The sequence below is a fragment of the Enterobacter sp. 3U4 genome, assembly GCF_057224565.1.
In genome coordinates this window covers 2062544-2172426 of record NZ_CP136665.1, presented here as the reverse complement: position 1 = coordinate 2172426, position 109883 = coordinate 2062544, and the positions used below count along the sequence as shown (strand labels likewise).

The window sequence follows — 109883 nt, the reverse complement described above, 5'->3', positions numbered from 1 at the left end:
GGCCAGTGCCGGTATTATCGGCGCCCTGCTCGGCGCCGTGCTGGGGGCACTGCTTGCCAGTCAGCTTAATAACTTAATGCCGATCATCGGCGCCCTGCTCGACGGCGCGGCGCTGCCGGTGGCTATCGAGCCGCTGCAGGTTGTCGGTATTGCGCTGGCCGCGATGGCCATTGCGCTGCTTTCTACGCTTTATCCTTCCTGGCGCGCCGCCGCCACTCAACCCGCTGAGGCTTTACGTTATGAATAAGATCCTGTTGCAATGCGACAACCTGTCCAAACGCTATCAGGAAGGCACTGTGCAAACCGACGTGCTGCACAATGTGAGCTTTAGCGTGGGCGAAGGCGAGATGATGGCGATTGTCGGCAGCTCCGGTTCGGGCAAAAGTACGCTGCTGCATCTGCTGGGCGGGCTGGACACCCCAACCAGCGGCGACGTGATTTTCTCCGGCCAGCCGATGAGCAAAATGTCCTCGTCGGCGAAGGCCGAGCTGCGTAACCGCGAGCTGGGCTTTATCTACCAGTTCCACCACCTGCTGCCGGATTTCACGGCGCTGGAAAACGTGGCGATGCCGCTGCTGATTGGCAAAAAGAAACCGGCAGAAATTAACGCCCGCGCCAGCGACATGCTGAAAGCGGTAGGGCTGGGCCATCGCGGTAACCACCGCCCGTCGGAGCTGTCCGGCGGCGAGCGCCAGCGCGTGGCGATTGCCCGTGCGCTGGTCAACAACCCGCGTCTGGTGCTGGCGGATGAGCCTACCGGTAACCTGGATGCCCGCAATGCGGACAGTATTTTCCAGCTTCTGGGCGAGCTGAACGCTTCGCAGGGCACCGCGTTTCTGGTCGTGACCCACGATCTGCAGCTGGCAAAACGCATGGGGCGTCAGCTTGAGATGCGCGACGGTCATCTGAACGCGGAACTGACCCTGATGGGAGCAGAGTAATGGCGTCACCGTTATCGTTACTCATCGGTTTACGTTTTAGCCGCGGCCGCCGTCGCGGCGGCATGGTGTCGCTGATCTCCGTCATCTCGACCATCGGTATCGCGCTGGGTGTGGCGGTGCTGATTGTCGGCTTAAGCGCGATGAACGGTTTTGAGCGCGAGCTGAATAACCGCATTCTGGCGGTGGTGCCGCACGGGGAGATCGAGCCGGTTAATCAGCCGTGGACGAACTGGAGCGATGCGCTCGCCAAAGTTGAAAAAGTGCCGGGCATCGCCGCGGCCGCGCCCTACATCAACTTTACCGGGCTGGTGGAGAGCGGGGTAAACCTGCGCGCCATTCAGGTGAAAGGGGTCAACCCCGTCCAGGAAGCGCGTCTCAGCGCGCTGCCAAACTACGTGCAGAACGGCGCGTGGGCCAACTTTAAGGCGGGCGAGCAGCAGATCATCATGGGTAAAGGCGTTGCCGATGCCCTGAAGGTTAAGCAGGGCGACTGGGTGTCAATCATGATCCCGAACGCCAGCGCCGACCACAAACTGCAGCAGCCTAAGCGCGTGCGCCTGCACGTCACCGGTATTCTTCAGCTGAGCGGTCAGCTCGATCACAGCTTCGCCATGGTGCCGATGGAAGATGCGCGCCAGTATCTCGATATGGGTGATAGCGTGACGGGCATTGCCATCAAGGTGAACGACGTCTTTAACGCCAACAAACTGGTACGCGACGCGGGCAGCGTGACCAATAACTATGTCTACATCAAAAGCTGGATCGGCACGTACGGATATATGTACCGTGATATCCAGATGATCCGCGCCATCATGTATCTGGCGATGGTGCTGGTGATTGGCGTCGCGTGCTTTAATATCGTTTCGACGCTGGTCATGGCGGTCAAGGACAAGAGCGGCGACATCGCCGTGCTGCGTACCCTCGGAGCAAAAGACGGTCTTATTCGCGCCATCTTCGTCTGGTACGGTTTGCTGGCTGGGCTGTTTGGCAGCCTGTGCGGCGTGGTGATTGGCGTGGTGGTTTCCCTGCAGCTGACGCCGATTATCAACGGGATTGAAAAGCTTATTGGTCACCAGTTCCTGTCGGGTGATATCTATTTTATTGACTTCCTGCCGTCTGAACTGCACTGGCTGGATGTTTTTTATGTGCTGCTTACAGCACTTTTACTGAGTCTGCTGGCAAGCTGGTATCCGGCGCGTCGCGCAAGCCGAATTGATCCGGCGAGGGTATTAAGTGGCCAGTAATTACGTCATGGTGTAGCGGTCCTGAGGCCGCTATGTCAGAAAGAGGAATGCGTTATGTATTATGGATTTGATATTGGCGGCACCAAGATTGCGCTCGGCGCGTTTGATAAAGATCTCAAACTGCAGTGGGAAACCCGCGTTCCCACGCCGCGCGACAGCTACGACGAATTTTTAACCGCCATTGCCGCGCTGGTGGCGCAGGCCGATGAACGCTTTGGCGTGAAAGGCAGCGTCGGCATTGGTATTCCGGGCATGCCGGAAACCGACGACGGTACGCTTTACGCGGCCAACGTGCCTGCCGCCAGCGGTAAACCGCTGCGCGCCGATCTCTCTGCTCTCCTCGAACGCGACGTGCGTTTAGATAACGATGCCAACTGCTTCGCGCTCTCTGAAGCCTGGGATGATGAATTCCGCCGCTACCCGCTGGTGATGGGGCTGATCCTCGGTACCGGCGTCGGCGGCGGAATCGTCATCAACGGTAAGCCCATCACCGGCCGCAGCTACATCACCGGCGAGTTTGGTCATATTCGCCTGCCGGTGGATGCCCTCGAGGTGGTGGGACGTGATTTTCCGCTAACCCGCTGCGGCTGCGGCCAGCACGGCTGTATTGAGAACTACCTTTCCGGCCGCGGGTTTGCATGGCTTTACGAACACTTCTATCATCAGAAACTTGAGGCCCCTCAAATCATTACCCTGTGGGAGCAAGGGGATGCGCAGGCGCGTGAGCACGTCGAGCGCTATCTGGATCTGCTGGCGGTGTGTCTGGGAAATATTCTCACCATCGTCGACCCGGATCTGCTGGTGATCGGGGGAGGGCTTTCAAACTTTACCGCGATTACGGAACGGTTGTCCGGGCGTTTGCCCCGACATTTATTGCCGGTTGCCCGCGTGCCGCGTATTGAACGCGCGCGACACGGGGACGCAGGAGGCATGCGCGGAGCCGCATTCCTTCATCTCACCGATTAGTTTACGAGGTTACTATGCTGTCGCGTCGCCAGGGTCGACTCAGCCGTTTTCGCAAAAACAAACGCCGCTTGCGTGAGCGTCTGCGCCAGCGGATCTTTTTCAGAGACAGAATGATGCCAGAAGCGATGGATAAACCCAGAGTGGTGGTGCTGACCGGGGCGGGGATCTCCGCCGAGTCAGGAATTCGAACCTTCCGCGCGGCGGACGGGCTGTGGGAAGAGCACCGCGTGGAGGATGTGGCCACGCCGGAAGGCTTTGCCCGCGACCCGGATCTCGTTCAGGCGTTTTACAACGCCCGTCGTCGCCAGCTTCAGCAGCCTGAAGTCGCGCCGAATGCGGCGCATCTGGCGCTGGCAAAGCTGGAAGAGGAGCTCGGCGATCGTTTTCTGCTGGTAACGCAGAATATCGACAACCTGCACGAGCGGGCCGGTAACAAGAATATCATCCATATGCACGGCGAGCTGCTTAAGGTTCGCTGCGCCTGGAGCGGTCAGGTACTGGACTGGAAAGAGGACGTGCTGCCGGAGGATAAGTGCCACTGCTGCCAGTTCCCGTCGCGCCTGCGACCGCACGTGGTCTGGTTTGGCGAAATGCCGCTGGGAATGGATGAGATCTACAGCGCGCTGGCGATGGCCGACGTGTTTATCGCCATCGGCACATCCGGCCATGTTTATCCGGCGGCGGGGTTTGTCCACGAAGCGCGACTGCACGGCGCGCATACGGTAGAACTCAATCTTGAGCCAAGCCAGGTGGGCAGCGAGTTTGAAGAGAAACACTATGGCCTGGCAAGCACGGTTGTTCCGGAATTTGTCGACAAGCTGCTGAAAGGGCTGTAACGCGAATCGCGTGAAAAGGCACCCGCCGGGCGGGTGCCTTTTTATTTAAGAATGAAAGAACGCCAGCGTCTTCTCCAGCGATTTTGCCTGCTCGTCCAGCGAGAGCGCCGCCGCTGAGATTTGCTGAACCAGAGAAGCGTTCTGCTGGGTTGTGCTGTCCATCTGGTTAACGGCGGTGCTGACCTGGCTAATCCCCCGGTTCTGCTCGTCTAGCGCCTGAACAATGTCGTTGATGACCAGATGCACGTGCGACACCGCCTCAATCACCTGTTTCATCATTACGCCGGTTTCATTGACCAGCTCAACGCCTTTGCTGACGCGGCCTGAGGACTCGGCAATCAGCTGGGAGATCTCTTTGGCTGCGTTAGCGCTTCGCTGGGCAAGGTTGCGCACCTCCCCTGCGACTACCGCGAAACCGCGTCCCTGTTCGCCTGCACGCGCCGCTTCAACGGCCGCATTCAGCGCCAGAATATTGGTCTGGAAGGCGATGCCATCGACGATGCTGTTAATCTCACCAATCTTGCGCGCGCTCTCGTCAATCTCGCCGATCACCACGACCACGTCGTTCACCAGCGTTTCGCCATGCCCGGCGAGCGTCGCAGCGCGATCGGTCAGCGAAGTGGCCTTGTGCGCGTTGTCGGCGTTATTCTTCACCGTGACCGAAATCTCTTCCATGCTGGCTGCCGTTTCAACAATCGCCGCAGCCTGTTCTTCAGTACGCGAGGCGAGGTCAAGGTTGCCCGCCGAAATTTCGCTGGTCCCGCCGTGCACCGAATGGCTGGCTTCGCTGATGTCGCCGACGATGCGCCTGAGCTGCGTCTGCATGGTGTGCAGGGCATAAAAAATGCTGTGGGTATCCCCGGAACGCACCGGGATGGTGTTGTTCAAATCTCCCCGGGCGACGGCCAGGGCAATACCGGCGGCCTCGGAAGGTTCTCCCCCGACCGGACGATCAACCTTGCGGGTAAAGATCTGGGCCATCACCAGGCTGACCGCAACGATGCTTAACACCATCAGGACGATGGCCTTCAGTAAAAATGCGCGCGCTTCGGCCATCACCTCGCTGACCGGGGTGATAATAGCCAGTTTCCACGGCGTCTGGCTGTTACCAACGGCGATGTCCTGCCAGGTGATAAACACCTCTTCCTTCAGAAGCGGATCGTTTACCCGGGTGACGTCATGTCCGGCAATCTGGCCCGCGTAAGGCTTGCCTGCAGCACGTTTGTCCGGGCTGGACACCACGTTATTGCCCGCAGACAGGAGGAGGGCGTAGCCCGTGCCGTTCCACGGTTTAATTGCGCCGATCGTGGACTGCAGCGTGGCGAGCGAGAAGTCAGAGGTGACCGAGCCCAGAAACTGACCGTCACGCATGATGGGGGCGGCAATCGAGGTGAGCATCACGTCCACGCCGTTGTAGGGGTAAATATAGGGTTCGATAATCACATCTTTATGCCGCTGTTTCGGCAGGAGATAATAATCACCGCTGCCGGGCGTTTCGATGTCCGTCAGCAGGTGCAATGCCGGTTTGCCGGTGGCATCGCGGTCGACGTAGCGGGCGTAGCGCCCGGCAGGATCCTCACCGCTCTGACCGGCAAAGGCGGCATCTTTATCGTCAAACGCGTTAGGCTCAAAGGCCATCGACATAGAGAGAAACGATGGGTGAGCCGAGAGGTAGTGGATGAGCAGCTGGTTCAGGCTCTGGCGATCGGATACGCCCGCCTCGCGCAGCGCCAGGGAGCTGTTGCCCATATCCCGGGCGGCAGTCAGGGCGGAATCCAGCTGTTTGCTGACCTGTAAAGCCTGTACCTCGGCTATCTGGCGGATATGTTTTTTGGCCAGCACCTCTTGCTGCGCCATCCACTGCCACATCATAAACCCGATCGTTGCCGTAAAGCCCACCGTCACGGTGAGGAAAATGGACAATAGCATCAACGTCTTGACTCTTATTTTTTTTCTTCGGACCATGGCGTCTTTCATTCTCATCTCCCGTAATGTTGTGCGTGTCGGGCAGGCACTCATTACTTATCGGATATATTTCCTTCTTTCTGTAGATCGCCGGGTATATTTAATTTAAATTCCAGAATATTAAATCCCGTTAATTAGTGTGGATGCTTTTATTTTGTGCATTCAATCAAAATAGCGCTCGATAATGCTCGTTATCGTGGTGTAGAAAGAGGATGCTTATAAATATAAAGTTGTAGAGGAGGATGGGATATGTACGGATTTATCGCGCGACAACCCATTTTTAACCCTGAAATGAATACGGTGGCCTATGAGCTGCTTTTCAGAGACGGGATGACAAACCGTTTTCCGGATGTGTCGGCAGAATATGCCACATCCAGGATGATATCAGATCAGTTTTTATGCGTGCCGTCCCAGCGCATCGCCGGGACACATACGTCGTTTATTAATTTCCCTTCAAGGATGGTCATTGACCGCAGTGGCGAAGCGCTGGATAAAGAGAGCGTGGTGATTGAGATCCTTGAAGATGCTGTGCCGGGGGCCGAGCTGCTGGAGGCCGTCAGGGAGATGAATGCGCACGGCTATCAGTTTGCGCTTGATGATTTCACCCTTGCGCCAGAATGGGATGCCTTTTTACCCTATATTTCAATACTGAAATTCGACGTCAGAAATTATTCCTTAGCGCAAATTAAACAGTATCTGAAAGCGCGTAAACATCTGACCGGTCATATTAAATATCTCGCTGAAAAAGTTGAGACTAAAGAGGAATTCAACCAATACAGGAACGAGGGGTTCTCTCTGTTTCAGGGCTATTTTTTCTGCCGCCCGGAGGTCATTAAATATAAACGGCTTTCGCAAAATCAGCTGGCGATTTTTCGACTGCAAATGGAGGTCGGACGCAATAAACCTGATTTTCGAATTATCGAGTCGTTGATAAAAACCGATCTCACGCTATCCTATAAAATCATGCGCTATATGAAGCATACGGCGTTTAAGCATGTCGGCGCCTGTAATTTCAGCAAGTTAACCCTGAGCGAGGTGCTCAGGTATCTTGGCGAAAATCAGCTCCGACGGTTTGTTGCCGTCGTGGTCCTCGCCAGTGCGGGCAATGACACCGTCAGCGAGCTTTACCCGCTAAGCATGATGCGTGGCAAGTTCTGCGAACTGATCGCAGAGACGATGAAAGACCCGATTCTGGCTGAAAATGCGTTCATGTGCGGCCTGTTTTCATTGCTCGATACCCTCCTGGAGCTACCGATGGCCGAGTTGATGAAGCAAATTGCGGTTCCGCAGAGCGTGAGCAACGCGCTGTGCCATCAGGAGGGGCAGTTAGCCGACATGATTAACCTCTGTCGTTACTATGAGCAGCAGCAGTGGGACGAGGCGACACGGGTTCGTCAGGCGCTGGGTCTGTCAGATGAGGAGGTGGTGGAGGCGATGCGAAAGGCGACGATCTGGGCAGGAGAGAATACGGTCAGTTAATCCCCCTCACGCCGTGCAGGTGGCGTGAGGAAGGACGCGATACCGGCTAGCGGCCCGCTTTTAATTTCTGATAATACTCTTCGTAGAGGCGGCTGGCGTCGCCGACATCGTTCTGCCACTCACCTTTGCTGATGGTTTCGGCGTCCGGGTAGAGCGACTTATCGTTAGCCAGGTCAGGCTTCAGCAGCTTGCGTGCGGCGAGGTTGGGCGTCGGGTAGCCAATCGTCTCGGCAACCTGTTTCGCCACGTCAGGGCGCAGCAGGAAGTTAATCAGCTTCAGCGCCCCGTCCACGTTTTTCGCGTTGGCCGGAATCGACAGGCTATCCATCCAGAAGATCCCGCCTTCTTTCGGCCAGACTACTTCAAGCGGCGTACCGGCCTGGCGGGCGACATACGCGGAGCCGTTCCACACCATCCCCAGGTTCACTTCGCCTTCCATATACGGGTTTGCCGGGTTATCAGAGTTGAATGCCGCCACGTTAGGCATCAGCTTTTTCAGTTCGTTATACGCGGCTTCGATCTCTTTAGGGTCCGTCGTGTTGCCAGAGTAGCCCAGCTTGCGCAGCGCGACCTGGAACACTTCGCGCGCGTCGTCGGTCAACAGCAGGCTGCCTTTGTACTCCGGTTTCCACAGGTCTGCCCAGCTTGTGACCGATTTCGGATCGACGGCCTCGCTGTTAACGCCAATCGCGGTCGCGCCCCAAATATACGGAATGGAGTAGTCGTTATTCGGGTCAAACGGTTTGTTGAGCATCGCCGGATCGAGGTTTGAAAAATGGGTTAGCTTCGTTTTATCGATCTTCTGGATCATGCCCTCTTTGCGCATTTTGTCGACAAAGTAGGTGGAAGGAACCACCAGATCGTACGCGCCGTCTTTGTAGGTTTTAAGCTTGGCATACATGGTTTCATTCGACTCGTAGGTCGAATAAATCACCTTGATGCCCGTCTCCTTCGTGAACTGTTCCAGCAGGCCCGGCGGCACATATTCGGTCCAGTTGTAGAAATAGAGCGTTTTGCTGTCATCAGCGTGCGCGGTACCCATGCCAAGCACCAGCGCCGCAGCGGCGAGCATTTTTTTCATTTCATTGTCCCCTGAGATTTTGTTTTATCACGAGCAATAACCTGGCTGGCGATCACCAGAACCAGCGAAAATACCAGCAGAATGGTCGCCAGCGCGTTCACCTCAGGTGAGACGCCGACTTTCACCATTGAATAGATCTTCAACGGCAGAATTTCATAGCTCGGACCGGTGACGAAGGAGGACACGACCACGTCATCCATCGACAGGGTGAAGCTAAGTAGCCATCCGGCCGCCACGGCGGGCATCGCCAGCGGCAGGATGATTTTACGCAGGATGGTCATCTCGCTGGCGCCCAGATCCTTCGCCGCCTCCAGCATGCGCACGTCGAACCCTTTCAGGCGCGCGAAGACGGTCACCACCACAAACGGCAGGCAGAAGGTGATATGGGAAAACAGCAGCGACCAGAAGCCAAGCTGTACGCCCAGCAGCATAAACAGCACCAGCAGCGAAATCGCCATCACGATGTCCGGCGACATCATCACCACAAACAGCATGCCGCTGACGAACGGCTTACCGCGAAAGCGATAGCGGTATAGCGCCACGGCGGTAAGGGAGCCAATCAGCGTGGCGAAGGTGGCGGAGACGATCGCCATCGTCAGCGAGTGCTGAGCGGCCTGCAGCAGGCTGTCATTGTTCATCAGCAGGCTGTACCAGTCGGTAGTAAAGCCCTGCCAGTTAATCCCGAATCGCGAGCTGTTAAACGAGTTCACGATCAAAATAACGATCGGGATATACAGGTAAGCGTAAATGGCGGTCATAAAACCGCCGCGAAGCAGTCGACCGATCATTCGAGTTCCACCTTCTTGTTCAGAAGGCGTGATGCTTTCAGAGTCCTGAAAATATTCAACTTTTTCTCTTCTCCAAAATCTCTCCAAAACTTTTCACCAAAATAAGACCACAGCAAAAAAACGCGGCCATCATCGAGGCCGCGCATTTTACAATAATTTTTCCTGCTATCGGGAAAAAACGGCCAGTTAAATGACCAGCTTAACCCACTCTTGACCGCGCGCATCGTTATACCGATCCGTTGTTGCCTGGACTTTATGGCCCAAGAGCGTTTTCGTGTCGATCCCCTGCGCCCGGTACAGACGCTCTGACAAAGAGCGCTGTTCGTGGAAGGTGGTTGGCGTTTTCCCCTCCGGTGGCTTAATGCCTGCCAAATCCCTCGCATCTGCAAAGTAATCGCTCAGGTTATCTTTGCTCATCGGCTGTCCCTTTTTCTGTTGCCGGCTGTGAACCAGGTAGGGGCTGACAATCCTGTCGCGACATTGTGCGATCACTTCCTGCAGCGTCATCCCCACAGCCTCACAATACAGAGATAACGGCAGCGCCAGACGCATTCCAGTTTTTCCCTGAATGACATGCAAATGACCATCCCAGACATCAGAGAATTTCATTCTTACAATGTCCTCTCTTCGCTGGCCTGTGACTAGTGCGAGAAGCATTGCGTTTCTGTTGTAATGCCCCACAGGGGTAACGTTGAAGATTGCCCGCCAGTCCTCGATACTCAGTCGCGCACGCCTGACTTTCGGTACCGGTTTGCGGGTTGCCTCCGGAGGGTTCCAGCCCGGCGGAACTTCACCTGCATGCTGTGCCTCACGATAAATGTCTATCCACACCACACGATTATTCAGGGCTGTGCTTGTCTGGCCCTTATCAAGCCACTCTTCCAGCATGAGGGAGAAGTCGCGAACCTCCAGGCTGCGCAGGGGATGATTGCCCAAACGTTCCGCCAGCAGGTTCGCCATCCTCATTTTTTCTTTCAACCGAATTTCTGAAAGGTCGCCATTCTCCAGCCGGCCGCGCTGCACTTTTTCATAACGGACGATCCACGCTTTTAAACTGATCCCACGGGCTTTATTCGCTGACGGTTTTTCATCGATTTGCTTCAGAAAATAATCAGCCTCAGCAGCGGCCAGACGCTGATTTGCGGTAATCGCAATTTTTTCTGCTTTGGCTTTGTCTGTACCGAGCCCGTGAAATTTTCCTGTGACCGGATTTTTATACTGGTAGTAGGTTTTATCAGTGCGGCGATCAAACCGGGCGTAAAGCCCGGGAATGGATATGCTATTTTTTCGTGGCCTTGGTGACATGATTCAGGATCTCCTTCAGCGCTTCATCGTCGTCATCGTGAATCTCTGGCGCCACACCGACGGCTCCCGGACCCACGAACACTGCGTTGCGATCAACGCACCAGCGACCACAGATTTTTTCTGGCTTCGGGTTTATGTAGCCCAGCTTGCCATATTTAACCAGCGTAGTGTTTGTGATCGTGAATCCGAAACGTCCAGATTTCCACTCCGCCAGCGGGATCAGAAATTGTTCACTCATAGCCATTACTCGCGATGGCCAGCTGCATGGTACTGAGCGCAGCTGGCGCAGGTTGATTATCAAAAATCAGCGGTACCCGGATCCGATACCATTGCGTCCCGGTATGTGTCCGACATGGTATTTCCCGCAGAACGAGCACCGGTAGATGCCCATCTGACCAAGGTGACCGTATCGTTTACGGATTTGATGCAATTCAATCTGAGCCCCTTCTGCTGTGTCGTGGCGGTTTTTCCCGTTGCATTGTTTGCGCCGCTGCCGGCGCTTACTTGCCATTTTCGGAGTCCCCGACTTTAAGCCACCAGTAGCCGTTTGACTGCTCGACTTTCTTACGCTTTTCCAGCTCAAGCAGGGTTCCGATCGCATCCGCATTGGTTATGCCTGCACGCCCTGCGATATCGCGAGCACCGGCGCGGCCACGCAGCTGCAGGGTGCGAATAACCAGCTCCATCTTCTCCTGCATGTTCATCAGAAGCCCTCCTGGTTAATTACACTGTCGGCCAGCTCGATCGCCATAGCTGGCAGGTCGTCGAAGTCACAGCGATAGGAAGGGTTGGCGCACATGCCCTGCATCGCGGCCAGAATTAGCTGCTGGCGGTAGGTGATTGATGCCGCGGCCGGTGCGTGGTTGACAGATTCCGGAATTTGCACCAATTCCTGGTTGACGGATCCCTGATTTTGCACTTTTGGAGCTGATGGCCTGCGATATTCGACAATCGCATCGAGCGCGATTTTCTGGCGCACGCTGATTTCATCTGACCAACTGTCAAGTAGAGTTGTTGCCACGTCGTGGATCTCTTCGTCAGAGAAGTCCGGAGACAGGCAGAACTCAGTTGTGGCGATATCTGCCAGCAGCAATGGAATGACATGAGAAATAAGGTGACCAGTGCAGGCCACCACGCCTTCAGCCTCTTCTTTACTCATGATGTCGGTGCGACCGGAGATTAAATCATTCAGCGCAACGACAATTTCGATTTCGCGATCGGTCAGTGCTGGTGGCACTTCCGTTTTTTCGACCTCATTTGAGGGGGAATTATTCATCAGCGCATCGACTGAGAAGACACCGCCGCCGAGGTTCTCCACCCGCGGCTGATCAGTATTCTGCTGTTCCGCTGCGGAGGTTTCGGCGAACGCCTCTTTCAGTTCTTTGTTCAGCTGCACAGCCTTACCGGGGCAAACTGCAGGAAGGTCGTTTTTTTCCTCCACAGATGACTGGGTTTCATCATTGTGCATTTCTCGTTTAATGTTGCCGCATGCGATATCTACAGTTTTCTGACCTGGCTTTGCGTGGTTCGATTCAACGAGGTTACGGTTGATGTACGCGCGCAGGTCCAGCGGTTTCAGATAAAGGTCCTCCGGAGCCGTTTTAATCAGGGCAATAATTGCGGCGCGGGAAAAATCCAGAATTCCAGGCGTGCCGCGAAGCTTGTTCCACCAGGCAGTAAAGCGTGGATCAGATCCCTTGCTTTCCATTTCTTTGGCGCGGCGCATAATTTCGGATGGTATGGCATAGATATCGAAATCCATAGCGACCGAGATAATACCCAGCGCCGTTTCCAGACGGAGCGTAGCGAGATTATGCACCAGGTCAGGGCTGCGATCGGTCTGGTTGCCGCCGCCCAGGGTTGCCTGAGTATCCGGAGTGATGTCACTCGGCTCCACTGGCTCACGCTTGTCCGGCGGAGTTTCGAGCCACTTCGCAATGCCTTTTTTGATGTCAGGCCACTGCGTGGAAACCTTCATTGTTTTGCGAACCCACGCCAGCAGTTCCTCCTTGCGCTCTGCACTAAGCTCCACAGCGCGCGGCTCTTTAGTGAATGCCTCAGCCAGTTCCCGCTGGAAAGAGCCTTCATCGTCATTAAGTAGATCGACGACCTGTCCGTACTGAGCCAGAGTGATTTGCTCAATGCCGCCGAACAGGGCCATACACGCCGCGCGGGAGTGCAAATCCATCAGGCGAACGGATTTTAATTCCTCTTTGGCTTCATTCTCGGCCCACTCGTCTTTCTCTTCTGTCTCTGGCTGAATAGCTACGGGCTCACCGGCATTAACACTCCACTCAGCGAACACACCGAAGAAATCAGAGGAAAACACATCCAGCGCAGGGCAGGGCAGATCGTCGCGATGCTCCCAGATTTTTACCTTAAAGTAATCGTCGATATGCAACGGGTGCTCAGCGGCCAGCTTACCGAAAATCACAGCCTCAGCGATGGCCCTGGTGCTGGCTTTTACTGAGATAGCGAGCGGTTTAAGGTCCGGCAGTTTTTTAAGTGCTTTATCTTTTGGGAAATATGCGCCGCCAAAGATTTTTGTTTCAGTAGTCATAATTGCCTCTTTAAATTTTAACGATGAAGGTGGTGTGGTTTTTTAAAATTGCTTTTCGCTGTTTTTAAGGCAAAACGCCTTTCTCTTTTTTCATTGCACTGCTCGCACAGGTAAATAGAGCGTTTATACGGATATATTTCTGATTTCCGTTCATGCATTTCCGATTTGGGAAATTCACCGCCACAAGCAACGCAATGACAAATGATGTCATTCATATATAAGCCCGCTAAAAAGGCCGCCGCTATGAGCGGCAATCACTACACACAGCAATTCAGGGTGTAACAATCCCTGCCGGTTAAGGCATGGATTAAAATCCACATGATTTATTTAAAGAATTTGTTGATATCCCAAACCCAGAATTTAAACAGCATTACGTGATAAGGTGGCAGCATGCAATATACATAGTATCCTCTGGATAAAACCTTTGAGCGCTTCTTGCCTACCCACAGGTTTCGCATAAAAAGGAAAATCAAAATAACTTCCAGAAAGATAAAAATGTAATTAGCTGTTGAGAACATTATTCACTCCATTTTCATTCAGCACTTTAAACATCAGCTCGACAAATTTATTATCCAGCTGCGCCTCGCTCATTTTTCTATTTTCTCCGGTTACTTCGCATATTGCTATAGTGCTCTCATTAGCGGCGGAGCGAAGAGCCAGGATGCTGTAATCCACACTGCGCATCTCAGACATGGGCGCTTGCCTCGCGCAGTCTCCTGCTGACATCGTTAAGATGCGCCTCAGCTGCGGCATATTCTACCTGTAATCCAGCCAGTTCACTTTGCTGCCTGTGTCCAAACGGGCAGGGAGACGCTGTGCATTCGCAGCACTCTGCTACCGGGCAGAACGCCAGAGTACCAGGTGACACAACTGCAATTTTTGCTGGTGGCACACATTCGATAGCAACGTTTTTCACTCCCAGCACCAGAGCAACCTCGGCAGTTTTTACCGCGTCGCTGATACTTTCTTTACCGTACGCAATAATTTTCATCACTCTCTCCACTAATTTATTCGCTACGACCGGAAGCGCACTCTTAACCCTGGATTTAACAACAAAGCTCAAAATTAATAAAAGTGAGTGCCTTGCGTGTTATCGAATAATCCTAAAAAACTGTGTCAATAGACGAAGATCAAAATTGTGTTTGCCTGTCTTTTAGAACCACATCAGGCTCGGTGGTATCCTCACATGGAGATCAATCAACGTAAGGAAATTAAATGTCTCATATCCACAGTCGCGATTACTTTGAACAGGGGCAGACAGTCAGTGTTACCTGCACACACCAGATCAACGTCATGATTATGGATGATTCTGCATATTCTTCTTACCGCCGTGGCGGGCGATTCACCTATTACGGAGGCTTTTATACTCATTTTCCAGCCAATATTGGCGTTCCACATTCAGGTCATTGGAATGTAGTTTTGGCGTTACCGCCAGGTCATCGTGCAAATATTCGATACTCAATCAATACATTGTGATAGTTGCAGCTGACCTTTGGCTTGAAATATAGCTACTTCAAGGGCGGTAATGATTTTTTCTTGCATGCCGTCCTTTCTAGGCTCCGCGGAGCCTAGGCCCTCAAGAGTATCGTTGTCGTACGACCAAATCACGTCACCTACAGAGTTCTTGCATTCAACTTTCATGCGCTTTCCTTTTGTTTAAGCCCTTATCGCCGGGTCAGCGGAACGTTTTTGATTCTGAGTAATCACTGCGTGTGATTGCTTGATGGAATGTAGATTAGGATAGCCTAAGATTTGCTGCAATTGTTTTTTGTAGAAAAACCTAAGTTTTTTGGCGATAAAAACGCAACCATCTGATTGCGTTAGTTTTCTAGTTTTCTTCGGGGTTTCGTTTTTTGTGATGCTCTTTTGCGCGCTTTTGTGCTCGCAACAACTCCCCAAGAAGGACATTGTTGTTTTTTACTCGGGCTCGCATGTTTTGAAGTTGCGCCTGTTGTTCTGATTCTGGCAATGAATCATAAAGCTCTATCAGTTCTCTATGCTCAGGGGTGAGCACAGGGTTTTCGAGTTCCGCAGGTGAGGCTGGGGCGTGCTTGTCATGCCCATATAGCAACCATGTTGGACTGCACTGAAGCGCCCTTGCCAAGGATAGAAGGCGCGCGCCGGTTGGTTTGGTTTCGTTTCTCTCCCATTGCGATATCGTCACGTGCGCGACACCGACAAGCTTCCCTAAGGCGGCTTGTGATTGCTTTAATTCTTTGCGGCGCTGAAGCAGCCGGGGGCCGAAATTCTGATCATCCATATTAGGAAATACTAATACCAATTGACTTAGGTTTCTCTACGATCTAACCTCTTAGGAAAACCTAAGGAGATAGTGATGCTTAAACAAGATGCCATTCGTTTTTTTGGTGGCGTAACGAAAGTTGCAAATGCGGCGGGTGTCAAACCGCCGACCGTAAGTGACTGGGGTGATGTTATCCCTGAAGGGCGGGCGCGTCGCCTTGCTGATGCATCGGGTGGCGCAATCTCAGCATGGACAAAAGAGCAGTACGACAGTTACCGCCAGTCAAAGCGATCTGGCACGAAGAATACCGAAACTATCAAGGGAAAGTCTGATTAATGGAAATCAAGCACGAGCGGATCCAGACGCTACTTCTGGGCCTGGCTGCGAGAGTAGGGCAGGCAGCCGCGGCAACCATGATCACTGAGAGCTACCACGAGCTGGGTGGCGGCAAACTGCCGCTGGTCCCCGGCAAAATCTGGAACAACCAGCAAAACATCTTTCACCGCTGGATCAACGGTGACACCGCGGCGCAGCGCTCAAAGCTTCGCGAGCTGGTGCCGGCTATCCATGCCGCTCTGGAAGCGGAGCTGGCGCAGCAGCAGGGCATTCACATTCGTGCGGCTATTGCGAACAAAGAATGCATAGAGGCCACCAGTGCCGCCCTGACCGGACAGCCGCTGGCTATTGTCCAGCAGGAAGCTTTTGAGGCGATCGACGCGCTGGCCTTACTGGCTGGAGTGAAGGTCCATATCGCGCACGAACAGCGCGCAGCGTAATGAGATTTGGAGAGTGACCATGCGCACATCCCAGGACTTAAAAAACGACTTAATCAGCCGAATGAAAAACGCGATGAAGAACGCGGCACCAGAGGTGCCATCGGAGAGCCGTTACGTAATTCCGGGTAAGCACTACCGCGACGAACGCGGGCGTATGGTGACGGTCCAGCGGGCATCCAGCCTGCGAGTAAGTTACACCCGAGAGAGTTACAGCGGCGTGAGCGAGATCAGCCGCCGGAAGTTTGATTTGAAGTTCACAGAGGTGAAGTCGTGAGCGTGAAGTTATCCGCCTGGGTTTGGGACGGCTGCGCCGCACAGGGCGTGAAGGGAATAAAACTGCTGATTATGGCCCGTCTTGCTGATTTCAGCTCTGACGAGGGTGTTTGCTGGCCATCTGTAGACACAATCGCGCGGCAACTTGGTGCAGGTCGTAGCACGGTGATTACAGCCATTACGCAGCTTGAGGCAGAAGGCTGGCTAAAGCGAACTGAACGCCGTAAGGGGCAGCGTAACGCTACAAACCTCTACACGCTGAACGCTGAAAAACTGCGAATGGCTGCGGCGGGGTTTCATAGTTCAGAATCTGAACATTCAAATTCTGAACGTTCAGATTCTGAATGTTCAAATCCTGAACGTTCAGAAAACAGCGAAAATCGGGGTTCTCACGGTTCAGAATCTGGACACGATCCGTCAGTAACTACAGATCCATCATTAAAACAGATCTCTTCGTCCGGACATTCTGACGAATCTCCGGACCAGGAAGATTTATCCAAAAAATCATCATCCCTAAAAAAACGGGTAACACCAGAAGACCTGAAATGCGCCGAATGGATATTTGGCAGGATCCGTGCGCTTTACGAAAAAGCCGCCGAGACCGATGGCGAAGTAGCTCGACCCAAAGAACCGAACTGGAATGCCTGGGCCAACGAGATCCGCCTGATGCGCACCATCGACGGGCGGACACACCGCCAGGTCTGTGACCTGTTTAAACGCGTGCAATCCGATCCGTTCTGGTGTCGCAACGTGCTTAGTCCGTCAAAGCTGCGCGAAAAGTGGGACGAGCTGACGCTGAAGCTGGCGCCCTCCAACTCCGCTGGAGTAATGCGTACATCCTTCGACGATGAATATTACAAAAACGATTCTGAAGCCGCTGCGAAAGCGGGGTTCAGGGTCTGAACTGACAGAATTTAACCTGGAGAAATTATATGGAAACCGTACTTGATGCACTGAAAGCCATGGGCAAGGCCAGTTACCGCGATGTTGCTGCCCGCCTCGATATCGAACCTGTTGAAGCGCTGAGAATGCTGCGCGAGCAGAAAGAGCAGGGCCTGTGTGATTTTGCCGATGGCGGTTGGTTCATCGGTACCGCGAAGCCTAAGCGCGTAAGGCCGAAGCAGGAATCACCGCTGACTGGTCAGATCCTGGCGGTGATGCATGGCCAGGGAGCTATGAGTGCCGACAAAATCGCGAAGCTACTCGGAAAAACCTCCCGAGCGCTGAATGCCTCGCTGGGCGCCATGGGCAAAGAAGGGCTGGTGGTGCGCCACGTTGACGGGAAAAACATTACCTGGAGCCTGAAGGGTAATGATGCGCCAGTCCAGACAAACACCGCTCCAGACGCTGAGGCCAGCAACACGGTGCCTGCGCCGGCGGAGAAAACCACAGCGCAAATCGTCGAAGAAATCCCGGTGTTTACCGCGCGCCCGGATGACCTGGTGATCCCTTCATCCCGCTTTATCTCGGGTGAAATCCGCCGCACAAAAGCGAAGTTGGTCAAACTGCAAAAGCTGCAGGGTGCCATGCGCGAGCTGCGTCGCCACAAAGGCATGCTTCAAACTCTGACCCGAGGTGATATCTGATGTCCATAACCAAAATCTCTTCCGCCGTATCTGCCTTGCACAATCTGATAGCTATGCAGTCCGGAGCTCCGGTTTCGCTTGAAAAGCTGAAGGAGTATAGCGGTGTGTCCATTTCATACCTGGAGCAGATTTTTGCCGTCCTCCGCAAGGTTGGGCTGGTGGAATCTACGCGCGGCCCGGGCGGGGGATATACCGCCAGGGAAGATATTACCGTTGGCGATGTCGTCAGGGCTTTTGTTTCAGGCGGTTTTTTGCTGATCGCGCCTGTACTGGCCGCGCTGGACAGCGTGCGCATAACTGACATTCCGGAGGGATTTTCACTATGACCGACTTACCACGCTGCCCTAACTGCGGGCAAAGACCAGCCATGAGATTACGCAGCCGCGGCATCAACTGGGGATCGGCAGAAATTCGCTGCTCAAACGGATGTCCGGGTATACGCGCCGGATTTTCATTCCCGCCGGATGGTGAAAAGGCGGCAAGAGAAACTCTCCTTGTTAGATGGAAGGAGCTGGTTAGCGCTGAAGGCAAATAACTCACAGGAGCGCCCCGTAAGGGGCTTAATCCTGCCCAAACTGCGAAAATGCTTCGGCGGATTTTTGGCGTCGTGCACACAGCTTTTTTACGTATTAAACGTAAAAAAAGTTGATCAAAGACACTTGATAAACTTACCTTTGAGGTATAACTAAAGTTATAAAACATACATCATGGATGAATGCACAGTACCGCTACATACTGCTAACGGTAAAAACGGGAGGTAAGCATGGGATTCGCATATACATTGAGAGGGTACGGAACCATACAAAAGCCATCCGACAGGCTTTCTAAGGTTCTGAAAGAAAACAAGGATAAATTCCAGGTGAGTGATGACGGCTTTATCATGGTTAATCTTGAAAGTGATAAGGTCAGAAATGCTATCAAGGAGCAGCTTGATAAGATTGAGTCACTGGAAAACAACAAGCCAGGGAAAGAATGAATACACTGTTAATTGCTGTCATTTTGATTAGTGGTTATGTTTATGTAACCCTTTGTCTGGAAACGAGATATAGGTATAAGCGTTCTGTTGGTTGGGACGCTTATTTTTTTGTCGCTACTTGGGGCGCTGTTTTTGTATGTGTTGGCTGGGTTATCTGCACCTTCCTCGGCTTTCTTGGTGTTTATCGCTGGTTAATCAATTGTACTTTACATCTCTTCCATCTCAGCCCTGACTCTTTGAAAAAGGTTTTCCCTATTTCATTTGATGGAGGTAACTCCATTAAGGATCTCAAGTCTGCAGTGTGGGGGATGACCTCAATTGCTATTGCAGCTCTCTGCGGTTGGCGGCGAAAAAAGAGAACAGAGAAAGGAGATCGCAGGCTGGATGCTATCGCAAAAATTGTTTCCAGTAGTCCAGAAGAAAGTTTCCTGATGGAGGCTGCTGTCAGACAGTTTCCTGTAATCATAACGCTTTCTTCGAGAAAGTTTTACGTGGGAATTGTCATTTGTCCAAGCTTTGAAAATGGCGACTTTTCTCACATTGAACTTCTTCCGCTTTTGAGTGGCTATCGGGAGAAGGATACTTTAACGACTAACATCACCACGAACTATCGCAGGCACTATCAGTCAGAAGGCATTGTGGCGGAAGGCCTTGGTGGACTTACTCTAGAGGACTTTCGAATACTGGTAAGAAAGAGTGAGGTGGAGTCAATATCATTCTTTGACCCTGACACTTATTCTGTGTTCAAAGCTCACGAACAAGAAGACATAGAGAAATGTCGAGCGCTGAATAAAAATTTTCAACCGAAGATGTGATTTTTATTCTTCGTTAATCTTGCCCGCTTCGGCGGGTTTTTTTGAATTGAGACTTATGATGATAAGCACGAATTAAATTAACCCACAATGAGTTCATGGGTATACTCTCCTTTTTTTATAAGGAGATAAATCATGGCTATACCAGCATATTTATGGTTGAAGGACGATGGCGGCGCGGACATTGTTGGCTCTGTTGACGTGCAGGACCGCGAGGGCAGTATTGAGATCCACAGTTTTGCTCACGGCCTTCATCTGCCTACAGATAATATGACCGGCAAGATAACCGGCACTCGCATGCATAGCCCGCTGACCTTCGAGAAAGAATTTGATTCCTCAAGTCCATATCTGTACAGGGCTGTGGCCAAAGGCCAGACACTGAAAACCGCTGAATTTAAGTGGTACAAAATTAACGATGCAGGGCAAGAAGTTGAATACTTCAACATGCTGCTGGAAGGCGTAAAAGTAGTCTCTGTATGCCCTCTGATGCACAACTGCAAAAACGCCAGCACGGAAAAGCACAATCACCTCGAGGCGGTTTCCCTGCGATATGAAAAAATCACCTGGAAGCATTGCGATGGCAATATCATGTTCACTGATGCCTGGAATGAGCGATGATTCACTGCACATTCAGGCTGAACGGTGGCGCGCTGTCAAACCTGAGCTGTCCGGGGATAGGCTTTTTTCCTGCGTACTCCGGCAATGTGGGGCAATACCGGAACAGCCCTGATTCAGTCGCGGTGAAAAACGTCGGGCCACTGCCGCCAGGTAAATATTACATTGTGGACAGACCGAGGAGCATAGGCACTCGAGTGAAGGATTACTTCGCTACCAGGTACACGGGTTCCGATCATTCGATTTGGTTTGCCCTGTACCGCGACGATAACAGTATTGATGACGTAACTTTCATTGATGAAGTTGCAAGGGGTAACTTCAGGCTGCATCCTGCGGGTTATGAAGGTATAAGCAACGGCTGCATAACGCTGCCTTCGCCGGCGCACTTTCACATACTCAGGGAAGCGCTGTTGAGAACGCCCCAAATCCTGGTCACCGCTACACTCTCTGCTTACGGCACAATACAGGTGTATTAACATGGCTCCAGCAAAACAGGCAGGAATGTGGCTGATTCAGTTCATTTCATTTCTGGTCATTTTTTCCGTGATTTACATCATTTTCCCCTTTGAATACCTGTTTGACGTTTACAGCGACAAAGTGGGGTTCATAACGGAAACGGACTGGAGTGATGCGGTGCTGTTCGGTATCCTCGCCGTGTCAGTGCTGATTAATGCCGGGCTGATATTCCTCATAGCCTCAGCTAGGAAGAAAGGTTAAAACTGCAAGACCCGCTTCGGCGGGTTTTTTATTGCCAGTAACTTGACCTCAGAAAATGAAGTGATACTGTATATAAATACAGTATTTATTGAGGGCAAAAAAATGGGCGGAAAGGATCTGGATTATCAGGTTGTCTATCGTGGTGAGACGTTGCAGCAGTATGTGCCCGGCGGCTGGGTTTTCTTCCAGCGCCCAAAGGAGTGCGGCGGTGGTTACTGGATAGGACGGACCTATGACGATTGTTTCTGGTTTGAGTTCGCGCAGCCTACATCGCTGGGCATTGCGATTGAGTATGTGATCAAGGTGAATGCGGTCCAGGCGAGGCACTTGGATTTTGATGATGATTTCCGCCTAACCCCTTTAACCCCTTAGTGGTATATTTACACAGATTTACATTAGATTTTTTAAGGTCTTACCCCATCAACAGCCAGAAAGCTGCTGTGAAAAATTTGCATTAAGTCACATCTTTCGACGTTGACAATCTGACCGCCTTCAACGTGTGGTTTATTGATCGTTAAAACAGATCGGTGTAAGTGGTTTCGATCGGTCGTGACTATTGGACGAAATGATTTAGCCTGGCTTAACTAATAGCTCAGCGCTTAAAGGTAAGACGGAAAGCCCCCGACAGGGGAGTGTCAACCCTTTTGAGAATCAGCCTATGCCACTAGACGTAGAAGCACCAGGTGAGAGGATGTTGGTTGTTAGCATTCCGGAAGCTCTCATACCTGGCCTCGCTAACTTGTCCGGACCGGTGCTGCTCTATCTCGATAAGCTCAAAGTAGAAGATGGATTTGCACTAACAGAAAATGAGTTCGTAGCCTCGCTGGACACCCTGCAAACGGTCATATCCATGGCTGGTGTAACACCAGAGACGTTTGCTATACTCCCTGCGAGGGCATGAACACCCCTCATCTCTGAGTAACACTGCGCCGGACGAGAGATCGCAATGGCGCACCAAATCACAATACCTCAAGCATACCGTCATGATGGCGGTGCTTTCGTTTGTCTGCATCCAGGCGGTGCAGCATGAGCAAAAAGCGCACCTATAAAACCAAAGCCGAACAGCTCCACTTGGCCCGCGTGGCGGCGCTGGGTTGTATCGTCTGTAAGAACCTCGGGCACGAAGACACCCCGGCAGAGATTCATCACTGCAGCAAAGGCACCGGCTTTGCCGTTCGCGCCGATCACTTTCATGTGCTCCCGCTTTGTCGGCTTCACCACCGGGATGGTGGGCATGGCGTTGCAATCCACGCCGGGCGCCGGACCTGGGAAAAGAATTTCGGCACCGAGGAAGTATCGCTGGCGCAGGTAAGGGCGGAGCTGGGGGGGGCCTGCATGATCCCCGTCACCTATGCCTCGGTATGTAGCGGCATCGAGGTCGCTGATGGTGCGAGCTATAAAGCGATCGGCAATTCAATAGCGGTACCGAACATGCGCTTTCGTATGTTCTGCGATGAAGCCTGGCGTCATGAAATAGGGCGCCCATATCACCTTCGTTTTGCCGATGCCGCAGAGCTGGAGAAAGAAAAAGAACGCGGATATGGAAGAGCAGCCCCACCAGCAAAAGCCCATTCTGGACAACTTTATAGAATCTCTATTGGACGCCTTGTTTGAGGATGGCCTCCGCATTTGGGACGCCCGGGTATTAAAACTATGTTCGAAATCGGAATGATAATTATCGCAAATATTGGAGAGAAAAATGCGTGACATGTACGAGGTAATGGATTGCTGGGGAGCTTGGGCCGCTGCAGATAGTAGCGGGGTAGACTGGCAACCAATTGCAGCCGGGTTCAAAGGGCTTCTGCCACATGGTAAGAAATCACGCCTGCAGTGTGATGATGATGAAGGGATTATGATTGACGGTTGTGTGGCGCGTTTGAGGAAGTATAAGCCAGAAGAGTATGAGCTTATTATCGCGCATTTCGTGATTGGTATCTCTCTGAGAACAATTGCAAGGAAAAAGAAATGCTCGGACGGTACTGTAAGAAAAGATCTGCAAACCGCTCTCGGGTTTGTAGAGGGGGTGATGTCAATGCTATAAACTGGGGGTGGTAAGCCCCCATTTACTTTACTGTTTCAACAGTAGCCTTATATTTTGCCTAATAATGATTAGACAGTGTAATAAGAAAAAAACAGTAACTATGGCAAGCCAGACGCAAAATAAACAAGCGTATAGATTGGTAGAAAGACCGATGGTAAACTGCGCAATGGCAGTCGCGAGAGAAAATAAAATTGACGTATTAATAAAAGAAGAAAGATTATCTAAAGGCTTGTAAAGATCAGCATCATTTATATTATCGAGGGAGATGCCGGTGGCCTTGCTGTAAGTTTCTTTGTACTCAGATGTTGCGAATACTTTATCTCTAATATTTATAATGACAAAGGTATGCAAACTCAATAAGAAAGAACCAACAGAAATGAATCCGGAAAAGAGGTACCCTCGCAGATTTTTGTGATAAAAGTCAAAGAACTTTTCACTTACGCCAGGAGTGTTTCTATAAAGGAAGTAAAGCCCTAGCAAAACTAGGGCTGACAGCACGAGTAGTGTTAGGTACTGACACCTTAACCTTTTGTTTATAAGCCATTCATACAAAGGCATTTTTGTTGGTCCCGTTCAATATCTCATCCTTGATCATATCAAATACAGGGTTGGAAGTATAATTATCGTTAGTTAGGCCATTAATTTTTTCTGCTATTACATCAAAATCATAAGATTCGAAGAAAGCAGGGCAATCCATGAAATCTATAATCTTCTCTATTCCACCGTGATCAACTGCAGTAACTCTAGCTTTAGATATTCCCCCTTTCATGGCTTCAAAAGTATCAGACATAGTTTGTGAAAGCGTCCCAACTTTATATTTGTCGTCTGGATTAATACTCATGTCTATTGTTGTTGAATTGGCAAATGCTTCGAGTGGAGTTAATGCTCCACCCTTAAAGTCTATGTAATCGAATTTAAATGATGCTTTTTTATTTCTTTAAACTGCCCAAGAATAGATTTTATATCCTCCTTGGTTGTCATTATGCTAAATGAAAAACGCTTTTTATATTTTTTGTTAACTGCGGTGACTTCTTTTTGCTTTGGCTTGTCTCCCAGTTTTTCAATATCTGCTGCGTTTAGCTTTCTGATAAATTCATTACTTACGGTTTGAAAGTGGCTGAAAAGTGTGTTCAGGCTGCAAGAACCATGATGAGACATATACAAACCGCGAAGATTAGATTTGTTCAGCAAAAATAAATTGAATGTAGCTAATTTTTCGTCGCCCTTAAGGTCTTCAACTTTAAGCTTAAATTTGCCGTCAATGAACTGTGACATGCAGTTTCTCTTTTGATTTTTGAATGTGACCACCAAACCATAATAAAAATCATTCACATCGGACATAAGGAACCTGCGTGTATAATCTGCACGATTATATTGACGTGAGGATGATTTAATAAATTCATTAATCACATCTATTGAATTAATGTTTTCATTATCATTTGTTATTGAAAATCCTAAGCTTTTAACTTGCATTTGTGTGCACCCTAAATGGAACAAAAATTTATTTCCGGCAGTCTAGCCCACCAGCTGAAAAAAAACACTAACGCGTACGCAAAAAATGCCATAAGCTGCTAAGAATGATCACTTCGACACATAGCTTAACCCTCCAGTGTCAGTCTGATTTTTTCTTCTCTGTTGCAGACCAGCAACTGCTGATATTGCTCTCCAGGCAGAAATCTGCGATCTCGTTCCCGAATGCTTTTTGTGTTTTTCCATGTTCGGGACGGTGACATGTCCGCTGTCGCTGTTGTTACGCCAATGACTGAAGAACATTTTATCGCCGTCATCAGCATTCTCTGCTCGAGTATCGATGAGGGTTTTCGGTTCCTTGGTTGTTTTGATTGTATGCGGAACTGCTTCTGCAAGGTGTCGAAAGAATTTGGCAGTACTAAAAGGATTTTTAGGGTCGTACTCGATACCCAAAACACGACATAAGTCGTTATATGCCGATTTAGGCTGTAAGAAGGGAGCTATTGAATAACCTGGTTTGACGTTTTCCACGAAACAACACTTTTCGCCTATAGCGCCGAAAAGTAGTTTGTATGGGGAGCCATCTGTGAAAAGCAGTACATCGAAGGTTACCTGATTATGGCTGTACTGAAACTGAGTCCGAGTAATACCATTACGTCTCATGTCTTTGTGTAGTTCTTTCAATCCTGAAATTTGCATAGATGCCTCCCACTTCTAATTCATTGTTTAATACTACTTGTAGTGCGTACGCATTATGTGATCTGCGTCATTTTCGATGAGTATATGTTTGGAGAAATATCTGATTTCTACCACTGGGTTTGCGTGGTTAATTTGGCCTGTGTATTATTTCGCTCCCGGCCCTTTAGCTCAGTTGGTTAGAGCGTGCGACTCATAATCGCCCGGTCGCTGGTTCAACTCCAGCAAGGGCCACCAGACCGCCACTAGCTCATCGGGAAGAGCGGCAACTTAATGTTGTAGTACGAGGTTCGAGGCCCCGGTGGCGGACCAATGCCGACTTAGCTCAGTAGGTAGAGCAACTGACTTGTAATCAGTAGGTCACCAGTTCGATTCCGGTAGTCGGCACCATTTTTAGCTATTTGATGTCAAGGTAACCAGACTGTGAAATTTAACCCTGGACAGGTTGCTCTGATAGGTATCATTGGTATCCTGATTTCGCTATACGGAATTGCTCTTCTTGTCCGATATGTGTTTTTAAGTTCATTTTGAATGGGCGCTGTTTTTTGCAAAATTGCTGTGTGAAAATACTGACCTTTAGGTTCAGCGCTCATCCAAAAGCATCTCACCGAAATCCAACTAACCGGAGGGGGGGGTGTCTCAAATTCAAATAGCCTCGCTTAGTCGGGGCTTTCTGCTTTCCGGCGATCCGACAGGGGGATTCGTGAACGTGCTACGGCACAGTATCCCTGTCAGATTGCCGTTATGCACAAATTGAAGTTAATAAAGCAACTACTGATTAGAGGTCGCCAAATGGTGGCCTTTTTTTATTTCGGTGTCCGGCACCCGGTTGGACGCTATCACTTCAAAAATAAACCCATGAATAAAAAAATCCTGTACGCCGCTGGTGGCATTGTCGCTGGCCTTCTTCTGCTGCGCGCGTGCCGCAGCGACCCCGATGTGGTTGTGGCGCAGGGCGGTGGTCCTGTTGCAGTTCAGCCTGCACAGCCGGTTGTCGTGAACAATTCCGGCCACGATGGCTTTTTATCCGGGCTGGTGGCCGGTCACCTGCTGGGTGGCGGGCACAGCTACAGCACGCACAAAACGGTGGTCCATCAATACACGTCACCGCCGCGTCGCTATTACACATCACGCCGCAGCTATTCGCGCCCGCGCGCATTTCGCAGTCGCCGCCGATAAGGAAAACCCCGATGGATCCAAAACTTCCTGATTTTTGGGGCAAGACACTCGAATGGGTGATCGCAAACGCGCCATCCATTTATACCGCCGCCAGCGCAGCGGGCGTCTCTGTGCTTATGACCATCCGGGACGGTAAATCCTGGCTTTATACGCTGACCACTGCACCAGTATGCGGACTAATTGCGCTGGGCATTGCACCTTTACTTCAGCATTTTGGGCTGCCTGATAATGCCGCCCCGGCCATTGGTCCGGTGATTGGCTTCATTGGCGCAGATAAGGTTCGTGAAATCATCCTTGGCATTATTGACCGCAGAACCAGTAAATAAAACATTGCGAATATAAATTTTATTTTATGGGAGATAATATTTAGGCTTTTTTTGTGTGAGTTTTTATTTTATATCTATCTGCGACGGTATTCCTTACCACGGAAAATAAATTTAATTACCTTTAAAAGGATATAGATACAATGAAAGTCAAAAAAGAAGTTGTTCGAATTGATACGGGTGTATATGCAACATCTGTGAGCGAAACTGAGCGACTGTATTCAGCCCCCTTAAAATTGGCTGCACAAGATTATAACTTTAAAAAAGATGTTTCATATGCAGTCACTGTAGAAGTGCGCGTCGATGGTGTTACATACCCGCTTGATGCAAGCATCTGTGGCGAAGGTCATCGACCTGATTTAAGTCTGGATAGCTATACCATGACATGCATTGTTGATGATGGCGCGATTATTTCGGCAGTACTTGGCCAGGATGGGAAAACTCTGACCTTTACCAGCCCTGAAGACGGACCTTTGCGTGACCATTTCTTCGATGGAGCATATTCACTGTCTATCCCTCATGAGTATGAAGTTAATCGAATTGAAATCGGTGATTGCTATATTCAGGAACTCATTTAAATTCTAATTTTCAGGAGTTATGAATGAGGCTTTAAGATCAGAAGGGAAATTTATTCCCTTCTTTTAAATGGGGTTAAGGATATTTTTTATTTCTGCCAATATTTATTATCCAATCGATGAATATTTAACTGATGTTAAAGTCAGTTAATTTTCACGAAACACGGAGTGAATTATGTATACGAGTGATAAAGGTTGTCTACTCATTCAAAGTTTTGAGTCCTGCAGGTTAAAGGCATATCCCGACCCTAAAACGGGAGGTTCGCCCTGGACTATTGGATGGGGCCACACCGGACCAGAGGTTAAACCAGGCCTCGTATGGACGCAGACCCAGGCCGACGAAGCGTTCATTTCAGATCTGGTGGTGTTTGAGCGGGACGTCAACAGCCTGGTGAAAGTGCCGCTGACGCAGAATCAGTTCGATGCGCTGGTGAGCTTTGCCTATAACGTTGGCTCTGATATCGATGCCGATGATTTAGCGGAAGGTCTGGGCGACAGCACGCTGCTGAAAAAACTGAATGCCGGCGATTATGCCGGGGCCGCTGACGAATTTCTCAAATGGCGGAAGCCAATAAATTTGCCAGGCATTCTTCGCCGTCGTAAAGCCGAAAGAGCGTTGTTTTTATCATGACAGGCGCGGTGATTGCTCTGCTCAAAAAATTCTGGAAGCCACTGGTGCTGATTGTCCTGGTGGCTTTGTCTTTATGGGGCTTTGGTCACTGGCGTTATACCGCAGGCGAGACTGCTGAAAGGCTGGTCTGGTCCGACAAATGGTCAAAACGAGATAAGGCCGACGCAGAAGCCAGAGCGCAGCGTGAAGCCAGCGAACGGGCTGAAGAACAACGCCGCCAGCAGGCCGCCAACGAGGAGCAAAAACGTGCAGATGAAGAACTGGCAAAAGCACAGGCTGACGCTGATGCTGCTCAGCGTGCTTCTGACGGGCTGCAGCGACAGCTCGCCACACTACAGCGCCAGCTTGCAGGAAGTGAAACCGGCAGGCTTTCCGCCCTTGCCGCAGCAGGCACAGCAAAAGCCGAGACCGCCCGAGTGCTTGCCCAGCTGCTTGGCGAATCTGACAAAGCAGCGGGTATCTATGCAGCAGAAGCTGACCGGGCTTATATCGCCGGACAGACCTGTGAACGTATCTACAACAAAGTGACTAAACAGGAGTAAGGCATGCTGTTATGCGGCCATTCAATCGCGGGTAAGTTTCCATACCCGCCAAAAAGAGAACGATCAATGAGTGAAACCAAGCTACAGGGTAATACTACTGTAAACAGGTGGCGAACTTTAGCTCCGGCGGATATCGAAATGATAAAAGAAATTAAGGAGGTCAGCCGGGCCTTTATCAAAAAGCTTGAGTTTCTTGAATTCGTGCACGAAGGCGACAGGAGGGTTATGCGCTGGCTGGCTATCGCTCGTACCGATATGCAAACGGCGTGTATGGCTGCCTGTCGTGCTGTTGAGCAGTCTGATGACGGCTGCAAATTACTGGATGATGTTTTGGGTGCCTTACTATCACCATATCGCAGAGGAGGAATACCCGTTTGCTAAAATACTTAGCGGATAAAAAAATGGCACCTTACTCAGATGGTTTTCAGGCGCCCAGATATGACTAAATCTTAATTATTATTTTCCTGCTTTCTCGAACATCCTCATTGCCCTTGTAGCGGGCAAGGGAATAATACACATAATTAGAGTAGGGTTGTTGCTGAGGGTTGTAAAAATTAACGCAATAGTGAAACGGAGCGAAACTTGATGTAACCAAATGAATACTAGGATTTTTCTAAGATGCCATGGGGAATATGACATGTGTGAACGGCTGAATCTACTTTATTTATTTTTGTTCATGGTAAACCGGTTTTGGGAAGATAAAGAGATGGTTAAAAAAATCCCCGAACAGGGGAAACCGATAGTGTTCGGGGGAAATGGCTATGGGCACCGTAACTCATGACAATTTGAATATGGTACCTGGATTACATTTTCGCAACATAAAACACAGGTCGATACCAGAAATTTATTGCTGAGCGGAATAATGATTTACCACGAAACGTTTCCTGGGAATTTCTGCGGGTCCTCCCGGCGCCCTGAAAACACCGTGGGGGCGAGGACGCGCGGGAAACGGCTAGTTTTTCGCATTTTATGGACATCATCATCATGTGATTAACGCATTGATTTCCTGATTGTAATTTTTTTCAGGATGTCGATATGGCTAAAAAGTGTTCATCATCATGGATAAAGAATTAGAGAACTTCACCCTCAACCTGAATCAGCTTGCCACTATCACAGGATTGCATCGGCAGACGGTTTCGAGCCGTCTGGCAAATGTGCGTGTTGCCGCCGGAAGCAATGCGAAACTCAAACTTTATTCCGTGGTGGATATTCTTACCGAGCTGATTTCCCGCACGGCGGATCCGGAGACTGTCGATATTGATAAGTTGCTTCCGCAGGACCGCAAAGCCTGGTTTCAGTCCGAACGTGAACGGCTGAAATTCCAGATAGAGACCGCACAGCTTATTCCCGCCAGTGATGTGCGCCGGGAATTTTCCGCTATGGCAAAAGCAGTCGTGCAGGTGCTCGAGACTTTGCCGGATATTCTGGAGCGAGACTGTGCGCTGAGTGCGCAGGCTACAGAGCGTGTACAAAGCATCATCGATGATTTGCGAGACCAGATGGCCCAGAAGGTGTTTGAAGCAGATCCTGAGATTGATAAGGAGGATGTGACACCTGAGGAGGATTGATGGTCGTTCAGGACACTGCAGTAGGTGCCCGTAAGGATGTTACCCACATTTACCGTGCGCCGCGCAGAATGCCCGTGGCGGAAGCCGTTCAAAAATTTATGCGCGTCCCAATGGGGGCAGGCAACTCGGTTCCGTGGGATCCGATGGTGGCACCCTATGTTATTGAGCCCATGAATTGTCTGGCCTCCCGTGAATACGATGCGGTGATATTTGTGGGGCCCGCCCGAACCGGTAAAACTATCGGGCTCATAGATGGCTGGGTTGTGTACAACGTCGTGTGTGATCCTTCCGATATGCTGATTATTCAGATGACGGAAGAGAAAGCGCGCGAGCACTCCAAAAAGCGCCTTGCCCGGACATTCAGGGTAAGTCCTGAGGTTGCGAGCCGATTAAGCCCGCACCGCAACGACAATAACGTGCACGACCGCACCTTTCTGGCGGGTAACTATCTGAAGATTGGATGGCCGTCCGTCAACATTATGTCGTCCTCAGATTACAAGTGCGTGGCACTTACCGATTACGATCGTTTTCCTGAAGACATCGATGGCGAGGGCGATGCGTTCAGTCTCGCCTCAAAGCGTACCACCACCTTTATGTCGAGTGGCATGACGCTGGTGGAGAGTTCGCCCGGGCGCGATATACGCGACACGAAATGGCGGCGCTCAACACCACATGAGGCGCCACCCACGACAGGTATTTTATCGTTATATAACCGTGGCGATCGCCGTCGCTGGTACTGGCCGTGCCCTGAATGCGGCGAATATTTTCAGCCCGCCTTTGACAACATGAGTGGATACCGGGACATCGAAGATCCGGTGCGCGCCAGTGAAGCGGCATTTTTGAAGTGTCCTCACTGTGAAGCGCATATCCTGGCCGAAGAAAAACGCCTGCTGAACAGCAAAGGAGTGTGGTTGCGGGAAGGTCAGGCAATCGATCGTGATGGTAATGTCACGGGGGATGGCCGGCGCTCGCGTATCGCCAGCTTCTGGATGGAAGGTCCGGCGGCAGCATACCAGACCTGGGTGCAGCTGATTTATAAGCTGCTGACGGCAGAGCAGGAGTGTGATGCCACTGGCAGCGAAGAGACCTTAAAAACCGTGGTCAACACTGACCTTGGTCTGCCTTATTTGCCGCGTTCAGCCAGTGAGCAGCGCCGCAGCGATGCACTGATGGCGCGCATTGAGGATTCCGGTAAGCGCCTGGTGCCGCCTGGCGTTCGCTTTCTGCAGGCAGCTGTCGATGTTCAGGGCGGTAAATCCCGCCGGTTCGTTGTGCAGATCATCGGTTACGGGGAAAACGGGGAGCGTTGGCTTATCGACAGATACAACATCCGCTATTCACTGCGTGTCAGTGAAGATACGGGCGAAGCACTTCCCGTTCACCCTGGCGCTTATCCGGAGGACTGGGACCTGCTGGTTACCGATGTGCTGAATAAAAGCTATCCCCTGACAGAGCAGCCGGAAAAACGCATGCCCGTGCTGGCAATGGCTGTGGATTCGGGCGGTGAGGATGGTGTCACCGATAACGCCTATAAGTTCTGGCGGCGCTGCCGGCAGGATGGGCTGCACAAGCGCGTCTATCTGGTCAAAGGCGACAGCACCAGGCGTCAGAAGGTGATCACCAAAACCCGCCCCGACAACACCGGGCGTTCAGACCGGCGGGCGGATGCGCGCGGCGATGTGCCGGTGTATCTGCTCCAGACCGACTTACTCAAAGACCAGCTGAACAATGCGCTGCTGCGCGAGCTGCCGGGACCCGGATATATCCATTTCCCCCGGTGGCTGGGCGAGTGGTTTTTTGACGAACTCACGTATGAAGAGCGCGGCGTGGATGGCAAATGGCGCAAGCCGGGCAAGGGCAACAATGAAGCGTTTGACCTGTTCTGCTATGCGCACGCCGTTGCCATGCTGCGTGGCTACGACAAAATAAAATGGGATCAGCCTCCGGCCTGGGCAATGCCTCAGGACGAGAATCCCAACATTTTTAACCAGGATGAACAACGGGAGGTGGTGACGGTGAAAAAAGCCGCTGTAAAACGAAAATCCCCTGCAACAAAAGGTATTGCGCCCGCGCAAAATGACTGGCTTGGTTCCGGTGGTGGCGGAGGATGGTTATGACACGCCCGGAACTTCAGGCTATGGTCAGCCTTGTCCGTCAGGCCTATCAGGACGCGCTTGACGGAAAAACCGTTTCCTTTACCGGCGTTAACGGTCGCGCCATCACGAACCACGATCCCGCCGCGCTTCGCGCCGAACTTACTTACTGGGAAGACCGCCTGCAGCGCGCCACGCGACGTGGCAACGGGTACAAGCTCGCCTCATTCAACTGACAGGTAAATCATGGGAATTTTTGAGAAAACACTGGGGGCCATTTCCCCCGGGTGGGCGGCGTCGCGCGCAAAAAATCGTATGCTGCTGAAAGCCTATGAGGCAGCGCACCCCTCGCGCCTGCACAAAGCCCCGAGGGAAAGCCGTTCCGCGGATAACGCAGTGTATGCGGCGGGCACTTCCCTGCGCGAACAGGCACGGTGGCTTGATGAAAATCACGACCTTGTTACGGGAATGCTCGATAAGCTCGAGGAGCGGGTGATCGGGTCTGAGGGGATCCAGATTGAACCCCAACCCCTTAGGCGCGATGGCACGCTGCACAAGGAATTTGCCGCGCAGCTTTCTGCGCTGTGGGCGGAGTGGTCCCTGCGCCCTGAGGTGACGGGCATGTTTACTCGCCCGGAAGCTGAGCGTCTGTTGCTGCGTTCGGCGCTGCGCGACGGTGAGGTGTTCACGCAACTGGTTCGCGGCCCGGTGCCGGGCCTGACGCACAGCACCCGCGTGCAGCTGTCGCTGGAATTACTCGAGGCTGACTTTGTCCCAAACAACCTCAACAGTAACGCGGGCCAGCTTATCCGCCAGGGGATTCTGGTCAATGCCTGGGGGCGACCCACTGGCTATAAGGTTTATAAAAATCACCCCGCGAACAGCTTTGGGCTGCCGGCCGATTTCAAAACGGTGTCAGCCGATAACATGCTGCATGTGGCAATGCGCAAGCGCCTGCATCAGATGCGCGGGATAAGCCTGCTGCACAGCGTCATTACCCGACTTTCTGACATCAAAGATTACGAGCAGAGTGAACGGGTGGCGGCGCGTATTGCGGCAGCGCTGGGGTTCTATATCAAGCGTGGTGATGCGCAGAGTGTTGGCGATGACAGTGAATTTTCGGAGCCGGGAGAGCAGCGCTATTTCAACATCGCACCGGGCATGATTTATGACGACCTGAAGCCCGGCGAAGACCTGGGCATGGTGGAGTCAAACCGCCCGAACGTCCACCTGCATGAATTTCGCAACGGCCAGCTGCGCGCCGTCGCAGCCGGCACGCGCAGCACCTATTCCACCATTGCCCGGGATTACAACGGGACTTACAGCGCACAGAGGCAGGAGCTGGTGGAGGGGCAGGAGGGCTACAACGTCCTGCAGAACTGGTTTATCGGGCAGCACAGCCGTCCGGTCTACCGTGCCTTTGTGGCGATGCTTAAAGTGTCCGGGATTGAAATTCCTTCCGATGTGGATCCTGCCAGCCTTTTCAATGCGACATATCTCGGCCCGGTCATGCCGTGGATTGATCCGGTGAAAGAGGCGCTGGCCTGGAAGGCAATTGTCCGCGGCGGAGCCGGTACAGAGGCCGAATGGGTGCGGGCACGCGGCCAGTCACCGATGGAAGTGAAGCGTCAGCGTCTTAGTGAAACAGAATTTAACCGTGAAAATGGTCTGGTGTTCGATTCGGATGCCGCCAACGATAAAGGAGTCACACCGAATGCAACCGAAAATACCGATCCCGGCGGGGATGATGATGCTTCCTCAGGCCAGTCTCGCCGGCATTGATGCGGCCACCAGTCAGACCTGGTATGAAATCCGTGCACTGGCGGGAGATCGCGTTGAGATTTACCTCTATGACGTGATTGGCGGCTGGGGCATTACCGCGCAACAGTTCGTGAACGATTGCAAAGAGGCGGGGGTTTTCGAAGCCAGTGCGATTGATTTGCATATCCACAGCCCCGGTGGGGACGTGATGCAGGGCTTCGCCATCTATAACACGCTGGCCCGCCTTAAGGCAAAAGTGGATATCTGGGTGGACGGCATGGCGGCCAGCATGGCCTCGATGATTGCCTGCCTCCCGGGGGCCACGGTGCATATGCCGGAGAACGCCTGGCTGATGATCCACAAACCGTGGGGAGGTATTGCCGGGGATGCGGACGACATGCGCGATTATGCCGACTGGCTGGATCGTAATGAGGCGCTGATGCTGACCGCCTACACCGGGAAGACCGGCCTGCCGAAAGACGAGGTGGAGGCGATGCTGAAAGCGGAAACCTGGCTTAACGGCGCAGAAGCGGTCGAAAAAGGTTTTGCCGACACGCTTGAACCAGAACTGCAGGCCGCAGCCTGTATCAACACGAATCAACTGAAGGATTATCAAAATATGCCAAAACAAATTAATACCCTGTTTGGTGCGCGTGCGCAGACGAACCCGGCGCCTCAGACTCCTGTCCCGCAGAATCAGCCGACACCTCAGGCATTACAGATCCCGCCGGCACCTCAGGAGCCTGGTCAACCGGTCGATATTAACGCGCTGGCAGAACAGCTACAGCAGCGTATGCAGGCAGCCAACGTCGAACGCGTGACGGCTGTAAATGCCGTGTTTGAGAATTTCCCGGCGTTCGCAGAACTGCGCGCCAGCTGCGTAAGTGATTTTTCCGTAACTGCCGAACAGGCACGCGACAAGCTGCTGGCTGCACTGGCTGCAGGAACGACGCCAACCGCCGGAGCGGGAAACGGCGCGCATATTTATGCCGGCAACGGCAATCTGGTGGGGGATTCAATTCGCGCCTCCATTATGCATCGCGCAGGTCATGCGCAGGCTGAAAAAGACAACCGTTATACCGGTTATACCCTTCGCGAACTGGCCCGCGCCTCGCTGGTTGATCGCGGTATCGGCATTTCCGGTGCCTCTGCGCCGATGCAGATGGTGGCGCTGGCCTTCACCCACAGCAGCAGCGATTTTGGCGCTATCCTGATGGACGTGGCCCACAAATCAGCCCTGCAGGGATGGGATGATGCGGTGGAAACCTTCGATCGCTGGACCCTGAAAGGGACGCTAACCGACTTTAAAACCTCGCATCGTGTCGGCCTTGAGTCCTTCCCGAATCTTCGTCAGGTGCGCCCGGGGGCCGAGTACAAGTATGTCACCCTGAAGGATCGCGGCGAGCCGATCGCCCTGGCAACCTACGGGGAGCTGTTCAGTATCGACCGCCAGACCATCATCAACGATGACATGTCCATGCTCACCCGCATTCCGATGGCGATGGGGAGTGCGGCGCGCTCGACCATCGGCGATCTGGTCTATGCCGTACTGACCGGTAATCAGGCTATGAGCGATGGCAATGCGCTCTTCAGCGCAGAGCACGGAAACCTGGTCAGTGCCTCGCTGGATATCAACGGCATGGATAAAGCCCGCCAGGCGATGCTGCTGCAAAAATCCGGGGACCGCCGCCTGAACATTCGTCCGGCTTACATGCTGACGCCGGTGGCGATTGAGAGTAAGGCCCGCCAGCTGATCACCTCCGTCAGCGTCCCGGGTGCCGATGTAAACAGCGGTATCAGCAACCCGCTGAAAGATTTTGTCGAGGTTATCGGCGAGCCGCGTCTTGATGACGAAAGCGCTGCAGACTGGTATCTGACCGCCGCGCAGGGGCGTGACACTATCGAGGTGGCGTATCTGGACGGTGTGGATGCGCCTTACCTTGAGCAACAGCAGGGCTTCACCGTTGACGGCGCGGCGTTCAAGGTCCGCATCGATGCGGGGGTGGCGCCGCTTGACTGGCGCGGCATGGTTAAGGCCACCGCGCCGGCCGCGAAAAAATAACGAACCGCCGCACTGGCGGTTTTTTTATATCCGGCGGGCGCTGATGCCCGCCAGCAGGAGAGAAATCAGATGGCGACAAATTTATATCAGGACGGCACCACGATGGACTGGAGTAACTCTACGGGGAAAGACGTGGTGTCAGGTCAGGCGGTTGCCGTTGGCGGGATCGCTGGCGTGGCACATGCCGATATCCCGAACGGCGGCAGCGGTGTGCTGCATACAGTGGGCGTGTGGATCCTGCCTAAGGTAGAGGCTGATACCTGGGAGCGCGGGGCGAAATTGTATCTTGCCGCAGACGGGAAACTTACCGCCACTGCCGGGGATGTGGTGGCCGGCACCGCGTGGATCACTTCCGGTGCAGGTGAACCCGACAGTCACGTGCGTCTGGGGTACTGATGAACAGCCGGTTTCAGCGCCGGCTAAATCGCGCTGACCTGAGGGTGCAGCGCGTTTTTGCCGAAGAGGTTCCCGTTATCCTCTGGGTGGGACCCGGCGCACGTTCGATTTCCGCCATTTTTGAAGACCCGGATAATCCCGTCGATATTCCCGGAGGAGGAAGTATCGATGACCGTTCGCCATCACTCAGCGCTATGACACCGGACATTTTTGGCCTTCAGAAAGGCAACACCGTGCTGGTGAATGGCGAAGGCTATCGGGTAACGCATATTGGCTCCAGCGAGCTGGGCCGAACGCGCGTCACGCTTGCCCGTGGCGGTCAGCAGGAGCGACCTCCGGAAATAAATCAGTGGAGTAAAAAATAATGCGACCTTCACGACTGCGGCGAGATTTGCTGGTGGATATTGACCTGGGCGTGGCGCTGAATATTCCGGCGGCAGCGCAGGCGACAGAGGATCAACTGATGATGGCCTATTCCCGCGCGCTTCGGCGAACCGGGGACAGTCTGAAATCAATGGCGCTAAAAATGCTGAAACAGGGTATTGCACCTAAAAAGGTGAATATGCTGCGCAGGCGTTTGCTTGCGTTCAGTTCCCGCCGCAATCCACATGATTTGAACGAGCTTAAAGTGTGGTTTGGTCTGAATAAAATTAAGGTGAAGGATTTGCGCGGACGTTTAACCGGTCAGCGGCAAATGCTGGCAAGGGATCCTGATACAGGTCGGTTTATCGAGGCTAAGGGTAAAGGTAAAAAAAACTTCGCCGTTTTTAAATCATCCGGAGATCTGGGTGAAATTAAATTTGATAACGCCTACGTTTCGCGCGGGCGAGGCGGACGGACTATCCGCATTTATAATCCTGAAACCCGACGCAGCAGCGAGGCAGAAGTCGATATTTATGAGTCCATGCTGAACCGCATTGAGGATGATATTTTTCCCGAGGCGGCGCGCATTTTTTTCAGCCACTTCGAAAAAGATCTTAACGGCCGGGTCAAAAACAGTATTCACGTTGACAGAAAAACCAGACGGCGGATCAAATGAGTGATTTTTTAATGCCCCGCTACCACAGGGCGCTTTGCGATGCCCTTCAGGGACTGCCCTGGGTGCGCCATACAGGCGCTTATCCGGAAGAACAAACGCGGTTCATGACGCCAGCGGTGTTTGTTTCCGTACCCGGCTGGAGTCGTGCTGAGGGTACAAGCGTGTTGACGCTGGAGCTGGATATAGAATTTTTTGTGGTTTGCGACCGTGTTCCAACTGATGTTAATCCTGAACCTGAGATATTTTCCCGTTCGGCGGCGCTGGACTTAACGCAATGGCTCGAAGGTAATGTTTTTGGACTTAATGGTGTTGAACCACTCATTTTCCAGGATTGCCAGCGGGATAATTTTGATCCTGCGATGGATGATTATCTGGTTTTTCGTATCACGGCAGCCCAGCAGGTCACTGCCGGCGAAGATCCGTATGCGCCAGGAAATAACGCACCACTGAACGAGGTATGGCTTGGTAAAGTTCCTGACGTTGGGCGGGCCCACATTGATGATTATCGCCTGATATACCGGGCGGAGGACGACTCCTGATGGAAGAAATTATCCGTGACCTGCAGAAGCGACTAGCGAACGTCGTGCGCCGGGGTGTGATTACCGAGGTACAGATGGGCAGTCCGGTGAAGGTGCGTGTCGGATTCGGCAAAATTACCTCGCCATTGCTGCCCTGGTGCCAGACGCAGTCCAGCAAAACGGTACAGGTCAGCGACCCGCCTGCGGTGGGGGATGCGGTGACAGTGCTCAGCGAAGCCGGTGATATACGTAACGGCCGTGTTTATCCCGGCGATAATATCGACGCGGTTCCGGTGCCGGATGGCAGCGATAAAGAGCACATTACCCGGTATGCCGACGGGACGGAAATTCGCTACAACCAGGAAGCGCACGACCTGCAGATCACCCTTGCAGAGGGCGGGACGTACACTATCAAGGGCAAGGGCACGCTCGACGGGCCTGTGACCATCACAAAATCCCTCACGGTTAACGAAAACGCGACGGTCGAAGGGACGACGCATTCCGTCGGCAACCTGTCATCGGCTGCCGAGGTCTCGGACAGCAAGGGCAGCATGTCGCAGGTGCGTGAGGTCTTTGACGATCACGACCATAACGAAAACGGCGATGGTGGCGGCGTCACCGACCCGCCGAACCAAAAAATGTAGCAGCCGCCTCCTGGCGCCTTTTTTGTGGACGACTTTTATGATCGGAATGAATGCCGCAACAGGAAAACACCTCGCCGGGGATGAGCATCTCCGCCAGTCCATCATTGATATTTTCACCACGCCCAAACGCACCCGCGTACTGCGCCGCGATTACGGCAGCGATGTCCTGAAATACCTGGATAATCCGGCAGATGATGAAACGCGGGTAAATATCATTGCGGCAGCCGCGGATGCGCTGGCCCGGTGGGAAAAGCGCCTGCGCGTCACGCAAATCAGCGTCACGCGCGCCGGTGAAGGGCATTTCATTTTTGCCATAGGCGGTGTGAATACCGAAACAGGGAAACCGCTTCAGCTTGGAGGAATAAGCGTCTATGCCCGCGCAAAACATTATTGATATGTCGCAGCTGCCGGTGCCGGATGCCGTGGAGGTTCCGGACAGTGAGGCGCTGATTACGCAGTACGTCCAGAAACTGCAGGAACTGGACAGCATCTTTGACGCGCTGGTCGAATCCGACCCGGCGTTTAAACAGGGTGAAGCGCTGGCCTGGCGGGTGACATTGCTGCGCCAGCAGATGAATGACGCCATCCGGGCGGTGCTGCTGGCGAGCGCGAAAGGCGCGGACCTCGACCAGATAGGCGCGAACTTTGATGTCATTCGCCTGGTTATCAAGCCGGCAGATGAAACAGCGGTTCCGCCGACGCCGGCGGTTTACGAGGATGATGAGGCGTTCCGGGCACGCATCCAGCTGTCCTGGGCCAGACTGAGCACCGCCGGCGCATACAACGCGTACCAGTATTTTGCGCTCGGCGCGGACGGTGATGTCCTCGATGCGCAGGCGTATGGACCGGAGACGCACAATCAGGAAGGGCGGGTGTTTATGTATGTGCTGTCCCGGACTGGAGATGGCACGGCACCGCAGGCACTGGTCGATAAGGTTCACGCGGCCATTAATCCGAAGGACGTGCGCCCGCTGACAGATTTTGTCTCCACGCAGTCCGCAACCATCACCCCCTATGACATCGACGCTGACGTTTATATTCCGTATGGCCTCGATGCTGACCTGGTCCTCAGCAGCGCAAACGAGGCCCTGAAAGCCTATGTCGACAGCGTTCACCGCATCGGCAGCGTGGTGGCCCGCTCGGGGATTGATGGCGGTCTGCATCAGTCCGGCGTGGTGCGGGTGGTGCTGCGCTCGCCGGCGGCGGACCTGTTACCGGCGATGGGCGAGGCTTACTGGTGTCGCAACATTACGGTGAATAAGGTGCTGGTCAATGCCGAATAAATTTACCTCCCTGCTGCCCCCCAATGCCCTGCCGTCAGAACGGGCGATGGAAGAGGCCAGCGCCGCGCAAATTGAGGGAATACCGAACCCCATACGGGCCGTAAAAAATGCCGATGACTGTCCGGTTGAGCTGCTGCCCTGGCTTGCCTGGGAATACAGCGTTGACACCTGGAACACGGACTGGACCGAGCAGGAGAAGCGCAACGCAATAAAGCGCGCGGAATACATTCACCGTCACCGGGGCACGCCTGCCGCGGTGGAAATGTCGCTGTCTGACAGCCCGTTCTCCACGGAAATTATTGAATGGTACAACCAGGACCCGCCCGGCAGGCCGTACACCTTTTTACTGAACGTTGAGCAGGACGGCCGGCCGATTGCGCAGACTGATATTCAGGACCTGAAGAATGCGGTGCTGCGTGCCAAAAACCTGCGTTCCTGGTTCAGCGTGGCGTTCCGGGGAACGCTTGAGGGGGCCGCATATCTTCCGGGTGCCATGGTGGCATCAGAAATCATAACGCTAAAGCCACAGCCTGAGGCGCTGGTTGCTGAGACCGGAGAAGGGTTTATCACCGAATCCGGGGAGCGATTATTAACGGAGTTTAAATTTGAACTATGAGCGATAAACGATTCAGTGAATTACCTTCCGGAGGCACGCCTCTTCCCACAGATATTCTGCCGATAAGCCGAAAAAAAGACGACGGAACCTGGGAGTCAATGACCGTGGCTGTCAGTGAGCTTTCTGCGTCATCGGGCCTGGGGGCAGGACAAATTCTTGACGCCACCACAGCAGCGCCCGGTCGGTACGTGTTACTTGCCGGCGCGACCCTGAAATCCGGTCCTGCAGATGACCACATAGATGATGTTTTTTGCGCTACGCTCGACGTGTTTAGTGAGGGGTATGCAAGGCTTAGTGCGGTATTACACCTCAATGAAGGGCATACAGGTGTTGCTGAGTGGGTCCTTATGCCGGGCTCACCCCTGCACTTTACTCAAGACTATCTCTGGTTCCTGACGGCGAAAATCCCCCAGACGGCAACGGAATTAAAGACCATAGCAGACGCAAGCCGGGAGTATGTTATGGATCACTTCGGCTCAAAAATTCGGGATGGAGTGTGACATATGACGCAAGGGCTGATTTTAACCAACGTCGGTGCAGCTGAAATAGAAGCAGCCTATGTCGCGGGAGAAACGGTAAAAATTCCTGTCGTTTCATTTGGCGATGGTGGCGGGAATCCCGTACAGGCGGACCCGACCGTCACTGCACTTGCCGGCAAGCTTGGTGAGGTGCCACTCAGTGCCGGTAATGTCGGGGCAGTTTTGCTTGGCGGTATGGCAACTATTCCCTGCAGGGACCATCCGGGAAAGGTGCTGCGTGAGTTTGGTCTGGTCAGCGAGGCCGGAACCCTGATTGCATACGGCGCCTATCCGGACACCTATCTGCCGAACCAGGAGGACTCCATCGTCAAGGAGGTGGTGATTAAATTCATCATGCCGCTGATGTACACCGAATGCGTTGAGCTGGTTGTCGATCCGCATATCGCCGTCCTCACGGTGGAGGAAGGGGACAAGCGCTATTATCGTCAATCCCTGAGGCTAAAAGAGGTCGCAGATGCAGGGGCAGACGCGCAGGCGGAGGCGCTCGGGCACCTTAACGCTGTTCCCAGAACCACAAAGGTGAACGGCCACGCGCTTGAAGGTGACCTTGACGTGACGGCGCAGGACATTTTCAGCGGGCAGGCGGTGGCTATCGGCGACGCGGCAGACCTGAACACTTTCACAACGCCCGGACTGTATTATCAGCCATCAAATGCAGCAGCCGGAACCGGGGCAAACTACCCGGAGCTAAATGCTGGTTCACTGGAAGTTTACAGGCACGCCGGGGTGACGCAGATTTACCGCATTTACCTCGGCTCGGGAACTTACATCAGGTCGCTCTATGATAATGCATGGTCAGCATGGTCGAAGCGGTATGACACAGCCAACAAACCCGGCAGTGATGATGTTAACGCCATTACGCGTGATGGCTGCCATATTGCGGGTTTTGCCGGAGGCGATGCAGCCCAGCCGTATATGCGCCACACGGGCGATGAAGTGGTGGTCCTGTTGGCGAAAAGCGGGGATTCCTACACTAAGGCGGAAAGTGATAACAACTATCAGCCGAAGGGGAGCTACATGCCAGCAGGTGAGGCGTACACGAAAGCTGAGTCTGATGCCCGATACATTATGATGTTTCGACAGGCGACTCAGGGCAGTTTTACGGTCACTCACGACGCTGATATGTTTGCACCTGATGGCAGCTATCTGAATGGATATCACTTTGAAGGTGATAATCCAGGCGGCGATACCATGTTTTATCGGGCCATGCAGGTCAAAATAAATAATACGTGGATAAACGTGGGGTACAACACAGCGCGGTCTGAGACAAAAAAAGAAGCAAAACCCGTGCCGGCATCGGGTTTAATTCAGCTAATCAGGTTGAAGCACTTTTTACCGGAAGGCTGGCCTGCTCACCTGATGAACTACATTGATGAGTCAGGGTATGTCTGGGATGAGGTTATGAGCTCCCTGACGGGGACAGTCTTTATTGCCTGTGACAGTGATGGCGTTATCCGTCAGATTGATGGTGACGCAACCATGCTTAACCCAGACGGATTATCGGTTTATGGCTGTGAAACGCTTCCTGAGGACTGCAGCATAGATGGTTCCTGGATTTACGATGGAGAAACATTTACCAGAAACATGAGCGCGCTGGCCGGGCGCAGAGAATCCCTCAAACAGCAACGTATCAGGCAGGCCAGCCAGCTCATGAGCCCCCTGAATGCGGCAATGCAGCTGGGCGATATCACTGAAGCTGAGACTCAGCGTATGAAAGACCTGCTGGCGTACGTTCGCGAACTGCAGGCGCTGGATGTGAGCGCGTCACCGGACACGCCGATCCCCGATTTACCGCAGTAACACCCACAGAACCGAAAACATAACCGCCTGCAGGCGGTTTTTTTATGCCCGGAGAAAATCAATGAGTGAACTACATGGCGTGGAAACGCTGGAATACGTCTCGGGAGCCATTGCCATCACAACCGTTTCGACGGCGGTGATTGGCCTGGTGGGGACCGCCCCGGACGCGCAGCCGGCGACGGCCGCAACCGGGGAAAGCGGCTCCGTGCTGCTGAATACCCGACTGCAGTACGTTGCGAAAGAAGCAGGGCGCGCCGGGAATAAGCTGAAGGTGACCGCCATAGCAGGAACGCCAGCACCGGCGGCCCCGGCATCGCTGGCAGACGACAGCGCCGGAGAGTCTGCAGCCAGCACCCGAACCACCAAAAAAGCGGCAGAGCTAATCACGCCCGCGGCGGAAGCCGTTGCCACTACGGCGACATGGTCTGCAGAGACCGGCGAGCTGCTGATTACGCTTGGCGTGGATGCGGCCGGAGCTATCACCGCTAAAGCCAGCGAGGTAATCGCAACCGTGGCCGCCATCGCTGACAGCGGTATCACTGCATCGTTGCCGGTGGATGCAACGGGCGAGGGCGTGATGTCGCCCTTCAGCATTACGCTGTCCGGCGGCGAGGATGAACCTTTCCCGCTGAACACCCCTGTTGTGGTCGCCGGCGGTCTCGGGCAGGCCGCAAAACTGGGGAATACCGGCTCCCTTTACAGCGAGCTGAACGACATCTTTGACCAGTACGGCGCGCTGGTGATTGTAGTGCGTGCTGACGCAGCAGCAGAAGCTGAGGCGCAGCGCGCAGCAATGATTGCTGCAATGGATGGCCTGGCGAAAAGCAAGACCATCACCACGTATCAGCCCCGCATCCTGATTTGCCCGTCACTGTCAGATGATGATGCGGTAGCGAAAGCGCTGGAAACCAAAGCGGCAAAACTACGGGCGATTGCCTACGTGGAAAGTGCCGCCGGCGCGACCGTACAGGATGTCGTTAAACGCCGGGACATGTTCGGCGACCGCGTCGAGCTGATGCGCCCGCGCGTTCAGGTTGCCGACAGTGACGGCCAGCTGGTTTACAAACCCTACACCGCCCGCGCAGCGGGCCTGCGCGCCCGCATCGATAACGAAAAAGGGTGGTGGTGGAGCAAGTCCAATCAGGACGTTTACAACATCCTCGGCGTAGAGCAGGTGGACGACTGGTCCCTTTCAGATCCCTACAGCACAGCGAACCTTCTCAACATGGATAACGTGTCCACGATCATTCGCCATGACGGGTTTAAGCACTGGGGAAACCGCCTGTGTACCACGCACCCGCAGCTGCGCTTTGAGGCAGTTCGCCGGACGGCAGACATCATTGAAGACTCCATCCAGGAGGCGATGATGCCGTATATCGACGTGCCGCTCGACAAGTGGGTGCGCGATGACATCCTTGACTCCATCAACAGCTTCCTGCGCCGCATGACGGCGATGAAAGCCATCTTTGGCGGTCGCGCCTGGCTGAACGAGGAGCTGAACACTGCCGAGACCCTTGCCGCCGGCCAGCTCTGGATTGACTATGACTTCGGTCCGAAATCCCCGCTGGAGCGCCTGACGCTGACGGCGAACCCGACAAACAACTCTTACGCCCTGGCACAAATGATGGAGGCTGCATGAAAAAGTCAAACTTAAGGAACTGGGCGCTGTTTATCGGCGGCGAACGCATTGACGGTGCGCATGAATACACCGCCCCGGAACTGTCCGTCATCGTGACCGAGATTCGCACCGGCGGAATGGACACCTCCATTCCGATGGATGACGGCATGGATCCTCTGAAGTGCAGCTTCAAAATTTACGGCGTGGATCCGACGGTGCTCTCCTGGTTCGGTTTTCAGGCGGGAAACTCTCCCCGCGTATCGGTGCGCGAAGCCTATCTTGAGGGCAGCACCCCGGTTGAGCGTGTGGACACCCTGGAGGGGTTAATCACCAAACTAACGCCAGACGCGCACGGCAACAGCAATCAGGGCGAATCCAGCTACACGGCAGAAATGAGCCTGACCTATTACAAATCGGTCTACGGCAACCAGCTGCTGCATGAAATCGATCCGGAGCGTTTCATCCGCATCATTAACGGTGTGAACATGCTGGAAGGTATCGGGCAGATCCTGCGCGCGTACTGATATCCCGTTCATCCTTATTCACCGCTTTAACGGGCCCCGGACGGGGCCTTTTAGTTTATTAAAGGAGTTTTTATGTCTGAGCAGAACACCATTCCGGCACGCGTGAAAGTCATCACGCTGACTTTCCCGTATGAAACAGCCAAAGGAAAAAAGATTGAGCGCGTGGAGCTGCGATCACCGACCGTGCGTGACCGTCTTCTGCGTTCCCGCGACCCAGCGCCGGCGACAGAGGCGGACGTGAACATGATGGCCCGCCTGTGCGGACTGGAACTGGACGACCTGCTGTCGATGGAGATTGCTGACTATCTGCAGGTGGAGGAGGCCTTCAATTTTTTGGCTGTAGCCACCACCCCGAAATCGAATCCGAAATAGACCGGGGGATGCGGTGGCTGGGGAACTGGTTCGGCTGGCCGCCGGGCGAGATTCTGGCGATGCCGTATGAAGATTTTCAGGATTTTGTCGTGAACGAGGCGGAAGATCGCAAGGCACGGCAGGGTAAAAGGGCGGGCTAACGATGGCAACAGTACGACAGGCACTCAAGGCCAGCATTGAGTTTGGGGGCAAGCTGGACCCCAGCTGGACGGGCAGCGTGAAGGCGATGGAGAAGGGAGTCGGGTTGCTGACAGCTCGCTCCCGCCAGATGGCCTCTGAGCAGCGCGCGCTGGCCTCCCGCATTCGGGAGATGACGAAGGAAGGGAAAAACGTCAGCACGCTGCAGCACCATTACGATCACCTCACGAAAAGCATCAAAGAGACCGAAAAAGCGCAGGCAGCGCTGAACGGCAAGCTTGGCAGCGCCCGCCTGCGTGAAAGTCTGATGGGCGGGACAAAAAACGCCATGAAGCGCACAGGGAAAGGCATGCTCAAGGGCGGTCTGACCGCCGGGGCATGGATGGGCGGGGGCCTGATAGCAGGCGCTGCAGGTGCGCTGGCCTCCCCGATAATGCTGAACCAGGAAACCTCAGAGAAAGCGGGGCTGGCGAAGAGTTACGGCGTGGACACCTCAACGTTCATGGGCTGGGAAGGCATGGGCAGGATGATGGGGCTTAACGGGGAGAATATCGGGGATCAGTTTGAAGAGTTCAAAAACAAGGTTGAGGACTACTTCGACGCTGACTTTAAAAAAGGGGCAATAGCGGAAGCTTTTCCGGTGCTGGGAATAAAGCCTGGTGAAATGGCGGGTAAAAATAACCAGCAGCAGGTTGAACTCGTTTTTGAAAAATTGCTGGCAATGAAAGACGACCAGCGCGCAGCAGGGATTGCCGATAAGCTTTTCGGTGGCGAGGGTAACAAAACCCTGACCTTCATGCGCATGACGGGAAAAAGCTATCAGGAGCTGATGGCTCAGATGGCAAAGTACAATATGGTCACCAAAGAAGGGGCTGAGGGGGCGGTTGCCGGCAATATGGCCGTGAGCAATCTCTGGCAGGTGCTTACCACTGCGGGGATGGAAATCTCGGGTCAACTGGGCGGTGAGTTGGGCCCGTCAATTACGGGTATTGCTGACAAATTGTCATCCTGGCTGAAGGATGGCGGCATAGACAGCATCAAGAGCATTATTCTTGACGATATCATCCCTGGTGCCGTCAGTTTTGGTAAAGGGCTGGTCTATGTGGGCGAAGTCGCCTTCGCGCTGGCGCGCAAGCTCAGCTGGCTTTTGCCGGATGAGAAAGAGCAGGCGCAGCAGAAACAGCAACTCATCAATCAGGTGGCCTCGGGCAACAGTTCCCCGGAACTGGTTGCCAGTATGGCGAAGGATTTAGGCCTGGAGGACTGGTTTAAGGGGCTGAATCTGGATACCTACAAAACCAGCCAGCTGCGCATGCAGTGGGATGAAAGCCACAGCGGGAAGGACGGTGCCACGAAGGGTGCCAGCCCTGAAGAACAGAAAAAGCTGATGGCGATCGCTGATCCGGAGGCTGCTTCCCGTCAGAGCCTGTCTGATTTGCTGCAGCATCCCCCATCACTTACAGAACCCTCCACCCCGATCGCAAATTCCACTGCGGGCCTTGCCCGCGACCAGAAAGGCAATGTTCACAATGAGTGGAAACCTAACGTGAACATTCAGGTTATTCAGCAACCCGGAGAGGATGGTGAAGCCCTGGCGAACCGCGTTGGCCTGGCGTTTAAGGATACTTCCTCAGCCGGCGCGTCGTTCACGCCAATGTCCGATCCGTTATGGAGCGCTAACTGATGCGGGTACTTAACAGCAACTATGTGGATGATGCCGGCAGCGGGGAGGATACGCTGCCGAGGGTCATGATCCGTCTAGGGGAATTCAGTTTCTCAATAGACAATCTGGCCTATGACAGCCTGAAAACGGATGCAAGCTGGAACTGGGCGGAGCAGGGGCGCATCGGTAAACGCGACCTGCTGCAGTACACAGGCAAGGCCGCACCGACCAAAACGTTCGAGGGGCAGGCGCATGCGCTTTTTGGCCGCTCCGTGCTGGCCGTCAGCGAGCTCTACCAGCTCGGGGATAATGCTGACCCCCTGCAGATGGTGAGCAGCAACGGCGATGTGATGGGCTACTGGGTTATCAAGTCAGTCAGCGACAGCACAAACTCTCTCCTTCCCGGCGGCTTTGCCCGCCATAAAACCTTCTCGATGGCGATTCAGTACTATGGCAACGACCTATCAGACCCGTGACGGGGATATGCTCGATTTGATTTGCTTTGATTATTACGGCGCTGCTGCTCTGAATCAGTCGGTGGCCGCGGTGCTGGAAGCAAACAGGGGACTGGCAGATTACGGCCCCCGCTTTACGGCGGGCGTCAGCATCACGCTGCCCGACTGGGTTCCGGCGTCACTGCAGGCTGACGATCAGTTATGGGATTAATAACATGGAATACATACCGGATTTTACGCTGACGGCGGAAGGGAAAGACATCTCAGCGGCTATTCGCCGCGGGCTGGTCAGCATCAAACTGACGGATTACGGCGGCGCGACCGGCAAGACCGACACGCTGACCATCACCATGGCATCGGAAACCCTGAAACTCCCGTCAAAGGGCGCGCGCCTGCAGCTGGGGCTCGGGTTTAACGGGGATATCGTGAATAAGGGTAATTTTGTGGTGTGCGGCGTCGAGAGCAGCGGCCCGCCACGGGTGCTGAACATCAACGCCACGGCGGCCCCCGGCAACACGCTGAAGCAGCCGGCGGACACCACCTCACAAAAACACCGGACCTTTGAAAAAACCACGCTCGGGGCGATTGTTGAGGCCGTGGCCGCCGCGAACGACCTGAAACCCCGCGTATCGCCAAAGCTCGCAAAAATAGATATTGACTATGAAGCGCAGGACGGCGAATCAGACGGGGCGTTTATGTTGCGCCTGGCGCGTCGGTATAACGGCGTAAGCAAGCCGACGAACGGTTACTGGCTGTTTCTGGAGCAGGGCGCAGCTACAAACGCCAGCGGCAAGGAGGTGAAGAGCTGGACATTCACGCCTGACCAGGTGACGCGCTGGAGCTATCAGGAGGGCGACCGGGGCGGCTCAAAAGAGGGCAAGAAAAAAGGGAAAGTCGGGATCAACTACTACGACGCGAAAACCGGCAAGACCGAAACCCACGAGCAGGAGCATGACGGTGCAGACGCTCACCATCCGCACACCCACCCGGACAAAGCCTCGGCGGAGCACTCTGCAAACTCAGCCGTCACGCAGGCTAAAAAGAACGGTCGCCAGATGTCGCTCAGCGGCCCGGTCAGGCCGGATATCGTGCGCATGACGGCAGAGTGCCGCATCACGACGCAGGGCTTCGGTGAGCGCGAAGATCTCGCCTGGCTGACAGAGTCCGTCCAGTTCTCGCTGGAGAAAGGGGGATTCACTTTCGATATCAGCCTGAAGACCGATATCACCGCCAAAGGCAAGAAGGATAAAGGAAAGGGAGAAGACTATGGCTTCGGTAAAAACTAGCGGGTGTGAATGATGGCGACCATATCAGGAATCTATAACGACCCGTTTGGAAGGCCGGTATCAGGTGCCGTAATTGAGCTCACGGCCAGAAAGACAACATCAGCAACGTTTGCCGGGACGAACGCTGCGGCGGTCACTGCAGAGGATGGCAGCTACACAATGATAGTGCTGCCTGGCGTGTATGTTGTTACGTCCAGAATTAAAACCGCGTCGAATTATCTGGGCGTTGTTTATGTTTATCCGGAGGGTCCGGACGCATCTCTCAATCAGTACCTTGCCAGCTTTAATCCTGATGATGTTACGCCGGCAATCCTGGAAGAAATTCAGGAGCTCGCCAGAAGTGCGGAATCATCAGCGCAGGCTGCGGCAGAGCTTGTTCGCCATCCTATTTTTGAAGTTCCGACTGCGGCAGAACTGCCCGCAGTTCCGGCAGGGTTTTATATGGTGAAAAACGATGAGGGAAAAGGCGGAGGCCCTCAGCTGTACTATTTTTCCGCCGAGGACAAATACTGGATCGCCATGGTTAAGGAGGCGCGATGAGCACACGATTCCCGGTTGAAAACATCAGCGCGCCGGCCGCTGATTTAACGGACTACAGCGGACAAACGCTGGCAGGTGAGACCCTGCAAATTATGCAGGCCAACCCATCATCAAGGCTGTACCGACTGCAGAATTTGTCTGACGTTTATTCGTTATGGTTTAACGATACCGGCGGAATTGCCGCCCCGAAAACAGCAGGATCCTACGAGCTCGCTCCGGGAGCGTATTACGAATTTTCATCACCCTTTGCGGTTTCTGTTTACGCCGATGCGGTGATCACCTTCAGTGCTGCGAGATATTAGTATGCCGATGATAATTCCGGTCAAGGGGGCCGCTGACACAGGCTCCCTGAATAAAAAAAATTTCGACCTGTGGTTTTCACAGTTAAAGCGACAGCAGTCACTCAACATTGCGCCCCGCCCGGTTATGGAGTCCCCACCCGTAGCAACGCTGATTAAGGCGACAGGTATCTCTAGCGCGACCATCGTCAGCGGGGGCAGCGGGTATGCATCAGGTGATAACCTCACGCCGGCAGGAGGTGAATTTGCTGTCGCTGGTCGACTGCGGGTCACCGGTGTTGATGAGGCTGGCGCCATAACCAGTGTTGCCGTACAGCTTCCCGGTCTTTATTCCACCCATCCTGATAACCCTCTGGCCGTCGAAGGCGGAACCGGAAGCGGGGCGGAATTTACGCTGACATGGAATGCCAGTGTCGCCAGCTCAGTTTATAACGGCAAGACCTGGTCCCGAACGGATGAGACCGCGTTCGAATATACGGGATACGACCTGCACGATACTGTGGCGGGGTACCGGGGAAACGGTGTCCAGAACGGTACTCAGTGTATCATTGAGTTCCAGAGTGATGCCCCGGCGCTGGATTTTCGTTTTGTAGGCGGCAACGGTCAGTACGATCTCTATATTGACGGATACCGCGTTTCAGCTGAATCCGTCAGGACAGACTCATCAGGCGCGCCTTACATTTACAATGTGGACTGGAGCGGAGTGTCGATAACACGACATTACCGACTCTGTGGTGTAAATACAGGGTTTGGCGGTGTCGTTACGGGCCAGAACTATACGGTCTCCACTCCCAGAGGGCAAAGGCGTCCGCTTGCCTGGCAACTGGGGGACTCGTATACGGTCGGCGTAGGGGCTGCCCAGGGGTCATATAATGATTTTCGGGTCATGTGTGATGTACTGGGGCTGGATGGCATAGCCGACGGAATAAGTGGTGCTGGCTGGGGCTCCACTCAGGATGGCAGGGTGCCGGAATGGCGGGTCAGAAATAAACTTGGCGTCATCACGAGACCACCTCAATATGTGTTTTTATCGATGGGATATAATGATGCCGGCGGTGATGTCGAAAGAATAACAGCCGCGTTTATTTCCTCCGTCAGTGCTGCAAGAGAGGTCTGTCCTCTGGCAAAAATCATCGTCATCGGCCCGGCGACGCCGCTCGGCCACACAAAGCAGCTGGACGACATTCGTGATATTTTGATGACGCAATGCGAGCAGCTGGGGCTGCCCTTCGTTGATGTCCGGGATGTCGTGAACGCGTCAAACGCTGCGTTGTATACGGGAAGCGATGCGACCCATCCGACAGATGCGGGCCATGCATACCGGGGCGTGCAGATAGCGCTGAGAGTGCAGGAGTGTCTGTAGGTGAGAAGCGGACCGGAAGCCCGCTTAACAGAATAAAACATCAATTTCACATTTCTCTTTCTGACACAGGGTAAGCGCATTGCTCTTTTTTTGAAAAATGCTGATTAAATAAACGATAAATAAGTGCTAACCTTTCATATATGCGAGATTATTCCTAAAGGGAGTTTAGTTTGACTAAAATCAACAAAAAAGCAGCAAAAAATGCAAACATTCTATTTTTTTAGGTAGGGAATTTTATGAAAAAATTGATATTAACAACATGTATGTTTATGGCTTCTTATGCTCAAGCCGTTGAGTATCCGACTGCTGAAAAGGATTTTATATCTATTGTTCAGAATTCTATGAATGAAGCATCTACAATTAGTAATGAAATGAAATTAGGAGGCATAAAAGCAAAAAGAGATTCAAATATTTGCAAAAAATTAAAGCATAAGGATGACTTCTCACATTGGTACGGAAGAATAAAAGAAATTGGTGCAACTAATGATGGATTTGGACGATTAACTATAGAAATTGAAAATGGAATAACTCTTCATACATGGAATAATGCATTTTCTGATATTGAATATAAAACATTAATAAAACCGGAAATGGCACTATTTGATAAGGTTTCAAGTATGAAAGAGGGTGATTATGTTGAGTTTTCTGGGTATCCGTTCCGCGGGCCCAAGTCGTGCATCTATGAAACAAGTATTGGATTATCCGGTGGTGTAGAAGAACCTGAGTTTTTGTTTAAATTCACTGATGTCAACAAACTAACGAATTAATATTTTTATGGGCCCTCGGGCCCATTTTATTCTATCTGATAAATGTCTCTTCAATGAGAGCCTCAACCCTTTTTTTATTCTCTCGTTGTAGTCTGCTGTCTCAGCAACGATTCTTCGTGTTTCGGCGATAGAGAATGCTTTATGTTAGGGGGGGCATCCTTGTTTATACGCTTAGCTGATTTGTGTATGTTCGGGAGACCGATAAGCCAGATGTGAGCAGCTCCAGATATGCACCAATTCCTGATTTACCGCAATAGCATCCGCAGAGCCAAGCCCCAGACTGCGAGATCAGGGGCTTTAAAACTGCAAAAATCATTCTCCAAAACCCATTCATAACTGACTGAAGTTATTAGGTTTGATATGCGGTTTATTTGAAGGTTAAAATCATCTCAAAATTAAATCTAACAGATTGAAAATTAAGAATTAATCACTAAGTTCATTTGCCTTCTTGTTCAGCAGCCGAGACGCGCGCCAGTAAACCAGCAGCATCAGACCCATCACCACCGTCAGCGTGATGCTGGTGGCGGACCCGAACGGCCAGTCGCGGATGTTGAGGAACTGGCTCTTGATCACGTTACCAATCAGCAGGTTTTTCGCCCCGCCCATCAGGTCAGAAACGTAGAACAAGCCCATCGCCGGGAGCATCACCAGCAGACAGCCCGCGATAATGCCGGGCATGGTCAGTGGGATGATAATGCGGATAAAGGTCTGGAGCCTGTTGGCGCCCAGATCTTTTGCCGCTTCCAGCAGCGGTTTGTCCAGCTTCTCAATGCTGGAGTAGAGCGGCATCACCATAAACGGCAGCAGGATATAGACCAGACCGACTATCACCGCGCTCGGGGTGAACATGATGCGAATCGGCGTATCAATCACTCCCAGCCACAGCAGAAACTCATTGAGATAGCCTTTGGTGCTGAGGAAGATTTTCAGCCCGTAGATGCGAATCAGCGAGTTGGTCCAGAACGGCACAATCAGTAAAAACAGCAGCAGGGGGCGCACCTTTTGCGGCAGGCCCGCGAGGAACCATGCGAAGGGATAACCCAGCACCAGACAGGCAATTGTGGCAATCAGCGCCATATTGAGCGAGTGCAGCAGCACGTCAAAATAGAGCGGATCGAGCAGGCGCGCGTAGTTGTCCAGCGTAAACACCAGCGAAACGAAGTTAGCGTCGTCGCGGGTCAGGAAGCTGGTGGCAACGATCATCAGGTTGGGTAAAAAGACAAACAACACAAGCCAACCGACAATCGTGGCAATCACCACATTCTGGAACTTACTTGTGTTCTTCATCAGCCAGCACAACCTCCCAGCTTTCTACCCAGTTGATAACCATTTTCTGGTCGAGAGAGTGGTCGAAGTCAGGGTCGTCCTCGTTAAAGAATTCGCTGACCATCACCATTTTGCCGTTCTCCAGCTCGACGACAGACTCCAGCGTCATCCCTTTGTAGTTGCGCTCGCGGATATAGCCGATTAACCCTTCGGCCTCGGTATTACCGTGGATTTCATCGACGCGCAGATCTTCCGGGCGCAGCAGAACGTTGAGCTTTTGTCCCTTTTCGACGGGGAAATTCACCGTGATTGCACACTCGCGTCCTTCGACGCGGGCGCGCACGCGCTGGTCGTCCAGACGCTCAATAACCGTGGCGTCGAAGATATTGATCTCGCCAATGAAGCTGGCGACAAACAGATTTTTCGGCTCTTCGTAGATTTCACGCGGCGTGCCGTCCTGCTCGATTTTGCCGTCGCGCATCACCACGATGCGGTCAGACATGGTCAGGGCCTCTTCCTGATCGTGGGTGACGAAGACAAAGGTAATGCCGAGCTTGCGCTGCAGGGCTTTAAGCTCGTTCTGCATCTGCTTGCGCAGCTTGTAATCCAGCGCGGAGAGGGATTCATCCAGCAGGAGCAGGCGCGGCTTATTGACCACGGCGCGGGCAATGGCCACGCGCTGCTGCTGGCCGCCGGAAAGCTGATGCGGTTTTCGCTGGGCAAACGTCTCAAGCTGCACCATGCGCAGGGCGTCGGTAACGCGCGATTCGATTTCATTCGCCGGGGTTTTCTGCATCCGCAGGCCAAACGCCACGTTTTCAAACACGGTCATGTGCGGGAAGAGGGCATAGCTCTGAAAGACGGTATTGACGTGGCGGTCTTCGGCGGGAACCCGAGTGATGTCCTGGTTCTCAAGATGGATATGGCCGTTATCGGCGCTTTCCAGCCCGGCGATAAGGCGCAGTACGGTTGTTTTGCCGCAGCCAGAGGGGCCAAGCAGCGTCAGAAACTCACCGTCATTGATGGTGAGTGTGAGGTCGGAAATGACGTTTTTGCCATCAAAACTTTTACGAATTCGTTCCAGTTTCACCAGCGGTGAACGGGTTTGTGTATTCAATTTTTGCGCTGTCCCATATAGACGCCTCAGGCAGCAGACTGAAGCGGGGTTTGTGTGTAACCACCTTGGTGACTCGTAATGAGGGCGGACATTCTACGGCAATCCCCTGCAATCGCCAATCCTTGTCACTGATTCATAAGCTACATTTACTAACGCATAACGATATAAACGGAAAATATTCTCGTTTGCGGGATAAAAGTGACCTGACGCAATATTTGCGTTTTGATGCTTATTGATAATGTTGTCACGAAAAGTGAGGGTGACTGCATGGATAAATTACTTGAGCGTTTTTTACAGTACGTTTCGCTGGATACCCAATCTAAGCCGGGTGTTCGCCAGGTGCCGAGCACCGAAGGCCAGTGGAAGTTGTTAAACCTGCTTAAAGAGCAGCTTGATGCCATGGGGCTGGTCAACGTCACGTTAAGCGAGAAAGGCACTGTGATGGGAACGCTGCCGGCAAATGTCCAGGGTGATATTCCGGCGATTGGCTTTATCTCCCATGTCGACACCTCTCCGGATTTTAGCGGTAAACACGTAAACCCGCAGATTGTGGAAAACTACCGCGGCGGCGACATTGCGCTGGGTATTGGCGATGAAGTGCTCTCGCCTGTCATGTTCCCGGTGCTGCACCAGCTGCTGGGCCAGACGCTGATCACTACCGACGGCAAAACGCTGCTGGGGGCGGATGACAAGGCGGGTATTGCGGAGATCATGACCGCGCTGGCGGTGCTGAAGGGCAAAAATATCCCGCACGGGGACATCCGCGTGGCCTTTACGCCGGATGAAGAGGTCGGCAAGGGCGCGAAGCACTTCGACGTGGAAGCCTTTAACGCGCAGTGGGCCTATACCGTCGACGGCGGCGGCGTCGGTGAACTGGAGTATGAAAACTTCAATGCCGCGTCCGTCACGATCAAAATTGTCGGCAACAACGTTCATCCCGGTTCGGCGAAAGGCGTCATGGTGAACGCGCTGTCGCTGGCGTCCAGAATTCATGCAGAAGTCCCCGCGGCAGAGAGCCCCGAACAGACCGAAGGGTATGAAGGGTTCTATCACCTGACCAGCATCAAAGGTACCGTGGACAGCGCGCAGATGCACTACATCATCCGCGATTTCGACCGCAAAGCCTTTGAGGCGCGCAAGCGTAAGATGATGGAGATCGCGAAGAAGGTCGGTAAGGGATTACACCCTGACTGCTATATTGAGCTGATAATAGAAGACAGCTATTACAACATGCGTGAGAAGGTGATGGCGCATCCGCATATTCTCGATATTGCCCAGCAGGCGATGCGCGACTGCGATATTGAACCGCAGCTGAAGCCGATTCGCGGCGGCACCGACGGTTCTCAGCTGTCATTCATGGGGCTGCCGTGCCCGAACCTGTTTACCGGTGGCTATAACTACCACGGCAAGCATGAGTTTGTGACGCTGGAAGGGATGGAAAAAGCGGTGAAGGTGATTGTGCGGATAGCGGAGTTGACCGCGAAGCGGTAGCCGCTTTAAGCCGGGTGGCGCTTCGCTTACCCGGCCTACGTTCAAATTGCAGGCCCGGTAAGCGAAGCGCCACCGGGCACAAAGGCAAGGAGCGCCCATGTCAAACTACCGTCGCCACTACGTTCCCGGGGGCACATGGGTTTTTACCGTCAACCTGCAAAACCGCCAGAGCGATTTGCTTACCCGCCATATCGACAGCCTGCGTTCCGCCACCTCAACGGTTAAACGTGCGAAGCCCTTCACTATCAACGCGTGGGTTATCCTTCCTGAACATATGCACTGTATCTGGACCTTACCGGAAGGTGACAGTGATTTTTCCGCCCGCTGGCGGGATATCAAAAAGACGTTCAGCCGCAGCATCGACATGCGTCATATCTGGCAGCCACGCTTCTGGGAACACACTATCCGTAACGAAGAGGACTACCGGCGGCATGTGGATTACATTTACATCAATCCGCTGAAGCACGGCTTTGTCAGTAAAGTCATCGACTGGCCGTATTCAACGTTTCATCGCGATGTGCGGGAAGGAGTGTACCAGGCGGATTGGGCGGGAGAGATCGAGGATTTTGCGGCGGGTGAGCGGAAGTAAAATGCCGGGTGGCGGCTACGCCTTACCCGGCCTACAAAACCAGTGAACGTAGGCCCGGTAAGCGAAGCGCCACCGGGCATTAAGGCGACTCAGTCCTCAAAGAACCAGTACCCGCTGTTCACCAGCGCGGCCAGCATCGCGAGGAAGGAGGGGTCTTCCAGCGCATCGCCAAAGGTGTCGGCAGTCAGCACCAGATGGCTGGCAATCGCTTCCAGCGCCGGACGGTGCGGAGAGTCCAGCTTCTCGCCGTTGACGAACACCTCCTCACCAATGCGCAGCACGCGCAATCCGCCCAGGCGTACCAGCTTGTCGCCCTGCTGGAGCGCATCATAAATCTCGTCAGCCTGATAAGGCGGCTCCGGCGGCGCAACGTCCAGCTCATGACGAGACTGGCTGATAAACTCGCCAAACCACTGTTTGAAGTGCTCCGGCTCGTTAATCAGATCCAGCATCATGCCGCGCAGCTTATCCAGCTCTTCTGGCAGAATGTCCGCCGGATGCTCGCGCGCAGGCACATCAGGATCGCTGTAACGATAGCTGCCCAGCTCGCGCTGCAGAACATAGTCGGCAAATCCGCTGATCATTTCGCGGCCGCTCGGCGCGCGGAACCCGACGGAATAGTTGAGGGAGTTTTCCAGGGAGTAACCTTCGTGAGGGAATCCCGGTGGAATGTAGAGAATATCACCCGGCTCCAGCTCTTCGTCGATAATCCCTTCAAACGGGTCAACCTGGAGCAGATCCGGATGCGGGCAGTGCTGCTTCATTGGCACTTTTTCGCCCACGCGCCAGCGGCGGCGGCCCGTACCCTGAATGATAAACACGTCGTACTGGTCCAGATGCGGACCGACGCCGCCGCCAGGTACGGAGAAGGAAATCATCAGATCGTCCATGCGCCAGTCGGGCAGGGCGCGGAACGGGCGCATTAAGGCGGCAGTCGGCTCGTGCCAGTGGTTGACCGCCTGCACCAGCAGCGACCAGTTGTTTTCACCGAGGTGATCGTAGCTTTCGAAAGGACCGTGGCTGACCTGCCATTTCCCGTCCTGGTGGCTGACCAGACGGCTGTCGACTTCGTTTTCCATGGCCAGACCCGCCAGCTCGTCAGGCGAGATAGGGTCGACAAAATTGCTGAATCCGCGTTTCAGAACCACCGGGCGTTTTTGCCAGTAACGTTCAATAAACTCGGGCCAGTTAAGCGTTAAGTGATAATCCATATTTTTTTATTCCGCAGGCTCTTACTGACTCGGATTATAACGGAAGCTCAGCCCCCGGCTGCGAGATCCTCGCATTTTTCACATAACGGGTTAACTATCGTTCAATGTGGGCTGCTGGCGGCCAAAAATGACCTCCATCCGCGCGCCTCCCAGCAGGCTTTCGCTGGTTTCGATTTTTCCGTCGTACTGGTCGACAATCTCACGGGCGACGGCTAACCCTACGCCCTGGCCTGGACGCAGCGTATCGGCGCGCTGGCCGCGATCGAACACTACGTCACGCTTATTGCGCGGGATCCCCGGGCCATCATCCTCAACGATGATATGCAGTTCGTTATCCGTCTGACGCGCAGACACTTCCACGAACTCCAGGCAGTATTTGCAGGCGTTATCCAGCAGGTTACCCATCACTTCCATGAAGTCATTTTTTTCACCCACAAAGCTTATCTCAGGCGAGATATCGAGGCTGATGTTCACCCCTTTACGCTGATACACCTTGTTGAGGGCTGACGTAAGGTTATCCAGAAGCGGGGCTACCGGGTGCAGCTCGCGGCTCAGGAGCGCGCTGCCGGAACGCATGCTGGCGCGGTGAAGGTAATAGCCAATTTGCTGGGAAATACGGCTGATCTGTTCCAGCATCACCGGCTCGGCATCGTCAACGCTCAGCTTCGAACTGCGCATTGAACGCAGGGTACTTTGCATGACGGCCAGCGGAGTTTTCAGACTGTGGGTCAGGTCGGTAAGCGTCGTACGGTATTTATCATAGCGTTCGCGTTCGCTTTTCAGCAGGCGGTTGAGGTTTCGCACCAGGCTGGTGAGCTCGCGCGTGGTTTCCGGATTGAGCTTCTCGCGATGATGTTCTTCAAGCTCTCGAACCTCTTTCGCCAGTGATTCAATGGGGCGCAAGCTCCACCACGCCGCCACCCACAGCAGCGGGATCACCAGCAGAAGATTCGCAGCCAGAACATAGATGAACCAGCTCCAGACCATATAAGAACGCTTCAGCTCGACCGGAATGGTATCGATCACCACGATGGTCAGCTGCGGCATGTTCAGCGTCGCCGGATAGAGGTTAATCGCAACGGAGTGCGTCATCTCCGTATCGGCGTTGTCGGCACGGATCTCGTTCAGCTTTTGCTGCAGGGAGCGATCTTCACGGATCAGCGAGCTGGTGGTGTTGAGATCGGCTTCAATTTCATGAAACCCGTTGGTTTTGAGCCAGTCCGGACGAATGCTTTTAACCAGCCACGGGATATCACGCTGCGCCCACAGTAATTTCCCTTTTTCGTTATAAATCAGGGCAAGCGTAGGGCTCTGCTGGTTGAGGTTTTCCGGCATTTCGACGGTGATTTTATTGTTTTCCCACTTCGCCAGGGTATAAAACAGATTGCTTTCGCCGCGCAGCAGGCGAAAGGTGGTTTTATCAAAGCTGACGCTGTAGCCCACCAGGGCGACCATGCCGTAGGAGAGCGACAGCACCAGCACGACGGCGGCCGTTGCCAGCAAGAAACGAACCCGCAGTGAGAGGGGCAGAATGTGGCGTAAAATCCGTCTCATTTAGCGTAATTCAAACAGGTAGCCCTGGCCACGGACGGTGGTAATCACATCCTGCGGATACTGCGCCTGAATTTTCTTACGCAAACGTCCCATCAGCACGTCAATGGTATGGCTCTCGCGCAGTTCAGCATCAGGATAAAGCTGGAGCATTAAGGAATCTTTGCTCACGACCTTGCCATTGTTGCGGATCAGCGTCTCCATGATGGTGTATTCGAAGGCGGTGAGCTTGATCACTTCATCATTGATGGATAATTCCCGGCGGGAGAGATCGACCTGGAAAGGCGGGATGGAGATAACCTGAGACGCCAGCCCGCTGTTGCGCCGAAGCAGCGCCTGCATGCGCGCCGCCACCTCTTCAATATGAAACGGCTTGGTGACGTAATCATCTGCGCCCGCGCTGAGCACTTCGACCTTATCCTGCCAGCCTTCACGGGCGGTCAGCACCAGTACCGGCAGGGAGACATCGTGGCTGCGCCAGCGGCGAATTAACGACAGACCGTCTTCGTCAGGCAACCCTAAATCGACAATGGCGATATCCGGCAGGTGTTCATTGAGATAATAATCGGCTTCTTTTGCATCTTCAGCATCGTCCACCTGATGTCCCATCTCCTGAAGCTGAACCTTCAGGTGATGACGTAGCAATGCGTTATCCTCAACAACCAGTACGCGCATCATCTTTTCTCCCAGAATAAATAGTATGAATAGTTTAACGCTGATTATGTTGCTGTGGGGATAAACATTCAGTAAACCGGGGAAAAGCAACCCCCTTTCCGGGCGGAAAGGGGGGAGAGGAGATTACTTCAGCTCGTCAACCATAGTGATGGCGCGGCCAATGTAGTTCGCCGGAGTCATCGCCTTCAGGCGGGTTTTCTCTTCTTCCGGCAGCGCCAGGCCGTCGATAAACTGCTTCATACCTTCCGCGTCAACGCGTTTGCCGCGGGTCAGCTCTTTCAGTTTTTCGTACGGTTTTTCGATGCCATAACGACGCATCACGGTCTGAATCGGCTCCGCCAGCACTTCCCAGTTGTGATCCAGTTCGTCCAGCAGACGATCGCGGTTCACTTCCAGCTTGCTCACGCCTTTCAGGGTGGACTGGTACGCAATCAGCGCGTAGCCGATGCCCACGCCCAGATTACGCAGTACGGTGGAGTCGGTCAGGTCGCGCTGCCAGCGGGATACCGGCAGTTTGCTTGCCATATGCTGCAGCACGGCGTTCGCCAGACCCAGGTTGCCTTCGGAGTTTTCGAAGTCGATTGGGTTTACCTTGTGCGGCATGGTGGAAGAGCCGATTTCACCGGCGATGGTTTTCTGTTTGAAGTGGTTCAGGGCGATGTAGCCCCACACGTCACGATCGAAGTCGATCAGGATGGTGTTGAAGCGTGCGATGCAGTCAAACAGCTCGGCGATATAGTCGTGCGGCTCAATCTGGGTGGTGTACGGGTTCCACTGAATGCCGAGAGAGGTCACGAACTCTTCGCTGAACTGGTGCCAGTCTACTTCCGGGTAAGCGGCGATGTGGGCGTTATAGTTACCGACCGCGCCGTTGATTTTACCAAGAATTTCAACCTGTTCCAGCTGACGGTACTGGCGTTCCATACGGTACGCGACGTTCGCCATCTCTTTACCCATCGTGGATGGGGTGGCCGGCTGGCCGTGGGTACGGGAGAGCAGTGGAATGTCGCGGTATTCCACGGACAGCGCTTTTACCGCGTCGATGATTTTACGCCAGTAAGGCAGCACCACCTCTTTGCGCGCGGTGGAGAGCATCAGCGCATGAGACAGGTTGTTGATGTCTTCAGAGGTACAGGCGAAGTGAATGAACTCAGACACGGCATGCAGCGCAGGGACGCTTTCCACTTTCTCTTTCAGGAAGTACTCAACCGCCTTCACGTCGTGGTTGGTAGTGCGTTCAATGGTTTTAATGCGCGCGGCGTCTTGTTCGCTAAACTCGGCAACGATTTTATCAAGGTAATCGTTTGCCTTTTCGTCAAAAGCAGGAACTTCCTTGATTGCTGCCTGGGCGGCCAGCTTTTGCAGCCAGCGTACTTCAACCTGAACACGGAACTTCAGCAAACCATATTCGCTGAAGATCCCGCGCAGCGCGCTGACTTTATCGCCGTAGCGTCCATCGACAGGGGATACGGCGGTCAGTGAGGATAATTCCATAATTCGCAACTCCGGGAGGTTAACAATGAGCAAGAATTTGTTTTGCCTGAGTGGTCAGGCGATTACGAGAAAACATTAACTGCAGGCGGCCACCGCCAACCTGGTGCCACAGCACGGCGGCGCGGATCCCAGCCAGCAGAGACGCGCGCACTTTTGCCTGTACCTGCGGGCTTTGCAGCACGGCTGGGGATCCGGTGACCTGAATACGCGGGCCCAGCGGGCTGATGACGTCAACATAAATGCCGGCCATGGCGCTGAGCAGCGTTTCGGACTGCAGATCAAAATGGTCAAGCTGACGCTGTAGCCCGGCAATACGATCGCCCAGGGTATTGAGCGCACCTTTTGCTGCGCTCAGCTTACGTTCCAGCACCATCAGGCTCAACGTGTAGCGGGTCAGCTCCGCGTTTAACCCCTGACGGCTGCTGGCGTTAAGCACGCCAAGCAGGGTTTCAAGACCGAGACGAAGATTGGTTTCACTGCCGCCGAACACGCCCAGGGTCGAGCCGGGGTTGAGGTCGATAACGCTGTTCAGTGAAACGTGCAGGGCGTCAGCGTCGCAATGACCCTGATGCGCCAGCTGTTGCACCAGACGGGCTGACTGGCAAATTCCCGCCAGCGCCAGGGTGATGTCATAGTAATTCTTCGCCACACGGTCTCCTTTATGTGTGAATCGTATTAAACAGCAGGCAGCGGCAGGCGCTGTTCAATGATCCCGCCGCCCAGGCAGATCTCACCGCTGTAGAAGACAGCGGACTGACCCGGGGTGACGGCTGCGACCGGCTCGTCGAAACGCACGTCAATGCGATCGTCATCAAGCGCGGTAATGGTGCAAGGAATATCGGTCTGACGGTAGCGGGTTTTCACCGTGCAGCGCAGCGTGCCTTTCAGCGGCTCACGATCGACCCAGTGCAGCTGCTGCGCGATAAGGCCAACGGACATCAGACGCGGATGATCGTGACCCTGAGCAACAACCAGAATATTGTTTTCGACGTCTTTGTCGACAACATACCATGGATCTTCACTGCCTTCTTTGGTCCCGCCGATACCCAGCCCTTTACGCTGGCCGAGCGTGTGGTACATCAGCCCCTGATGCTGGCCAATCTCTTCCCCGTCGACGGTGACAATTTTACCCAGCTGTGCAGGCAGGTAACGTCCGAGGAAATCGCGGAATTTGCGCTCGCCGATGAAGCAGATGCCGGTAGAGTCTTTTTTCTTCGCGGTGATCAGGTCCAGCTCTTCGGCGATTTTACGCACCTGCGGCTTTTCCAGCTCGCCGACCGGGAACAGGCTCTGGGCGATTTGCTCGTGGCTCAGCGTATAGAGGAAGTAGCTTTGATCTTTGTTGCCGTCCAGACCGCGCAGCAGCTGGCTTTTGCCATTCACGTCTGCGCGACGCACGTAGTGACCGGTCGCGATGTAGTCTGCGCCCAGATCTTCCGCGGCGAATTCCAGGAAGGCTTTAAATTTGATCTCTTTGTTGCACAGAATATCCGGGTTCGGCGTGCGGCCCGCTTTGTACTCTTCCAGGAACAGTTCAAAAACGTTGTCCCAGTATTCTGCGGCAAAGTTAACGGTGTGCAGTTCAATGCCGAGCTTATCGCACACGGCCTGCGCATCGGCGAGATCCGCAGCGGCAGTGCAGTATTCCTCGCCATCATCTTCCTCCCAGTTCTTCATGAACAGGCCCTCCACCTTATAGCCCTGCTGCTGTAACAGGTAGGCGGAAACGGAGGAATCGACACCGCCGGACATGCCGACGATTACTTTTTTCTGGCTGTTATCTGACATGGAATACTCACGACATTGAACTTCAAGGCGGCGTATTCTATCACGCCCCCCCACCATTGACACCCTCTGTAAACGGCCAGTTAAATGCGCCGATAACGTCCAGCGGCAAGCGGTTGGCAGACTGCCAGCAGCGAATGCTTTCCGCAACCAGCGGCGAGCGCAGGTTTGGCGCGTTCAGGATCTCGTCGGCGGTGACCCACAGACAGCGGTCGATATCATCATCCTGCGGCTCAGTGGCGCACGTTTCGCTAAGCTCAACGGCAAATAAAAAACGCAGGAACGGGGTGTGATCCGGCGCGATCCACTGGTGCATACGGATGAAGTGCTGGGGCTCAGCGTGAATGCCGGTCTCTTCCCACAGCTCGCGTTTCGCCGCCTGCAGCAGGGTCTCATTGGCTTCAAGGTGTCCGGCAGGCTGGTTCCACAGCGCTTTGCCGTTAATGCTCTCTTCGACAACAAGGAATTTACCCCTGGCGTGGACCACGCAGGCAACCGTGACATGAGGTTTAAACATAGTGACTCCTTAAGAGGTAACGTCGCGCCATTCGCCGTTTGCCAGCGTTTCCAGGGTGTAGCTGCCCATGGCGTAGCGAATCAGACGCAGGGTTGGGAAGCCGACGTGCGCGGTCATGCGGCGAACCTGGCGGTTGCGGCCTTCATAAAGGGTAATTTTGAGCCAGCTTGTCGGAATGGATTTGCGTTCACGGATCGGTGGATTGCGCGGCCACAGCCACTCCGGTTCATTCACGCGTTCAATACCTGCGGGCAGGGTTGGGCCGTCGTTCAACGTCACGCCGCTGCGTAGTGCTGCGAGCGTCGCTTCATCCGGCTCGCCTTCGACCTGGACGAAGTAAATTTTGCCGGTGCGTTTTCCCGGCTGCGTGAGCTTCGCCTGTAAAGCGCCGTCGTTGGTCAAGACCAGCAGGCCTTCGCTGTCCCGGTCCAGACGCCCGGCCGCGTAGACGCCCTGAACAGGTATATAGTCCTTCAGCGTGCTGCGCCCGGCTTCATCGGTGAACTGCGGCAAAACATCGTAGGGTTTATTGAACAAAATAACCCGCTTCGGCTGGGTTTCCTGCGGTCTTCTGGCGGCTTGTCGCGAGCTGAATCGCTCAACCCGGTGTTTTGTAAAAGAAGTTTTCTTCATGGTATTTTCAGGCGTTATCAATTGCCGCATTATAGCCTAATAACGAAGACCTTTCATGGCGCAGGACAATCAGGTACTATCGAAGGGCTCATTACAATTTATTAACATAAGATCAGTAACAACCAGAAGCGCTCGAAGGAGAGGTTAATGGAAAGCAAAGTAGTTGTTCCGGCGGAAGGTAAAAAGATCACCCTGCAAAACGGCAAGATTAACGTTCCTCACAATCCGATTATCCCGTTCATCGAAGGTGACGGTATCGGTGTAGACGTTACCCCGGCAATGCTGAAAGTGGTTGATGCCGCTGTTGAGAAAGCCTACAAAGGCGAGCGTAAAATTTCCTGGATGGAAATTTACACCGGTGAGAAATCTACTCAAGTTTATGGCCAGGACGTCTGGCTGCCAGCAGAAACGCTGGACCTGATCCGCGACTACCGCGTTGCTATTAAAGGCCCACTGACGACGCCGGTTGGCGGCGGTATCCGTTCCCTGAACGTGGCACTGCGTCAGGAGCTGGACCTGTACGTGTGTCTGCGTCCGGTTCGTTACTATCAGGGCACTCCTAGCCCGGTTAAGCACCCTGAACTGACCGATATGGTTATCTTCCGCGAAAACTCAGAAGACATCTACGCGGGTATCGAATGGAAAGCGGACTCTGCTGACGCAGAAAAAGTAATTAAATTCCTGCGCGAAGAGATGGGCGTGAAGAAAATTCGCTTCCCTGAGCATTGCGGTATCGGCATTAAGCCGTGCTCCGAAGAAGGGACCAAGCGTCTGGTGCGTGCAGCCATCGAATATGCAATCACCAACGACCGTGACTCTGTGACCCTGGTTCACAAAGGCAACATCATGAAGTTCACCGAAGGCGCATTCAAAGACTGGGGCTACCAGTTGGCGACAGAAGAGTTCGGCGGTGAGCTGATCGACGGCGGCCCGTGGCAGAAGATCAAGAACCCGAACACCGGCAAAGAGATCATCATTAAAGATGTGATCGCCGATGCGTTCCTGCAGCAGATCCTGCTGCGTCCTGCTGAATACGACGTAATCGCCTGTATGAACCTGAACGGTGACTACATCTCTGACGCCCTGGCAGCCCAGGTTGGCGGTATCGGTATCGCCCCTGGCGCGAACATCGGTGACGAGTGCGCCCTGTTCGAAGCGACCCACGGTACTGCACCAAAATACGCAGGTCAGGACAAAGTGAACCCAGGCTCTATCATCCTGTCCGCAGAGATGATGCTGCGTCATATGGAATGGTTCGAAGCCGCAGACCTGATCGTTAAAGGTATGGAAGGCGCGATCAACGCGAAAACCGTAACTTACGATTTCGAACGTCTGATGGAAGGCGCTAAGCTGCTGAAATGCTCAGAGTTTGGCGACGCGATTATCGCGAACATGTAATCCAGATTCTGGGTTAAACAAGAGCGGGGGCCTGAGGGTTCCCGTTTTTTTTGCCTCTGCCTGCGGGAGACAACACGATGTTAGCCACTGTCCTTATCGCTGTCGTTGCACTCATTCATCTCTACATTCTCGTGCTGGAAATGTTCCTGTGGAATACCAAAACAGGGCATAAGGCCTTTAATCTGCGTCCCGAGTTTGCGCGCGACACCCGCGTGCTGGCCGCAAATCAGGGGCTGTATAACGGTTTTCTGGCGGCCGGTCTGCTCTGGAGCCTCTGGCTCGGCGAAAAGGGGATTCAGGTGGCCATCTTTTTCCTGGCCTGCGTGTTGATTGCCGGACTTTTTGGCGCGGCCACCGCCAGCCGAAAAATTTTGTATGTACAGGCCGTGCCCGCGCTCGCAGCGCTGCTTGCGTTACTCATCTGAAGCAATGCTTTGGTTGAGATAACGCGTCCGATATACTCTGACGTTCCCCTTAAAGGCCAGAGACGAGACTGTTATGAATAACGATATCCCACTGAAATATTATGACATTGCCGATGAGTACGCGACGGAAGCCGCTGAGAAAGTTGCGGAGTCTGAGCGCGACGCGCTGGCGCACTATTTCCAGCTGCTGCTCACCCGCTTAGCGAATAATGAAGAGATCAGCGAGGAAGCCCAGCAGGAGATGGCCACTGAAGCCGGGATCCGTGCGGGTCGCATTGATGATGTTGCGAACTTCCTCAATCAATGGGGAAATGAATAGCCTGCCTCAAAAACCGTTATGCTGATGCTTTGCGATACAGCTCAGCATCACGCTATCGGACCACATGCATTTTTTCCGCAGAATATGCGAAGCGGGTTTATCGATAAGCAGTGCGAAAATAACGATCAGAAAGAACAGTACCACTGGAAAAAGTAAGGATAATTTCACGTTTTTAACCAAAATAAGAGTGTGCTTCAGGGTAATCTACCGTCTGAATATGACGACTATATGTTTTGGCGGAAAAAATAGAAATGCCTGAGTGTAAAAAAACGCGCATGGCAGGCTTCTGGTTACGGGGCGACGCCGGTGAGTCGCTTCGCCAGCTCGCTCCGGGTGAGTGCTTTTGAAAAATACCATCCCTGGATAAGGGCATCGGGATATCTGTCCGCAATGAAGCAATATTGAATTTCATTTTCCATGCCCTCGAAAACAAGTGTTTTATTCAACTTCGCAAGGGCATCGCTGAAGATAACAAAGATGTTTTGCTTATAATGCTCGCTGATGCCATCCACCAGCGACTTATCAATTTTAATTTCATCATATTCAAGCTGCGACAGCCGGGCCAGATTTGAATTCTGTACGCCAAAATCATCGATTGAAATTTTAACGCCAAGCGACTTCAGTTCCTGACAGAACCCCTCGAGGATATCCGCCGCGGAAACGGCTTTCTCGGAAAGCTCGACCTTCATCAGGGAAAGGGGGAGGCGATTGGCTAAGCACTCACGACGCAAAATGTTAATAAACTGTCCGTCTTCAATTTCCTTTCGCCCAACGTTGATTGAAACGATCAGCTGATGCTTAATCGCCAGTGGGGCAATTTCTGAAAGGGATTTTCCGATAATATTGCTGTAATATTTTTTATACAGACCGATTTTCTTAATTAATGGGATGAACAGCTCCGGCGAGACGTCTCCATGCTTTTGATCGCGCCATCGCGAAAGAACTTCTACGCCCACGATTTTTTGATCGCGAATACGAATAATGGGCTGATAATTAACGCTGAAGGTATTCGTAATCACGGCTTTGATCAGCGTGCGTTCCAGCGAAAAACGGTCTTCATAGAGACGGAAGATAAATAACGTTATCGCGACCCAGATAAAAAAGAGTATGACCGCGAGAAACGTAAAGATAAACGGGGGGAGCGAGGCCAGTCCGGCATCGTGGTGTTTTACAATCACGCATAAATCCCACGAGGCGCTGCACTGTGTAATGGTCAGGGTGAACAATGTCGCATGCAGCCAGCTCCGCGGCTTCAGCTCAGGGGCGGCTGAAAAAAAGGTCCGGCCAAAGTCCTTCGTGGTGGCGCTCAGAGAATAGCTTGCGGTAACCGGGGTGAATTTATCGTAAGCATAGCGGGAGGTGAAGATAATAATATTATTATAAATTGCCGCATTGCCTGTGAAAAAGTCTTTTCTGGAAAATTGCGCCAGGAGAAAACCTCTCGGCGTTTTATGCAGTTCCGCAGGAAGTGGAACGGGCGTCGCGAGTTTACCCCAAAAAGCGGTACAGACAATTTTTCCTTTTTCGATGAAACCGATATCGCTGAAATAGAGGTTATTAAGCTTTATTTGCCTGTAGCTATCAAGACTGGTTTTATCACATCCCTGCGTCGTTATGCTTTTGAGGCCTTGCGCCACGCTTTGGGACAGATCTTCTGAATAATGTAAAAGGGTCTGGGATATTTCAAGCTGTTTGGTTTTTTGCTGACCGATGATAACCACGTTGACCGCATAAAGAGACAGGATGACCAGAAGCGTTGAAACGATCGCAACGGCAATGCGCTTTTTCATTTTCCAGTTATCCTGTCCGCTCCCTGATTTCACAAATCTTAACACAGCCTGGGCAAGGCACAAGCCTGATAGTCACGTCTGGTGAGCAAATTTGGGCGCGTGAACTCATACGAAAGCATCAGTTTTTTAAGACAATTCTCAGCTAAGCTATTTTTATTGTGATAAGCAACGCTGGGTAAACCACGGGTTCTTCTTTCCGATCCTCCATGCTTGTTTATTCTATTAAGGAAAACATCGTGCGTAACGTGATGATCCCTGTTCTCAGTGCCTTGTTTCTTTTTCTGATCGGCATACTGATTATTAACTGGCAGCTATGGCAGATGGCGAAAATGAATAATGTTCATACCGCCACGGTAAGCACCCAGAAAATAGAGAGCATTCTGTCGGAAGCCGTCAGTGCGGCCAGCACGGCGAAGCGCGTTGCGGAGCAGGGGTGTAGCAGCAGCGGACAGCTGGCGCTAGGGACAGAAGCCGCGCTGAAACCGCATCTGCGCGCCATCATGATTCAGCAGCAGGGAAAAATCATCTGTACTTCCCTTCCCGGGAATGGCGTTTTGATTGTGCATCCGGAGACGTTACCTGAACAAAAATTAATGCTGTTACCCGGTAATCGACTGGTGAACGGCATCCCGGTGCTTGTCTTCCAGATGCCCATCGCGGGAGGGCGCGTCATCGTCAGCGTCAGTGATGCGCATTTGCAGGACGTCATCGCGAACGCATCAAACAGCGTTGAGCTCGGGTTGGTTGTCGGCGACAGGATGTTTACGCGCAACGGTGATGTGACCGGCTGGAAAGCGGCCTCGTGGGCGGGGTCACTTACGACCTCTTCGCTCTTCCCCTTTAGTCTGGCCTGGCAACCGCCTGCCTTTTTTAGCCTGACGCGGCTACTGCAACAGGGATGGAGCCTGATCCTGCTGATTCTCGCGCTCTCCGTGGCGGTGGGCATTTTGATCCGCCGCTACAAGGGGAAAAGCACCACCTTTGAAGACGATTTGCGTAAGGCCATTTTGCAGGGAGAGATCGTGCCTTATTACCAGCCGATCGTGAACGGCGATACCGGCGGGTTATACGGTGTTGAAGTCCTGGCAAGGTGGAAGCATCCCAAGTCAGGCTTTATCCCGCCGGACGTCTTTATCCCGATAGCTGAACGTAGCGGGTTGATTATTCCTCTGACCAAAGGGTTAATGGCGAAAGTGGTGACCCAGCTTAAGCCGCTTTTGCCTAAGCTACCGGACGGGTTTCATATCGGGGTGAACATTAGCGCCAGACACATCAATGCACCTTCCTTCATCGGTGACTGCCGCGTCTTCGGAAACGGGTTTCAGGGTAAAGAGGTCAAACTGGTTCTCGAGGTGACCGAGCGTGAACCGCTGATTGATAATCCACACCTCGTGGAAAACCTCAACATGCTGCATAAAGCGGGTTTTGTTATTGCCCTGGATGATTTTGGTACGGGTTATTCCGGTCTGTCATGCCTTAATGCGCTTGCCATAGATTATATTAAAATTGATAAAAGCTTTGTGAACCGGGTTTCAGATGAAAAGGACTCAACGATCCTGCTGGACTGCGTCATTGAGCTGGCGAAAAAACTCTCATTGCGCATTGTGGCTGAAGGCGTAGAAACGAAAGCGCAACTGGAGTATCTCAACCGTAATGAGATTACCCTGTTGCAGGGTTATTATTTTGGTAAGCCCGTCTCCTATATCGATTTTATTAAAGTCATTTTATCTAAGCCCCGGGAGACGGTTAGTTTGTAAAACGAAATTAAGACGAGCTTCTGTTGTATGCTTAAGTGCAATTCATTTTCCTCTTATCCTGAGCTTTGTTACAGTGACAAGAGTTGTCAGCCAGGGATATCAGGCGTGATAAGGTGGAAAAGCTCGTGCATGTGAAAAATACTTTTTACACAACAACCATTACCGTCATCATTGTCTCATTGATCATCTCGCTGGCGCTTGCTGTCCAAATTGCCACGTCCAGACAGCAGTCAATCCAGCAAATTAATACCAGCGTCGCTAACCTGAGCCATACCCTTGATGTCTACACCGAAGGGATCATGCGCCAGAGTGAAATGTTAATTACTACCGTTTCCGACATAATCGAAATTTATGGCATGACCCCGCAGCAGGCGACCAATATTCAGCACATGATCAATAATCAGGATAACCTTCTTACCCAGATTAATAATGTGGTTGTTTACAATGCTCAGGGCGATATCTTTACCGCGCTGCATGAAAGTTTTACGGGGCCACGTAAAGGCTCGGACAGAGATTTTTTTATCTATCATAAAGCAAATAAAAATCAGGCGATTTTTATTGGGGAGCCGGTGGTAAGCAGAACCAATGGCAAATGGGTTATCACCATCAGCCGGCGCCTTGAAACCCAGACCGGGGCATTTAACGGTGTGGTGGTGGTGACGCTGGGTATCGAAAACTTTCTGGCGCTCTACGGTCAGATTAATATCGGTCACTCGGGCGTCATCGGCTTAACGACGCAAACAGGCGTGCTGCTGGTCCGGTATCCCTTTAAAAATACCTATATCGGCACGATTGTTTCTGATTCACCGCTCTTCAGGAAATATCTCAAGGTACAAAATACGGGGATAGCCAGCTCCATCTCGCGGTTTGATAAAATCGAGCGCATCTATGCCTATGAGAAAAACAGACGCTACGGACTGGTCACCACCGTGGCGGTTAGCATTGATGAAGCCCTTGCCCCCTGGCGCAAGCAGGCGATTCAGCTGGCGGTACTCATTTTCGTGTTCACGGCGATACTCATCGTAGCGTCATACTTCCTGTATTCCGACCTGTCCCGAAAAACACGTGATAACAAAGCGCTGAAGATTATTGCCTCAGAAGATGCGTTGACCGGGCTGTACAATCGCCGCGTCTTTGATGAAAAAATCCTCTCGGACATCGCTAAGTGTGCCGCGCTTGACGCGCCGATTTCGATACTGATCGTGGACGTGGACTACTTCAAAAAATACAACGATAACTACGGCCATCCGGAAGGGGATCGGTGTCTGGCTATGCTCGGAAATAGCCTCAGGGAGAGCCTTACCCGTGATAATCAGCTTGTGGCGCGATACGGCGGAGAGGAGTTTGCGCTGATATTGCCGGATACGGATATTCAGGAGGCGCTTCGTCTGGCCCAGACGATTATTCGCAATGTGTTCTCGCTGCAAATCGCCCATGCCTTTAGCCCCTTCGGCCGGGTGACGGTAAGCGTCGGGATTTCTACCGCCCGTGCCGTCGACATCGCAGGCAGCCAGCAAAATATCATTATTGCCGCAGACCAGGCGCTCTATCAGGCGAAACGCGCGGGACGTAACCGGTACGCGTTTGTTGGGGAATGAACTTAAAAAAAAGCCCACTCAGGAGTGGGCAAGAAATACTGGAAGCAATGTGAGCAATGTCGTACTGAATACCCGAGTATTTCTCTCAACTATTCAGTGTTGAGAAAGATAATCTTTCTCAACAAAAGATGCAACCCCACAGTTTATGTGGCACGCTCTTTTTGTTGATGAATAATTACGCACTCTCTCACTGTGATGCTTATCACAAATTTCCTTTCTGAAATCCTGTGCTATTCTTTTTGTGTCGTTGATTTAATGACAAAAACCATACAGAGAGGAAAGTTATGGGAATTTTATCCTGGATTATCTTTGGGCTTATTGCGGGTATTCTGGCGAAGTGGATCATGCCGGGCAAAGATGGCGGTGGGTTTATCGTCACCGTAATACTGGGTATTGTCGGCGCGGTAGTCGGCGGCTGGATCAGTACGCTGTTCGGTTTTGGCAAAGTCGATGGCTTTAACTTCGGCAGTTTCGCCGTCGCGGTGATCGGTGCTCTGGTTGTTCTGTTTATCTACAGAAAGATCAAAAGCTAAGTTCTGAAAGCGTTGAAAAAGGCTGCCGGATGGCGGCCTTTTTACGTATCGGGTTTACCACCAGCCAAGCTGCGTGCCGGCAAACGCTGCGATAGCAACGATCAGCATAATGACGGTTGTCTTGCGCATTTATGCCCCTGGAGCCGCGTAGCCGCCGACAAAAAACCACGCTAAAAAAACCACCGCCGTTATAAAAATAACGACCGGGAAGAGGATCCCTATTCTCATACCATCACCTGTTTCGGTTTCAATAACGCCGTAGAGTGTACGGGGTTAATCCATAGGGAGAAAGCGCGTTTTGCTTTTTCCTTTCTTATCCTGATACATCGCCATATCCGCAGCGCGTAACGCGCTGTCAGGATCGGTTGCGGCAGGGTCCACTTCGATAACGCCGAAGCTGGCGCCCGGATAAATAATATGAACGCTGCCCAGCCAGTATTCGCCGGCGATACAGGCGCTGAGGCGCGTTTTGAGCAGCGTAAGCTGCGCGTTATCCCCCTCCTGGTGGGGCTGGCTCAGCGATGCGACCAGAAATTCATCGCCACCCAGACGACCGATAATATCGTCCTGCTGCTTCTCTTCGGTCAAACGCTTACCCACATCTATCAGGAACTGGTCGCCAGCCTCGTGGCCGTAACGATCGTTAATCAGCTTGAAATCATCCAGATCGATAAACGCGATGATGGCGTTACGCTTCAGGTGCCGGGCCAGAGAAAAGAGGGTGGTCAGATCTTCAAAAATGGCGCGACGGTTGGGTAGACCGGTAAGGGCATCCGTATATGAGTGCGCGATGAGGGCCGCATTGGCTTCGCGAAGCTGGGTCACCAGCGACTCTTTCTGAATGGACTGGGCAATCAGCCCGGCGAAGAGCTTCAGAACCTGTTCACCGCGCTCGCTTAGCGGCTTTCTGGCCGTGCTGGTGGCGCAGAGCGTTCCGTAAAGTGAACCATCCGCAAGATGGACAGGAATACTCATGTAGGTGGTAATGCCAAGCGCTTTTGCGGCTTCACACTCGGGCCAACGATCGGGCACGTCATTGCTGAACATCGTGTCACTATCCAGCGCGCGTTTGCACAGCGTCTCATCCCACGGGACGCTCAGCCCCTCGGGGATTTTCATCTGCTTGCTGTTGCGGGCGTAGAGGATGTGCTGCAGCCGCGCCTCGATATCCACCTTGGTCAGGTAGGTCGACTCCATGTCGGTGACAATTTCCAGCATCTCCAGCAGCTGGCGAACGAGGCTTTCAAGGGATTGCTCGGTGGCAAGGGTTTCTGAAACGCGAGCGAGGATAAGATCCGACATGACGTAGAATGACTCCCAGGCAGAAGACGTCTGCATCTGCATGTTATGCTGAGTTTTTAGGCTTCAGGCATAGTAAAACACGAATACAGAAAATTTAATATATGCAGGGGGCGGGCAGCAGGCGAGAAAAAAAGCCCCGTTGTTGAGACCGGGGCAAAGACATCTTGATTACGGAATGATGTTCTCTGGTCATATCGAGAACACGCCACACTATAGTGCTGAAAAGTGCAGTTAAAATGGAGAAATCATGGAGAACGCGGCGATGACCCGTTACCCTTAGGCTGTAATGCCGTCAAAAGGATCAATGAGATGAGATTTCTGCTTCTGGCGCTGGCGCTTCCCCTGGCCGCCTGCACCGCAAAAACTACGCCACCCGATGCGCCGAAACCGCCGCACGTTATCGGTATGGCGAACCCGGCCTCCGTCTACTGCCTGGAGAAAGGCGGGGAACAGATCCCGGTTCAAAGCCCGCAGGGCGTTCGCACCGAGTGCAAATTACCGGGTGGCGAAGTGATCGATGAATGGACGCTCTATCGTCGCGATCGTCCACAACCCACCAGGTGACAGACGGATACCGCCTGCGATACACTTCTCTTTAGGATTAATCTTAGCCAGTTTCTGGCGTTCGTTTCCGCGAGAGAAGTATGTTTCAGCTAAAACCGGGCAGCATGGCGATGATCGTGGGTGCCCGCACGGCGTCAGGCCGTCGCAATATAGGTAAATCTGTTGAGCTGTTTGGCCTGTGCCAGCCTGGCCTGCGTTTCGTTAACCCGGTCAACGGCGTGATGACGCAATTGCCCACAACCGCCGATCGCGCGCTCTGGCTGGTGACGGGAGATGTTTACGCCTTTGACAACCAGCACGGCTTTGCGTTTGTCCGCCCCGAACATCTGATGCCGCTCACCCCGGATGACGCACCGCAAATTCTGAATGAACTGGCGATCGGCTGATCACAGATGGCGCAGCCAGTCGGCTAAGACCAGGGCGTGGTTTTGCTCCGCGTTTTTGGCAGCAAAGAGCAGGGTGACGCTCTGCCTTTGTGCCAGCGTCGCCAGACGCACGCCCTCGTCAGCATGCTGCGCCAGCTCTTCCCGATAGGCCTGGCTGAAGGCGGTGAAATCAATGGTTTCGCTATGAAAAGCCTTGCGTAGTTCAGTTGAGGGCGCGAGCGCTTTACACCATTCGTCATACATGAGATCCGTTTTTTTTATCCCGCGCGGCCACAGCCTGTCCACCAGTACCCGATAGCCGTCGTCAGGGGCTGCCTGTTCATAAACGCGTTTGCACTGAATCATGATTCCACCCTCCAAATTTAAGGTATTGTGATAACTGCAAAAGATCGGTAGTCTGAGGTTCCTTATGTTATCTGATAATACTCTGGCATAAGGAACCTTTCATGGAACACCTCCCGGTTAAAACGACGCTGCGCATTGCGCTGGTTGGCGATTACAATCCCAGTGTAATTGCGCATCAGGCGATCCCGCTTGCCATTGACGACGCCGCCGCAGTGCTTGACCTCACCGCCGATTACGACTGGCTTGCCACCACGGAGCTGACAAGCCCTGAAGATCTGGTGGGCTACGATGCCATCTGGCTGGTACCCGCCAGCCCCTATAAAAACACCGAGGCCGCTTTTATCGCCGCGCGCTATGCCCGTGAAAACAGCATCCCGTTCCTGGGCACCTGCGGCGGGTTCCAGCATGCGCTGATTGAGTATGCCCGAAACGTGCTGGGCTGGGCTGATGCGGCACACGCTGAGACGGATACCGAAGGCACCATGGTGATTGCGCCGCTGACCTGCTCGCTGGTGGAAAAAACCGATGCGATTGAACTGCGCAGGAATACGCTGATCGCCAAAGCGTACGGCAAGCCTGAAATTGAAGAGGGATATCACTGTAACTATGGCGTGTCGCCGGCGTTTGCGCAGGCGCTGGAAAGCGGTGATATGCATGTTACGGGCTGGGACGATCGGGGAGAAATTCGTGCCGCAGAACTGGTCACGCACCCGTTCTTCGTGATCACCTTATTCCAGCACGAGCGTGCTGCGTTGGAAGGACGCCCGGTCGTGCTGGTGCAGGCGATGCTGCGCGCGGCGCGCGATTCATAACGTCGCCGCTTTTCTTGCCGGGTGGCGCTGCGCTTACCCGGCCTACATATCAACAGATTGCACAATTCAGCGCAGCGCCGCTGGCGAAACGCGGGTCTGCCACACTGTTTAACGGGGTGCGATCTCCCGGTCTCGCCCGGCTAAGATGCCGCAGAGGGCCATTATCACGGCGGCCAGCGCGCAGCCCAGAAGCGGGATCCGCCAGTCTCCCGCGCTATCGTGAATTTTCCCCATTAGCGGAGGGCCGCAGGCGGCGAGCAGATAGCCAATCGACTGCGCCATGCCTGACAACGCCGCCGCCTGGTGCGCAGTGCTGGCGCGCAGACCGATAAACGTCAGGCCGAGGATCATCGTTGCCCCTGTGCCAAAGCCAAATACCAGCGTCCACATGACCGCCATGCCTGGCATAAACCATAATCCCGCCGCGCTTATCGCGCACATTAGCGCCACCGCGCCTGCGATCGTCCGCTGATCTTTCAGACGGTGGAGGATCAGCGGAACGGCGAGTCCCGGCACGGCCGTGGCCAGCTGCAGCAGACCGTGCACCGAGCCGGCCTGCGCTTCGCTGTAGCCGTGGCTCAGCAGTATCGCCGGCAGCCAGCCGATGATGACGTAGTAAATCAGCGAGTTAATCCCTAAGAAAAGCGTTACCTGCCAGGCGAGGGCCGAGCGCCAGATCGCGCGGTTATGCAGCGCGCCTGCGCCCGTTACCGTTGCGACATGTTTCTGACGCCACTGCGGCAGCCAGAGCAGCAGTGCCATCAGCGGAAACGCCATCAGCATCAGCAGCGCGCCATGCCAGCCCGCATTCCCCTGTGCCAGGGGAACAATCATCGCCGAGCCAAACGCCGCCGAGACGCCCATCGTCAGGGAATAGGCGCCGGTGAGCTTCGCCACCTGGCCTGGAAAATCACGCTTAATTAATCCGGGTAACAGCACGTTCCCGAGCGCAATACCGCAGCCGACGATCGCCGTTCCGGTGAAAAGCAAAGCGGCGGAAGGCAGTGAGCGAACGGCAATCCCGGCGCAAATCAGCAGCAGGGCGATAAACAGGCTGCGCTCCATGCCGATACGCCGGGCAACGCCTGCGGCGAGCGGCGAGACGAGAGCGAAAGCCAGCAGGGGCAGGGTGGTCAGCAGACCGGTTTGCGCCGTGCTTAAGCCATAATCAAGACGAATAGTGTCGAGCAGCGGGGCTGCGCCGGTAAAGGTGACGCGAAGCGTAGTGGCAATCATCAGGATGCCTGCAATCAACAGCGCGCCGTGTTTTCCTGAGGTGCGAATAGCAGTAGTCATTATGTTCTCATACGTTCAAGCGAGCGCTCACAATACCGATTTTCTCAGCGGTTGAAATCAGGCTAAAATGACAGTTTATCGCTAATATCGGACAAACTGATGATTGGTCTGGGACTGGACGGCTATGACCCCGATAGCCAGCACGATGCGGCCGTCGCATTTCGCATCCGCGTGGTGGCGGAGGAACAATATATTCCCCGACATCATCACCGTAAGGGGCAGCTGATTCTGGCCCTCGGCGGCGCAATCACCTGTGAAGTGGAAAATGCGATGCTGATGGTGCCGCCCCAGTACGCCGTCTGGATCCCCGGGCAAATGCCGCATAGCAACAGGGCCACGCCGGGCGCACAGCTCTGCTTTTTGTTCATTGAACCGGGTGCCGCCAGCTTGCCCGACCGCTGCTGCACCCTGAAAATCTCTCCTCTGGTGCGGGAGCTGATTTTATCCCTGGCGGAAAAATCGCGTGAACAACTTCCTCTTGCGGCCACATCGCGCCTGGTGGACGTCCTGTTTGACGAGCTGCCGCTCCAGCGGCAGGAGCATCTGCAGCTGCCCGTCTCGCCGCATCCCAAAATCAGGCTGATGAGCGAGAAGATGGCGGAAGAGCCTGCCGCCTGGCAGACGCTAACGCAGTGGGCGAGCCACTTCGCCATGAGCGAACGCAGCCTGGCGCGGCTGGTGGTGAAAGAGACCGGCTTAAGCTTTCGCCGCTGGCGTCACCAGCTGCAGCTGATTGTGGCATTACAGCACCTGATCGGCGGGAAATCGGTACAGCAGGTGGCACAGTCACTGGGCTATGACTCAACCACCGCGTTTATCACCATGTTCAGGAAGGGATTGGGCCAGACGCCGGCGCGTTATATGGCCAGCCTGACTACGACTTCCCGATAAACAGAGAGACAAGGCCTGCCGCAATCAGCGGCCCCACCGGCACGCCGCGAAAGAGCGCCACGCCCAGCACGGTGCCCACCAGCAGGCCCGCCACCAGCGAGGGCTGGCTGCTCATCAGCGTAACGCCGCGTCCGCCCAGCCACGAAACAAAAATCCCCACCGCGATCGCCACCAGCGATTTCCAGTTTACAAACGAGTGCAGCAGCGTTGAGGCGGGAAGGGTGCCGCTGGCGATCGGCGCCATCACCCCGATGGTTAAGATGATTATCCCGATGGTGAGACCTTGTTTTTCTATCCACGGGAAAAAGGTATTTAACGGGGTCACGCGCACAATAATAAGCACCAGAATCGAGATGGCGACTGTGGTGTTATGGCTGACAAAGCCGAGCGCGGCCAGTGCCAGAAGAATGAGCAGAGTAGGGTCAAACATAGGGAATCCTTGCCAGAAAAATTGTTCTGTTTACTGTACGCGCAAACGCGGCAGAGAACAGTTTTAAAAAGATTTTGTCGTTGTCATAACCTTGTCATTTACGCAGATTAAAACGAAAGCAGATATCGCAAAAGGGGTCGCCATCATGAACGATCACATGTTTGTTGAAACGCTGATTATCTCCTCATCGTTTTTCGCTATTGCCGCTATTCTCGTTGCCTCCGTGCTTTTTCTGGAACGAAAAGGCTGACAGGAGCGCCAGCCATCGCAGTTACGCTTTATGGAAGGTGACGAGCTCAGGACGGGCGATGCGCAGGTAGTCCTGGGTATCCATAATCACGGATTTCTCCAGCAGGCCGGCGTTAAACGCGATTTCGTCAAAGCGCTCAAACAGCAGCGGGTCAGCAACCAGCGCCAGGTCAGGATGAAAGCTAAAGGGCGGGATAGCGCCGAAAACGCAGGCGGTCAGGGCATCGACTTCGGCCGGGCTGGCGAGGGAGGCCTTTAGCCCGCCAAAATGGCTGGCAAGCTGGCTCAGGTCAGCCTGTAGGTCGGCGGCCAGAATCGCCAGAACGTGTTTTTTTACGCCGTTTCCCTTCACCTTGCAGACCAGTGCTTTGGCGCCTTGCCGCAGATCGGTTCCGCGAATTTCACTTACCGCTTCACATTTCCCGACCGCCTCGTGCTCCATAACGCGAAACCGCGCGCCCTGCTCGGTGAGTAAGGTAATGAGCTGCTGGTGGGTTCCTGTTCCAATAACGTCGTCAGTCATAACGATTTCCCGGTGATAATCCAGTATGCAGCGTTCTACATTAGCACGGGATGAGCGGGGTCGAAAGAAAACAGCCAGCGCGTTCGCTGGCTGTTGGGTTATGCGTTGCTGGTAGAAGATTGCTTGTGGAACAGCTCCCTGAACACCGGATAAATATCATCCTGATCACGGATATGCTGCATGGCAAAATTATCGAACATCGCCTGCAGATGCTCATACTCCCGCCACAGGGTCTGGTGCGCGCGGCGGGTGATTTCGATATAGCTGTAGTAACGCACGACCGGCAGAATTTTCTTCGCCAGGATCTCATGACACAGCGGCGAGTCGTCGGCCCAGTTATCGCCGTCCGACGCCTGCGCAGCATAAATATTCCACTGCGACGGGTCGTAACGCTCTTTCACCACTTCATCCATCAGCTTCAGCGCGCTCGAGACGATGGTGCCCCCGGTCTCCTGCGAGTAGAAGAACTCATGTTCATCCACCTCCTTCGCCTGGGTGTGGTGGCGGATATAGACCACCTCCACGTTCTTATAGGTTCTGCTCAGGAACAGGTAGAGCAGAATATAAAAACGCTTCGCCATATCCTTGGTGGCCTGATCCATCGAGCCGGACACGTCCATCAGACAGAACATCACCGCCTGGCTGGAGGGCTCAGGGCGTTTTTCGTAGTTCTTGTAGCGCAGGTCAAAGGTGTCGATGAACGGTACCCGTTCGATCTTCGCCCTCAGCTCTGCAATCTCTTTACGCAGGCGCTCCTCTTCCAGCAGTTGCGCCGGTTCCGTGTTTTCCACCACCTTAAGGCTGCTCTCCAGCTCGCGAAGCTCGCGCCGTTTTCCTGCCGTCATGGCCGTGCGTCGCGCCAGCGAATTCTGCAGCGAACGTACGACGCTGATGTTGGCGGGCACGCCGTTGGCGGTATAGCCCGCGCGGTGGGTTTTATATTCATTAAGCTGACGATGCTGATTCTTTTTCAGATTCGGCAGCGCCAGGTCTTCGAACAGTAAATCGAGATATTCATCTTTCGAAATCTGGAAGACAAATTCGTCCTGACCTTCACCGTCCTGGCTGGCCTGTCCCTGACCGCTTCCTGAACCACCGCCGCCGCCCTGAGGACGCTCAATTCTGTCGTTCTGAACGAAGTGGTCATTACCTGGGTGTACGCGATGGCGCAGGCCGCCTCGCCCCTGATGAAACATCGGTTCGCTGATGTCATCGGTGGGGATGGAGACAGACTCGCCGCTGTCGACGTCGGTCACCGAGCGTTTGTTGATGGCCTCGGAGATAGACTGTTTAATTTGCGCTTTATAACGACGCAAGAAGCGCTGGCGGTTCACCGTGCTCTTGTTTTTGCCGTTAAGACGCCGGTCAATAAACCAGGTCATATACCCCCCGTACTGCATTTGCCAACTTGCATTTTGTAGGCCCGGCAGGCGCTGAACGCCGCCGGGCACTTGTTTTAAGACGATTTACGCACGCGCAGGTACCATTCGCAGAGCAGGCGGACCTGTTTGCGGGTGTAGCCTTTTTCCATCATACGGTCGACAAAATCGTCGTGTTTTTTCTGTTCATCGGTTGAGGTTTTGGCGTTAAACGAGATCACCGGCAGCAGCTCTTCGGTATTGGAGAACATCTTCTTCTCAATGACCGTGCGCAGTTTCTCGTAGCTGGTCCAGTTCGGATTGCGCCCGTTGTTATGCGCTCTGGCGCGCAGGACGAAGTTCACAATCTCGTTACGGAAGTCTTTCGGGTTGCTGATCCCGGCAGGCTTCTCGATTTTTTCCAGCTCCGCGTTCAGGGATTCACGGTCAAACAGCTGGCCGGTATCCGGGTCGCGGTACTCCTGATCCTGGATCCAGAAGTCAGCGTAGGTAACGTAACGGTCGAAAATGTTCTGCCCGTACTCTGAATAGGATTCCAGGTAGGCCGTCTGGATCTCTTTGCCAATAAACTCGGCGTATTTCGGGATCAGGTAACCTTTGAGGAACTCAAGGTAGCGTTCAGCCTGCTCCTGCGGGAACTGTTCGCGCTCGATTTGCTGCTCCAGCACGTAGAACAGATGAACCGGGTTGGCCGCCACTTCCGCATGGTCGAAGTTAAAGACGCGGGAGAGGATCTTAAACGCGAAACGCGTGGACAGACCGTTCATCCCCTCATCAACCCCGGCATAGTCGCGGTATTCCTGATACGACTTCGCTTTCGGGTCGGTGTCTTTCAGGCTTTCACCGTCATAGACGCGCATTTTCGAATAGATGCTGGAGTTTTCCGGCTCTTTCAGACGCGAAAGGATGGAGAAGCGTGACAGCGTTTCCAGCGTGCCGGGCGCGCAGGGTGCGTGCACCAGCTCGCTGTGGTTAAGCAGTTTCTCGTAAATTTTGATCTCTTCGGAGATCCGCAGGCAGTAAGGCACCTTGACGATGTACACGCGGTCAAGGAAGGCCTCATTGTTTTTGTTATTACGGAAGGTCACCCATTCAGATTCGTTCGAGTGGGCGAGAATAATCCCGTTAAACGGCAGGGCGGAGATACCTTCCGTCCCGTTGTAGTTGCCTTCCTGAGTCGCCGTCAGCAGCGGATGCAGCACCTTGATTGGCGCTTTAAACATCTCGACGAACTCCATAATCCCCTGGTTCGCGCGGCACAGCGCGCCGGAGTAACCGTAGGCATCCGGATCGTTTTGCGCGAAGTTTTCCAGCTTACGGATGTCGACTTTACCGACCAGCGCCGAAATATCCTGGTTGTTCTCATCGCCGGGTTCCGTTTTGGCGATGGCGATCTGTTCAAGGATGGACGGCCAGACTTTCACCACGCGGAATTTGGTGATGTCGCCCCCAAACTCGTGCAGGCGTTTTGCCGCCCACGGCGACATGATGGTACCGAGATAGCGACGCGGGATACCGTATTCTTTATCCAGAATTTGCGCATCTTCCTGCGGATTGAACAGGCACAGCGGATGGTCGTTCACCGGGCTGCGTTCACCGTTGGCACTCAGCACATAGATAGGCACGCGCTGCATCAGCGACTTCAGGCGTTCAGCGAGCGAGGATTTACCGCCGCCCACCGGGCCGAGTAAATAGAGGATCTGTTTCTTCTCTTCCAGACCCTGAGCGGCATGCTTCAGATAGGAGACAATCTGTTCGATGGCATCTTCCATACCATAGAACTCTTCAAACGCCGGGTATCGGGCGACCACCCGATTCGAAAAGAGACGGGAAAGCCGAGGCTCCAGGGCAGTGTCAACCATGTTTGGCTCACCAATAGCCATCAATAGCCGTTCTGCCGCATTGGCATAGGCACTGCGATCTTGCCGACAGATGGTAAGAAACTCCTGCAGTGTGAACTCTTCGTCCTTGGCAGCTTCATAGCGCTGGCGATAGTGATCGAATATATTCATGGCATGCCGTCCTTTCGTTTTTTAGCACAGGATAAGAGCCGTTCGTATGAGTAGTGGAGGCTCCCGGAAGAGAATCTCTCGCACCTCACTGCCAGAGCAGCAACCTGTGTGCCAGGTCAGACGCTAAGAACCGCAGGTGTTCAGGAAAACTCTTCTTAAATTAAAGCGTAGATGGCATTTGCAAAACTTGCATGCCCACAAAATCTACTTTCAATGACATATCAATAACTCATCCAAAAATTTCCACTGTCGTTATAAGACAAATGCACGTTTTTCATTCAGCGGTCATGTAAATGAAAGCAGGTTGTCATCTGATAAGTTAAAAATAATGGGTTAATCAGGCTGATTAGCAGGCAAAAAATTTTGGGATGTACGGGAATGGCGGTTACACTTCACCCGCTGATTATTTGACTACAGGAAAGAATGGATTGTGACCAAACTCAAACTTCTGGCATTAGGCATCCTTGCCGCGACCGCAGTAAGCACCGCACAGGCGGAAAGTCAGTGGACGGTAGGCGCGGGTGTTGGCGTCATTAACAGCCCGTACAAACAGTATGACCGAGATGTTTATCCTGTTCCCGTTATCACTTATGAAGGCGATAACTTCTGGTTCCGCGGGCTCGGCGGCGGCTACTATCTCTGGAACGATAAGGCCGATAAGCTCTCCATCATGGCCTACTACGACCCAACGCACTTCAAGCCGGGTGACAGCGACAGCCACGCGCTTCGCCAGCTCGACAAGCGCAGAAGCTCGATGATGGCCGGGCTCTCATACGTGCATAACACCGAGTATGGCTTCCTGCGTACGGCCCTGGCGGGCGACACGCTGGATAACAGCAATGGCTTTATCTGGGATCTGGCGTGGTTGTACCGCTACACCAACGGTGGGCTCACCCTGACGCCGGGTATCGGTGTGCAGTACAACAGCGAGAACTACAATGACTACTACTACGGCGTCTCTAAAAACGAGTCCCGCCGCAGTGGTCTGAAAAGCTACAGTGCAGATGACGGCTGGGATCCTTACCTGGAGCTGACCGCGAGCTACAACTTCCTTGGCGACTGGAGCGTGTACGGCACCGGCCGCTACGAGCGTCTGAGCGATGAAGTGAAGGATAGCCCGATGGTCGATAAGTCCTGGGCAGGTATTTTCTCTGTCGGCGTGAGCTACAAGTTCTGATTGTGCATTAATTTAGTGCAATCTATGCATCAAAACGGGGCGCTTGCGCCCCGTTTGCTTTAGTGTGGTGCAGGGGAATTATCGCTTAATAATGCGAATCGTCTGCCCTAAGCGAGACGGTTTTTCTTCACTGGCTTTCTGCGGGGTGGTCACACAGGCTGTTTCCACGCAGACAAACGTTTTATAACCCTCATCCGTCATGTCGGCCATGCTGACGGACAGCGCAGGACCCGGGTTCCAGCCCACTACGTCGCTGTGATGATGGTGGACCACTTCAATGCCGCGATTCAGGGCACCGTCGTGGATCACGCTGCACGCTTCCGGGTGCAGGTAGACGCGATCGGTACGGTCAGGGAACGTTTGTACGCCGTCGCTCAGCTTCCCTTCTTTGGCGTTATCAACTTTGTCGATAAAGGTATCGCCAAGGCCGCTCACCTTCACTGCGCTAATATCACCCACGTTGAAGTAGGTATGCAGGGCCGCGGTGGTTTCGAACTCGCCGTGGGCTTCCAGTTCGATTTCACAGGTTTTACCCAGCTTAAAGCGGGCGTACAGGGTGAAATCGTGCGGCCAGAGGGCACGGGTTTCATCATTAGCCTGCAGCTCAAAGGTCAGCACGGCGCCGTTGTCATCTTCGTTGTGCGCTTTCAGCGTCCACTGCTGGTTACGGGCAAACCCGTGAGAAGGCAAACCCTGCTGTGCGGAAGGGCCGAACCACGGCCAGCAGATCGGTACGCCGCCGCGGATCGCTGCCCCTTTTTTGAAAGAGGTCGCATCGCTCAGCCACAAGCCTTCAGCTTCGCCTTCCGGTTTCCAGGAGAGCAGGTGGGCGCCGTTCAGCGCCACGGAGGCCTTAACGCGTGGATGGTCAACGACGATAACGTCAGCACCGTCAATCTGGCGGCGGGAGAGCACAGGGGTAAGTTGTTCGACTACCGGAAGTGCAAAAATTTTATTAATCATTAAGCAATCCTCTGTCTTATAAATAAAAAAAGGCGACCGAGGTCGCCTTTTTGGATCAAGCACTCATCTCAACTTATTTGGAGATGTGAGCGATCAGGTCCAGTACTTTGTTAGAGTAGCCAGTTTCGTTGTCGTACCAGGAAACCAGTTTAACGAAGTTGTCGTTCAGTGCGATACCCGCTTTAGCATCGAATACTGAAGTGCAGATTTCGCCGTTGAAATCGGTAGATACAACGTCGTCTTCGGTGTAGCCCAGAACGCCTTTCATTGCGCCTTCGGAAGCAGCTTTGATTGCTTTCTTAATTTCTTCATAAGAAGCAGCTTTTTCCAGACGAACGGTCAGGTCAACAACGGATACGTTAGGAGTTGGAACGCGGAACGCCATACCAGTCAGTTTGCCATTCAGTTCTGGCAGTACTTTACCTACAGCTTTAGCAGCACCGGTAGAGGATGGGATGATGTTCTGAGCCGCGCCACGGCCGCCGCGCCAGTCTTTGTGAGACGGGCCATCAACGGTTTTCTGAGTAGCGGTGGTTGCGTGAACGGTAGTCATCAGACCTTCGATGATGCCGAAGTTGTCGTTGATAACTTTTGCCAGCGGTGCCAGGCAGTTGGTGGTGCAGGATGCGTTAGACACGATATCCTGGCCAGCGTAAGTTTCGAAGTTTGCACCACGAACGAACATTGGGGTGTTGTCTTTGGAAGGACCAGTCAGAACAACTTTCTTCGCACCAGCGGTGATGTGTTTACGCGCAGTTTCGTCGGTCAGGAAGATACCGGTTGCTTCAGCAACAACGTCAACACCGATTTCGTTCCATTTCAGGTTAGCTGGGTCTTTTTCAGCAGTAACGCGGATGGTTTTGCCATTAACAACCAGGTGGCCGTCTTTCACTTCAACGGTGCCGTCGAAACGACCGTGAGTTGAGTCGTACTTCAGCATGTACGCCATGTATTCAGCGTCCAGGAGATCGTTGATACCAACGATTTCGATGTCAGAACGTTTCTGAGCAGCACGGAAAACAATACGGCCGATACGGCCAAAACCGTTGATACCTACTTTGATAGTCATATATTCCACCAGCTATTTGTTAGTGAATAAAAGGTTGCCTGTAAAATTACAAAAACCTTACGCAGCGTCAAGCGGAATCGTGTCAATCATTGCGACAAATCAATCCTGTGACTAACGTTTGTGCGACTGACTCGCCTCACTTTCCCTTTGAGCTTGCACCCATATGGGGGCTGCGCCGGGATTTTAAAGTCCTCGCAGGATAAAAATGTGAATATGATCACAATTGCCTGACCGCCTTTTCGCGACACATAAGTTTAGATCAAAAGTGCACGCAAGGGTGTTAATGTTTTGTTAGAATGCGGGGTAAAAGATGTCTGTTTCTACAGCGAGATGTAAGCATATGTCGAACCAACGTAACCCTGACGATTTGAAAAAAAACCTCACAGAAATGCAGTTTTACGTGACGCAGAATCACGGAACGGAACCGCCGTTCACCGGGCGCCTGCTGCACAACAAGCGGGACGGTGTCTACCACTGCCTGGTCTGTGATGCACCGCTGTTCAATTCACAAACGAAATTTGATTCAGGCTGCGGCTGGCCGAGCTTTTACGAGCCGGTGAGCGATGAGGCCATCCGCTATCTGACCGACTCGTCGCACGGCATGGTGCGCACGGAAATTCGCTGCGGCAACTGCGATGCGCACCTTGGTCACGTCTTCCCGGATGGCCCTCAGCCAACGGGCGAGCGTTTCTGCGTGAATTCAGCCTCAATGAGCTTCACCGATGATGAGAATGGCGACCAGATCAAGGGTTGAAAAAACGATTCAGCAAATTATTCCTTTGAAAGGGCGGGATTGTGAATATTGAAGACATGATTAGCGGTATGACGCCGGAAATTTATCAGCGTCTGGTGACCGCCGTAGAGCTGGGAAAATGGCCCGATGGCGTCGCGCTGACCCCGGAGCAAAAAGAGAACAGCCTACAGCTGGTGATGCTGTGGCAGGCGCGCAATAACACCGATGCGCAGCACATGACTATCGACACCCAGGGCCAGATGGTGATGAAGAGCAAGCGTGAGCTGAAAGAGGACTTCGGTATCACGCCGAAGCCGATTGCGACCTTCAAATAACGCTCTCCGTGTAGGCCGGGTAAGCGCTAGCGCCACCCGGCACATACGCCTTAGTGCTTAATCCCGAGCGACGCCGCCAGCTGTTTCGCTAACTGATTGTTGTCATCAGCCCCGTACTCCCAGAACATCGCTCCGGCGAGACCTTTCTTTTTGATGTAGTCCGCTTTGATCGCAACGGAGCGTGGGTTCTCATACGAAATCGCAAACAGCGCGTTGCCATCGGCACCCTTCACCGAGAGCCATGGCACTTTTGCCTGGTCGTCCCAGTGCTCGGTAAAGCGCTTCTGCGGATCGTTCAGCAGCTTTTTGACGATATCGTTGTACTTCACGTAGGTATCTTTGGTCAGGTCATAGCCGAGTGACTTGAACAACCCGATCTCCTGCGGCCCGAAGTAGGGCTGGGTTACCGGATTATTTTGCGCATCCGGTTTTGTCCAGTCGATCCCCGGCTCCACGGCGCGTTTCGGTACGCGGCCATAGAAACCAATCCCGAGGTTCATCTGCTGCGGCTTCAGCCCGGCGGCCAGATAGTTGTTCACCACAAAATCGACGCTGTATTTGTCCGCGGCGGCCACCGTCGGCCAGGCGCTGGAGTCATACAGGTTGGCATTGAAGTACTGCGTGCCGTACGCCATGTCGTAGGTCATCAGGTTGATATAGTCGAGCAGGGGCGCAATCGCTTTCACATCCACCCAGCTTTTCGGACTTTCCGCATTCGCACCTACCGCAATGGTGACCAGCTTTTTATGCCCGAACGCGTCGCGCATCTCCTTCAGCAGGGCGGTAAAGTTATCCCTGTCGGCGGGCTGGCTTGCCACCAGCCCCCATGCGCCGTTGACCGGATACTCCCAGTCGAGGTCGATCCCGTCCAGGCCGTATTTGTCGACAATCTCCTGCGCGGAGCGGATAAACACCGCGCGCGTCTCTTTGGTTGCCGCTGCGCCAGAGAAGCCACGAGCGCCCCAGCCGCCAACGGAAAGCAGCACCTTGAGGTTCGGGTTTTGCTTACGCAGAGTGGGGATTAAGGCCAGATCGGACGCCACTTTTGGCGATAGCCAGATTTGATGCAGCTTCGCCGGATCTTTCAGCGCGGCGTTGGTTTCTTCTTTTTCGTCGTTATAGACCAGACCAAACGAGTAGTTCAGGTGGGTGATCTGGCGAACGTCCAGTTTATTGATATCGCCACCCGGTCCGGCGGTGACATCGCCACCCCCGTTAAAGTAGCCCACGGACATCAGGGAACTGGCGGAGGCAACTGACGCGCAAAGCAAGGGTAATGCTGCCAGCAAGGGCAAACGTTTCATACAAGTTCCTCTTTGACTTAATAAAATTAACCACGCCACGGAAAAGGCGTGGCGAAAAAACAGCCTAAAGAGAATAGCACTGCCGCTTCGCTGAGGTTGCGAGGGAGTTCACTTTATGGGAATCGGAGGGGGAGTTTTGCCGGGTGGCGCTGACGCTTACCCGGCCTACAAAACCAAAGAAGTAGGCCGGGTAAGGCGCAGCCGCCACCCGGCTTAAAAGGCCTAAGCCTGCGTCTCCAGCCAGTCTTCGAGCGTATACAGCGTCGCGCCTTCCGCAGCCATATCCATAAACGCCTGAGCGCTGTCCTGCGGTTGAATGTTCACCCCGCGGCAGCCGTCGGTGATAACGCTGACGGTGTAGCCTAACTGAAGCGCATCCAGCACGGTGAACTTCACGCAGTAGTCCGTTGCCAGCCCCAGCACAATCAGCTCGGTGATTTCGTGGTGACGCAACCACGCATCGAGAGCGGTTTTCTGACGATGCCCGTTATCAAAAAACGCGCTATAGCTGTCGATAGCCGGATTTTCGCCTTTGTGGAACACTGCGTCGATGGCCTTTTGATTCAGGAGCGGATGCAGCGCCGCGCCTTCCGTCTGCTGTACGCAGTGATCCGGCCAGAAGGTTTGCGCCAGCCCGTCGAGTTCCCCCTGTGTGAACGGCTCGACGTTGTGCTGGCTGGCAAAGCTGCCGTGATTCGCCGGGTGCCAGTCCTGGCTTGCGACAACCGCTTCACCGCGGGTCTTGCTCCAGTCAATCAGCGTGTTCGCCACGTCAACGGTGCTGTCACCTTCGGCGACGGCCAGCGCACCGCCCGCGCAGAAATCATTTTGCAAATCGACCAGGAGCAGGGCGCGTTGCTTCATGAGACCTCCTTATTCGTCAGGCGTCAGTTCGCCGCGCAGGTTTTGCATCATCGCGCTGCGAATGGACTGAATGTCCAGATCCTGACTCAGTAAATAGTGAAGTTTAGTTAGCGTTGCCTCAACGGTCATATCGAAGCCGCTGATGACCCCCGCATGCGCCAGCGCGTTACCGGTGGCATAGCCGCCCATATTCACTTTACCGGACATACACTGGGTCAGGTTCACCACCACAATTCCGCGCTCGCTGGCTTCCTGAAGCTCTTTCAGGAATTCGCCGTTCTGTGGCGCATTGCCCACGCCGTAGGAGCGCAGGATCAGCGCCTTCACCGGCTGGCGCAGGAAGTTACGCACCACGTCGGCAGAGATACCCGGGTAGATAGTGACCACGCCAATCGGTTGCGGAGTAATCGGATGCACAATCAGCTCGCCCGCGGTGTTCGGCGCAGGAGGAGTTCCCAGACGACGGATATGAATCCCGGCCTCCAGCAGCGGCTGCAGGTTTGGCGAGGCAAAGGCGTCAAAGCCGTCGGCATGGGCTTTGGTGGTGCGGTTGCCGCGATACAGACGGTTATTAAAGAACAGCGACACTTCGTTAATCGGGTAATTCGCCGCTACGTACAGGGAATTCAGCAGGTTGATCTGCCCGTCTGAACGCAGCTCCGCCAGCGGAATTTGCGACCCGGTGACGATAACCGGCTTGCTCAGGTTCTCCAGCATGAAGGAGAGCGCCGAGGCGGTAAACGCCATGGTGTCGGTGCCGTGCAGGATCACGAAGCCGTCGTACTGGTCGTAATGGGCTTTAATGTCATCCGCGATGTGCTGCCAGTCTTCCGGCGTCATGTCGGAGGAGTCCATCAGCGGCTCGTATTCGTGGATAGTAAAGTCAGGCATTTCCGGACGGTGGAATTCGGGCATCAGCGCAAGCTGACGCTGAAGGTGGCCGGAGACGGGGATATAGCCGTTTTCGGAGCGCTGCATACCGATGGTACCGCCAGTGTAGGCTACATAAATCGATTTCTTCTGCATGGTAGTGAGTTCTTGTTCTTCAAAAGAAAAAAATCCCCTCTTCGTGGGAAGAGGGGACGGTTTTTAACGGACGTTCGCGCAGGTCAGGCAAAACGCGTAACGACTCTGTGGATCGTTAAAGGCCGCAAGCTTATCGCTTTCCGCCTTCATCGCTTTCGCTGCCGTGGCGACCGGCGCAGGCAGGTAAGCCTGCATCGCCTCCGGCAGCATGGCGCGTACCGAGCCGGACATGCTGTCCATGACCATATCGAAGAACGACGGCTCGTCCTGGTAATACTCGATATGCCACTGCTTCAGCTTCGCCAGTTCGGCGGCTTTCTTCACCGCGTCATCGAAGTCACCCAGGCTGTCCACCAGTCCGTTGCTCTTCGCATCCTGACCGGTCCAGACGTGGCCCTGTGCAATCTGGTCGATCTGCTCAGGCGTCTTTTTACGAGAATTGGCGACCAGTGTGATAAAGCGTTTGTAGCCGTTTTCAATGCTGAGCTGCATCATCTCAGAGACTTCCGGCGGCAGGGATTTGGTCACCGAAACATCCGCCAGCGGAGAAGTCGCTACGCCGTCGGTATGCACGCCCAGATAATCCAGGCTGTTCTCTACGGTGTTGATCACCCCGAAGATGCCAATCGAGCCGGTCAGCGTGCTTGGGTTAGCCACGATGTAGTTGGCTGGCGTTGAGATCCAGTAACCTCCGGAGGCGGCCATTCCGCCCATTGAAACGACGACCGGCTTGCCGGCGGCGCGGGCCGCGGCCAGTTCAGCGCGGATCACCTCGGAGGCGCTGACGCTACCGCCAGGGCTGTTGACCCGCAGGACAATCGCCTTCACTTTCGGATCCAGGCGCGCATCGCGGATTTGTGACGCGGTCGTATCGCCGCCCACGTTCCCCGGCGTCTCCTGACCATCCATGATCGCACCGTTGGCAAAGACCACCGCGACGCTATCACCGCTCTCATTCGGTTTCTTCGTCGAGTAATCATACATGCTGATGGCGCTGTAATTTTTGTCCTCTTTGCTCCAGCCAAACTGTTTGCTCAGGGACTTTTCAATCTCGGCGCTGGTGCCCAGGGCATCAACCAGTTTGTTATCGAGCGCATATTTCGCGGTATCACCGTCAACCTTACGCAGGCCTTCCAGCACGCCCTGCGCGCCAGGGAACACCTGCTCCGGTGTAATCTGACGGTTCGCGGCAACGGTACCCAGATAGTTCTGCCACAGCTCACCAATCCAGCGGCTGTCCGCTTCGCGGGCGGCAGGGGACATATCGTCGCGGATAAACGGCTCTACGGCGGATTTGTACGTGCCGACGCGGAAGACGTGGGTGGTGACCTTCAGCTTATCGAGCAGCGATTTGTAGTACAGGCCGTTGGTGGCAAAGCCGTGCAGATCGACCGTACCCTGCGGGGAGAGCCAGATCTTATTGGCGAAGCTCGCCAGATAATATTGTCCCTGGCTGTAGCTGTCGCCCACGGCAATCACCGGCTTGCCGCTGTCGCGGAATTCGCGCAGCGCTTTACCGATGTACTGCATTGAAGGCTGATCGCCTCCGGCAAAATCTTTCAGATCCAGCACGATGCCGGTGATGTTGCGGTCATCTTTGGCCTGACGGATGGCATCGACGATATCAAACAGGGAATTTTCCTGCAGCCGATCTGATGTTGCGCCAAACAGCTGGCGACCAATCACGCTCAGGCGACTGCTGGTGGACGGCTTATCAACGATAACGCCGGTGATATCAAGTAACAGGGCCCCGCGAGTCGAATGCTGCGCCTGATTCGCGTTGCTGATGTGCATCCAGATACCCGCGCAAACCAGAACCAGCAGGATGAAGAAGATGTTCATCACCAGGTTGCGGACGAAGTTGAGCAGTCGCCACGTCCATTTAAAGAAACCGGCAATAATTCGCCAAAGGGTTCGCATGTATTCTCCCTAACCAGAAAATGACTGTTTCCGTCGCCACTGGACGGTAATGTTGGGTTATCGTAATGACCCAACCGCCACTTGTCAGCAGGAATCGCCTGCCAGGCTGTAACAAAATCTGCCGTCGTGTTAATTTTGTGAGTAAATTTCAAGAATGGAGTTAACCAATGGACGCACTCGAACTGCTTGTTAACCGCCGTAGCGCTTCCCGTCTGGCCGAACCTGCCCCTGCAGGCGAGCAGCTGGAGAACATTCTGCGTGCCGGCATGCGTGCCCCCGATCACGGTACGCTGCAGCCGTGGCGCTTCTTTGTGATTGAAGGCGAAGGCCGCGATCGCTTCAGCCAGCTGCTGGAGCAGGGCGCGGTGGCCGCCGGGCAGGATGAGAAGGGCATCGACAAGGCGCGCAATGCCCCGTTCCGTGCACCGATGATTATAGCTGTCGTGGCGAAATGTCAGGCCGACCATAAGGTCCCGGTTTGGGAGCAGGAAATGTCCGCGGGCTGTGCGGTAATGGCGATGCAAATGGCCGCCGTCGCGCAGGGCTTCAACGGTATCTGGCGCACCGGTCCGCTGACCGAAAGCCCGGCGGTGCGTGACGGTTTTGGCTGCGGTGAGCATGACAAAATTGTCGGCTTCCTCTATCTCGGTACCCCGCAGCTTAAAGCCTCCAGCACCATCAGCGTGCCGGACACCACGCCTTTCGTCAGCCGTTTCTGATAACCCACGCTAAACTGTCTGGATTCTGAGCATCTGCCGCAGAATTCAGACAGTCATACTTACCTCTTTATGGAATGAGCGCTACCATAGCGCGATTGAGATGACAGGAGACGTCCATGAGCGAGCAAACCATTCGTTTAACGCAGTACAGCCACGGAGCCGGTTGCGGTTGTAAAATTTCCCCGAAAGTGCTGGAGACCATCCTGCACAGTGAACAGGCGAAGTTTGTCGACCCGAACCTGCTTGTCGGCAATGAAACGCGCGACGATGCTGCAGTTTATGACTTAGGTAACGGCACCAGCATTATCAGTACCACCGACTTCTTTATGCCGATTGTCGACAATCCGTTCGATTTCGGGCGCATTGCGGCCACCAACGCCATCAGCGATATCTTTGCCATGGGCGGTAAGCCGATTATGGCGATCGCCATTCTGGGCTGGCCGATCAACACCATCCCGCCGGAAGTGGCCCGTGAAGTGATTGATGGCGGCCGTTTCGCCTGCCAGCAGGCGGGAATTGCGCTGGCCGGTGGTCACTCTATCGATGCGCCGGAGCCTATCTTCGGCCTGGCCGTCACAGGCGTGGTCCCGACCGAACGCGTGAAGCGCAACAGCACCGCGCAGGCGGGCTGCAAGCTGTTCCTCACCAAGCCGCTGGGCATTGGCGTGCTGACTACCGCCGAGAAGAAGTCCCTGCTGAAACCGGAGCACAAAGGGCTGGCAACGGAAGTCATGTGCCAGATGAACCTCGCCGGTGCGGCGTTTGCCAATATCGACGGCGTGAAGGCGATGACCGACGTCACCGGTTTTGGTCTGCTGGGGCACCTCTCCGAAGTGTGCCAGGGCGCGGGCGTGCAGGCGCAGGTCTGGTATCAGGACGTGCCGAAGCTGCCGGGCGTGGAGGAGTATATTGCTCAGGGCGCGGTCCCGGGCGGTACCCAGCGCAACTTCGCCAGCTACGGTCACCTGATGGGCGAAATGCCTGAGGAGTGGCGCAACCTGCTGTGCGATCCGCAAACCTCCGGCGGCCTGCTGCTGGCGGTGACGCCAGAATCTGAAGCCGAGGTCCAGGCCACGGCCGCCGAGTTCGGCATTACCCTGACGGCGATCGGCGAGCTGGTGACCGCGCGCGGTGGCCGACCGATGATTGAGATCCGTTAATTCGATGCGGTTGTTTATTGCCGAAAAGCCGAGCCTGGCCCGTGCCATTGCCGATGTGCTGCCTAAGCCGCATCGCAAAGGCGACGGCTTTATCGAATGCGGTAACGGGCAGGTGGTCACCTGGTGTATCGGTCACCTGCTTGAGCAGGCGCAGCCGGATGTCTATGACAGCCGCTACGCCCGCTGGAATTTAAACGATCTGCCCATCGTGCCTGAAAAATGGCGCCTGCAGCCCCGGCCTTCGGTCACCAAACAGCTCAACGTGATCAAGCGCTTCCTGTATGAAGCCAATGAAATCGTGCATGCGGGTGACCCGGACAGGGAAGGGCAACTGCTGGTGGATGAAGTGCTGGACTATCTTGAGCTGGCGCCGGAAAAGCGCCAGCAGGTGCAGCGCTGTCTGATTAACGACCTCAACCCGCAGGCGGTGGAGAGGGCCATTTCGCGCCTGCGCGCCAACAGCGAGTTTATTCCGCTGTGCGTCTCGGCTTTAGCCCGCGCCCGAGCCGACTGGCTGTACGGGATCAACATGACCCGCGCCTATACTATCCTCGGGCGCAACGCGGGCTATCAGGGCGTGCTCTCCGTGGGGCGCGTGCAGACGCCGGTGCTGGGGCTGGTCGTGCGTCGCGACGAAGAGATTGAGAACTTCGTCCCTAAAGATTTCTTTGAGGTAAAAGCGCATATCGTCACGCCTAAAGATGAGCGCTTTACCGCCGTCTGGCAGCCGAGCGATGCCTGCGAGTCGTATCAGGATGAAGAGGGGCGTTTGCTGCACCGTCCGCTGGCGGAGCATGTGGTTAACCGCATTACCGGACAGCCCGCTATCGTCACCAGCTATAACGATAAACGGGAATCAGAACCCGCGCCGCTGCCCTTTTCGCTGTCGGCCCTGCAGATTGAGGCCGCGAAGCGCTTTGGCCTCAGCGCGCAGAACGTGCTGGACATCTGCCAGAAGCTCTATGAAACCCATAAGCTCATCACCTATCCGCGTTCGGACAGCCGATATCTGCCGGAAGAGCATTTTGCTGGACGTCATTCGGTGATGAACGCCATTAGCGTGCACGCGCCGGATCTCCTGCCGCAGCCGGCGGTGAACCCGGACACCCATAACCGCTGCTGGGACGACAAAAAGGTGGACGCCCACCATGCGATTATCCCGACGGCGCGCGCCAGCAGCGTCAATCTGACCGACAACGAAGCGAAGGTCTATAACCTGATCGCCCGCCAGTACCTGATGCAGTTCTGCCCGGACGCGGTGTTCCGCAAATGCGTGATCGAACTGGAAATCGCGAAAGGGAAATTCATTGCTAAAGCCCGTTTCCTTGCAGAAGCAGGCTGGCGCACGCTGCTGGGGAACAAAGAACGCGATGAAGAGAATGACGGCACGCCGCTGCCCGTAGTCTCCAAAGACGATGAGCTGCTGTGTGAAAAAGGGGAAGTGGTGGAGCGGCAGACCCAGCCGCCGCGCCATTTCACCGATGCGACGCTGCTGTCGGCGATGACCGGGATCGCCCGGTTCGTGCAGGATAAAGATCTGAAGAAGATCCTGCGCGCCACCGACGGTCTGGGTACGGAAGCGACGCGAGCGGGGATCATCGAGCTGCTCTTTAAGCGCGGCTTCCTGGAGAAAAAGGGACGCTACATCCACTCAACGGAACCGGGCCGGGCGCTAATCCACTCTCTGCCGGAGCTGGCCGCCAGGCCGGACATGACCGCACACTGGGAATCGGTGCTAACGCAGATCAGCGAGAAGCAGTGCCGCTACCAGGACTTTATGCAGCCGCTGGTCGGGACGCTTTACCAGCTGATCGACCAGGCGCGCAGCACGCCGGTGAAAACGTTCAGAGGGATGGTTGCACCCGGTAGCGGCGCGAAGAAACCGTTTAAAAAGAAGAAGAGCGCGGCCTGATTCGCCCCGTTTTCTCCCTCTCCCTGTGGGAGAGGGCCGGTGTGAGGACACCCGGCCGCACGATATAAACCTTAAATCACACCCTGCCCAATCATCGCATCCGCCACCTTCACGAACCCGGCGATATTCGCGCCGTGCACGTAGTTGGTTTGCGACGCCTCGCCGCCGTACTCCACGCATGCGTGGTGGATATCCAGCATGATGTGGTGCAGACGCGCATCCACTTTTTCCGCCTTCCAGCCGAGACGCGCGGCGTTTTGCGCCATCTCGAGGCCGGAGGTTGCAACGCCGCCCGCGTTAGCGGCCTTGCCCGGTGCAAACAGTACGCCCGCTTCTAGGAACAGATCCGTCGCGTCGATGGTAGTCGGCATATTCGCCCCTTCGGCTACCGCCTTCACGCCATTGCTAATCAGCGTACGCGCGGCGTCCACGTCCAGCTCATTCTGGGTGGCGCACGGCAGGGCGATATCCACCGGCACGCCCCACGGCTGTTTCCCTTCCAGGTAGGTCAGGCCAAACTCCCGGGCGTAATCCGCCACGCGTCCATCGCGGCTGGCTTTAATTTCACACAGGCGCGCCAGCTTCTCTGCCGTGAAGCCCGCTTCATCCACCACCGTTCCGCTGGAGTCAGAGGCGGTGACCACGCGAGCGCCAAACTGCATCGCTTTTTCAATCGCGTACTGCGCCACGTTACCGGAGCCGGACACCGCGACGCGCATGCCTTCGAAGCTCAGGCCGTGACGCTTGAGCATGGCCTCGGTGAAGTAAACCAGGCCGTACCCGGTTGCTTCAGGGCGGATCAGGCTCCCGCCAAACGACAGCCCTTTGCCGGTAAAGACGCAGGCGCTGTTGTTAGAGAGCTTTTTCATCATCCCGGCCATAAAGCCCACTTCACGTCCGCCCACGCCGATATCACCGGCAGGAACGTCGGTGTCGGGACCAAGATGGCGATAGAGTTCTGTCATCAGCGCCTGGCAGAAACGCATCACTTCGCCTTCGCTTTTGCCTTTCGGGTCGAAATCGCTGCCGCCTTTCCCGCCGCCCATCGGCAGCGTGGTCAGCGCATTTTTAAAGGTCTGCTCGAAGCCGAGGAATTTCAGAATCGACAGGTTCACGGACGGATGGAAACGCATGCCGCCCTTAAACGGACCGATGGCCGAGTTAAACTGTACGCGCCACGCGCGGTTGACCTGCACCTGATTGCGATCGTCAACCCACGTCACGCGGAACTGGATCACGCGCTCTGGCTCGACAAGGCGTTCAAGCAGCGACATCTGGCGATAGCGCGGGTTTTGTTCAAGGAAGGGCCACAGGGTGGTCATCACTTCACGCACGGCCTGCGCGAACTCGCTCTGGTGCGGGTCGCGCTGCTGAACATGGGCAAGGAAACTTTCCAGAGAGCGTGTCTGATCCATAGATATAAGAACCTCTTATAATAATGTTTGTATATGACTTATGCGTTTTGTGTTGTTTTTTTGACTATACCACCCGTACTGCTTTGTCTGGCAAGCAGAAATTTAGGGCGAAAGGGAAATTAATGAGAGGGCGGGAGTCATAACTAAAAGCGATGACGAGATATATTAAAGGTTCCGCGCCGGTTTACCGTTATAGTCATTATCAAGGGAACAACAGGAAGATGTGTCTATGAACCGTTATATACTCACCGCGTTATGTGCGATCTTTACCGCAGCCGCGCAGGCTGACCGCATTCGCCCGGATGTGGAAGTGAATGTGCCGCCGGAAGTGTTTAGCTCCAGCGGCCAGAATCAAACGGTGCAACCCTGTAATCAGTGTTGTATCTATCAGAATCAGAACTACTCGGAAGGGGCCGTGGTGAAGGCGGAAGGCGTGCTATTGCAGTGCCAGCGCGACGAGCGCGCCATCAGCACGAACCCGCTGGTCTGGCGTCGCGTAAAACAATAAACGCTTCCAGCAGCGGAATATCCGCGGGGGCTAAGGCGTAGCCAAACGCCTCTTCCGGCGTACACCACGCCAGCGCGCTGTGGTAGTGCGCCGTGAGCTCGCCGCTAAACGCAGGAACGTGCCATGCGTGCAGGTTGATTAACCGCTGTGAGACTTCGCGCTGGTGGCTGGCCACGTACTGCGCAGGCAGCGCATCAATACCTAACTCTTCACGCAGCTCGCGGATAAGCGCCTCGGGCTGGGTTTCACCCGCCTCGACTTTGCCGCCTGCAAATTCCCACATGCCCGGCTGGTCGGCGTGGGCAGGGCGCTGCGCCAGTAAAATTTTGTCGTCTTTTTCGATGATGGCGGCAACGACATCGAGTGTTTTCAGCATGGTCGTCAATAATTGATGGCAAAAAAAGACATATTATCGTGCCCTTTCTCAGAGTCCAGCTATCAGGAGAATCAGGTGAAAGAGACTACCGCCTGGGTTGCCCCTATCGAATCCCTTCCCGCCAGCCTTAAACCGATTGCCGTCATGCAGAAAAAGCACTTTGGCGCCGTGCTGAATCCCACGCGCTGGTGGGGGCGCATGCCGCGTCTGTTCTGGCTGGTGGCGCTGTTCGTCGGTTTTCTGGAGCGTCGTCGCGCGCGCCTGACGCCCGTGCTTCGTTCGCTGCTCATGACGCGGGTGTCCCAGCTCTGCCACTGCGCTTTCTGTATTGATGCCAACAGCCTGCGGCTGGCCGAGCGCTGCGGGGCGCTGGATAAGGTGCAGGCCGTGAGCGACTGGCAGAATTCCACTTTGTTCACCGAGCAGGAGCGCGCGGCGCTGGCCTACGCCGAGGCGGTGACCGCCACGCCGCCCCGGACGGATGAGGCCATCAGAACGGCGCTGAAGCGCCACTTTACGGATGACGCCATCACCGAGATGACGGCGCTTATTGCCTTTCAGAATCTCTCTGCCCGCTTTAACGCCGCGCTGGATATTCCGGCGCAGGGGCTGTGCGCCACCTTTAACGAGACGCCTCATGCTTGATCGCCACCTCCATCCACGAATAAAACCCGTCCTGAATCGTCTGGTCTCCGTGCTGGACCGACCGGGGATAACGCCCGACGGATTAACCCTGACCGGGTTTGCCATCGGCGTGCTGGCGCTGCCGTTTCTGGCTCTCGGCTGGTATCCGGCGGCGCTGGTCGCCATCGTGCTGAACCGACTGCTGGACGGTCTGGACGGGGCGCTGGCGCGCCGCAGAGGGCTGACCGATGCGGGGGGATTTCTCGATATTGCGCTCGACTTTCTGTTCTACGCCCTGGTGCCGTTTGGCTTTGCGCTGGCAGCACCCGTTGAGAATGCGCTGGCGGCCGCCTGGCTGCTGTTTGCGTTTATCGGGACCGGCAGCAGTTTTCTGGCGTTTGCGGCGCTGGCCGCGAAGCACGACATCGACAACCCCGGCTATGCGCACAAGTCGTTTTATTACATCGGCGGGTTAACGGAAGGGACGGAGACCATCGCGCTGTTTGTGCTGTGCTGCCTCTTCCCGGCGCACTTTACGCTTTTCGCGTGGGTATTCGGCGCGCTGTGCTGGCTGACCACCACAACGCGCGTCTGGAGCGGCTACGTGACGCTTAAGTCACTCAACCCTTAGAGAGCGCTTTCTGGCCCGCGCTCACCGGTCGTTACCGGGTTCTGCGGATGACTGCTCCATTCGTACCAGCCGCCGTCATAGACGGCGATATTCTTCCAGCCCATCGCCCGGGCGTACATAAAGGTTTCGGACGCCCGCCAGCCGGTGCCGCAGTAAAACGCGACGTGCTGTTCCGGCAGAATATTCCAGCGGTTCCACTGGGCGGCGATGTCGTCAGCGCTGCGCATGGTGCCATCCGGGTTATGGAAATCCTCCATGTGGGTAGCATCGCTGCCCGCGTGGCCCCAGCGGGCACCGGCAATTTCACCTTTTGGCTTGATGTAGCTGTAGCCGCTGGTTTTGCCGATAAACTCCGGCCACGAGCGAATGCTAACCAGGGAGGCATCCTGACGGTGCAGCATGCCGCGCGCCTGTTCCATATCCATCATTAGCTGCGGCTGGCCGGGGATCGGCGCGCCAAAATCGGGGGCTGGCGTCACTTTGCCGGGCGTGCCGCGCTCAACCGGCAGGCCAGCATCCGACCACGCCTTCCAGCCGCCGTCGAGGATACGCAAATCCTTCACCCCCGCATACAGCATAATCTGCGCCACGCGCGCGGCGGCGTAGACGTCGCGGCCATACAAGATGACGGTGGTGTCGTGACGGATCCCGTGCTTCGCCAGCATCGCTTTCAGCTTGTCGTCGGAGACTTTATTCCACAGCGGCTCGCTTTCCACCTCGTTGGTGTCGATATAGCCCGCGCCGGGAATGTGGTTCAGCAGGTAAAACTTCGGTGCGCCCCAGGCGGCTTCAATCACTTTCCAGTCGCCCGACGGCGCGGCGGTCACGGGTTTACCCTGCTGGAGCCGGTGGATCCACTGCGGGTAAACCAGCTGTTCAAAATGGGGCAGGCGCTGAAGGCGGTCGGGCGTCTGCAGGGCGTCGCTGAGCAGCGAAACGTGGCGGTATCCGGCTTTCTCCAGGCGGGCTTTCACCGCCCGGTTATCGTTCTCGTCGCCGTACAGGGCGATGGCCGTTGCAGGCATAAGCTGATGCCGTTTTGCCCAGCCCGCAATCTGCTCATCGCTCATAGCGCTAAGCCACGCGGCAGCAAGGTTGAGTGCGGCGGGTTCATGCCCGGAGGGGCCGCTGAGCGTCTGCGGCCAGCCGTTATAGAAGGCGCTGGCGCGGGTGTCGACAGGCGTGCCGTGCTGTGCCTGAAGCTGAGACAGCGTGATGGCGTTGGGCATATCAGCCGCCAGCGAGGAAAAGGAAGCGAGGCCACAGAGCAGGGCCAGCGCGGTCAGTTGAGAAACACGTTTCATCGAATAACCTGACGTCAGTAAAAGAGGGGGGCATTGTCGTCTCTCCCGAATCGGAAAACATTGCGTTAGCACATTATTGCCAGCGAGAAATCTCAATCAGCTCGCCGCCGGGCGGAATATCGTCCTCATCGTGCGTGACCAGCACCACCGGGATATTGCGCGCGCGGACGGCGTCAAACACCCATGCCCGAAATGAGGCCCGCAACGCTTTATCGAGGCGGCTGAACGGTTCATCCAGCAGCAGCGCCTGCGGCTCCGCGAGCAGGGCCCGCAGCAGGCTGACCCGGGCGCGCTCCCCGCCGGAAAGGGTGGCCGGATCGCTGGCGTAATGATCGCTCAGCCCGGCGGAATCCAGCGCCTGCTCGACCGCTTCCCGCCGCGCCCGCCCGGCGATCCGCTCGGGCAGCGCCAGCAGCAAATTTTGCCCGACGCTGAACTGATCGAACAGCAGCGCGTCCTGAAAGAGAATGCCCAGCCCGCGGGACTCCACGGGCAGACCGTCGCAGCGACGCGCGCCTAGCCACAGTTCGCCCCGCGCCTGGAAATCGTCTGACAGCGCGCCGACCATCCAGGCAAAAAGGGTCGATTTGCCGCTCCCGGACGGCCCCATCAGGGTGACGATCTCCCCGCGGGGTACGCAAAAACTGACCTCGCGGAAAAGCGGTTCGATGGTGAGATTTTTTACCTTCAGCATTAACGTAATCCTTGTCGGTAGCGGCCCACGAGCCGGGATAGCAGGGCGGCAACACCAAACACCGTGCCCGTGACCAGCAGTAATCCCAGCGCCCGGTTAGCGAGAATCGGGATGCTGCCCCCGCTGCTGAGCGCGACGGTTTCGGTCGTCAGCGTGGCGAAACGCCCCGCGCCCAGCCACAGCGTCGGCATATATTGCGCCATGCTGACGGAAAAGCCGGTGGCAAAGGCCAGCATCGCAGGGCGCACCAGCAGGGGACATTTCAGCAGTAAGAATATTTTTCCCCGTCGCCAGCCGAGGGTTCTGGCGGTGAGGATGAGCCGGGGATCGATCCGCCGCCAGGCGGGTTGCAGCACCAGCAGCGTCCACGGCAATACCCAGAGGAGGTGGCTCCAGAGCACGGCGGCGTAGCGCCCGTCGATGCCCAGGTGCAACGCAATCGCATACTGGCCGGTGACGAGCGGGAGGGCCGGAAGGGCGAGCGGTGACCACACCCACAGCGCGCCGCGCTGCGGACCCCATTCCAGCCAGAGTAAGCCGACGACCAGGGCAATCAGGGCTGAAAGCAGACCGAATGACAGGCTGGTTCCCACCGGGCCAACGTCATCCCGCTGCGCCAGCATCAGCAGCACCGCGGCGCACAGCACGCCGCACGCGGGCAGAAAGCCGCTCAGTGCTCGCTCAGGCAGAACGCGCTGAGCCCGGGGACGCGTTCCGGTGAAATCCGCAAACCTGCGAACCCATGCCTTCCAGAGACCGTATCCCAGGGCGGCCAGCGCGGCCAGCAGCAGAAGGAGAAGCAGGCACAGCAGCGTCCCTTTTGCCTGCTGCTGCGCGTCGCCCTGGCTCAGCCACTGCCATGCCAGCACGGCCAGGGTAGGCGGGTTGCCGGGCCCGAGAACGATCGCCACGTCCACGACCGACAGCGACCACGCCAGCACCGCCAGCATCACCGCCCCGAGAACGGGCGCGATAGCCGGAAGGATCAGCCAGCTGAGCGTCTGAAAACGGCCGTAGCCGAACGTCTGCAGGACGATTTTCTGCTGCGCGAGCCGTTTTTCCGGCAGCACGGCGTAAATCGCCCACAGGACAAACGCGCTCTCTTTGACCGCGAGCGTCAGCCCCAGCCCGACGCCGTAGCGGTCAAACGGCGGCGAACAGACGGTGCAGACCTGATAAAACAGACCGCCCTCGGCAAACAGCAGTAACGCGCCGGTGGCGAACGCCACATGGGGGATCGCCAGCAGCCACGGCAGGCGGGTCGTGAGACGTCGCCAGCGCTTACCGGGCCACAGAAGGCTGACGAGGAAAAGGGCAATCAGCAACGCCCCGAGCGTAGCGATGAGCGTTGAGACCAGCGTGGCAATAGTTGCCTGCGGCAGCTGCGGATCGTTCAGCAGCTGCTGCCAGTTTGCCATCGAAAACGCCGGTGCGAACAGCATGACGCCTGCGGGCAGGATTGGCAGATATATCACCGCCATCGCCAGCCAGACAAGCCCGCTCAGCGGGTGCCGTAACGACGCAGCCATTCCTGCTCCAGCGCGTTCACCCAGGCGGACTGCGGCTCTGCAAGCACCTTCGGCAGCCCCTGCGGCGAGTGGGCGAGCAGCTGTTTGGCTTCACCTTCGGGCAGCGTTTTGGCATCCAGCACGCTTGGATCGCCCCAGATGGCCGGCTCGGCCTTGCGGATCTGCGCCTGGGGTGAAAGCAGGAAATTAGCGACCACTTTCGCCCCCGCGCTCGCGCTGGCGTTGGCCGGAATCGCCACAAAATGGACGTTGCCGAGCATACCTCTCTGGAAACCAAAGCTGTAGCTGTCGGCGGGCAGTTCTCCACGGGCGACTTTTTGCTGCGCATGGGCCGGGTTAAAGGTCAGCGACAGGCTCAGGCTGCCGCTTGCAAGCAGGGCATCCATCCGTGCAGGAGAAGGGGGGAAATCTTTCCCTTCGCGCCACAGCAGCGGGTGGAGTTTGTCCAGATAATCCCACAGCGGGGCCGTCACCTCGGCAAAGGTGCTATCGGGGGCCTTTTGCAGCGCGTCCGGGTGAGCGGTCAGCGTCAGCAGCAGCTGCTCAAGAAATGCCGTGCCGGTAAAATCGGGCGGGCGAGGATAGCTGATCTTGCCCGGGTGCTGCTGCGCATAAGCCAGCAGCGCCTGAGGATCATCCGGTGGCGTCGGCATGCTGGCCTTGCGGGCGATAAAGGTCAGCTGCGCGCCGCCCCACGGCGATTCCGCCCCGTCTGTGGGAATCGCAAAATCTTCCGTGACGGGTTTACGGGTATCAACATAGCGCCAGTTGGGTAACGTCTGCGCCCATCCTGTTTGCAGCAGATTCGCTTCTTTTAACGTGCGGAAGTTCTCGCCGTTAACCCACAGCAGGTCGACGGAGCCGTTGGTCTTACGCCCCGCGGCGGCTTCGGTCTGGATACGTTTTACCGCATCGGCGGCATCCGCCAGCGGGACGATTTTGAGGGTAATGGCATAGTGCGTTTGCATCTCACCGCTGACCCACTCAAGGTAGCGGTTGACCGCCGGGTCGCCGCCCCAGGCGTTAAACCAGACGGTCTGGCCTTTGGCCTGTTGCTGAATGGCCTGCCAGCCGTCGGCGGCATACAGAGGGGCTGCCAGCAGCAGCCCGGTCAGAAACGTGCAAAAACGCACACGGCGCATAATGCCTCACTTTTTAGCAGACGGGAGATAACGGGAAAACAGCCGGCGGGAGACCAGCGGTAATAACCCCAGTAGTGTAAAGGCGAATATCATGCCCGGCGACAAAATATCGCGCAGCGAGGCCACTTTTCCCAGCTCGCGTCCGGCGTTCAGAAAGACAACCGTCGCGGGCAGCATGGCGACCTGGCTGACCCACCAGTAGCGAAATACCCCAATGCGGGTCAGCCCCATCAGCAAATTCACCAGGAAAAACGGGAACAGCGGCATCAGGCGCAGGGCAAAAAGATAATTCGCGCCGTCGCGCGCCATGCCGGTATTCACAGTATCCATCTGCCGGGCAAACCGCCGTTGCAGCCAGTCGCGCAAAAGATAGCGGCTGGCGAGCATGGCCAGCGTAGCCCCGAGCGTGGAGGCAAAGGAGACCAGCACGGTACCTTCCCACAGGCTAAACAATGCCCCAGCCAGCAGGGTGAGGATCGCCGCGCCGGGTATCGACAGGGCGGAGACCGCCACATAGATCGCAAAGAAGATCAGCGCGCTGCGCAGCGGCGCCTGGTCGACATGGGCGAGTAACGCCTGCTGGTGGGGTTTAATCCCTTCCAGGGAGAGGGTTCCCGGGGGAAGCATGACAAACGTCAGAATAAATGCGCCCAGAAGGGCGCACAGGAAGAGTGTTTTTGGAATGTTCACGCGTCATTACAGCTTGAATTTAGCCCACACCGGCGCGTGGTCAGACGGTTTTTCCATGCTGCGGATCTCGTAGTCGATCCCGGTTTCGATGCAGCGCTCGGCCAGCGGTGAACTGGCGAGCAGAAGATCGATACGCAGGCCGCGGTTGTCGTCAAAGCCTTTGGAGCGGTAGTCAAACCAGGAGAAGCGATCCTGCGTGTCCGGGTTGGCGTTGCGGAACGTATCCACCAGGCCCCAGTCCAGCAGGCGCTGCATCCACTCGCGCTCTTCCGGCAGGAAAGAGCATTTGCCGGTGCGCAGCCAGCGTTTGCGGCTGTCTTCACCGATGCCAATATCCAGATCGGTCGGGCTGATGTTCACATCACCCATGATCAGCACCGGATTGTCTTTATTCAGTTCGGTGGTCAGATAGTCCTGCAGATCCTGATAAAACTTGGCTTTAGCCGGGAATTTGGTCGGATGGTCGCGGCTTTCGCCCTGGGGAAAGTAACCATTAATCACGGTGATGTTACCCAGAGGGGAAGGCAGCTCCGCCATGATGATGCGGCGCTGTGCTTCTTCGTCATCGCCGGGAAAACCACGGCGGACGGAAACTGGCGTCTCTTTGGTCAACAGCGCAACGCCGTAATGGCCTTTCTGTCCATGATAAAAGACGTTGTAGCCGAGTTTCGCCACCTCTTCGAGGGGGAACATGTCGTCGTGAACCTTTGTCTCCTGCAGGCCGATCACATCTGGCTGATGTTGCTCAACGATAGCTTCAAGCTGATGGGGGCGGGCACGCAGGCCGTTGATATTAAAAGAGACAAATTTCATAGTCGCTGCCAGTGCAAGGTGAATAGTGCAAGGATGGTAGCAGAATTTGCGTCAACTGTTACCGGCTTCGACCAATAACTGCAACAGATAATGCCGGTGGTGCAATATTTGCACCATTCTGACGCGCCTCGCCCCCAAACAGGGCATAAATGGCCGATAAATTTCGCGAGCGATCACAATTCCAGAATTATATTTGGCCTGTGCATACTCTTTCTGATTTTCATGCGGCAAAGCGCCGCTTGTCGTAAAAATATTCACTTTTTATGCATTAACAGTGAATAACTCCATATTGTAACTCATTGATATTCTGTTACCTCAACCCGTTTATGCATTTTTATCGCTGGCTGGCACGAAGGCTGCAATCTACATTCACAGTGCAAACACTCAATTATTTAACATTCAAATAACCTTTTATTTACCGGATGAGGTCGCTATGTCTCTGTCAATTACGCGTGAAAATTTCGATGAATGGATGATGCCGGTTTACGCTCCGGCGGCTTTTATTCCGGTTCGTGGGGAAGGCTCGCGCCTGTGGGATCAGCAGGGTAAAGAGTATATCGACTTTGCAGGTGGGATTGCGGTGAACGCGCTGGGTCATGCGCACCCGGCGCTGCGTCAGGCGCTGAACGATCAGGCGGCGAAGTTCTGGCATACCGGCAACGGCTTTACCAACGAGCCCGCGCTGCGCCTGGCAAAAAAACTGATCGACGCGACGTTTGCGGAGAAGGTCTTTTTCTGTAACTCGGGGGCGGAAGCCAACGAGGCGGCGCTGAAGCTGGCGCGCAAATATGCGCACGATAAATTCGGTACCCACAAGAGCGGCATCGTGGCGTTTAAAAATGCCTTCCACGGACGCACGCTCTTTACCGTCAGCGCGGGCGGGCAGCCTTCCTACTCGCAGGATTTCGCACCGCTGCCGCCGGATATTCGCCACGGCGTCTATAACGATCTGCAGTCCGCCAGCGAGCTAATTAACGACACCACCTGCGCAGTGATCGTCGAGCCGATGCAGGGCGAGGGTGGCGTGCTTCCGGCGCAAAAAGCCTTCCTGCAGGGGCTGCGCGAGCTGTGCGATCGTCACGACGCGGTCCTGATTTTCGACGAAGTGCAGACCGGCGTGGGCCGCACCGGCGAGCTGTATGCCTACATGCACTATGGCGTGACGCCGGACGTGCTGTCGACCGCCAAAGCGCTGGGCGGCGGCTTCCCGATTGGCGCGACGCTGACCACCGATAAATTTGCCAGCGTGATGACCGTGGGCACCCACGGCACCACCTACGGCGGCAACCCGCTGGCCACCGCCGTTGCCGGACAGGTTCTCGACATCATTAACACCCCTGAGGTGCTGAAGGGCGTTAAGCAGCGCCACGACTGGTTTGTTGAGCGTCTGAACGCCATCAACAGCAAAACGGGGCTGTTTAAAGAAATTCGCGGTCTGGGGCTGTTAATCGGCTGCGAGCTCACCGCTGAGTTTGCCGGAAAAGCTAAACTTATTTCACAGGAAGCGGCAAAAGTGGGCGTGATGGTGCTGATTGCCGGTGCCAACGTGGTGCGTTTTGCGCCTGCGCTGATCGTCAGCGAAGAAGAAGTGCAAACCGGTCTGGACCGCTTTGCGCTGGCGTGTGAAAAGGTGAAATCCGGGGTGTCATCATGATGGTCATCCGTCCCGTTGAGCGCGGCGATCTCGCCGGGCTCATGCAGCTTGCCGGTAAGACGGGAGGCGGGCTGACCTCGCTTCCTGCCGATGAAAAAACGCTGTCGGCGCGCATCGAGCGCGCCCTGCAAACCTGGCAGGGGACGTTGCCAAAAAGCGAACAGGGGTATGTGTTCGTGCTGGAAGACACCGACACGGGAACCGTGGCCGGGATCTGCGCCATTGAAGTGGCCGTCGGGCTGAACGACCCGTGGTACAACTACCGCGTTGGCACCATGGTTCACGCCTCGAAGGAGCTGAACGTCTATAACGCGCTGCCCACGCTGTTTCTCTGCAATGACCACACGGGCGCCAGCGAGCTCTGCACGCTGTTCCTCGATCCGGCGTGGCGCAAAGAGGGCAACGGCTATCTGCTTTCCAAATCGCGCTTTATGTTTATGGCCGCCTTCCGCGATCGCTTTAACGAAAAAGTGGTTGCGGAGATGCGCGGCGTGATCGACGACACCGGCTACTCGCCGTTCTGGGAGAGCCTGGGCGAGCGCTTCTTCTCGATGGAGTTCAGCCGGGCGGACTATCTCTGCGGCACCGGCCAGAAAGCCTTTATTGCCGAACTGATGCCGAAGCATCCTATCTATACCCATTTCCTCAGCCCGGAAGCGCAGGCGGTGATCGGCGAAGTGCATCCGCAAACCGCGCCTGCCCGCGCGGTGCTGGAGAAAGAGGGGTTCCGCTACCGCAACTATGTCGACATATTTGACGGCGGGCCTACGCTTGAGTGCGATATCGACCGCGTGCGCGCAATCCGTAAGAGCCGTCTGGTTGAAGTCTCTGAAGGCCAGCCCGCGCCGGGCGACTGGCCCGCCTGTCTGGTGTCGAACGAAAATTACGCCAACTTCCGCGCCATGCTGGTGCGGACCAACCCGAAATGTGAACGTCTGGTGCTGACGGCTGCAGAACTGGATGCCCTGAAGTGTAACGCCGGCGATACGGTTCGCCTGGTGCGTCTCTGCCCTGAGGAGAAAACAGCATGACATTATGGATTAACGGTGACTGGGTCACGGGCGAAGGCGAACAGCGCGTAAAGACCAATCCGGTTGGAAAAGAGGCGCTCTGGAAGGGGCATGACGCCAGCGTTGCGCAGGTGGAACAAGCCTGCCATGCCGCTCGCCGCGCGTTTCCGGCGTGGGCAAAACAGCCTTTCGCCGCGCGCCAGGAGATTGTTGAAAAGTTTGCCGGGCTGCTGGAGGCAAACAAGGCCGAGCTGACGCGCATCATCGCGTCAGAAACCAGTAAACCGCGCTGGGAAGCGGCAACCGAAGTGACGGCGATGATCAACAAAATCGCCATTTCGATCAAGGCATACCACACCCGCACCGGCGAACAGCACACCGACATGCCGGACGGCGCGGCCACGCTGCGCCACCGTCCGCACGGCGTGCTGGCGGTGTTTGGGCCGTACAACTTCCCGGGGCATCTGCCGAATGGCCACATTGTGCCCGCGCTGCTGGCGGGCAATACCGTCATCTTTAAACCGAGCGAGCTCACGCCATTCACCGGCGAAGCGGTGGTTAAGCTGTGGGAACAGGCTGGCCTGCCGCCGGGCGTGCTGAACCTGGTGCAGGGCGGACGTGAAACCGGTCAGGCGCTGAGCGCGCTGAGCGATATCGACGGCCTGCTGTTTACCGGCAGCGCCGGGACGGGCTATCAGCTGCACCGCCAGCTGGCGGGGCAGCCGGAAAAAATTCTGGCGCTGGAGATGGGGGGCAACAACCCGCTGATTGTGGAAGACCCGGATGATATTGACGCCGCGGTGCACCTGACGATTCAGTCCGCCTTTATTACCGCCGGACAGCGCTGCACCTGTGCCCGCCGTCTGCTGGTCAAGCGCGGCGCGCAGGGCGATGCCTTCCTGAAGCGTCTGGTAGAGGTGAGCGCGCGTCTGGTGCCTGCCGCGTGGGATGCCGATCCGCAGCCGTTTATCGGCGGGCTGATTTCCGAACAGGCCGCGCTGAACGTACTGAAGGCCTGGCAGGACCACGTCGCGCGCGGCGCGAAAACCCTGCTCGAGCCGAAGCAGGTTCAGCCGGGCACCTCGCTGCTGACGCCGGGCATCGTTGAAATGAGCGGCGCGAGCAACGTGCCGGATGAAGAGGTCTTTGGCCCGCTGCTGTGCGTGTGGCGCTATGACGATTTCGATGCGGCGATTGCGATGGCGAATAACACCCGCTACGGCCTGTCGAGCGGGCTGATTTCGCCTCATCGCGAGAAGTTCGATCGGCTGCTGCTGGAAGCGCGCGCCGGGATTGTGAACTGGAATAAACCGCTGACCGGGGCCGCGAGCACCGCGCCGTTCGGCGGCGTGGGCGCGTCGGGCAACCATCGCGCCAGCGCGTGGTATGCCGCCGATTACTGCGCGTGGCCGATGGCGAGCCTGGAAACCCCGGCGCTGACGCTGCCGGAGACGCTTAATCCGGGGCTGGATTTTACCGGAGGGGATCGTCATGAAAGCGCGTGAAGTTAACTTTGACGGGCTGGTGGGGCTGACGCACCACTATGCCGGTCTCTCTTTTGGTAATGAAGCCTCGACGAAGCACCGTTTTCAGGTCTCGAACCCGAAGCTGGCGGCGAAGCAGGGGCTTTTGAAGATGAAAGCGCTGGCGGATGCCGGTTTCCCGCAGGCGGTGATCCCGCCGCAGGAGCGTCCGAACGTAGCGGTATTACGTCAACTCGGTTACACCGGCACCGATGAGCAGGTGGTCGAAAAAGCGGGTACGCAGACGCCGCACCTGCTCTCCGCGGCAAGCTCGGCCTCTTCGATGTGGGTCGCCAACGCGGCAACCGTCGCGCCGTCCGCCGACACGCTGGATGGCAAAGTCCATCTGACGGTGGCGAACCTGAATAACAAATTCCACCGCGCCACCGAAGCGGAAACCACCGAGCGCGTGCTTCGCGCCATTTTCAACCAGGACGCCCGTTTTGCGGTGCATCAGGCCCTGCCGCAGGTGGCGATGTTTGGCGAC

127 protein-coding genes, 2 tRNA genes and 1 pseudogene (2 of these 130 running past the window's edge) are annotated in these 109883 nt (G+C 54.7%); 83 read left to right on the top strand and 47 right to left on the bottom strand.

The window, feature by feature from the left end; all coding sequences use genetic code 11:
* The 5 genes in view from lolC to cobB are tightly spaced (at most 54 nt apart) and all read left to right on the top strand, a layout consistent with a single transcriptional unit that may run on beyond the window.
* Positions 1-247 carry the final stretch of a lipoprotein-releasing ABC transporter permease subunit LolC gene (gene lolC / locus RVY89_RS10400; RefSeq protein ID WP_484827765.1) on the top strand. The gene continues 953 nt to the left of window position 1, outside the view, so only the last 247 of its 1200 coding nucleotides appear in the window; its start codon lies off the left edge, out of view; the stop codon is at positions 245-247.
* On the top strand, positions 240-941 hold the full coding sequence (lolD, locus tag RVY89_RS10395) for a lipoprotein-releasing ABC transporter ATP-binding protein LolD (RefSeq protein WP_484827764.1): 702 nt from the start codon (positions 240-242) through the stop codon (positions 939-941). The genes lolC and lolD overlap by 8 nt, the downstream gene beginning before the upstream one ends.
* Positions 941-2185, top strand: a complete 1245-nt coding sequence (lolE, locus tag RVY89_RS10390) for a lipoprotein-releasing ABC transporter permease subunit LolE (RefSeq protein WP_032650869.1) — start codon at positions 941-943, stop codon at positions 2183-2185. Before lolD ends, lolE begins: the two co-directional genes overlap by 1 nt.
* A 54-nt stretch (positions 2186-2239) precedes the next feature.
* Positions 2240-3151, top strand: coding sequence for an N-acetylglucosamine kinase (nagK, locus tag RVY89_RS10385; RefSeq protein ID WP_484827763.1), 912 nt, complete (start codon positions 2240-2242; stop codon positions 3149-3151).
* Positions 3152-3165: 14 nt separating this feature from the next.
* Positions 3166-3987, top strand: coding sequence for a Sir2 family NAD+-dependent deacetylase (gene cobB, locus RVY89_RS10380; RefSeq protein ID WP_121425907.1), 822 nt, complete (start codon positions 3166-3168; stop codon positions 3985-3987).
* A 45-nt stretch (positions 3988-4032) separates the two neighbouring features.
* Here cobB and RVY89_RS10375 read toward each other — a convergent pair whose 3' ends face one another.
* Positions 4033-5964 (bottom strand): methyl-accepting chemotaxis protein, encoded by a 1932-nt coding sequence (locus RVY89_RS10375; protein ID WP_484827762.1) that lies wholly within the window; start codon positions 5962-5964, stop codon positions 4033-4035.
* Positions 5965-6201: 237 nt separating this feature from the next.
* Here RVY89_RS10375 and RVY89_RS10370 point away from each other — a divergent pair, with 237 nt between their 5' ends.
* Entirely contained in the window at positions 6202-7431 is a 1230-nt protein-coding gene (locus tag RVY89_RS10370; RefSeq protein WP_484827761.1) for an EAL and HDOD domain-containing protein, read from the top strand.
* A 46-nt stretch (positions 7432-7477) separates the two neighbouring features.
* On the opposite strand, the gene potD is transcribed toward RVY89_RS10370, so the two are convergent.
* The 8 genes from potD to RVY89_RS10330 form a co-directional block, all read right to left on the bottom strand.
* A complete protein-coding gene (gene potD, locus RVY89_RS10365) occupies positions 7478-8512 on the bottom strand; it encodes a spermidine/putrescine ABC transporter substrate-binding protein PotD (protein WP_484827760.1) in 1035 nt (344 codons plus the stop codon).
* Positions 8509-9300, bottom strand: coding sequence for a spermidine/putrescine ABC transporter permease PotC (potC, locus tag RVY89_RS10360; protein WP_484827759.1), 792 nt, complete (start codon positions 9298-9300; stop codon positions 8509-8511). Before potC ends, potD begins: the two co-directional genes overlap by 4 nt.
* Positions 9301-9486: 186 nt before the next feature.
* Positions 9487-10605 carry a phage integrase Arm DNA-binding domain-containing protein gene (locus RVY89_RS10355; protein ID WP_484827758.1) on the bottom strand — a complete coding sequence of 373 codons (1119 nt, stop codon included), beginning with the start codon at positions 10603-10605 and terminating at the stop codon, positions 9487-9489.
* Positions 10580-10843: an excisionase gene (locus RVY89_RS10350; RefSeq protein WP_484827757.1), complete on the bottom strand. Its 264-nt coding sequence runs from the start codon at positions 10841-10843 to the stop codon at positions 10580-10582. The genes RVY89_RS10355 and RVY89_RS10350 overlap by 26 nt, the downstream gene beginning before the upstream one ends.
* Positions 10844-11105: 262 nt before the next feature.
* The gene (locus RVY89_RS10345; RefSeq protein WP_484827756.1) at positions 11106-11309 is read right to left on the bottom strand and encodes a hypothetical protein; all 204 of its coding nucleotides are present in this window, start codon (positions 11307-11309) and stop codon (positions 11106-11108) included.
* A complete protein-coding gene (locus RVY89_RS10340) occupies positions 11309-13165 on the bottom strand; it encodes an exodeoxyribonuclease VIII (protein ID WP_484827755.1) in 1857 nt (618 codons plus the stop codon). Before RVY89_RS10340 ends, RVY89_RS10345 begins: the two co-directional genes overlap by 1 nt.
* A 501-nt stretch (positions 13166-13666) precedes the next feature.
* Positions 13667-13858 carry a hypothetical protein gene (locus tag RVY89_RS10335; protein WP_484827754.1) on the bottom strand — a complete coding sequence of 64 codons (192 nt, stop codon included), beginning with the start codon at positions 13856-13858 and terminating at the stop codon, positions 13667-13669.
* Positions 13851-14156, bottom strand: a complete 306-nt coding sequence (locus tag RVY89_RS10330) for a hypothetical protein (RefSeq protein WP_484827753.1) — start codon at positions 14154-14156, stop codon at positions 13851-13853. Before RVY89_RS10330 ends, RVY89_RS10335 begins: the two co-directional genes overlap by 8 nt.
* Positions 14157-14380: 224 nt before the next feature.
* Here RVY89_RS10330 and RVY89_RS10325 point away from each other — a divergent pair, with 224 nt between their 5' ends.
* Positions 14381-14641 (top strand): DUF1883 domain-containing protein, encoded by a 261-nt coding sequence (locus RVY89_RS10325; RefSeq protein ID WP_484827752.1) that lies wholly within the window; start codon positions 14381-14383, stop codon positions 14639-14641.
* A 352-nt stretch (positions 14642-14993) separates the two neighbouring features.
* On the opposite strand, the gene RVY89_RS10320 is transcribed toward RVY89_RS10325, so the two are convergent.
* A complete protein-coding gene (locus RVY89_RS10320) occupies positions 14994-15425 on the bottom strand; it encodes a helix-turn-helix domain-containing protein (protein ID WP_484827751.1) in 432 nt (143 codons plus the stop codon).
* A 75-nt stretch (positions 15426-15500) separates the two neighbouring features.
* Here RVY89_RS10320 and RVY89_RS10315 point away from each other — a divergent pair, with 75 nt between their 5' ends.
* The 15 genes and pseudogenes from RVY89_RS10315 (at position 15501) to RVY89_RS10245 (ending at position 23203) form a co-directional block, all read left to right on the top strand.
* The gene (locus tag RVY89_RS10315; RefSeq protein ID WP_484827750.1) at positions 15501-15743 is read left to right on the top strand and encodes a Cro/CI family transcriptional regulator; all 243 of its coding nucleotides are present in this window, start codon (positions 15501-15503) and stop codon (positions 15741-15743) included.
* Entirely contained in the window at positions 15743-16183 is a 441-nt protein-coding gene (locus tag RVY89_RS10310; RefSeq protein WP_484827749.1) for a toxin YdaT family protein, read from the top strand. The genes RVY89_RS10315 and RVY89_RS10310 overlap by 1 nt, the downstream gene beginning before the upstream one ends.
* A gap of 19 nt (positions 16184-16202) precedes the next feature.
* Positions 16203-16457, top strand: a complete 255-nt coding sequence (locus RVY89_RS10305; RefSeq protein WP_484827748.1) for a DUF4222 domain-containing protein — start codon at positions 16203-16205, stop codon at positions 16455-16457.
* Complete coding sequence (locus RVY89_RS10300) at positions 16454-17359, top strand: helix-turn-helix domain-containing protein (protein ID WP_484827747.1); 906 nt, start codon at positions 16454-16456, stop codon at positions 17357-17359. The genes RVY89_RS10305 and RVY89_RS10300 overlap by 4 nt, the downstream gene beginning before the upstream one ends.
* 29 nt (positions 17360-17388) lie before the next feature.
* Positions 17389-18042: a DUF1627 domain-containing protein gene (locus tag RVY89_RS10295; RefSeq protein WP_484827746.1), complete on the top strand. Its 654-nt coding sequence runs from the start codon at positions 17389-17391 to the stop codon at positions 18040-18042.
* On the top strand, positions 18042-18368 hold the full coding sequence (locus RVY89_RS10290) for an Rrf2 family transcriptional regulator (RefSeq protein ID WP_484827745.1): 327 nt from the start codon (positions 18042-18044) through the stop codon (positions 18366-18368). Before RVY89_RS10295 ends, RVY89_RS10290 begins: the two co-directional genes overlap by 1 nt.
* A gap of 437 nt (positions 18369-18805) precedes the next feature.
* Positions 18806-19018: a hypothetical protein gene (locus RVY89_RS10285; protein ID WP_484827744.1), complete on the top strand. Its 213-nt coding sequence runs from the start codon at positions 18806-18808 to the stop codon at positions 19016-19018.
* Positions 19015-19833, top strand: a complete 819-nt coding sequence (locus tag RVY89_RS10280) for a hypothetical protein (protein WP_484827743.1) — start codon at positions 19015-19017, stop codon at positions 19831-19833. Before RVY89_RS10285 ends, RVY89_RS10280 begins: the two co-directional genes overlap by 4 nt.
* A 132-nt stretch (positions 19834-19965) precedes the next feature.
* A complete protein-coding gene (locus RVY89_RS10275; RefSeq protein ID WP_484827742.1) occupies positions 19966-20448 on the top strand; it encodes an Hcp family type VI secretion system effector in 483 nt (160 codons plus the stop codon).
* The gene (locus tag RVY89_RS10270; protein ID WP_484827741.1) at positions 20445-20921 is read left to right on the top strand and encodes a DUF2778 domain-containing protein; all 477 of its coding nucleotides are present in this window, start codon (positions 20445-20447) and stop codon (positions 20919-20921) included. The genes RVY89_RS10275 and RVY89_RS10270 overlap by 4 nt, the downstream gene beginning before the upstream one ends.
* 1 nt (position 20922) lies before the next feature.
* Complete coding sequence (locus tag RVY89_RS10265; protein ID WP_484827740.1) at positions 20923-21162, top strand: hypothetical protein; 240 nt, start codon at positions 20923-20925, stop codon at positions 21160-21162.
* A 102-nt stretch (positions 21163-21264) separates the two neighbouring features.
* Positions 21265-21534 carry a hypothetical protein gene (locus tag RVY89_RS10260; protein WP_484827739.1) on the top strand — a complete coding sequence of 90 codons (270 nt, stop codon included), beginning with the start codon at positions 21265-21267 and terminating at the stop codon, positions 21532-21534.
* Positions 21535-22188: 654 nt separating this feature from the next.
* Positions 22189-22383: pseudogene (locus RVY89_RS10255) on the top strand (Ref family recombination enhancement nuclease); the annotation flags it as partial.
* Positions 22384-22666: 283 nt separating this feature from the next.
* The gene (locus RVY89_RS10250) at positions 22667-22834 is read left to right on the top strand and encodes a RusA family crossover junction endodeoxyribonuclease (protein WP_484827738.1); all 168 of its coding nucleotides are present in this window, start codon (positions 22667-22669) and stop codon (positions 22832-22834) included.
* A 27-nt stretch (positions 22835-22861) separates the two neighbouring features.
* Complete coding sequence (locus RVY89_RS10245) at positions 22862-23203, top strand: antiterminator Q family protein (protein ID WP_484827737.1); 342 nt, start codon at positions 22862-22864, stop codon at positions 23201-23203.
* A 27-nt stretch (positions 23204-23230) separates the two neighbouring features.
* On the opposite strand, the gene RVY89_RS10240 is transcribed toward RVY89_RS10245, so the two are convergent.
* The 4 genes from RVY89_RS10240 to RVY89_RS10225 all read right to left on the bottom strand — a co-directional run bounded on the left by RVY89_RS10240 (position 23231) and on the right by RVY89_RS10225 (position 25372).
* Complete coding sequence (locus RVY89_RS10240; RefSeq protein WP_484827736.1) at positions 23231-23761, bottom strand: hypothetical protein; 531 nt, start codon at positions 23759-23761, stop codon at positions 23231-23233.
* The gene (locus RVY89_RS10235) at positions 23748-24044 is read right to left on the bottom strand and encodes a hypothetical protein (RefSeq protein WP_484827735.1); all 297 of its coding nucleotides are present in this window, start codon (positions 24042-24044) and stop codon (positions 23748-23750) included. The genes RVY89_RS10240 and RVY89_RS10235 overlap by 14 nt, the downstream gene beginning before the upstream one ends.
* Before the next feature lie 59 nt (positions 24045-24103).
* Entirely contained in the window at positions 24104-24676 is a 573-nt protein-coding gene (locus RVY89_RS10230) for a hypothetical protein (RefSeq protein WP_484827734.1), read from the bottom strand.
* A 108-nt stretch (positions 24677-24784) separates the two neighbouring features.
* On the bottom strand, positions 24785-25372 hold the full coding sequence (locus tag RVY89_RS10225; protein ID WP_484827733.1) for a DUF6037 family protein: 588 nt from the start codon (positions 25370-25372) through the stop codon (positions 24785-24787).
* A 157-nt stretch (positions 25373-25529) separates the two neighbouring features.
* Here RVY89_RS10225 and RVY89_RS10220 point away from each other — a divergent pair.
* The 35 genes from RVY89_RS10220 (at position 25530) to RVY89_RS10050 (ending at position 51963) form a co-directional block, all read left to right on the top strand.
* A tRNA-Ile gene (locus tag RVY89_RS10220) sits at positions 25530-25606 on the top strand.
* Positions 25607-25683: 77 nt separating this feature from the next.
* A tRNA-Thr gene (locus RVY89_RS10215) sits at positions 25684-25759 on the top strand.
* Between the two features lie 354 nt (positions 25760-26113).
* Positions 26114-26548 carry a hypothetical protein gene (locus RVY89_RS10210; RefSeq protein ID WP_484827732.1) on the top strand — a complete coding sequence of 145 codons (435 nt, stop codon included), beginning with the start codon at positions 26114-26116 and terminating at the stop codon, positions 26546-26548.
* 11 nt (positions 26549-26559) lie between these two features.
* Complete coding sequence (locus RVY89_RS10205) at positions 26560-26874, top strand: phage holin, lambda family (protein ID WP_484827731.1); 315 nt, start codon at positions 26560-26562, stop codon at positions 26872-26874.
* A gap of 140 nt (positions 26875-27014) precedes the next feature.
* Positions 27015-27449: a hypothetical protein gene (locus RVY89_RS10200; protein WP_484827730.1), complete on the top strand. Its 435-nt coding sequence runs from the start codon at positions 27015-27017 to the stop codon at positions 27447-27449.
* Positions 27450-27621: 172 nt separating this feature from the next.
* The gene (locus RVY89_RS10195) at positions 27622-28077 is read left to right on the top strand and encodes a lysozyme (protein ID WP_484827729.1); all 456 of its coding nucleotides are present in this window, start codon (positions 27622-27624) and stop codon (positions 28075-28077) included.
* Positions 28074-28619 (top strand): DUF2514 family protein, encoded by a 546-nt coding sequence (locus RVY89_RS10190; RefSeq protein WP_484827728.1) that lies wholly within the window; start codon positions 28074-28076, stop codon positions 28617-28619. The genes RVY89_RS10195 and RVY89_RS10190 overlap by 4 nt, the downstream gene beginning before the upstream one ends.
* Before the next feature lie 66 nt (positions 28620-28685).
* Positions 28686-29000, top strand: coding sequence for an Acb2/Tad1 domain-containing protein (locus RVY89_RS10185; RefSeq protein WP_484827727.1), 315 nt, complete (start codon positions 28686-28688; stop codon positions 28998-29000).
* 677 nt (positions 29001-29677) lie between these two features.
* Positions 29678-30187, top strand: coding sequence for a DUF1441 family protein (locus RVY89_RS10180; RefSeq protein WP_484827726.1), 510 nt, complete (start codon positions 29678-29680; stop codon positions 30185-30187).
* Positions 30187-32304: a phage terminase large subunit family protein gene (locus tag RVY89_RS10175; RefSeq protein ID WP_484827725.1), complete on the top strand. Its 2118-nt coding sequence runs from the start codon at positions 30187-30189 to the stop codon at positions 32302-32304. The genes RVY89_RS10180 and RVY89_RS10175 overlap by 1 nt, the downstream gene beginning before the upstream one ends.
* On the top strand, positions 32301-32516 hold the full coding sequence (locus tag RVY89_RS10170) for a hypothetical protein (protein ID WP_484827724.1): 216 nt from the start codon (positions 32301-32303) through the stop codon (positions 32514-32516). Before RVY89_RS10175 ends, RVY89_RS10170 begins: the two co-directional genes overlap by 4 nt.
* A 10-nt stretch (positions 32517-32526) precedes the next feature.
* Entirely contained in the window at positions 32527-34062 is a 1536-nt protein-coding gene (locus RVY89_RS10165; RefSeq protein ID WP_484827723.1) for a phage portal protein, read from the top strand.
* Positions 33995-36103, top strand: coding sequence for a ClpP-like prohead protease/major capsid protein fusion protein (locus RVY89_RS10160; protein WP_484827722.1), 2109 nt, complete (start codon positions 33995-33997; stop codon positions 36101-36103). The genes RVY89_RS10165 and RVY89_RS10160 overlap by 68 nt, the downstream gene beginning before the upstream one ends.
* 69 nt (positions 36104-36172) lie before the next feature.
* Positions 36173-36499 (top strand): DUF2190 family protein, encoded by a 327-nt coding sequence (locus tag RVY89_RS10155; protein ID WP_484827721.1) that lies wholly within the window; start codon positions 36173-36175, stop codon positions 36497-36499.
* Positions 36499-36864: a head-tail joining protein gene (locus tag RVY89_RS10150; protein ID WP_484827720.1), complete on the top strand. Its 366-nt coding sequence runs from the start codon at positions 36499-36501 to the stop codon at positions 36862-36864. The genes RVY89_RS10155 and RVY89_RS10150 overlap by 1 nt, the downstream gene beginning before the upstream one ends.
* A 32-nt stretch (positions 36865-36896) precedes the next feature.
* Complete coding sequence (locus tag RVY89_RS10145; RefSeq protein WP_484827719.1) at positions 36897-37538, top strand: hypothetical protein; 642 nt, start codon at positions 36897-36899, stop codon at positions 37536-37538.
* Positions 37535-38077, top strand: a complete 543-nt coding sequence (locus RVY89_RS10140; RefSeq protein ID WP_484827718.1) for a hypothetical protein — start codon at positions 37535-37537, stop codon at positions 38075-38077. Before RVY89_RS10145 ends, RVY89_RS10140 begins: the two co-directional genes overlap by 4 nt.
* Positions 38078-38133: 56 nt before the next feature.
* Positions 38134-38700: a phage baseplate assembly protein V gene (locus tag RVY89_RS10135; RefSeq protein WP_484827717.1), complete on the top strand. Its 567-nt coding sequence runs from the start codon at positions 38134-38136 to the stop codon at positions 38698-38700.
* A 37-nt stretch (positions 38701-38737) separates the two neighbouring features.
* Complete coding sequence (locus RVY89_RS10130; protein WP_484827716.1) at positions 38738-39094, top strand: GPW/gp25 family protein; 357 nt, start codon at positions 38738-38740, stop codon at positions 39092-39094.
* The gene (locus RVY89_RS10125; RefSeq protein ID WP_484827715.1) at positions 39072-39983 is read left to right on the top strand and encodes a baseplate assembly protein; all 912 of its coding nucleotides are present in this window, start codon (positions 39072-39074) and stop codon (positions 39981-39983) included. The genes RVY89_RS10130 and RVY89_RS10125 overlap by 23 nt, the downstream gene beginning before the upstream one ends.
* Positions 39973-40599, top strand: coding sequence for a phage tail protein I (locus RVY89_RS10120; protein ID WP_484827714.1), 627 nt, complete (start codon positions 39973-39975; stop codon positions 40597-40599). Before RVY89_RS10125 ends, RVY89_RS10120 begins: the two co-directional genes overlap by 11 nt.
* Positions 40596-41099, top strand: coding sequence for a hypothetical protein (locus RVY89_RS10115; protein ID WP_484827713.1), 504 nt, complete (start codon positions 40596-40598; stop codon positions 41097-41099). Before RVY89_RS10120 ends, RVY89_RS10115 begins: the two co-directional genes overlap by 4 nt.
* 3 nt (positions 41100-41102) lie before the next feature.
* Entirely contained in the window at positions 41103-42938 is a 1836-nt protein-coding gene (locus RVY89_RS10110; RefSeq protein ID WP_484827712.1) for a phage tail-collar fiber domain-containing protein, read from the top strand.
* A 61-nt stretch (positions 42939-42999) separates the two neighbouring features.
* Positions 43000-44577 carry a phage tail sheath subtilisin-like domain-containing protein gene (locus RVY89_RS10105; protein ID WP_484827711.1) on the top strand — a complete coding sequence of 526 codons (1578 nt, stop codon included), beginning with the start codon at positions 43000-43002 and terminating at the stop codon, positions 44575-44577.
* Positions 44574-45080 (top strand): phage major tail tube protein, encoded by a 507-nt coding sequence (locus tag RVY89_RS10100; RefSeq protein WP_484827710.1) that lies wholly within the window; start codon positions 44574-44576, stop codon positions 45078-45080. Before RVY89_RS10105 ends, RVY89_RS10100 begins: the two co-directional genes overlap by 4 nt.
* Positions 45081-45152: 72 nt before the next feature.
* Entirely contained in the window at positions 45153-45452 is a 300-nt protein-coding gene (locus tag RVY89_RS10095; RefSeq protein WP_484827709.1) for a phage tail assembly protein, read from the top strand.
* Positions 45453-45460: 8 nt separating this feature from the next.
* Positions 45461-45592, top strand: coding sequence for a hypothetical protein (locus tag RVY89_RS10090; protein ID WP_484827708.1), 132 nt, complete (start codon positions 45461-45463; stop codon positions 45590-45592).
* A 2-nt stretch (positions 45593-45594) separates the two neighbouring features.
* Positions 45595-47274, top strand: coding sequence for a hypothetical protein (locus RVY89_RS10085; RefSeq protein ID WP_484827707.1), 1680 nt, complete (start codon positions 45595-45597; stop codon positions 47272-47274).
* On the top strand, positions 47274-47729 hold the full coding sequence (locus RVY89_RS10080; protein WP_484827706.1) for a phage tail protein: 456 nt from the start codon (positions 47274-47276) through the stop codon (positions 47727-47729). Before RVY89_RS10085 ends, RVY89_RS10080 begins: the two co-directional genes overlap by 1 nt.
* Positions 47704-47919, top strand: coding sequence for a tail protein X (locus tag RVY89_RS10075; RefSeq protein ID WP_484827705.1), 216 nt, complete (start codon positions 47704-47706; stop codon positions 47917-47919). Before RVY89_RS10080 ends, RVY89_RS10075 begins: the two co-directional genes overlap by 26 nt.
* A gap of 4 nt (positions 47920-47923) precedes the next feature.
* A complete protein-coding gene (locus RVY89_RS10070) occupies positions 47924-48994 on the top strand; it encodes a contractile injection system protein, VgrG/Pvc8 family (protein ID WP_484827704.1) in 1071 nt (356 codons plus the stop codon).
* A 9-nt stretch (positions 48995-49003) separates the two neighbouring features.
* A complete protein-coding gene (locus RVY89_RS10065; protein WP_484827703.1) occupies positions 49004-49534 on the top strand; it encodes a prophage tail fiber N-terminal domain-containing protein in 531 nt (176 codons plus the stop codon).
* Positions 49531-49836 (top strand): hypothetical protein, encoded by a 306-nt coding sequence (locus tag RVY89_RS10060; RefSeq protein WP_484827702.1) that lies wholly within the window; start codon positions 49531-49533, stop codon positions 49834-49836. Before RVY89_RS10065 ends, RVY89_RS10060 begins: the two co-directional genes overlap by 4 nt.
* A 1-nt stretch (position 49837) precedes the next feature.
* Positions 49838-51196: an SGNH/GDSL hydrolase family protein gene (locus tag RVY89_RS10055; protein WP_484827701.1), complete on the top strand. Its 1359-nt coding sequence runs from the start codon at positions 49838-49840 to the stop codon at positions 51194-51196.
* Positions 51197-51432: 236 nt separating this feature from the next.
* On the top strand, positions 51433-51963 hold the full coding sequence (locus RVY89_RS10050; RefSeq protein WP_484827700.1) for a hypothetical protein: 531 nt from the start codon (positions 51433-51435) through the stop codon (positions 51961-51963).
* 423 nt (positions 51964-52386) lie between these two features.
* Here RVY89_RS10050 and potB read toward each other — a convergent pair whose 3' ends face one another.
* Together potB and potA are read right to left on the bottom strand one after the other, a co-directional pair.
* On the bottom strand, positions 52387-53250 hold the full coding sequence (potB, locus tag RVY89_RS10045) for a spermidine/putrescine ABC transporter permease PotB (RefSeq protein WP_484827699.1): 864 nt from the start codon (positions 53248-53250) through the stop codon (positions 52387-52389).
* Complete coding sequence (gene potA, locus RVY89_RS10040) at positions 53234-54376, bottom strand: spermidine/putrescine ABC transporter ATP-binding protein PotA (protein WP_484827928.1); 1143 nt, start codon at positions 54374-54376, stop codon at positions 53234-53236. The genes potB and potA overlap by 17 nt, the downstream gene beginning before the upstream one ends.
* A gap of 237 nt (positions 54377-54613) precedes the next feature.
* Between potA and pepT the strand changes: the two genes are divergently transcribed.
* Together pepT and RVY89_RS10030 are read left to right on the top strand one after the other, a co-directional pair.
* A complete protein-coding gene (pepT, locus tag RVY89_RS10035; protein WP_484827698.1) occupies positions 54614-55837 on the top strand; it encodes a peptidase T in 1224 nt (407 codons plus the stop codon).
* 97 nt (positions 55838-55934) lie between these two features.
* Positions 55935-56426 carry an REP-associated tyrosine transposase gene (locus RVY89_RS10030; protein WP_484827697.1) on the top strand — a complete coding sequence of 164 codons (492 nt, stop codon included), beginning with the start codon at positions 55935-55937 and terminating at the stop codon, positions 56424-56426.
* A gap of 89 nt (positions 56427-56515) precedes the next feature.
* Here the strand turns inward: RVY89_RS10030 and RVY89_RS10025 are convergent, their stop codons facing one another.
* The 8 genes from RVY89_RS10025 to rluE form a co-directional block, all read right to left on the bottom strand.
* Positions 56516-57637, bottom strand: coding sequence for a ribosomal protein uL16 3-hydroxylase (locus RVY89_RS10025; RefSeq protein WP_045401586.1), 1122 nt, complete (start codon positions 57635-57637; stop codon positions 56516-56518).
* A gap of 90 nt (positions 57638-57727) precedes the next feature.
* On the bottom strand, positions 57728-59191 hold the full coding sequence (gene phoQ, locus RVY89_RS10020) for a two-component system sensor histidine kinase PhoQ (RefSeq protein ID WP_371897732.1): 1464 nt from the start codon (positions 59189-59191) through the stop codon (positions 57728-57730).
* Entirely contained in the window at positions 59192-59863 is a 672-nt protein-coding gene (gene phoP / locus RVY89_RS10015; protein WP_024908594.1) for a two-component system response regulator PhoP, read from the bottom strand.
* Between the two features lie 123 nt (positions 59864-59986).
* Positions 59987-61357: an adenylosuccinate lyase gene (purB, locus tag RVY89_RS10010; protein ID WP_008500757.1), complete on the bottom strand. Its 1371-nt coding sequence runs from the start codon at positions 61355-61357 to the stop codon at positions 59987-59989.
* A 19-nt stretch (positions 61358-61376) separates the two neighbouring features.
* A complete protein-coding gene (gene hflD / locus RVY89_RS10005) occupies positions 61377-62006 on the bottom strand; it encodes a high frequency lysogenization protein HflD (protein ID WP_013097081.1) in 630 nt (209 codons plus the stop codon).
* Positions 62007-62032: 26 nt separating this feature from the next.
* Positions 62033-63145, bottom strand: coding sequence for a tRNA 2-thiouridine(34) synthase MnmA (mnmA, locus tag RVY89_RS10000; protein ID WP_484827696.1), 1113 nt, complete (start codon positions 63143-63145; stop codon positions 62033-62035).
* Positions 63146-63185: 40 nt separating this feature from the next.
* The gene (locus RVY89_RS09995; protein ID WP_484827695.1) at positions 63186-63659 is read right to left on the bottom strand and encodes an NUDIX hydrolase; all 474 of its coding nucleotides are present in this window, start codon (positions 63657-63659) and stop codon (positions 63186-63188) included.
* 9 nt (positions 63660-63668) lie between these two features.
* Positions 63669-64322, bottom strand: a complete 654-nt coding sequence (gene rluE, locus RVY89_RS09990) for a 23S rRNA pseudouridine(2457) synthase RluE (RefSeq protein WP_484827694.1) — start codon at positions 64320-64322, stop codon at positions 63669-63671.
* Between the two features lie 117 nt (positions 64323-64439).
* Here rluE and icd point away from each other — a divergent pair, with 117 nt between their 5' ends.
* The 3 genes from icd to RVY89_RS09975 all read left to right on the top strand — a co-directional run bounded on the left by icd (position 64440) and on the right by RVY89_RS09975 (position 66434).
* Positions 64440-65690 (top strand): NADP-dependent isocitrate dehydrogenase, encoded by a 1251-nt coding sequence (icd, locus tag RVY89_RS09985; protein WP_003857898.1) that lies wholly within the window; start codon positions 64440-64442, stop codon positions 65688-65690.
* Positions 65691-65767: 77 nt separating this feature from the next.
* Positions 65768-66115 carry a DUF1304 domain-containing protein gene (locus RVY89_RS09980; RefSeq protein WP_371897729.1) on the top strand — a complete coding sequence of 116 codons (348 nt, stop codon included), beginning with the start codon at positions 65768-65770 and terminating at the stop codon, positions 66113-66115.
* Between the two features lie 73 nt (positions 66116-66188).
* The gene (locus tag RVY89_RS09975) at positions 66189-66434 is read left to right on the top strand and encodes a DUF2543 family protein (RefSeq protein WP_484827693.1); all 246 of its coding nucleotides are present in this window, start codon (positions 66189-66191) and stop codon (positions 66432-66434) included.
* Positions 66435-66724: 290 nt separating this feature from the next.
* On the opposite strand, the gene RVY89_RS09970 is transcribed toward RVY89_RS09975, so the two are convergent.
* Positions 66725-68224: an EAL domain-containing protein gene (locus RVY89_RS09970; protein ID WP_484827692.1), complete on the bottom strand. Its 1500-nt coding sequence runs from the start codon at positions 68222-68224 to the stop codon at positions 66725-66727.
* Positions 68225-68460: 236 nt separating this feature from the next.
* On the opposite strand from RVY89_RS09970, the gene RVY89_RS09965 reads away from it, so the two are divergent.
* The 3 genes from RVY89_RS09965 to RVY89_RS09955 all read left to right on the top strand — a co-directional run bounded on the left by RVY89_RS09965 (position 68461) and on the right by RVY89_RS09955 (position 72112).
* The gene (locus tag RVY89_RS09965) at positions 68461-69981 is read left to right on the top strand and encodes an EAL domain-containing protein (RefSeq protein WP_484827691.1); all 1521 of its coding nucleotides are present in this window, start codon (positions 68461-68463) and stop codon (positions 69979-69981) included.
* Positions 69982-70094: 113 nt separating this feature from the next.
* Positions 70095-71579 (top strand): sensor domain-containing diguanylate cyclase, encoded by a 1485-nt coding sequence (locus RVY89_RS09960; protein ID WP_484827690.1) that lies wholly within the window; start codon positions 70095-70097, stop codon positions 71577-71579.
* Between the two features lie 284 nt (positions 71580-71863).
* Positions 71864-72112 (top strand): GlsB/YeaQ/YmgE family stress response membrane protein, encoded by a 249-nt coding sequence (locus RVY89_RS09955; protein ID WP_008500746.1) that lies wholly within the window; start codon positions 71864-71866, stop codon positions 72110-72112.
* A 129-nt stretch (positions 72113-72241) separates the two neighbouring features.
* Here the strand turns inward: RVY89_RS09955 and RVY89_RS09950 are convergent, their stop codons facing one another.
* Both RVY89_RS09950 and RVY89_RS09945 read right to left on the bottom strand, forming a co-directional pair.
* The gene (locus RVY89_RS09950) at positions 72242-72340 is read right to left on the bottom strand and encodes a YoaK family small membrane protein (protein WP_014883431.1); all 99 of its coding nucleotides are present in this window, start codon (positions 72338-72340) and stop codon (positions 72242-72244) included.
* Between the two features lie 45 nt (positions 72341-72385).
* Positions 72386-73414: a sensor domain-containing diguanylate cyclase gene (locus RVY89_RS09945; protein ID WP_484827927.1), complete on the bottom strand. Its 1029-nt coding sequence runs from the start codon at positions 73412-73414 to the stop codon at positions 72386-72388.
* Between the two features lie 309 nt (positions 73415-73723).
* Here RVY89_RS09945 and RVY89_RS09940 point away from each other — a divergent pair, with 309 nt between their 5' ends.
* Together RVY89_RS09940 and RVY89_RS09935 are read left to right on the top strand one after the other, a co-directional pair.
* Positions 73724-73978 carry a putative hemolysin gene (locus RVY89_RS09940; RefSeq protein ID WP_126786202.1) on the top strand — a complete coding sequence of 85 codons (255 nt, stop codon included), beginning with the start codon at positions 73724-73726 and terminating at the stop codon, positions 73976-73978.
* Positions 73979-74058: 80 nt separating this feature from the next.
* Positions 74059-74364, top strand: a complete 306-nt coding sequence (locus tag RVY89_RS09935) for a nuclear transport factor 2 family protein (protein WP_484827689.1) — start codon at positions 74059-74061, stop codon at positions 74362-74364.
* Here the strand turns inward: RVY89_RS09935 and RVY89_RS09930 are convergent, their stop codons facing one another.
* Positions 74365-74709 carry a DUF488 domain-containing protein gene (locus RVY89_RS09930; protein ID WP_484827688.1) on the bottom strand — a complete coding sequence of 115 codons (345 nt, stop codon included), beginning with the start codon at positions 74707-74709 and terminating at the stop codon, positions 74365-74367.
* A gap of 101 nt (positions 74710-74810) precedes the next feature.
* Between RVY89_RS09930 and RVY89_RS09925 the strand changes: the two genes are divergently transcribed.
* Positions 74811-75521: a CTP synthase C-terminal region-related (seleno)protein gene (locus RVY89_RS09925; RefSeq protein WP_484827687.1), complete on the top strand. Its 711-nt coding sequence runs from the start codon at positions 74811-74813 to the stop codon at positions 75519-75521.
* A gap of 108 nt (positions 75522-75629) precedes the next feature.
* On the opposite strand, the gene RVY89_RS09920 is transcribed toward RVY89_RS09925, so the two are convergent.
* Positions 75630-76817 carry a CynX/NimT family MFS transporter gene (locus RVY89_RS09920; RefSeq protein WP_484827686.1) on the bottom strand — a complete coding sequence of 396 codons (1188 nt, stop codon included), beginning with the start codon at positions 76815-76817 and terminating at the stop codon, positions 75630-75632.
* 99 nt (positions 76818-76916) lie between these two features.
* Here RVY89_RS09920 and RVY89_RS09915 point away from each other — a divergent pair, with 99 nt between their 5' ends.
* Entirely contained in the window at positions 76917-77708 is a 792-nt protein-coding gene (locus RVY89_RS09915) for an AraC family transcriptional regulator (RefSeq protein ID WP_484827685.1), read from the top strand.
* Here the strand turns inward: RVY89_RS09915 and RVY89_RS09910 are convergent.
* On the bottom strand, positions 77692-78138 hold the full coding sequence (locus RVY89_RS09910; protein ID WP_024908579.1) for a DUF441 domain-containing protein: 447 nt from the start codon (positions 78136-78138) through the stop codon (positions 77692-77694). The two genes, RVY89_RS09915 and RVY89_RS09910, sit on opposite strands and share 17 nt — an antisense overlap.
* Before the next feature lie 145 nt (positions 78139-78283).
* On the opposite strand from RVY89_RS09910, the gene yoaI reads away from it, so the two are divergent.
* Positions 78284-78388 (top strand): small membrane protein YoaI, encoded by a 105-nt coding sequence (gene yoaI / locus RVY89_RS09905; protein ID WP_111965575.1) that lies wholly within the window; start codon positions 78284-78286, stop codon positions 78386-78388.
* Between the two features lie 21 nt (positions 78389-78409).
* Here yoaI and RVY89_RS09900 read toward each other — a convergent pair whose 3' ends face one another.
* The 3 genes from RVY89_RS09900 to yeaG all read right to left on the bottom strand — a co-directional run bounded on the left by RVY89_RS09900 (position 78410) and on the right by yeaG (position 82301).
* Positions 78410-78910 (bottom strand): YbaK/prolyl-tRNA synthetase associated domain-containing protein, encoded by a 501-nt coding sequence (locus tag RVY89_RS09900; RefSeq protein ID WP_008500735.1) that lies wholly within the window; start codon positions 78908-78910, stop codon positions 78410-78412.
* Between the two features lie 98 nt (positions 78911-79008).
* Complete coding sequence (locus RVY89_RS09895) at positions 79009-80292, bottom strand: YeaH/YhbH family protein (protein ID WP_371897718.1); 1284 nt, start codon at positions 80290-80292, stop codon at positions 79009-79011.
* Positions 80293-80366: 74 nt separating this feature from the next.
* Entirely contained in the window at positions 80367-82301 is a 1935-nt protein-coding gene (yeaG, locus tag RVY89_RS09890; RefSeq protein ID WP_008500713.1) for a protein kinase YeaG, read from the bottom strand.
* A 430-nt stretch (positions 82302-82731) separates the two neighbouring features.
* Between yeaG and RVY89_RS09885 the strand changes: the two genes are divergently transcribed.
* Positions 82732-83478: a MipA/OmpV family protein gene (locus RVY89_RS09885; protein ID WP_484827684.1), complete on the top strand. Its 747-nt coding sequence runs from the start codon at positions 82732-82734 to the stop codon at positions 83476-83478.
* A gap of 78 nt (positions 83479-83556) precedes the next feature.
* On the opposite strand, the gene RVY89_RS09880 is transcribed toward RVY89_RS09885, so the two are convergent.
* Both RVY89_RS09880 and gapA read right to left on the bottom strand, forming a co-directional pair.
* Entirely contained in the window at positions 83557-84441 is an 885-nt protein-coding gene (locus RVY89_RS09880) for a D-hexose-6-phosphate mutarotase (RefSeq protein WP_484827683.1), read from the bottom strand.
* Between the two features lie 73 nt (positions 84442-84514).
* Positions 84515-85510, bottom strand: a complete 996-nt coding sequence (gene gapA, locus RVY89_RS09875) for a glyceraldehyde-3-phosphate dehydrogenase (protein WP_023311257.1) — start codon at positions 85508-85510, stop codon at positions 84515-84517.
* A gap of 340 nt (positions 85511-85850) precedes the next feature.
* Here gapA and msrB point away from each other — a divergent pair, with 340 nt between their 5' ends.
* Positions 85851-86264 (top strand): peptide-methionine (R)-S-oxide reductase MsrB, encoded by a 414-nt coding sequence (gene msrB / locus RVY89_RS09870; protein WP_008500710.1) that lies wholly within the window; start codon positions 85851-85853, stop codon positions 86262-86264.
* 41 nt (positions 86265-86305) lie between these two features.
* Positions 86306-86578: a YeaC family protein gene (locus RVY89_RS09865; RefSeq protein WP_484827682.1), complete on the top strand. Its 273-nt coding sequence runs from the start codon at positions 86306-86308 to the stop codon at positions 86576-86578.
* Between the two features lie 50 nt (positions 86579-86628).
* Here RVY89_RS09865 and chiD read toward each other — a convergent pair whose 3' ends face one another.
* The 4 genes from chiD to sppA all read right to left on the bottom strand — a co-directional run bounded on the left by chiD (position 86629) and on the right by sppA (position 91692).
* Positions 86629-87882, bottom strand: coding sequence for a chitinase ChiD (chiD, locus tag RVY89_RS09860; protein WP_484827681.1), 1254 nt, complete (start codon positions 87880-87882; stop codon positions 86629-86631).
* A 222-nt stretch (positions 87883-88104) separates the two neighbouring features.
* Positions 88105-88746 carry a bifunctional nicotinamidase/pyrazinamidase gene (gene pncA, locus RVY89_RS09855; protein WP_484827680.1) on the bottom strand — a complete coding sequence of 214 codons (642 nt, stop codon included), beginning with the start codon at positions 88744-88746 and terminating at the stop codon, positions 88105-88107.
* Between the two features lie 9 nt (positions 88747-88755).
* The gene (gene ansA, locus RVY89_RS09850; protein ID WP_008500705.1) at positions 88756-89772 is read right to left on the bottom strand and encodes an asparaginase; all 1017 of its coding nucleotides are present in this window, start codon (positions 89770-89772) and stop codon (positions 88756-88758) included.
* A gap of 63 nt (positions 89773-89835) precedes the next feature.
* Entirely contained in the window at positions 89836-91692 is a 1857-nt protein-coding gene (gene sppA, locus RVY89_RS09845; protein ID WP_484827679.1) for a signal peptide peptidase SppA, read from the bottom strand.
* 167 nt (positions 91693-91859) lie between these two features.
* Between sppA and RVY89_RS09840 the strand changes: the two genes are divergently transcribed.
* From RVY89_RS09840 to RVY89_RS09830, 3 genes are all read left to right on the top strand, one after another.
* Positions 91860-92411 carry an NAD(P)H nitroreductase gene (locus RVY89_RS09840; RefSeq protein WP_484827678.1) on the top strand — a complete coding sequence of 184 codons (552 nt, stop codon included), beginning with the start codon at positions 91860-91862 and terminating at the stop codon, positions 92409-92411.
* 116 nt (positions 92412-92527) lie between these two features.
* On the top strand, positions 92528-93571 hold the full coding sequence (selD, locus tag RVY89_RS09835; protein ID WP_008500702.1) for a selenide, water dikinase SelD: 1044 nt from the start codon (positions 92528-92530) through the stop codon (positions 93569-93571).
* 4 nt (positions 93572-93575) lie between these two features.
* On the top strand, positions 93576-95483 hold the full coding sequence (locus tag RVY89_RS09830; RefSeq protein ID WP_484827677.1) for a DNA topoisomerase III: 1908 nt from the start codon (positions 93576-93578) through the stop codon (positions 95481-95483).
* A 71-nt stretch (positions 95484-95554) separates the two neighbouring features.
* Here RVY89_RS09830 and gdhA read toward each other — a convergent pair whose 3' ends face one another.
* Positions 95555-96898 carry an NADP-specific glutamate dehydrogenase gene (gene gdhA / locus RVY89_RS09825; protein ID WP_484827676.1) on the bottom strand — a complete coding sequence of 448 codons (1344 nt, stop codon included), beginning with the start codon at positions 96896-96898 and terminating at the stop codon, positions 95555-95557.
* A 229-nt stretch (positions 96899-97127) separates the two neighbouring features.
* Here gdhA and RVY89_RS09820 point away from each other — a divergent pair, with 229 nt between their 5' ends.
* Positions 97128-97406: a DUF1496 domain-containing protein gene (locus RVY89_RS09820; protein WP_484827675.1), complete on the top strand. Its 279-nt coding sequence runs from the start codon at positions 97128-97130 to the stop codon at positions 97404-97406.
* Here RVY89_RS09820 and RVY89_RS09815 read toward each other — a convergent pair.
* Entirely contained in the window at positions 97366-97782 is a 417-nt protein-coding gene (locus RVY89_RS09815; protein WP_484827674.1) for a pyrimidine (deoxy)nucleoside triphosphate diphosphatase, read from the bottom strand. The genes RVY89_RS09820 and RVY89_RS09815 overlap by 41 nt on opposite strands.
* A 75-nt stretch (positions 97783-97857) precedes the next feature.
* On the opposite strand from RVY89_RS09815, the gene RVY89_RS09810 reads away from it, so the two are divergent.
* Together RVY89_RS09810 and RVY89_RS09805 are read left to right on the top strand one after the other, a co-directional pair.
* Positions 97858-98427 carry a carboxymuconolactone decarboxylase family protein gene (locus RVY89_RS09810; protein ID WP_484827673.1) on the top strand — a complete coding sequence of 190 codons (570 nt, stop codon included), beginning with the start codon at positions 97858-97860 and terminating at the stop codon, positions 98425-98427.
* On the top strand, positions 98420-99037 hold the full coding sequence (locus tag RVY89_RS09805) for a CDP-alcohol phosphatidyltransferase family protein (RefSeq protein ID WP_484827672.1): 618 nt from the start codon (positions 98420-98422) through the stop codon (positions 99035-99037). Before RVY89_RS09810 ends, RVY89_RS09805 begins: the two co-directional genes overlap by 8 nt.
* Here the strand turns inward: RVY89_RS09805 and RVY89_RS09800 are convergent.
* The 6 genes from RVY89_RS09800 to xthA form a co-directional block, all read right to left on the bottom strand.
* Complete coding sequence (locus tag RVY89_RS09800) at positions 99034-100341, bottom strand: sulfurtransferase (RefSeq protein ID WP_484827671.1); 1308 nt, start codon at positions 100339-100341, stop codon at positions 99034-99036. The two genes, RVY89_RS09805 and RVY89_RS09800, sit on opposite strands and share 4 nt — an antisense overlap.
* Positions 100342-100414: 73 nt before the next feature.
* Positions 100415-101035 carry an ATP-binding cassette domain-containing protein gene (locus RVY89_RS09795; RefSeq protein ID WP_484827670.1) on the bottom strand — a complete coding sequence of 207 codons (621 nt, stop codon included), beginning with the start codon at positions 101033-101035 and terminating at the stop codon, positions 100415-100417.
* Positions 101035-102564, bottom strand: coding sequence for an ABC transporter permease family protein (locus tag RVY89_RS09790; protein ID WP_484827669.1), 1530 nt, complete (start codon positions 102562-102564; stop codon positions 101035-101037). The genes RVY89_RS09795 and RVY89_RS09790 overlap by 1 nt, the downstream gene beginning before the upstream one ends.
* Positions 102537-103697: an ABC transporter substrate-binding protein gene (locus RVY89_RS09785; RefSeq protein ID WP_484827926.1), complete on the bottom strand. Its 1161-nt coding sequence runs from the start codon at positions 103695-103697 to the stop codon at positions 102537-102539. The genes RVY89_RS09790 and RVY89_RS09785 overlap by 28 nt, the downstream gene beginning before the upstream one ends.
* Before the next feature lie 15 nt (positions 103698-103712).
* A complete protein-coding gene (locus tag RVY89_RS09780; RefSeq protein WP_484827668.1) occupies positions 103713-104396 on the bottom strand; it encodes a TVP38/TMEM64 family protein in 684 nt (227 codons plus the stop codon).
* 6 nt (positions 104397-104402) lie between these two features.
* Entirely contained in the window at positions 104403-105209 is an 807-nt protein-coding gene (gene xthA / locus RVY89_RS09775; RefSeq protein WP_484827667.1) for an exodeoxyribonuclease III, read from the bottom strand.
* Between the two features lie 433 nt (positions 105210-105642).
* Here xthA and astC point away from each other — a divergent pair, with 433 nt between their 5' ends.
* The 4 genes in view from astC to astB are tightly spaced (each overlapping or abutting the next) and all read left to right on the top strand, a layout consistent with a single transcriptional unit that may run on beyond the window.
* Positions 105643-106863, top strand: a complete 1221-nt coding sequence (gene astC / locus RVY89_RS09770; protein ID WP_484827666.1) for a succinylornithine/acetylornithine transaminase — start codon at positions 105643-105645, stop codon at positions 106861-106863.
* Positions 106860-107894, top strand: coding sequence for an arginine N-succinyltransferase (astA, locus tag RVY89_RS09765; RefSeq protein WP_023311275.1), 1035 nt, complete (start codon positions 106860-106862; stop codon positions 107892-107894). The genes astC and astA overlap by 4 nt, the downstream gene beginning before the upstream one ends.
* Positions 107891-109378, top strand: a complete 1488-nt coding sequence (gene astD / locus RVY89_RS09760) for a succinylglutamate-semialdehyde dehydrogenase (RefSeq protein WP_484827665.1) — start codon at positions 107891-107893, stop codon at positions 109376-109378. Before astA ends, astD begins: the two co-directional genes overlap by 4 nt.
* A protein-coding gene (astB, locus tag RVY89_RS09755; RefSeq protein ID WP_484827664.1) for an N-succinylarginine dihydrolase crosses the window boundary here: on the top strand, positions 109365-109883 show its start. It continues 807 nt past the right edge of the window; the window shows 519 of its 1326 coding nt (coding positions 1-519); its start codon is at positions 109365-109367; its stop codon lies off the right edge, out of view. Before astD ends, astB begins: the two co-directional genes overlap by 14 nt.

What these genes read in the sequence shown, in the direction of transcription:
- gdhA (WP_484827676.1), bottom strand. Translation starts at nt 96,898, where the DNA reads ATGGATCAGACACGCTCTCTGGAAAGTTTCCTTGCCCATGTTCAGCAG.
- RVY89_RS10370 (WP_484827761.1), top strand. Translation starts at nt 6,202, where the DNA reads ATGTACGGATTTATCGCGCGACAACCCATTTTTAACCCTGAAATGAAT.
- RVY89_RS10375 (WP_484827762.1), bottom strand. Translation starts at nt 5,964, where the DNA reads ATGAAAGACGCCATGGTCCGAAGAAAAAAAATAAGAGTCAAGACGTTG.
- RVY89_RS10180 (WP_484827726.1), top strand. Translation starts at nt 29,678, where the DNA reads ATGGATAAAGAATTAGAGAACTTCACCCTCAACCTGAATCAGCTTGCC.
- pepT (WP_484827698.1), top strand. Translation starts at nt 54,614, where the DNA reads ATGGATAAATTACTTGAGCGTTTTTTACAGTACGTTTCGCTGGATACC.
- RVY89_RS09900 (WP_008500735.1), bottom strand. Translation starts at nt 78,910, where the DNA reads ATGACTGACGACGTTATTGGAACAGGAACCCACCAGCAGCTCATTACC.
- RVY89_RS09925 (WP_484827687.1), top strand. Translation starts at nt 74,811, where the DNA reads ATGGAACACCTCCCGGTTAAAACGACGCTGCGCATTGCGCTGGTTGGC.
- lolE (WP_032650869.1), top strand. Translation starts at nt 941, where the DNA reads ATGGCGTCACCGTTATCGTTACTCATCGGTTTACGTTTTAGCCGCGGC.
- RVY89_RS10265 (WP_484827740.1), top strand. Translation starts at nt 20,923, where the DNA reads ATGGCTCCAGCAAAACAGGCAGGAATGTGGCTGATTCAGTTCATTTCA.
- RVY89_RS09910 (WP_024908579.1), bottom strand. Translation starts at nt 78,138, where the DNA reads ATGTTTGACCCTACTCTGCTCATTCTTCTGGCACTGGCCGCGCTCGGC.
- RVY89_RS09995 (WP_484827695.1), bottom strand. Translation starts at nt 63,659, where the DNA reads ATGTTTAAACCTCATGTCACGGTTGCCTGCGTGGTCCACGCCAGGGGT.
- chiD (WP_484827681.1), bottom strand. Translation starts at nt 87,882, where the DNA reads ATGAAACGTTTGCCCTTGCTGGCAGCATTACCCTTGCTTTGCGCGTCA.
- RVY89_RS10115 (WP_484827713.1), top strand. Translation starts at nt 40,596, where the DNA reads ATGAGCGATAAACGATTCAGTGAATTACCTTCCGGAGGCACGCCTCTT.
- RVY89_RS10105 (WP_484827711.1), top strand. Translation starts at nt 43,000, where the DNA reads ATGAGTGAACTACATGGCGTGGAAACGCTGGAATACGTCTCGGGAGCC.
- RVY89_RS10130 (WP_484827716.1), top strand. Translation starts at nt 38,738, where the DNA reads ATGATCGGAATGAATGCCGCAACAGGAAAACACCTCGCCGGGGATGAG.
- nagK (WP_484827763.1), top strand. Translation starts at nt 2,240, where the DNA reads ATGTATTATGGATTTGATATTGGCGGCACCAAGATTGCGCTCGGCGCG.
- RVY89_RS10065 (WP_484827703.1), top strand. Translation starts at nt 49,004, where the DNA reads ATGATGGCGACCATATCAGGAATCTATAACGACCCGTTTGGAAGGCCG.
- phoP (WP_024908594.1), bottom strand. Translation starts at nt 59,863, where the DNA reads ATGCGCGTACTGGTTGTTGAGGATAACGCATTGCTACGTCATCACCTG.
- astD (WP_484827665.1), top strand. Translation starts at nt 107,891, where the DNA reads ATGACATTATGGATTAACGGTGACTGGGTCACGGGCGAAGGCGAACAG.
- RVY89_RS10310 (WP_484827749.1), top strand. Translation starts at nt 15,743, where the DNA reads ATGGAAATCAAGCACGAGCGGATCCAGACGCTACTTCTGGGCCTGGCT.
- RVY89_RS10225 (WP_484827733.1), bottom strand. Translation starts at nt 25,372, where the DNA reads ATGCAAATTTCAGGATTGAAAGAACTACACAAAGACATGAGACGTAAT.
- RVY89_RS10350 (WP_484827757.1), bottom strand. Translation starts at nt 10,843, where the DNA reads ATGAGTGAACAATTTCTGATCCCGCTGGCGGAGTGGAAATCTGGACGT.
- potC (WP_484827759.1), bottom strand. Translation starts at nt 9,300, where the DNA reads ATGATCGGTCGACTGCTTCGCGGCGGTTTTATGACCGCCATTTACGCT.
- RVY89_RS10345 (WP_484827756.1), bottom strand. Translation starts at nt 11,309, where the DNA reads ATGAACATGCAGGAGAAGATGGAGCTGGTTATTCGCACCCTGCAGCTG.
- RVY89_RS09945 (WP_484827927.1), bottom strand. Translation starts at nt 73,414, where the DNA reads ATGTCGGATCTTATCCTCGCTCGCGTTTCAGAAACCCTTGCCACCGAG.
- RVY89_RS10060 (WP_484827702.1), top strand. Translation starts at nt 49,531, where the DNA reads ATGAGCACACGATTCCCGGTTGAAAACATCAGCGCGCCGGCCGCTGAT.
- sppA (WP_484827679.1), bottom strand. Translation starts at nt 91,692, where the DNA reads ATGCGAACCCTTTGGCGAATTATTGCCGGTTTCTTTAAATGGACGTGG.
- RVY89_RS10080 (WP_484827706.1), top strand. Translation starts at nt 47,274, where the DNA reads ATGCGGGTACTTAACAGCAACTATGTGGATGATGCCGGCAGCGGGGAG.
- RVY89_RS10275 (WP_484827742.1), top strand. Translation starts at nt 19,966, where the DNA reads ATGGCTATACCAGCATATTTATGGTTGAAGGACGATGGCGGCGCGGAC.
- RVY89_RS09830 (WP_484827677.1), top strand. Translation starts at nt 93,576, where the DNA reads ATGCGGTTGTTTATTGCCGAAAAGCCGAGCCTGGCCCGTGCCATTGCC.
- RVY89_RS10205 (WP_484827731.1), top strand. Translation starts at nt 26,560, where the DNA reads ATGGATCCAAAACTTCCTGATTTTTGGGGCAAGACACTCGAATGGGTG.
- RVY89_RS10260 (WP_484827739.1), top strand. Translation starts at nt 21,265, where the DNA reads ATGGGCGGAAAGGATCTGGATTATCAGGTTGTCTATCGTGGTGAGACG.
- RVY89_RS10330 (WP_484827753.1), bottom strand. Translation starts at nt 14,156, where the DNA reads ATGAAAATTATTGCGTACGGTAAAGAAAGTATCAGCGACGCGGTAAAA.
- RVY89_RS10110 (WP_484827712.1), top strand. Translation starts at nt 41,103, where the DNA reads ATGACGCAAGGGCTGATTTTAACCAACGTCGGTGCAGCTGAAATAGAA.
- RVY89_RS10195 (WP_484827729.1), top strand. Translation starts at nt 27,622, where the DNA reads ATGTATACGAGTGATAAAGGTTGTCTACTCATTCAAAGTTTTGAGTCC.
- RVY89_RS10335 (WP_484827754.1), bottom strand. Translation starts at nt 13,858, where the DNA reads ATGTCTGAGATGCGCAGTGTGGATTACAGCATCCTGGCTCTTCGCTCC.
- RVY89_RS10175 (WP_484827725.1), top strand. Translation starts at nt 30,187, where the DNA reads ATGGTCGTTCAGGACACTGCAGTAGGTGCCCGTAAGGATGTTACCCAC.
- RVY89_RS10150 (WP_484827720.1), top strand. Translation starts at nt 36,499, where the DNA reads ATGAACAGCCGGTTTCAGCGCCGGCTAAATCGCGCTGACCTGAGGGTG.
- RVY89_RS09970 (WP_484827692.1), bottom strand. Translation starts at nt 68,224, where the DNA reads ATGAAAAAGCGCATTGCCGTTGCGATCGTTTCAACGCTTCTGGTCATC.
- RVY89_RS10185 (WP_484827727.1), top strand. Translation starts at nt 28,686, where the DNA reads ATGAGTGAAACCAAGCTACAGGGTAATACTACTGTAAACAGGTGGCGA.
- RVY89_RS09820 (WP_484827675.1), top strand. Translation starts at nt 97,128, where the DNA reads ATGAACCGTTATATACTCACCGCGTTATGTGCGATCTTTACCGCAGCC.
- xthA (WP_484827667.1), bottom strand. Translation starts at nt 105,209, where the DNA reads ATGAAATTTGTCTCTTTTAATATCAACGGCCTGCGTGCCCGCCCCCAT.
- RVY89_RS09895 (WP_371897718.1), bottom strand. Translation starts at nt 80,292, where the DNA reads ATGACCTGGTTTATTGACCGGCGTCTTAACGGCAAAAACAAGAGCACG.
- RVY89_RS10125 (WP_484827715.1), top strand. Translation starts at nt 39,072, where the DNA reads ATGCCCGCGCAAAACATTATTGATATGTCGCAGCTGCCGGTGCCGGAT.
- RVY89_RS10245 (WP_484827737.1), top strand. Translation starts at nt 22,862, where the DNA reads ATGCGTGACATGTACGAGGTAATGGATTGCTGGGGAGCTTGGGCCGCT.
- RVY89_RS10305 (WP_484827748.1), top strand. Translation starts at nt 16,203, where the DNA reads ATGCGCACATCCCAGGACTTAAAAAACGACTTAATCAGCCGAATGAAA.
- RVY89_RS09930 (WP_484827688.1), bottom strand. Translation starts at nt 74,709, where the DNA reads ATGATTCAGTGCAAACGCGTTTATGAACAGGCAGCCCCTGACGACGGC.
- icd (WP_003857898.1), top strand. Translation starts at nt 64,440, where the DNA reads ATGGAAAGCAAAGTAGTTGTTCCGGCGGAAGGTAAAAAGATCACCCTG.
- RVY89_RS09795 (WP_484827670.1), bottom strand. Translation starts at nt 101,035, where the DNA reads ATGCTGAAGGTAAAAAATCTCACCATCGAACCGCTTTTCCGCGAGGTC.
- RVY89_RS09815 (WP_484827674.1), bottom strand. Translation starts at nt 97,782, where the DNA reads ATGCTGAAAACACTCGATGTCGTTGCCGCCATCATCGAAAAAGACGAC.
- phoQ (WP_371897732.1), bottom strand. Translation starts at nt 59,191, where the DNA reads ATGAGACGGATTTTACGCCACATTCTGCCCCTCTCACTGCGGGTTCGT.
- RVY89_RS10230 (WP_484827734.1), bottom strand. Translation starts at nt 24,676, where the DNA reads ATGCAAGTTAAAAGCTTAGGATTTTCAATAACAAATGATAATGAAAAC.
- RVY89_RS10280 (WP_484827743.1), top strand. Translation starts at nt 19,015, where the DNA reads ATGAATACACTGTTAATTGCTGTCATTTTGATTAGTGGTTATGTTTAT.
- RVY89_RS10075 (WP_484827705.1), top strand. Translation starts at nt 47,704, where the DNA reads ATGGCAACGACCTATCAGACCCGTGACGGGGATATGCTCGATTTGATT.
- RVY89_RS10355 (WP_484827758.1), bottom strand. Translation starts at nt 10,605, where the DNA reads ATGTCACCAAGGCCACGAAAAAATAGCATATCCATTCCCGGGCTTTAC.
- RVY89_RS10315 (WP_484827750.1), top strand. Translation starts at nt 15,501, where the DNA reads ATGCTTAAACAAGATGCCATTCGTTTTTTTGGTGGCGTAACGAAAGTT.
- RVY89_RS10165 (WP_484827723.1), top strand. Translation starts at nt 32,527, where the DNA reads ATGGGAATTTTTGAGAAAACACTGGGGGCCATTTCCCCCGGGTGGGCG.
- purB (WP_008500757.1), bottom strand. Translation starts at nt 61,357, where the DNA reads ATGGAATTATCCTCACTGACCGCCGTATCCCCTGTCGATGGACGCTAC.
- RVY89_RS10325 (WP_484827752.1), top strand. Translation starts at nt 14,381, where the DNA reads ATGTCTCATATCCACAGTCGCGATTACTTTGAACAGGGGCAGACAGTC.
- RVY89_RS10200 (WP_484827730.1), top strand. Translation starts at nt 27,015, where the DNA reads ATGAAAGTCAAAAAAGAAGTTGTTCGAATTGATACGGGTGTATATGCA.
- RVY89_RS10140 (WP_484827718.1), top strand. Translation starts at nt 37,535, where the DNA reads ATGAGTGATTTTTTAATGCCCCGCTACCACAGGGCGCTTTGCGATGCC.
- pncA (WP_484827680.1), bottom strand. Translation starts at nt 88,746, where the DNA reads ATGAAGCAACGCGCCCTGCTCCTGGTCGATTTGCAAAATGATTTCTGC.
- msrB (WP_008500710.1), top strand. Translation starts at nt 85,851, where the DNA reads ATGTCGAACCAACGTAACCCTGACGATTTGAAAAAAAACCTCACAGAA.
- RVY89_RS10070 (WP_484827704.1), top strand. Translation starts at nt 47,924, where the DNA reads ATGGAATACATACCGGATTTTACGCTGACGGCGGAAGGGAAAGACATC.
- RVY89_RS10170 (WP_484827724.1), top strand. Translation starts at nt 32,301, where the DNA reads ATGACACGCCCGGAACTTCAGGCTATGGTCAGCCTTGTCCGTCAGGCC.
- selD (WP_008500702.1), top strand. Translation starts at nt 92,528, where the DNA reads ATGAGCGAGCAAACCATTCGTTTAACGCAGTACAGCCACGGAGCCGGT.
- RVY89_RS10250 (WP_484827738.1), top strand. Translation starts at nt 22,667, where the DNA reads ATGCCGCAGAGCTGGAGAAAGAAAAAGAACGCGGATATGGAAGAGCAG.
- RVY89_RS09980 (WP_371897729.1), top strand. Translation starts at nt 65,768, where the DNA reads ATGTTAGCCACTGTCCTTATCGCTGTCGTTGCACTCATTCATCTCTAC.
- RVY89_RS09975 (WP_484827693.1), top strand. Translation starts at nt 66,189, where the DNA reads ATGAATAACGATATCCCACTGAAATATTATGACATTGCCGATGAGTAC.
- RVY89_RS10340 (WP_484827755.1), bottom strand. Translation starts at nt 13,165, where the DNA reads ATGACTACTGAAACAAAAATCTTTGGCGGCGCATATTTCCCAAAAGAT.
- RVY89_RS10085 (WP_484827707.1), top strand. Translation starts at nt 45,595, where the DNA reads ATGGCAACAGTACGACAGGCACTCAAGGCCAGCATTGAGTTTGGGGGC.
- RVY89_RS10050 (WP_484827700.1), top strand. Translation starts at nt 51,433, where the DNA reads ATGAAAAAATTGATATTAACAACATGTATGTTTATGGCTTCTTATGCT.
- RVY89_RS10240 (WP_484827736.1), bottom strand. Translation starts at nt 23,761, where the DNA reads ATGCCTTTGTATGAATGGCTTATAAACAAAAGGTTAAGGTGTCAGTAC.
- RVY89_RS10270 (WP_484827741.1), top strand. Translation starts at nt 20,445, where the DNA reads ATGATTCACTGCACATTCAGGCTGAACGGTGGCGCGCTGTCAAACCTG.
- yeaG (WP_008500713.1), bottom strand. Translation starts at nt 82,301, where the DNA reads ATGAATATATTCGATCACTATCGCCAGCGCTATGAAGCTGCCAAGGAC.
- lolD (WP_484827764.1), top strand. Translation starts at nt 240, where the DNA reads ATGAATAAGATCCTGTTGCAATGCGACAACCTGTCCAAACGCTATCAG.
- RVY89_RS10095 (WP_484827709.1), top strand. Translation starts at nt 45,153, where the DNA reads ATGTCTGAGCAGAACACCATTCCGGCACGCGTGAAAGTCATCACGCTG.
- RVY89_RS10290 (WP_484827745.1), top strand. Translation starts at nt 18,042, where the DNA reads ATGTCCATAACCAAAATCTCTTCCGCCGTATCTGCCTTGCACAATCTG.
- RVY89_RS10055 (WP_484827701.1), top strand. Translation starts at nt 49,838, where the DNA reads ATGCCGATGATAATTCCGGTCAAGGGGGCCGCTGACACAGGCTCCCTG.
- RVY89_RS10025 (WP_045401586.1), bottom strand. Translation starts at nt 57,637, where the DNA reads ATGGATTATCACTTAACGCTTAACTGGCCCGAGTTTATTGAACGTTAC.
- RVY89_RS10030 (WP_484827697.1), top strand. Translation starts at nt 55,935, where the DNA reads ATGTCAAACTACCGTCGCCACTACGTTCCCGGGGGCACATGGGTTTTT.
- RVY89_RS10235 (WP_484827735.1), bottom strand. Translation starts at nt 24,044, where the DNA reads ATGAGTATTAATCCAGACGACAAATATAAAGTTGGGACGCTTTCACAA.
- astC (WP_484827666.1), top strand. Translation starts at nt 105,643, where the DNA reads ATGTCTCTGTCAATTACGCGTGAAAATTTCGATGAATGGATGATGCCG.
- ansA (WP_008500705.1), bottom strand. Translation starts at nt 89,772, where the DNA reads ATGCAGAAGAAATCGATTTATGTAGCCTACACTGGCGGTACCATCGGT.
- RVY89_RS09935 (WP_484827689.1), top strand. Translation starts at nt 74,059, where the DNA reads ATGTTTCAGCTAAAACCGGGCAGCATGGCGATGATCGTGGGTGCCCGC.
- mnmA (WP_484827696.1), bottom strand. Translation starts at nt 63,145, where the DNA reads ATGTCAGATAACAGCCAGAAAAAAGTAATCGTCGGCATGTCCGGCGGT.
- astA (WP_023311275.1), top strand. Translation starts at nt 106,860, where the DNA reads ATGATGGTCATCCGTCCCGTTGAGCGCGGCGATCTCGCCGGGCTCATG.
- RVY89_RS10155 (WP_484827721.1), top strand. Translation starts at nt 36,173, where the DNA reads ATGGCGACAAATTTATATCAGGACGGCACCACGATGGACTGGAGTAAC.
- RVY89_RS09880 (WP_484827683.1), bottom strand. Translation starts at nt 84,441, where the DNA reads ATGATTAATAAAATTTTTGCACTTCCGGTAGTCGAACAACTTACCCCT.
- RVY89_RS09805 (WP_484827672.1), top strand. Translation starts at nt 98,420, where the DNA reads ATGCTTGATCGCCACCTCCATCCACGAATAAAACCCGTCCTGAATCGT.
- RVY89_RS09840 (WP_484827678.1), top strand. Translation starts at nt 91,860, where the DNA reads ATGGACGCACTCGAACTGCTTGTTAACCGCCGTAGCGCTTCCCGTCTG.
- RVY89_RS09940 (WP_126786202.1), top strand. Translation starts at nt 73,724, where the DNA reads ATGAGATTTCTGCTTCTGGCGCTGGCGCTTCCCCTGGCCGCCTGCACC.
- cobB (WP_121425907.1), top strand. Translation starts at nt 3,166, where the DNA reads ATGCTGTCGCGTCGCCAGGGTCGACTCAGCCGTTTTCGCAAAAACAAA.
- RVY89_RS10160 (WP_484827722.1), top strand. Translation starts at nt 33,995, where the DNA reads ATGCAACCGAAAATACCGATCCCGGCGGGGATGATGATGCTTCCTCAG.
- RVY89_RS10285 (WP_484827744.1), top strand. Translation starts at nt 18,806, where the DNA reads ATGGGATTCGCATATACATTGAGAGGGTACGGAACCATACAAAAGCCA.
- yoaI (WP_111965575.1), top strand. Translation starts at nt 78,284, where the DNA reads ATGAACGATCACATGTTTGTTGAAACGCTGATTATCTCCTCATCGTTT.
- RVY89_RS10320 (WP_484827751.1), bottom strand. Translation starts at nt 15,425, where the DNA reads ATGGATGATCAGAATTTCGGCCCCCGGCTGCTTCAGCGCCGCAAAGAA.
- RVY89_RS10295 (WP_484827746.1), top strand. Translation starts at nt 17,389, where the DNA reads ATGGAAACCGTACTTGATGCACTGAAAGCCATGGGCAAGGCCAGTTAC.
- RVY89_RS10090 (WP_484827708.1), top strand. Translation starts at nt 45,461, where the DNA reads ATGCGGTGGCTGGGGAACTGGTTCGGCTGGCCGCCGGGCGAGATTCTG.
- RVY89_RS09915 (WP_484827685.1), top strand. Translation starts at nt 76,917, where the DNA reads ATGATTGGTCTGGGACTGGACGGCTATGACCCCGATAGCCAGCACGAT.
- RVY89_RS10210 (WP_484827732.1), top strand. Translation starts at nt 26,114, where the DNA reads ATGCACAAATTGAAGTTAATAAAGCAACTACTGATTAGAGGTCGCCAA.
- potD (WP_484827760.1), bottom strand. Translation starts at nt 8,512, where the DNA reads ATGAAAAAAATGCTCGCCGCTGCGGCGCTGGTGCTTGGCATGGGTACC.
- RVY89_RS09955 (WP_008500746.1), top strand. Translation starts at nt 71,864, where the DNA reads ATGGGAATTTTATCCTGGATTATCTTTGGGCTTATTGCGGGTATTCTG.
- rluE (WP_484827694.1), bottom strand. Translation starts at nt 64,322, where the DNA reads ATGCGGCAATTGATAACGCCTGAAAATACCATGAAGAAAACTTCTTTT.
- potB (WP_484827699.1), bottom strand. Translation starts at nt 53,250, where the DNA reads ATGAAGAACACAAGTAAGTTCCAGAATGTGGTGATTGCCACGATTGTC.
- gapA (WP_023311257.1), bottom strand. Translation starts at nt 85,510, where the DNA reads ATGACTATCAAAGTAGGTATCAACGGTTTTGGCCGTATCGGCCGTATT.
- RVY89_RS09950 (WP_014883431.1), bottom strand. Translation starts at nt 72,340, where the DNA reads ATGAGAATAGGGATCCTCTTCCCGGTCGTTATTTTTATAACGGCGGTG.
- RVY89_RS10190 (WP_484827728.1), top strand. Translation starts at nt 28,074, where the DNA reads ATGACAGGCGCGGTGATTGCTCTGCTCAAAAAATTCTGGAAGCCACTG.
- RVY89_RS10120 (WP_484827714.1), top strand. Translation starts at nt 39,973, where the DNA reads ATGCCGAATAAATTTACCTCCCTGCTGCCCCCCAATGCCCTGCCGTCA.
- RVY89_RS09790 (WP_484827669.1), bottom strand. Translation starts at nt 102,564, where the DNA reads ATGGCTGCGTCGTTACGGCACCCGCTGAGCGGGCTTGTCTGGCTGGCG.
- RVY89_RS10100 (WP_484827710.1), top strand. Translation starts at nt 44,574, where the DNA reads ATGAAAAAGTCAAACTTAAGGAACTGGGCGCTGTTTATCGGCGGCGAA.
- RVY89_RS09800 (WP_484827671.1), bottom strand. Translation starts at nt 100,341, where the DNA reads ATGAAACGTGTTTCTCAACTGACCGCGCTGGCCCTGCTCTGTGGCCTC.
- RVY89_RS09920 (WP_484827686.1), bottom strand. Translation starts at nt 76,817, where the DNA reads ATGACTACTGCTATTCGCACCTCAGGAAAACACGGCGCGCTGTTGATT.